This is a genomic window from Pandoraea sp. PE-S2R-1 (assembly GCF_002179865.1).
GTDB lineage: Bacteria > Pseudomonadota > Gammaproteobacteria > Burkholderiales > Burkholderiaceae > Pandoraea.
The window spans coordinates 402,350-517,396 of sequence record NZ_NGUR01000015.1; the positions used below are offsets into that span (position 1 = coordinate 402,350).

The 115,047-nt window shown below is 63.2% G+C and carries 103 protein-coding genes and 1 pseudogene (1 of these 104 running past the window's edge); 60 read left to right on the top strand and 44 right to left on the bottom strand.

The features are described 5' to 3' along the window. Positions 1-720, top strand: partial view of a GntR family transcriptional regulator gene (locus tag CDV44_RS19205; protein WP_170936041.1) — the 3' portion only. The gene continues 27 nt to the left of window position 1, outside the view; the window shows 720 of its 747 coding nt (coding positions 28-747); the start codon falls outside the window, past its left edge; its stop codon occupies positions 718-720. 8 nt (positions 721-728) lie between these two features. Here the strand turns inward: CDV44_RS19205 and CDV44_RS19210 are convergent, their stop codons facing one another. Next, a complete protein-coding gene (locus CDV44_RS19210; RefSeq protein ID WP_058377237.1) occupies positions 729-1,682 on the bottom strand; it encodes a LysR family transcriptional regulator in 954 nt (317 codons plus the stop codon). Positions 1,683-1,875: 193 nt separating this feature from the next. On the opposite strand from CDV44_RS19210, the gene gtdA reads away from it, so the two are divergent. From gtdA to CDV44_RS19240, 6 genes are all read left to right on the top strand, one after another. Continuing rightward, positions 1,876-2,913, top strand: coding sequence for a gentisate 1,2-dioxygenase (gtdA, locus tag CDV44_RS19215; protein ID WP_087689713.1), 1,038 nt, complete (start codon positions 1,876-1,878; stop codon positions 2,911-2,913). 50 nt (positions 2,914-2,963) lie between these two features. Further along, positions 2,964-3,662 (top strand): fumarylacetoacetate hydrolase family protein, encoded by a 699-nt coding sequence (locus CDV44_RS19220; protein WP_087689714.1) that lies wholly within the window; start codon positions 2,964-2,966, stop codon positions 3,660-3,662. Between the two features lie 13 nt (positions 3,663-3,675). Next, the gene (gene maiA, locus CDV44_RS19225; protein WP_087689716.1) at positions 3,676-4,317 is read left to right on the top strand and encodes a maleylacetoacetate isomerase; all 642 of its coding nucleotides are present in this window, start codon (positions 3,676-3,678) and stop codon (positions 4,315-4,317) included. Positions 4,318-4,372: 55 nt separating this feature from the next. Beyond that, the gene (locus CDV44_RS19230) at positions 4,373-5,590 is read left to right on the top strand and encodes a 3-hydroxybenzoate 6-monooxygenase (protein ID WP_087689719.1); all 1,218 of its coding nucleotides are present in this window, start codon (positions 4,373-4,375) and stop codon (positions 5,588-5,590) included. 100 nt (positions 5,591-5,690) lie between these two features. Beyond that, a complete protein-coding gene (locus CDV44_RS19235) occupies positions 5,691-7,034 on the top strand; it encodes an MFS transporter (RefSeq protein ID WP_087689721.1) in 1,344 nt (447 codons plus the stop codon). Between the two features lie 268 nt (positions 7,035-7,302). Continuing rightward, complete coding sequence (locus CDV44_RS19240; RefSeq protein ID WP_087690741.1) at positions 7,303-8,211, top strand: 2-hydroxyacid dehydrogenase; 909 nt, start codon at positions 7,303-7,305, stop codon at positions 8,209-8,211. Between the two features lie 38 nt (positions 8,212-8,249). On the opposite strand, the gene CDV44_RS19245 is transcribed toward CDV44_RS19240, so the two are convergent. Next, complete coding sequence (locus CDV44_RS19245) at positions 8,250-8,978, bottom strand: PAS domain-containing protein (RefSeq protein WP_087689723.1); 729 nt, start codon at positions 8,976-8,978, stop codon at positions 8,250-8,252. A gap of 339 nt (positions 8,979-9,317) precedes the next feature. Here CDV44_RS19245 and CDV44_RS19250 point away from each other — a divergent pair, with 339 nt between their 5' ends. The 3 genes from CDV44_RS19250 to CDV44_RS19260 all read left to right on the top strand — a co-directional run bounded on the left by CDV44_RS19250 (position 9,318) and on the right by CDV44_RS19260 (position 12,143). Then, the gene (locus CDV44_RS19250; RefSeq protein WP_170936042.1) at positions 9,318-10,457 is read left to right on the top strand and encodes an HEXXH motif-containing putative peptide modification protein; all 1,140 of its coding nucleotides are present in this window, start codon (positions 9,318-9,320) and stop codon (positions 10,455-10,457) included. Positions 10,458-10,576: 119 nt separating this feature from the next. Beyond that, positions 10,577-10,852: a carboxymuconolactone decarboxylase family protein gene (locus CDV44_RS28285; RefSeq protein ID WP_212677133.1), complete on the top strand. Its 276-nt coding sequence runs from the start codon at positions 10,577-10,579 to the stop codon at positions 10,850-10,852. Continuing rightward, a complete protein-coding gene (locus CDV44_RS19260; protein ID WP_141118769.1) occupies positions 10,845-12,143 on the top strand; it encodes an MFS transporter in 1,299 nt (432 codons plus the stop codon). The genes CDV44_RS28285 and CDV44_RS19260 overlap by 8 nt, the downstream gene beginning before the upstream one ends. Here the strand turns inward: CDV44_RS19260 and CDV44_RS19265 are convergent. Together CDV44_RS19265 and CDV44_RS19270 are read right to left on the bottom strand one after the other, a co-directional pair. After that, a complete protein-coding gene (locus CDV44_RS19265; RefSeq protein ID WP_087689731.1) occupies positions 12,137-12,388 on the bottom strand; it encodes a hypothetical protein in 252 nt (83 codons plus the stop codon). The genes CDV44_RS19260 and CDV44_RS19265 overlap by 7 nt on opposite strands. A gap of 71 nt (positions 12,389-12,459) precedes the next feature. Further along, positions 12,460-13,113 carry a hypothetical protein gene (locus CDV44_RS19270; protein WP_249277625.1) on the bottom strand — a complete coding sequence of 218 codons (654 nt, stop codon included), beginning with the start codon at positions 13,111-13,113 and terminating at the stop codon, positions 12,460-12,462. Between the two features lie 276 nt (positions 13,114-13,389). Between CDV44_RS19270 and CDV44_RS19275 the strand changes: the two genes are divergently transcribed. Both CDV44_RS19275 and CDV44_RS28755 read left to right on the top strand, forming a co-directional pair. Further along, positions 13,390-13,695 carry a type II toxin-antitoxin system RelB/DinJ family antitoxin gene (locus CDV44_RS19275; protein WP_087689732.1) on the top strand — a complete coding sequence of 102 codons (306 nt, stop codon included), beginning with the start codon at positions 13,390-13,392 and terminating at the stop codon, positions 13,693-13,695. A gap of 3 nt (positions 13,696-13,698) precedes the next feature. Further along, positions 13,699-13,887, top strand: a pseudogene (locus tag CDV44_RS28755) (type II toxin-antitoxin system RelE/ParE family toxin); the annotation flags it as partial. An 18-nt stretch (positions 13,888-13,905) separates the two neighbouring features. On the opposite strand, the gene CDV44_RS19285 reads toward CDV44_RS28755, so the two are convergent. Continuing rightward, a complete protein-coding gene (locus CDV44_RS19285; protein WP_249277626.1) occupies positions 13,906-14,877 on the bottom strand; it encodes an AraC family transcriptional regulator in 972 nt (323 codons plus the stop codon). A gap of 343 nt (positions 14,878-15,220) precedes the next feature. Here CDV44_RS19285 and CDV44_RS19290 point away from each other — a divergent pair, with 343 nt between their 5' ends. After that, the gene (locus tag CDV44_RS19290; RefSeq protein ID WP_087689734.1) at positions 15,221-16,270 is read left to right on the top strand and encodes an aldo/keto reductase; all 1,050 of its coding nucleotides are present in this window, start codon (positions 15,221-15,223) and stop codon (positions 16,268-16,270) included. A 27-nt stretch (positions 16,271-16,297) separates the two neighbouring features. On the opposite strand, the gene CDV44_RS19295 is transcribed toward CDV44_RS19290, so the two are convergent. The 6 genes from CDV44_RS19295 to CDV44_RS19320 form a co-directional block, all read right to left on the bottom strand. Then, positions 16,298-17,440: a porin gene (locus CDV44_RS19295; RefSeq protein WP_371328786.1), complete on the bottom strand. Its 1,143-nt coding sequence runs from the start codon at positions 17,438-17,440 to the stop codon at positions 16,298-16,300. A gap of 164 nt (positions 17,441-17,604) precedes the next feature. Then, entirely contained in the window at positions 17,605-18,945 is a 1,341-nt protein-coding gene (locus CDV44_RS19300; protein ID WP_087689736.1) for an aromatic acid/H+ symport family MFS transporter, read from the bottom strand. 138 nt (positions 18,946-19,083) lie between these two features. Further along, positions 19,084-19,848, bottom strand: coding sequence for a class II aldolase/adducin family protein (locus tag CDV44_RS19305; RefSeq protein WP_087689738.1), 765 nt, complete (start codon positions 19,846-19,848; stop codon positions 19,084-19,086). A 76-nt stretch (positions 19,849-19,924) separates the two neighbouring features. Continuing rightward, the gene (locus tag CDV44_RS19310) at positions 19,925-20,788 is read right to left on the bottom strand and encodes a VOC family protein (protein WP_087689740.1); all 864 of its coding nucleotides are present in this window, start codon (positions 20,786-20,788) and stop codon (positions 19,925-19,927) included. Positions 20,789-20,963: 175 nt separating this feature from the next. After that, complete coding sequence (locus CDV44_RS19315; RefSeq protein ID WP_058380070.1) at positions 20,964-21,884, bottom strand: LysR family transcriptional regulator; 921 nt, start codon at positions 21,882-21,884, stop codon at positions 20,964-20,966. Positions 21,885-22,022: 138 nt separating this feature from the next. Then, positions 22,023-22,919, bottom strand: a complete 897-nt coding sequence (locus CDV44_RS19320; protein WP_087689742.1) for a LysR substrate-binding domain-containing protein — start codon at positions 22,917-22,919, stop codon at positions 22,023-22,025. A 179-nt stretch (positions 22,920-23,098) separates the two neighbouring features. On the opposite strand from CDV44_RS19320, the gene yfcF reads away from it, so the two are divergent. Continuing rightward, positions 23,099-23,776, top strand: coding sequence for a glutathione transferase (gene yfcF / locus CDV44_RS19325; protein ID WP_249277627.1), 678 nt, complete (start codon positions 23,099-23,101; stop codon positions 23,774-23,776). A 27-nt stretch (positions 23,777-23,803) separates the two neighbouring features. On the opposite strand, the gene CDV44_RS19330 is transcribed toward yfcF, so the two are convergent. Further along, positions 23,804-24,157 carry a hypothetical protein gene (locus CDV44_RS19330; RefSeq protein ID WP_087689744.1) on the bottom strand — a complete coding sequence of 118 codons (354 nt, stop codon included), beginning with the start codon at positions 24,155-24,157 and terminating at the stop codon, positions 23,804-23,806. 442 nt (positions 24,158-24,599) lie between these two features. Between CDV44_RS19330 and CDV44_RS19335 the strand changes: the two genes are divergently transcribed. Together CDV44_RS19335 and CDV44_RS19340 are read left to right on the top strand one after the other, a co-directional pair. Then, the gene (locus CDV44_RS19335) at positions 24,600-25,697 is read left to right on the top strand and encodes a branched-chain amino acid aminotransferase (protein WP_058377224.1); all 1,098 of its coding nucleotides are present in this window, start codon (positions 24,600-24,602) and stop codon (positions 25,695-25,697) included. A 173-nt stretch (positions 25,698-25,870) separates the two neighbouring features. Beyond that, positions 25,871-26,518 (top strand): YitT family protein, encoded by a 648-nt coding sequence (locus tag CDV44_RS19340; RefSeq protein WP_087689746.1) that lies wholly within the window; start codon positions 25,871-25,873, stop codon positions 26,516-26,518. Here CDV44_RS19340 and CDV44_RS19345 read toward each other — a convergent pair. Continuing rightward, positions 26,503-27,402: a LysR substrate-binding domain-containing protein gene (locus CDV44_RS19345; protein ID WP_087689748.1), complete on the bottom strand. Its 900-nt coding sequence runs from the start codon at positions 27,400-27,402 to the stop codon at positions 26,503-26,505. The two genes, CDV44_RS19340 and CDV44_RS19345, sit on opposite strands and share 16 nt — an antisense overlap. A gap of 181 nt (positions 27,403-27,583) precedes the next feature. Here CDV44_RS19345 and CDV44_RS19350 point away from each other — a divergent pair, with 181 nt between their 5' ends. From CDV44_RS19350 to CDV44_RS19360, 3 genes are all read left to right on the top strand, one after another. Further along, positions 27,584-28,609, top strand: a complete 1,026-nt coding sequence (locus CDV44_RS19350) for a DUF1338 domain-containing protein (protein ID WP_087689750.1) — start codon at positions 27,584-27,586, stop codon at positions 28,607-28,609. A gap of 102 nt (positions 28,610-28,711) precedes the next feature. Next, positions 28,712-30,211 (top strand): aldehyde dehydrogenase family protein, encoded by a 1,500-nt coding sequence (locus CDV44_RS19355; RefSeq protein WP_087689752.1) that lies wholly within the window; start codon positions 28,712-28,714, stop codon positions 30,209-30,211. A 191-nt stretch (positions 30,212-30,402) separates the two neighbouring features. Further along, a complete protein-coding gene (locus CDV44_RS19360; RefSeq protein WP_087689754.1) occupies positions 30,403-31,608 on the top strand; it encodes a PLP-dependent aminotransferase family protein in 1,206 nt (401 codons plus the stop codon). 345 nt (positions 31,609-31,953) lie between these two features. Here CDV44_RS19360 and CDV44_RS19365 read toward each other — a convergent pair whose 3' ends face one another. Further along, entirely contained in the window at positions 31,954-33,408 is a 1,455-nt protein-coding gene (locus CDV44_RS19365; protein WP_087689756.1) for a 2-hydroxymuconic semialdehyde dehydrogenase, read from the bottom strand. 204 nt (positions 33,409-33,612) lie between these two features. On the opposite strand from CDV44_RS19365, the gene CDV44_RS19370 reads away from it, so the two are divergent. Then, the gene (locus CDV44_RS19370; RefSeq protein ID WP_087689757.1) at positions 33,613-34,392 is read left to right on the top strand and encodes a GntR family transcriptional regulator; all 780 of its coding nucleotides are present in this window, start codon (positions 33,613-33,615) and stop codon (positions 34,390-34,392) included. Here the strand turns inward: CDV44_RS19370 and CDV44_RS19375 are convergent. From CDV44_RS19375 to CDV44_RS19385, 3 genes are all read right to left on the bottom strand, one after another. Further along, the gene (locus tag CDV44_RS19375) at positions 34,322-35,488 is read right to left on the bottom strand and encodes a M20 aminoacylase family protein (protein WP_087689759.1); all 1,167 of its coding nucleotides are present in this window, start codon (positions 35,486-35,488) and stop codon (positions 34,322-34,324) included. The genes CDV44_RS19370 and CDV44_RS19375 overlap by 71 nt on opposite strands. 70 nt (positions 35,489-35,558) lie before the next feature. Continuing rightward, entirely contained in the window at positions 35,559-36,794 is a 1,236-nt protein-coding gene (locus CDV44_RS19380) for a diaminopropionate ammonia-lyase (RefSeq protein ID WP_087689761.1), read from the bottom strand. Positions 36,795-36,855: 61 nt separating this feature from the next. Continuing rightward, positions 36,856-38,163: a Zn-dependent hydrolase gene (locus tag CDV44_RS19385; protein WP_170936043.1), complete on the bottom strand. Its 1,308-nt coding sequence runs from the start codon at positions 38,161-38,163 to the stop codon at positions 36,856-36,858. Between the two features lie 171 nt (positions 38,164-38,334). Here CDV44_RS19385 and CDV44_RS19390 point away from each other — a divergent pair, with 171 nt between their 5' ends. Beyond that, positions 38,335-38,808, top strand: coding sequence for an Lrp/AsnC family transcriptional regulator (locus CDV44_RS19390; protein ID WP_087690749.1), 474 nt, complete (start codon positions 38,335-38,337; stop codon positions 38,806-38,808). A gap of 21 nt (positions 38,809-38,829) precedes the next feature. Here CDV44_RS19390 and CDV44_RS19395 read toward each other — a convergent pair whose 3' ends face one another. Then, positions 38,830-39,795 carry a GlxA family transcriptional regulator gene (locus CDV44_RS19395; protein ID WP_087689763.1) on the bottom strand — a complete coding sequence of 322 codons (966 nt, stop codon included), beginning with the start codon at positions 39,793-39,795 and terminating at the stop codon, positions 38,830-38,832. Positions 39,796-39,919: 124 nt separating this feature from the next. Here CDV44_RS19395 and CDV44_RS19400 point away from each other — a divergent pair, with 124 nt between their 5' ends. Then, positions 39,920-40,861, top strand: coding sequence for a PLP-dependent cysteine synthase family protein (locus CDV44_RS19400; protein ID WP_087689765.1), 942 nt, complete (start codon positions 39,920-39,922; stop codon positions 40,859-40,861). A gap of 21 nt (positions 40,862-40,882) precedes the next feature. Here CDV44_RS19400 and CDV44_RS19405 read toward each other — a convergent pair whose 3' ends face one another. After that, positions 40,883-41,854, bottom strand: coding sequence for a helix-turn-helix domain-containing GNAT family N-acetyltransferase (locus CDV44_RS19405; protein ID WP_087689767.1), 972 nt, complete (start codon positions 41,852-41,854; stop codon positions 40,883-40,885). A 230-nt stretch (positions 41,855-42,084) separates the two neighbouring features. Here CDV44_RS19405 and CDV44_RS19410 point away from each other — a divergent pair, with 230 nt between their 5' ends. Together CDV44_RS19410 and CDV44_RS19415 are read left to right on the top strand one after the other, a co-directional pair. Continuing rightward, positions 42,085-42,789: a response regulator transcription factor gene (locus CDV44_RS19410; RefSeq protein ID WP_087689769.1), complete on the top strand. Its 705-nt coding sequence runs from the start codon at positions 42,085-42,087 to the stop codon at positions 42,787-42,789. A gap of 138 nt (positions 42,790-42,927) precedes the next feature. Then, positions 42,928-44,043 carry an ATP-binding protein gene (locus tag CDV44_RS19415; RefSeq protein ID WP_087689771.1) on the top strand — a complete coding sequence of 372 codons (1,116 nt, stop codon included), beginning with the start codon at positions 42,928-42,930 and terminating at the stop codon, positions 44,041-44,043. Positions 44,044-44,070: 27 nt separating this feature from the next. Here the strand turns inward: CDV44_RS19415 and CDV44_RS19420 are convergent, their stop codons facing one another. Then, positions 44,071-44,865 (bottom strand): SDR family NAD(P)-dependent oxidoreductase, encoded by a 795-nt coding sequence (locus CDV44_RS19420; protein WP_249277628.1) that lies wholly within the window; start codon positions 44,863-44,865, stop codon positions 44,071-44,073. 126 nt (positions 44,866-44,991) lie between these two features. Here CDV44_RS19420 and CDV44_RS19425 point away from each other — a divergent pair, with 126 nt between their 5' ends. The 5 genes from CDV44_RS19425 (at position 44,992) to CDV44_RS19445 (ending at position 49,381) form a co-directional block, all read left to right on the top strand. Next, on the top strand, positions 44,992-45,453 hold the full coding sequence (locus tag CDV44_RS19425; protein ID WP_087689775.1) for a MarR family winged helix-turn-helix transcriptional regulator: 462 nt from the start codon (positions 44,992-44,994) through the stop codon (positions 45,451-45,453). Positions 45,454-45,602: 149 nt separating this feature from the next. Next, a complete protein-coding gene (locus tag CDV44_RS19430; protein WP_087689777.1) occupies positions 45,603-46,889 on the top strand; it encodes a serine hydrolase in 1,287 nt (428 codons plus the stop codon). Between the two features lie 12 nt (positions 46,890-46,901). Continuing rightward, positions 46,902-47,534 carry a bifunctional 2-polyprenyl-6-hydroxyphenol methylase/3-demethylubiquinol 3-O-methyltransferase UbiG gene (locus tag CDV44_RS19435; protein WP_087689778.1) on the top strand — a complete coding sequence of 211 codons (633 nt, stop codon included), beginning with the start codon at positions 46,902-46,904 and terminating at the stop codon, positions 47,532-47,534. A 57-nt stretch (positions 47,535-47,591) separates the two neighbouring features. Continuing rightward, on the top strand, positions 47,592-48,371 hold the full coding sequence (locus CDV44_RS19440) for a hypothetical protein (RefSeq protein ID WP_087689780.1): 780 nt from the start codon (positions 47,592-47,594) through the stop codon (positions 48,369-48,371). Next, positions 48,368-49,381, top strand: coding sequence for a dienelactone hydrolase family protein (locus CDV44_RS19445; RefSeq protein ID WP_087689782.1), 1,014 nt, complete (start codon positions 48,368-48,370; stop codon positions 49,379-49,381). Before CDV44_RS19440 ends, CDV44_RS19445 begins: the two co-directional genes overlap by 4 nt. A 34-nt stretch (positions 49,382-49,415) precedes the next feature. Here CDV44_RS19445 and CDV44_RS19450 read toward each other — a convergent pair whose 3' ends face one another. Then, on the bottom strand, positions 49,416-50,246 hold the full coding sequence (locus CDV44_RS19450) for an oxidoreductase (RefSeq protein WP_087689784.1): 831 nt from the start codon (positions 50,244-50,246) through the stop codon (positions 49,416-49,418). A gap of 94 nt (positions 50,247-50,340) precedes the next feature. On the opposite strand from CDV44_RS19450, the gene CDV44_RS19455 reads away from it, so the two are divergent. The 4 genes from CDV44_RS19455 to CDV44_RS19470 all read left to right on the top strand — a co-directional run bounded on the left by CDV44_RS19455 (position 50,341) and on the right by CDV44_RS19470 (position 52,991). Continuing rightward, on the top strand, positions 50,341-51,312 hold the full coding sequence (locus CDV44_RS19455) for an AraC family transcriptional regulator (protein WP_087689785.1): 972 nt from the start codon (positions 50,341-50,343) through the stop codon (positions 51,310-51,312). 95 nt (positions 51,313-51,407) lie between these two features. Continuing rightward, complete coding sequence (locus CDV44_RS19460) at positions 51,408-51,968, top strand: helix-turn-helix domain-containing protein (RefSeq protein ID WP_087689787.1); 561 nt, start codon at positions 51,408-51,410, stop codon at positions 51,966-51,968. Further along, a complete protein-coding gene (locus tag CDV44_RS19465) occupies positions 51,965-52,387 on the top strand; it encodes a VOC family protein (RefSeq protein ID WP_087689789.1) in 423 nt (140 codons plus the stop codon). Before CDV44_RS19460 ends, CDV44_RS19465 begins: the two co-directional genes overlap by 4 nt. Positions 52,388-52,430: 43 nt before the next feature. After that, positions 52,431-52,991 (top strand): sugar O-acetyltransferase, encoded by a 561-nt coding sequence (locus CDV44_RS19470; protein WP_087689791.1) that lies wholly within the window; start codon positions 52,431-52,433, stop codon positions 52,989-52,991. Between the two features lie 14 nt (positions 52,992-53,005). On the opposite strand, the gene chrA is transcribed toward CDV44_RS19470, so the two are convergent. The 5 genes from chrA to CDV44_RS19495 form a co-directional block, all read right to left on the bottom strand. Continuing rightward, a complete protein-coding gene (gene chrA, locus CDV44_RS19475) occupies positions 53,006-54,241 on the bottom strand; it encodes a chromate efflux transporter (protein WP_087689793.1) in 1,236 nt (411 codons plus the stop codon). Positions 54,242-54,384: 143 nt separating this feature from the next. Beyond that, positions 54,385-56,697: a patatin-like phospholipase family protein gene (locus CDV44_RS19480; protein ID WP_087689795.1), complete on the bottom strand. Its 2,313-nt coding sequence runs from the start codon at positions 56,695-56,697 to the stop codon at positions 54,385-54,387. A 117-nt stretch (positions 56,698-56,814) separates the two neighbouring features. Beyond that, complete coding sequence (locus CDV44_RS19485) at positions 56,815-57,516, bottom strand: polysaccharide deacetylase family protein (RefSeq protein ID WP_087689797.1); 702 nt, start codon at positions 57,514-57,516, stop codon at positions 56,815-56,817. Positions 57,517-57,543: 27 nt separating this feature from the next. Further along, on the bottom strand, positions 57,544-58,680 hold the full coding sequence (locus CDV44_RS19490) for a glycosyltransferase (RefSeq protein WP_087689799.1): 1,137 nt from the start codon (positions 58,678-58,680) through the stop codon (positions 57,544-57,546). Positions 58,681-58,835: 155 nt separating this feature from the next. Beyond that, complete coding sequence (locus CDV44_RS19495; RefSeq protein WP_087689801.1) at positions 58,836-59,714, bottom strand: endo alpha-1,4 polygalactosaminidase; 879 nt, start codon at positions 59,712-59,714, stop codon at positions 58,836-58,838. Between the two features lie 285 nt (positions 59,715-59,999). Here CDV44_RS19495 and CDV44_RS19500 point away from each other — a divergent pair, with 285 nt between their 5' ends. The 4 genes from CDV44_RS19500 to CDV44_RS19515 all read left to right on the top strand — a co-directional run bounded on the left by CDV44_RS19500 (position 60,000) and on the right by CDV44_RS19515 (position 63,119). After that, positions 60,000-60,569, top strand: coding sequence for a TetR/AcrR family transcriptional regulator (locus CDV44_RS19500; protein ID WP_087689803.1), 570 nt, complete (start codon positions 60,000-60,002; stop codon positions 60,567-60,569). 141 nt (positions 60,570-60,710) lie between these two features. After that, positions 60,711-61,556 carry an SDR family NAD(P)-dependent oxidoreductase gene (locus CDV44_RS19505; protein ID WP_087689805.1) on the top strand — a complete coding sequence of 282 codons (846 nt, stop codon included), beginning with the start codon at positions 60,711-60,713 and terminating at the stop codon, positions 61,554-61,556. Between the two features lie 20 nt (positions 61,557-61,576). Then, positions 61,577-62,443, top strand: a complete 867-nt coding sequence (locus CDV44_RS19510) for an SDR family NAD(P)-dependent oxidoreductase (protein ID WP_087689807.1) — start codon at positions 61,577-61,579, stop codon at positions 62,441-62,443. 4 nt (positions 62,444-62,447) lie between these two features. Further along, a complete protein-coding gene (locus CDV44_RS19515) occupies positions 62,448-63,119 on the top strand; it encodes a semialdehyde dehydrogenase (protein WP_087689809.1) in 672 nt (223 codons plus the stop codon). A 122-nt stretch (positions 63,120-63,241) separates the two neighbouring features. On the opposite strand, the gene CDV44_RS19520 is transcribed toward CDV44_RS19515, so the two are convergent. Together CDV44_RS19520 and CDV44_RS19525 are read right to left on the bottom strand one after the other, a co-directional pair. Continuing rightward, positions 63,242-63,763 carry a single-stranded DNA-binding protein gene (locus tag CDV44_RS19520; protein ID WP_087689810.1) on the bottom strand — a complete coding sequence of 174 codons (522 nt, stop codon included), beginning with the start codon at positions 63,761-63,763 and terminating at the stop codon, positions 63,242-63,244. Positions 63,764-63,793: 30 nt separating this feature from the next. Further along, complete coding sequence (locus CDV44_RS19525) at positions 63,794-64,957, bottom strand: MFS transporter (protein ID WP_058377185.1); 1,164 nt, start codon at positions 64,955-64,957, stop codon at positions 63,794-63,796. Positions 64,958-65,482: 525 nt separating this feature from the next. On the opposite strand from CDV44_RS19525, the gene uvrA reads away from it, so the two are divergent. The 7 genes from uvrA to CDV44_RS19560 all read left to right on the top strand — a co-directional run bounded on the left by uvrA (position 65,483) and on the right by CDV44_RS19560 (position 75,090). Beyond that, entirely contained in the window at positions 65,483-68,347 is a 2,865-nt protein-coding gene (uvrA, locus tag CDV44_RS19530) for an excinuclease ABC subunit UvrA (protein WP_058377184.1), read from the top strand. Positions 68,348-68,388: 41 nt separating this feature from the next. Continuing rightward, entirely contained in the window at positions 68,389-69,417 is a 1,029-nt protein-coding gene (locus CDV44_RS19535; RefSeq protein ID WP_087689812.1) for an AI-2E family transporter, read from the top strand. A gap of 325 nt (positions 69,418-69,742) precedes the next feature. Continuing rightward, positions 69,743-71,749, top strand: coding sequence for an ATP-binding protein (locus CDV44_RS19540; protein ID WP_087689814.1), 2,007 nt, complete (start codon positions 69,743-69,745; stop codon positions 71,747-71,749). A 72-nt stretch (positions 71,750-71,821) separates the two neighbouring features. Then, entirely contained in the window at positions 71,822-72,496 is a 675-nt protein-coding gene (locus tag CDV44_RS19545; RefSeq protein ID WP_087689815.1) for a transcriptional regulator, read from the top strand. Beyond that, a complete protein-coding gene (locus CDV44_RS19550; RefSeq protein WP_087689817.1) occupies positions 72,493-73,473 on the top strand; it encodes a threo-3-hydroxy-L-aspartate ammonia-lyase in 981 nt (326 codons plus the stop codon). Before CDV44_RS19545 ends, CDV44_RS19550 begins: the two co-directional genes overlap by 4 nt. Further along, positions 73,470-73,868, top strand: coding sequence for a RidA family protein (locus CDV44_RS19555; protein WP_087689819.1), 399 nt, complete (start codon positions 73,470-73,472; stop codon positions 73,866-73,868). The genes CDV44_RS19550 and CDV44_RS19555 overlap by 4 nt, the downstream gene beginning before the upstream one ends. A 226-nt stretch (positions 73,869-74,094) precedes the next feature. Continuing rightward, complete coding sequence (locus CDV44_RS19560) at positions 74,095-75,090, top strand: hypothetical protein (RefSeq protein WP_140413409.1); 996 nt, start codon at positions 74,095-74,097, stop codon at positions 75,088-75,090. 81 nt (positions 75,091-75,171) lie between these two features. Here CDV44_RS19560 and CDV44_RS19565 read toward each other — a convergent pair whose 3' ends face one another. The 5 genes from CDV44_RS19565 to CDV44_RS19585 all read right to left on the bottom strand — a co-directional run bounded on the left by CDV44_RS19565 (position 75,172) and on the right by CDV44_RS19585 (position 81,351). After that, complete coding sequence (locus CDV44_RS19565; RefSeq protein ID WP_087689823.1) at positions 75,172-75,720, bottom strand: phosphonate degradation HD-domain oxygenase; 549 nt, start codon at positions 75,718-75,720, stop codon at positions 75,172-75,174. Beyond that, a complete protein-coding gene (locus tag CDV44_RS19570) occupies positions 75,680-77,482 on the bottom strand; it encodes a Na/Pi cotransporter family protein (protein WP_084656001.1) in 1,803 nt (600 codons plus the stop codon). The genes CDV44_RS19565 and CDV44_RS19570 overlap by 41 nt, the downstream gene beginning before the upstream one ends. A gap of 326 nt (positions 77,483-77,808) precedes the next feature. Then, complete coding sequence (gene phnY / locus CDV44_RS19575; protein WP_087689825.1) at positions 77,809-79,263, bottom strand: phosphonoacetaldehyde dehydrogenase; 1,455 nt, start codon at positions 79,261-79,263, stop codon at positions 77,809-77,811. A gap of 69 nt (positions 79,264-79,332) precedes the next feature. After that, the gene (phnA, locus tag CDV44_RS19580) at positions 79,333-80,586 is read right to left on the bottom strand and encodes a phosphonoacetate hydrolase (RefSeq protein ID WP_087689827.1); all 1,254 of its coding nucleotides are present in this window, start codon (positions 80,584-80,586) and stop codon (positions 79,333-79,335) included. A 45-nt stretch (positions 80,587-80,631) separates the two neighbouring features. Then, positions 80,632-81,351 (bottom strand): phosphonate utilization associated transcriptional regulator, encoded by a 720-nt coding sequence (locus CDV44_RS19585; RefSeq protein WP_087689829.1) that lies wholly within the window; start codon positions 81,349-81,351, stop codon positions 80,632-80,634. A 344-nt stretch (positions 81,352-81,695) separates the two neighbouring features. Between CDV44_RS19585 and CDV44_RS19590 the strand changes: the two genes are divergently transcribed. From CDV44_RS19590 to CDV44_RS19630, 9 genes are all read left to right on the top strand, one after another. Next, entirely contained in the window at positions 81,696-82,736 is a 1,041-nt protein-coding gene (locus CDV44_RS19590; protein WP_087689831.1) for a putative 2-aminoethylphosphonate ABC transporter substrate-binding protein, read from the top strand. A gap of 168 nt (positions 82,737-82,904) precedes the next feature. Beyond that, a complete protein-coding gene (locus CDV44_RS19595; RefSeq protein WP_087689832.1) occupies positions 82,905-83,987 on the top strand; it encodes a putative 2-aminoethylphosphonate ABC transporter ATP-binding protein in 1,083 nt (360 codons plus the stop codon). Positions 83,988-83,994: 7 nt separating this feature from the next. Then, positions 83,995-85,824, top strand: a complete 1,830-nt coding sequence (locus CDV44_RS19600) for a putative 2-aminoethylphosphonate ABC transporter permease subunit (protein ID WP_087689834.1) — start codon at positions 83,995-83,997, stop codon at positions 85,822-85,824. Between the two features lie 123 nt (positions 85,825-85,947). Further along, positions 85,948-87,081 carry a 2-aminoethylphosphonate--pyruvate transaminase gene (locus tag CDV44_RS19605; protein WP_087689836.1) on the top strand — a complete coding sequence of 378 codons (1,134 nt, stop codon included), beginning with the start codon at positions 85,948-85,950 and terminating at the stop codon, positions 87,079-87,081. A gap of 454 nt (positions 87,082-87,535) precedes the next feature. Continuing rightward, positions 87,536-93,358 carry an autotransporter-associated beta strand repeat-containing protein gene (locus tag CDV44_RS19610; RefSeq protein WP_087689838.1) on the top strand — a complete coding sequence of 1,941 codons (5,823 nt, stop codon included), beginning with the start codon at positions 87,536-87,538 and terminating at the stop codon, positions 93,356-93,358. Further along, on the top strand, positions 93,267-93,845 hold the full coding sequence (locus tag CDV44_RS19615) for an autotransporter outer membrane beta-barrel domain-containing protein (protein WP_170936031.1): 579 nt from the start codon (positions 93,267-93,269) through the stop codon (positions 93,843-93,845). The genes CDV44_RS19610 and CDV44_RS19615 overlap by 92 nt, the downstream gene beginning before the upstream one ends. Positions 93,846-94,003: 158 nt before the next feature. Continuing rightward, the gene (locus CDV44_RS19620) at positions 94,004-94,441 is read left to right on the top strand and encodes a DUF488 domain-containing protein (RefSeq protein WP_087689842.1); all 438 of its coding nucleotides are present in this window, start codon (positions 94,004-94,006) and stop codon (positions 94,439-94,441) included. A gap of 231 nt (positions 94,442-94,672) precedes the next feature. Next, on the top strand, positions 94,673-96,043 hold the full coding sequence (locus CDV44_RS19625; protein ID WP_087689844.1) for an MFS transporter: 1,371 nt from the start codon (positions 94,673-94,675) through the stop codon (positions 96,041-96,043). Positions 96,044-96,334: 291 nt separating this feature from the next. Beyond that, positions 96,335-96,982: a hypothetical protein gene (locus CDV44_RS19630; protein WP_087689846.1), complete on the top strand. Its 648-nt coding sequence runs from the start codon at positions 96,335-96,337 to the stop codon at positions 96,980-96,982. Here CDV44_RS19630 and purU read toward each other — a convergent pair. The 6 genes from purU to phnF all read right to left on the bottom strand — a co-directional run bounded on the left by purU (position 96,979) and on the right by phnF (position 103,816). Next, positions 96,979-97,851 carry a formyltetrahydrofolate deformylase gene (gene purU, locus CDV44_RS19635; protein WP_087689848.1) on the bottom strand — a complete coding sequence of 291 codons (873 nt, stop codon included), beginning with the start codon at positions 97,849-97,851 and terminating at the stop codon, positions 96,979-96,981. The genes CDV44_RS19630 and purU overlap by 4 nt on opposite strands. Before the next feature lie 71 nt (positions 97,852-97,922). Then, positions 97,923-98,774, bottom strand: coding sequence for an NUDIX hydrolase family protein (locus CDV44_RS19640; protein ID WP_087689850.1), 852 nt, complete (start codon positions 98,772-98,774; stop codon positions 97,923-97,925). A gap of 156 nt (positions 98,775-98,930) precedes the next feature. Next, positions 98,931-101,411 carry an FAD-dependent oxidoreductase gene (locus CDV44_RS19645; RefSeq protein ID WP_087689852.1) on the bottom strand — a complete coding sequence of 827 codons (2,481 nt, stop codon included), beginning with the start codon at positions 101,409-101,411 and terminating at the stop codon, positions 98,931-98,933. A 184-nt stretch (positions 101,412-101,595) separates the two neighbouring features. Further along, complete coding sequence (phnN, locus tag CDV44_RS19650; protein WP_087689854.1) at positions 101,596-102,183, bottom strand: phosphonate metabolism protein/1,5-bisphosphokinase (PRPP-forming) PhnN; 588 nt, start codon at positions 102,181-102,183, stop codon at positions 101,596-101,598. Next, positions 102,180-103,058 carry a DUF1045 domain-containing protein gene (locus CDV44_RS19655; protein WP_087689856.1) on the bottom strand — a complete coding sequence of 293 codons (879 nt, stop codon included), beginning with the start codon at positions 103,056-103,058 and terminating at the stop codon, positions 102,180-102,182. Before CDV44_RS19655 ends, phnN begins: the two co-directional genes overlap by 4 nt. After that, entirely contained in the window at positions 103,055-103,816 is a 762-nt protein-coding gene (phnF, locus tag CDV44_RS19660) for a phosphonate metabolism transcriptional regulator PhnF (RefSeq protein WP_087689858.1), read from the bottom strand. The genes CDV44_RS19655 and phnF overlap by 4 nt, the downstream gene beginning before the upstream one ends. Before the next feature lie 94 nt (positions 103,817-103,910). On the opposite strand from phnF, the gene phnG reads away from it, so the two are divergent. From phnG to CDV44_RS19695, 7 genes are all read left to right on the top strand, one after another. Then, complete coding sequence (gene phnG, locus CDV44_RS19665; protein ID WP_087689860.1) at positions 103,911-104,393, top strand: phosphonate C-P lyase system protein PhnG; 483 nt, start codon at positions 103,911-103,913, stop codon at positions 104,391-104,393. Then, positions 104,394-105,029 carry a phosphonate C-P lyase system protein PhnH gene (phnH, locus tag CDV44_RS19670; protein WP_249277629.1) on the top strand — a complete coding sequence of 212 codons (636 nt, stop codon included), beginning with the start codon at positions 104,394-104,396 and terminating at the stop codon, positions 105,027-105,029. Then, the gene (locus CDV44_RS19675) at positions 105,029-106,258 is read left to right on the top strand and encodes a carbon-phosphorus lyase complex subunit PhnI (protein WP_087689862.1); all 1,230 of its coding nucleotides are present in this window, start codon (positions 105,029-105,031) and stop codon (positions 106,256-106,258) included. The genes phnH and CDV44_RS19675 overlap by 1 nt, the downstream gene beginning before the upstream one ends. Then, entirely contained in the window at positions 106,255-107,202 is a 948-nt protein-coding gene (locus CDV44_RS19680) for an alpha-D-ribose 1-methylphosphonate 5-phosphate C-P-lyase PhnJ (RefSeq protein ID WP_087689864.1), read from the top strand. The genes CDV44_RS19675 and CDV44_RS19680 overlap by 4 nt, the downstream gene beginning before the upstream one ends. A gap of 26 nt (positions 107,203-107,228) precedes the next feature. Further along, positions 107,229-108,014: a phosphonate C-P lyase system protein PhnK gene (gene phnK / locus CDV44_RS19685; protein WP_087690753.1), complete on the top strand. Its 786-nt coding sequence runs from the start codon at positions 107,229-107,231 to the stop codon at positions 108,012-108,014. A gap of 95 nt (positions 108,015-108,109) precedes the next feature. Then, the gene (gene phnL, locus CDV44_RS19690; protein WP_087690755.1) at positions 108,110-108,823 is read left to right on the top strand and encodes a phosphonate C-P lyase system protein PhnL; all 714 of its coding nucleotides are present in this window, start codon (positions 108,110-108,112) and stop codon (positions 108,821-108,823) included. 17 nt (positions 108,824-108,840) lie between these two features. Further along, positions 108,841-109,977 carry an alpha-D-ribose 1-methylphosphonate 5-triphosphate diphosphatase gene (locus CDV44_RS19695; protein ID WP_087689865.1) on the top strand — a complete coding sequence of 379 codons (1,137 nt, stop codon included), beginning with the start codon at positions 108,841-108,843 and terminating at the stop codon, positions 109,975-109,977. Positions 109,978-110,108: 131 nt separating this feature from the next. Here the strand turns inward: CDV44_RS19695 and phnE are convergent, their stop codons facing one another. The 5 genes from phnE to CDV44_RS19720 all read right to left on the bottom strand — a co-directional run bounded on the left by phnE (position 110,109) and on the right by CDV44_RS19720 (position 114,995). Further along, positions 110,109-110,933, bottom strand: a complete 825-nt coding sequence (gene phnE, locus CDV44_RS19700; protein ID WP_084655996.1) for a phosphonate ABC transporter, permease protein PhnE — start codon at positions 110,931-110,933, stop codon at positions 110,109-110,111. A gap of 137 nt (positions 110,934-111,070) precedes the next feature. Then, positions 111,071-112,039: a phosphonate ABC transporter substrate-binding protein gene (phnD, locus tag CDV44_RS19705; protein ID WP_087689867.1), complete on the bottom strand. Its 969-nt coding sequence runs from the start codon at positions 112,037-112,039 to the stop codon at positions 111,071-111,073. A 16-nt stretch (positions 112,040-112,055) separates the two neighbouring features. Then, positions 112,056-112,928 (bottom strand): phosphonate ABC transporter ATP-binding protein, encoded by an 873-nt coding sequence (gene phnC / locus CDV44_RS19710; protein ID WP_087689869.1) that lies wholly within the window; start codon positions 112,926-112,928, stop codon positions 112,056-112,058. A 544-nt stretch (positions 112,929-113,472) separates the two neighbouring features. Beyond that, the gene (locus tag CDV44_RS19715; RefSeq protein ID WP_058377155.1) at positions 113,473-114,228 is read right to left on the bottom strand and encodes a DeoR/GlpR family DNA-binding transcription regulator; all 756 of its coding nucleotides are present in this window, start codon (positions 114,226-114,228) and stop codon (positions 113,473-113,475) included. A 152-nt stretch (positions 114,229-114,380) separates the two neighbouring features. Continuing rightward, entirely contained in the window at positions 114,381-114,995 is a 615-nt protein-coding gene (locus tag CDV44_RS19720; RefSeq protein WP_087689871.1) for a LysE family translocator, read from the bottom strand. Between the last annotated feature and the right edge of the window lie 52 nt (positions 114,996-115,047).

Here is a 115,047-nt window from a genome sequence, read left to right on the forward strand (position 1 = left end):
ACGGCCAGCGCCGCACAACCGATCCGCACGTCACACGCCGCGCCCTCACGCGACGCCAACGGCAACACGTCGACACGCATCCGCAAGGGGCCGTCGCTTGCCGAACAGGCTTACGACGAGATCAAGCGCCGCATTCTGTCGCTCGAATTCGGTCCCGGTCAGTTGTTCAACGAGTTGATGATTTGTGAGCTCATCGGCTTCAGCCGCTCACCGGTGCATCACGCGATTCAACGTCTCAAGCTCGAAGGCCTGATCGACATCATTCCGCGTAAGGGTTTGCAGATTCGCCGCGAGTCGATGGACGAGATTCTCGATCTGCTCGAAGCGCGATGGGCCGTGGAAGCCAACGTGGCAGCACTGGCTGCACAACGTCGCACTGACGAGCAACTGGTTCGCATGCGCGCGCTGCTGGCGGCGTCGAGCGAATTGAATCGCGACGACGATCGCGACCGCTTCATGCAGATCGATCACGACTTTCATGCCGTGATTGCCGAGGCGGCAGGCAACAGCGCACTGACCGACATCATGCGCTCGCTGCACGAGCGCTCCGCGCGACTCTGGAAGCTGCGAGTGTTGGCGCCCGGCGATCTTCCCCACACGCAGGACGAGCACCACGCCGTGCTCGACGCGATTGAAGCGCGCGATAGTGTGGCGGCGTCCAATGCGATGGCCGCGCATCTTGCGTCGCTGCGACGCCGGCGTGTCGCGCCCGCAGGCTGATTACCCAGTTACTGCCCGTCGCTTTCGATGCCCGCAACGGCATCGCCTAACGAGCGATTCGCCGCACTGCGCAAGCAATCGAGCGCGGCCACCACGGCCGCGCGGTTTGCGCCGTCGTCCCGCCAGTACATCGAAATGGCGCCGAAGCCTGCGAGTCGCAGCGGCACGATGCGCAATGCACCCAGTGCCTGCAAGCGGCTCGCCGTGCGATGCGACGCCAGCCCGATCATGTCGCTGTTGTTGAGCAGCGTGAGGTTGAGGATGGTGGAATTCGATTCGACCGTATCGCTCGGCAACGGGTAGCCCGCTTCAGCCAGCGCCGCCTCCAGTGCGTTGCGAATCGGCGTGCCGCGCGGCCAGACTACCCAGCGATAGCGCTGCATGTCGGGCCAATCCACCTGATCGAGCGAAAACACCGGATGCCGGGCACGCGCGACAAAGTGCAGCGGCTCAAGATAGAGCGCTTCCGCGCGCACGCTGCGATCCTGCAATTCCGGCGCTGAGCGCCCCACCACGATGTCGATCTCGCTGTGCGCGAGCTGGTTCATCAACCGGTCCATCGTGTTTTCAATCACGCGCGCCTGCACGCGCGGCATGCGCTGCAACAGCAGTAGCACTGCCAGCGGCACCGTATCCGCCGACGATGCGCCCGACGTCCCGATCGCCACCAGCCCGCTGCCGCCCTCGCGCATCGCGTCGAGATCGTCGCGTGCGGTGTCGAGCTGTGCCTCGATGCGGCGCGCGTGTTCGATCAGGGCTTCCCCGTAGGCCGTCGGCCGCAAGCCGCGCGCCTGACGCTCGAACAACGGCAGGCCGATATCGTCTTCCAGATCTTTCAGCCACTTCGACAGACCGGGCTGCGTGGTGTTGAGCAACGCCGCCGACTGGCTCATGTTGCCGGTCTCCGCGAGGGTCAGCAGCATCTGCAAGTTGCGCAGACGCAAGCGATGGGTCCAATCCATGCGCAGTCTCCGGGCACACGTCGGTGCCTTCAATTCGATTCAAAAACCGTCCGAGCCATACGATTTTTCGTATGGATCCGATGATTTTTTCATTTCAGAAGTTATGTCTGGCCGAGTATAACGCTATCCATAGACCGACCGGGCCCCCATCCAGCGGGGCCGCCGGGCCAAAAACACCGATATGGAGACACGCATGTCCGAACGCGCCCCCAGCGCCGAGCGCGCTGCCTATTACGAGCACATTGGCCGCAACCACATGGCCCCGCTGTGGGAATCGCTGCACAGTCTCGTGCCGCCCCAGCCGCGCCCGCGTGTAGTGCCCGCCATCTGGAAATACAACGAAGTGCGCCCGCTGGTGATGGAAGCCGGCCGCATGATCAGCGCCGAGGAAGCCGTGCGCCGTGTGCTAATTCTGCAAAATCCGGGCACGCCGGGCTCATCAAGCATTACCGGCTCGCTGTACGCCGGGTTGCAGTTGATTCTGCCGGGCGAGATCGCCCCGAGCCACCGTCACACGCAATCGGCGCTGCGCTTCATCGTGGAAGGCCGTGGCGCGTGGACCGCCGTGAATGGCGAGCGCACCACCATGCATCCGGGCGATTTCATCATCACGCCCTCGTGGACGTGGCACGACCACGGCAATCCAGTCGACGGCGAGCCGGTGGTCTGGCTCGACGGGCTCGATATTCCGCTGGTGCAGTACTTCGACGCCGGCTTTGCAGAGAACTACCCCGAGTCGCAGCAACCGGTGCAACGCCCCGAGGGCGACAGCTTCGCGCGCTACGGCTTCAACATGCTGCCCGTGCGCCACAAGGTGAGCGACCCGACGTCGCCGATTTTCAGCTATACGTACGCCCGCTCGCGCGAAGCGCTGGACACGCTGTATCGCAATGGCGAACTCGATCCGTGGGACGGCATCAAGCTGCGCTACGTCAATCCGGCCACAGGTGGCTGGCCGATGCCGACCATGGCGACGTTCATGCAATACCTGCCGGCCGGCTTCCAAGGCAAGACCTACCGCAGCACCGACGCCACCGTGTTCTCGGTGGTCGAAGGGCGCGGCACGGTGCGCATTGGCGACGAGCAGTTCCAGTTCGAACCGCGCGACCACTTTGTCGTGCCGTCGTGGGCGCCGGTGCAGCTCGCCGCGCTGGAAGACGCCGTGCTGTTCAGCTACTCGGACCGCCCGGTGCTCACCGCGCTGAACCTGCTGCGCGAATCACGCACCTGATCACCGCACACGACCCCACAATTTTTCATTTCTTCGTCGAGTCAAACACTATGTCTTTCGTCTTCGCTCCGCCTGCCACTGTCGCCGTCCCCGTTGCCGGCAGCAACGATCAATTTGCCGTACGCCGCGTGTATTGCGTGGGCCGCAACTACGCCGCCCATGCGCGTGAAATGGGCTTCGATCCGGACCGCGAACCGCCGTTCTTCTTCTGCAAGCCGGCCGACGCCGTACTGCCGGTCGCCTACGGTGAAACGTTGGAAGTGAAGTACCCGGCGCAGACGAGCAACTATCACTACGAAGCCGAACTCGTTGCGGTCATCGGCAAGGCGGGTTCCGACATTCCGCTCGAACAAGCGCTGGAACACGTATGGGGCTACGCCGTCGGTTTGGACATGACGCGCCGCGATCTGCAAATGAAAATGCGCGAGATGGGCCGTCCGTGGGAAATCGGCAAGGCGTTCGACGCGTCGGCACCGATCGGCCCGATTCATCCGGTGTCGAGCGTGGGTCACATCGCGAAGGCCGCGATTTCGTTGACCGTCGACGGCGTGCAAAAGCAAAAGAGCGACATCACCCACCTGATCTGGTCGGTGGCGGAAACCGTGTCGTATCTGTCGCAGTTCTTCCGCCTCGAACCGGGCGACCTGATCTACACCGGCACGCCCGAAGGCGTGGGTCCGGTCAAGGCAGGCGAGACGATGGTCACGGCCGTCGAAGGTCTGGGCGAGATCACCGTGCGCGTGGTCTGAGGCAATTACGGTCATGCAGCTCTACAGCTTCTTCAATAGCTCGACGTCCTATCGCGTGCGCATTGCGCTGGCGCTCAAGGGTCTCGCGTTCGACACCATCGGCGTAAACATTCGCGTCGGCGAGCATCGCGCTGAGGCCTATGTCGACGAGGTCAATCCGTCGGCCGTGGTACCCGCGATTGTCGACGGCGACTTCTCGCTCGGCCAGTCGCTCGCGATTCTCGATTACCTCGACGCGAAGTACCCCACGCCGCGCCTGTTGCCGCAAGACATGGAAGCGCGTGCCCGGGTGCTGGAACTGGCCGCGCTGATCAGTTGCGACATTCACCCGGTCAACAACCTGCGGATTCTGAAGTATCTGCAAGGCACGCTCGGCCTGACCGCTGCGCAAAAGGACGCGTGGTATCAGCACTGGATCGCCGAAGGCATGGCCGGCGTGGAGCGTCTGCTGATGAAGCACGGCCACGGCCCGTGGTGTTTCGGTGAAGCACCGACGCTGGCCGATGTGTGCCTGATCCCGCAGATCGCGAATGCCCGGCGCATGGGGTGCGATTTGTCGGCGTATCCGCGCGCGTTGGCCGTGTTCGAGCACGCCGCAGCCCACCCCGCCTTCGTGGCGGCAGCGCCGGACAAGCAGCCAGATTTCACGGCGTGAGATCGACGGCCGGGAAAGACAGCAGCAGCGCCAGAAGAGGCAGCAGGAGACAACCATGACACAACCCCATCAACCGAAAGCGCTCGTCGTCGGCGGCGGCATCGGCGGTCTGGCCGCCGCGCTCGCCCTCGCGAATCAGGGCGTACGCATTGAACTGCTTGAGCAGGCCGAGACCATCGGCGAGATTGGCGCAGGCATTCAGCTTGCGGCCAACGCCTTCGCCGCGCTCGACGCGCTGGGTGTCGGCGAGGCCGCACGCGACCGGTCGGTCTTCACCGATCACATCACGTTGCGCGACGCCATCGACCGCAGCGTGATTGCCGAAGTCGACGTGGGCGCACCGTATCGCGAGCGCTTCGGCAACCCGTATGCGGTGATTCACCGCGCCGACATCCATCTGTCGATTCTGGAAGCCGTGCAACGCAATCCGCTGATTCAGTTCAAGACGGCCACCCGCGTCGTCTCGCTGGAGCAGGACGACAGCGGCGTCACCGTGATCGATCAGCATGGCGAGCGGCACACGGCCGATGCCGTGATTGGTTGCGACGGCGTGAAGTCTGCCGTGCGCGATGCGCTCATCGGTGACGAGCCGCGTGTGACCGGGCACGTGGTGTATCGCGCCGTAGTCGACGTCGAGAACATGCCGAAGGATTTGCAGGTCAACGCGCCGGTGGTGTGGGCAGGCCCGCATTGCCATCTGGTGCATTACCCGTTGCGCGGCGGCAAGCAATACAACCTCGTGGTGACGTTTCACAGCCGCGAGCAGGAAGTTTGGGGCGTGCGCGACGGCAGCAAGGAAGAAGTGCTGTCGTACTTCGAGGGCATCGACCCGCTGCCGCACCAGATGCTCGATCGCCCGACCTCGTGGCGCCGTTGGGCGACAGCCGATCGCGACCCGGTGGAGCAATGGAGCTTTGCCCGCGCCACCATTCTCGGTGATGCCGCGCATCCGATGACGCAGTACATCGCGCAGGGCGCCTGTCAGGCACTGGAAGACGCGGTCACGCTGGGCGCCGCATACGTCGCGGCCAAGGGCGACTTCGTCGACGCCTTCCGCCGCTATGAATACGCGCGCATTCCGCGCACGGCGCGCGTGCTGTACGGCGCGCGCGACATGGGACGCGTGTATCACGCCAAGGGTGTGGATCGCTGGGTGCGCAATTCGCTCTGGCAGGGTCGCACACAGCCGCAGTTCTACGACGCGCTGCAATGGCTGCACGGCTGGCGCGCGGAAAACTGCCTGTCGCAAACCCCGTGGTTGCGCAACGCATAACAGCAGTGGCATTGCCGTTCAGATAACAAAAACAACGCAATGCATTCGCGTACGCGGCAGTCATGCCGCGACGCTTCTGGCACCTTCGAGGAGACAACCCATGCCAGTGAGTCCCATCAACGTTACGGCGTTCATCGACCGGCATCGTATTTCGCCGTTTCAGGTGATGATCGTCGTGCTGTGTTTTCTGATCGTCGCCATCGACGGTTTCGACACGGCCGCCATCGGCTTTATCGCTCCAGCCATTCGTGCCGAGTGGTCGCTCACGCCCGCGCATCTCGCACCGCTCTTCGGTGCGGGTCTGGCCGGCCTGATGGCCGGTGCGTTCCTGTTCGGACCGCTTGCCGACAAGTTCGGCCGCAAGTCGATCCTCATTTTCTCGGTCGTGTTTTTCGGACTGGCGAGTCTGGCCTCGGCATGGTCGATGGAATTGTGGCAACTGATTGCGCTGCGTTTTCTGACCGGGCTCGGCTTGGGCGGTGCAATGCCCAATGCGATCACGCTGACCTCGGAGTACTGCCCGGAGTCGCGCCGGTCGTTTCTCGTGACCACGATGTTCTGCGGCTTCACGCTGGGCTCGGCGTTCGGTGGACTGGCATCGGCCGGGCTCATCGAGGTGTTCGGCTGGCGCTCGGTGCTGATTGTCGGCGGTGTGATGCCGCTCGTGCTCGGTGCCGTTCTGGTGCGGGCGTTGCCTGAGTCGGTGCGATACCTGGTGATGGCCGGCAAGGCACCGGAACGTATTGCGGCGTCGCTGCAACGGATTGCGCCGAATGAAGACCTTCGCGGCGCAACGTTCAACATCGCGACCAAGCCGTCGACCACGTCGCCCGTGAGGCATCTGTTTAAACCGGCGCTGCTGCGCGGCACGCTGCTGTTCTGGCTCACTTTCTTCATGAGCCTGCTGGTGATTTATCTGCTCTCAAGCTGGCTGCCCACGTTGCTGCGCACTAACGGCCTGACGCTGCGCAATGCCGCAATCGTCACCGCCATGTTTCAGGTCGGCGGCACGCTCGGGGCGATTGTGCTCGGCTGGCTGATGGACCGTTTCAATCCGCACTACGTGCTCGCGGCCGCTTATGCGCTGGCCGGTGTCTGTGTCGCTGCCGTCGGCCCGCTCGCCAGTTCGCCGGTGCTCGCGTCGGTGGCCGTGTTTTGGGCAGGGTTCTGCGTGTCGGGCGGGCAAGTCGGTGCCAATGCGCTGTCGGCCGAGTTCTATCCGACCGACTGCCGTGCGACCGGGGTGAGCTGGGCCAACGGCGTGGGCCGTCTCGGGTCGGTGGTCGGGTCGGTCGGCGGTGCGTCGATGCTTGCCATGGGCTGGTCGATGCCGGCACTGTTCGCCGCTATCGGTGTGCCGGCCGTGCTGGCCGGTGCGACCATGCTGACGCTGGGACGTTTGCGTCATCGCGAAGCGACGATGGCGTTGGAGGCGACGGCCTGAGGGACTCGGTACATTCAAGCGATTTTTGCTTGTCGTTTCGTCAGACGTAACGCCGTTGATGATGTGACGTGATGCCATGCGATGCGGGCGCCTTTCGCTTCATGCGAAGGCGCCCGCAGGCATTTGGGGCCTGCCTTTCGTCGACGGGAAGAAATTGCGATGCTGCATTGCGCAAGACATCGCAGATAGGAATACAGTATCGGCTGTCATTCCACCCTGTCGCCGGAGATTGAAGGTGTCGCTGCCCCCACTGCTGGTCATTATCCCGATGCATCCCGAGCAGTTGTCCGAACTGCAAACCCATTTCGATGTGATCTATCGCCCGAGCCATCACACCACGCCGGAAGGCTGGGGTGACGAAGGCGCGCGCGCACGCTTCGTGCTGACCAATGGCTCACGCGGCATAAGCGCCGCCGAGCTGACGCATTTGCCGAAGGTCGAGTTGGTCAGTGCGTTGGGCGCTGGCTACGAAAACCTCGATCTCGACGCGTTGCATGCGCGCAAGATCGTTGCCGTGAACGGTGCCGGGGCCAATGCGCCGACCGTGGCCGATCAGGGATTTGCGCTGCTGCTGGCCGCCGTGCGCCGCATTCCCGAATACGACGCCGCATGCCGTAAGGGCGTGTGGCGCGACGCGTTGCCGATGCAACCGGGCGTGTCGGGCAAGAAGTTGGGGATCGTGGGGCTGGGTGCGGTGGGCAAGCAGTTTGCCAAACGCGGCGAAGGCTTCGACATGCAGATCGGCTATCGCAATCGCAAACAGCGCGACGACGTGCCTGCGCACTATCAATATTTCGATAGCGTAGTCGCGCTGGCCGAGTGGGCCGACTATCTGGTCGTGACGGCACCGGGCGGCGCGGAAACGCTGCACATGGTGAATGCCGAGGTGTTGCGCGCGCTGGGCGAGCACGGCTTTCTCGTCAATCTCGGTAGAGGCAGCGCAGTAGATACGGCCGCACTCGCCGATGCCCTGCGCAACGGCACGATTGCCGGTGCCGGGCTGGATGTGTACGAGGGCGAACCGTCGCCGCCGAAGGCACTCATCGACTTGCAGAACATCGTGCTGAGCCCGCACGTCGCCGGCCGGTCGCCGGAAGCCGAAGCCGCCACGATCGCCATGTTCATCGAGAACACGCGTCGCTATCAGGCGGGCGAAGCGGTGTTGACGCCGCTGTAAATTGGGTGAGTCGCCTCGGATCTCATCTTTCGTCAATCTCACTGGCGTGGCGTCAACACCACCGACAACTGACGGTTGAACAAAGAGGCGGGAATCCGGGTCAGGTAGCCGAGCGCGATGGCCGCATCCATCAGCTCGGCTCGTGTACTCGCGCGAAACTTATCCTTCAAAACCTCCAGGTGCATCTCGACCGTGCGTGGCGACACGCCCAAAACTTTCCCTATCATCTTGGCTGACCAGCCGCGCACATAGAAGAAAATGACCTCGCAAGCACGTGACGACAGCGCGATATCGACATGCCGATCGATCGCAAGACTGGTCTGTCCTTCGCGCATCGTTACCCTGTCGCCGCACCACATCTGATTCAGCAAAGGCCCGAGCGCGACATACGCCGGCACGCTGGACAAATTCGCGCCGTGAAAGATCGTGCCGACGACTTGACCGGCATCGTCCATCAACGGCGTCTTCGTGACGACGTGTGCCTGCCACGCGTCACCGGCGTACGGATGCCAGTCGAACACCTCCAATGTCCGCCGGGTACGCATGACTTCAGCGTCTTGCGCACGAAACTCGCTCGCGCACTCGACGGTCCGGCAGGGCAGCTCAAAGTCTGTTCGTCCCGGAAGATCCCGTGGATGGGCAATACCCATTAGCCGTGCGTAGCTCTCGTTGACATAGAGAAATGCGGAGTCCGCGTCCTTGCATCCCCAGCACCCGGGCATGGCGTCGAAAAAACTCCTGAGTCGCTGTCCGATATCGACGGTCATTCGTGTGTCCCCTCGTCTTGACGATGACCCACATCATGCCGCGTTGCACGTCACCCATCAGTCATTGGGGATCCAGCAATAGCCTCATCGGAAAAATCCCAAGCACCCGTCCCTGGGCGCCCCAATGTGCTCGATGGGTTACCGCTTCTGCACGATTCGCGTCCCTCGTAATCGATACGATTCCATCGGCATGCCGGCCATCCTAGGATGGGGTCGTGCGTTACCGAACATTCGACCGGCGATGCCTGTGGCGCACATTCCGTTCACTCATTCAGGAGCTTTCACCATGATCAAGAACATCGACGCCCGTCGCATCGTTCATCTCAAGAATCAGTCCTCGTGCGCCATTATCGTGACCGTTGGCGAAGGCTGATCCGCCATCGTCGCGAATCGCGCATAGCGGGTGTCCGGGTGGGTCTTCACCGCTCGGACATCGTTCGGACAGGTTGCCTGCGAATGAGGATGAGGAGCGATTTGATGGATATCTTTGACCCGCGCCCGAGTACGGAACGCGCTGCCTGGTTGGCGCGAGAGAACCTGCTGCACAGTCAAAAATCGTTGGACTACCTGCTCGATGCCTGTGAAGGCTGCCTTCCCGACGCATTGCACGCGGCGAGTCACGATTTCCTTCGTTCGCTATCTGACGACGCAACGACACGGGCAAGCGGATTGGTTTTCACGGCCATCTGGCGTCTGGCGAATGCGATACGGCGCAAGGATGAATCCGAGATTCACGTGGTGCTCACCAATCTGGTGATGAGCTCAGCGTTGAGTGCCCGATCGTGTCGATTCCTCGTGGGAGGCACGGCAGGGGCGTGCGACGCCGATCGCAACTTCCTTCACGGCCTGGGAGACGACACCTACAAGACCGTCTTTCACGATGCCTCCCCGAACGCAGCACTCGCGCGAATGCATACACTCGACGACTGCTTTCGACGACTCCGCGACATCGACCCGGTTCTGCACGGTGAAGTCGCCGAGATCGTCAACGAGATATATCTGTTCGAGGCGACCACATGCCACTCGCGCGACACGCTGTATGCCGGCAGCGACTTTCACCGGCTCGGATGCCTCTACGTCAATGTCATCGCTACTTCAAAACCCGCCTGGTTCTGGCTCGACAAGCTGGTGCACGAGTCCGCACATCAGGTGATGTTGTCGTTGATGATTCACGACGAGTTCGTATTGAACGACGACAGCGAGCGCTATACCTCGCCTTTGCGCAAAGAGCCTCGCACGGTGACCGGTATTTATCACGCGATGTTCGTCGTCTACCGCATCGTGCATTGCTTTCGGCGCACGCTCGCCACGCAACGCTTGACGGACGCGGAACGTGGTTATATCGCGGACGCCATCACGCAATACCAAAGAAAATTTGTCGACGCCCATCACGTGTTGATCGAGCACGGCAAGTTGACGGCAGGCGCAAAGCACATGCTCGAACAATGCCGTCATCTTATGCAGGAGGTACACGCGTGAGTTTTACCGAGAGTCTGAGCCCGCGCGCTCGCGAACTGATCGACGCGTTCGATCCGCGGGCACTGACGCGTATTGACGAGACCTTGCACCCGATTGCCCCGCACCTCGTCGAACGGCTTGTGAAATCGATCTATGAAGATGCCTATCAACGTGACGGACTGTCGTTTCGCGAGCGCCATATCGCAACCTTGTCAGCGCTGGTGGCTTTCGGTGACACGGAGCGGCAACTTCGATTCCAGGGCCATGCAGCGTTCCGTCATGGATTCACGTGGCGCGACATCGAGGAAATTTTGATTCAGAACGCCGCCTTTTGCGGCTTTTCGCGAGCCATCAATGCAGCGCTGGTGCTAAACGAGGCGTACCACGCCTTTGAAGCGGAGGGTGAAGGTGTCTGACGCACGCAGCAGCATCCCCCCGGATCGGGACGCATGGACGGCCTTTGTCTTTTATCAGTTTTCCGATCTGTGCTTTTCCGCATCTATCAGGATTTGCGCGATGAGCTTTGCGTGGATCATGATCGAGCGGTATCACGACGACAACTTTCTCGGTAATGCGCTTACGCTGGCGTGGTCGCTGCAACTAGTGGGAATGTATGTCGCTGGCAAGCTCGGTGACTGCTTTCCGAAACAGCGCATTGCGATGACCGCGGTGATGACGGGATGTGTCGCAACGCTGGTATTCGCGCTGATGGGTGCATCGGGCTCGCCTTATTGGCTCGCCGGCATGTTCTGCCTCATTTCTGCGGCGGGCGGCGTCTGTCAGCCGATACATGTCAGCATTACCCCGGAACTCTGTCCGACAGGAAAGACCGCTGAAGCCTTCGCGCATCGTGGCAAGGTCAGCTCAGCGAACCTGATTCTGGGACCTGCATTGTCCGGCGGGTTGATCTCACTGGCGGGTATCGCAGCGACGACGGTTTTTTCGTTCTCTGCCGCGCTCATGGCGTGCTTTTTTCTGGGTGGTACGCAGCGGTGTTCGCGATACCCTTCCCCCGCCGTCAGACGTAGCGGGGGGACGCCGTCGGGCACCGCATTACTGCTACGTCTGCCGACTGAGCGAGCACTGGCGTTGCTGTCGGCAGCGTTCAACTTTGTCATTGTCCCGTGGCTGACGCTTCTGCTGCCCGTGTTGATCCTTCAACGGCTGTCGCTAGGCGCGCTCGCACTCGGCTGTGCAGAAGGCGCCTTCGGCGTTGGCATGATGCTTGCCAGCGGCAGGGTTCTATCCACCGCCAATTACCGCTTCGGCCGTGCCATGACAACCGTCATCGGCGGTGTCGCGATGGCCACGATGCTGATCTGGGCGTCTTGCACCCAATCGCTCTTATGGATCTGCGTCGGCGCACTGTTGGGAGGCGCGGGTTTGATTCTCTTCAATGTGAACACGATGACCGTACGCTGCATGGCCACACCGCCCGAATACCGGAGCCGCCTTGAGGCCTGCTTCTTGATGGTTTGCGCCGCCTCCATCCCATTTGGCACCGCATGTTTTACCCGCGCGATGGTGAGCGCAGAGGTCTCCGACATCATCGGCTACGCTGGCTTCGGGCTACTGGCCTGCTCGATTGCGCTGATGCTTGTGCCGAACTTCCGGTATCTGATGGCGCTGGACGACAATTCTCTTGAGGGCGCCTACCTTCGGCGCTACCCCGAAGCCTTCAGAGCACGCGAACAGCGCGGTCAGTGATTATCGAGCCCGTCGACGCTCCGCTCGGGAGAGGGTGAGAGTGTCACGCCGTCGTTGACGGGTTCGAATTCAATGCTGCTCTTTGCACTCCCCGTCGCGAAGACGGTGTCGCACGTGGGGCATTTCACCTGCGCATCGGAGTGGAGATAGTCGTGGAGGGCCTGCACGGTCGGCTCGCTCGCGACGACGGCAAAGCGGGACTTGCAGGTCGGACAAACAACGAACCCGGTGTGAATCGACAGCATGGCAAGCCTCCTGCGAGGTAGGTCGCTAAAGAATACATGGGCCCGATCAGGATTGCTCGTCGCGGTATGGCTCACAGCCAATCGGTGCGACGAGGTTTTCGCCTCGTAGACGCGTCCGACGCCGGATGATCGTTTGCCGCGACGCCCACGGTCGGCTCACCGGGACCGTCGGTCGCACCTGCATTGCGGCCCCGCTGGCGCGGATCGAAATCGCGCCACTCGCCATCCTCCCAGACACCGTTGGCCTGCTCGATCGACGCAGCACCGGCGTCGCGCAATACTGCGATGGCCGTATCGGCATTGGATTCGCTCACGTGCGTTGCGAGCATCACGCCCGCGTCACGCATGCCTGCCTGCGCTGCTGTCACGGCTTCGCGCCCACGCAAGCGGCGCAGTGCGCCGAGAAACGCGCCCAGATAGGCTCCGGCCATCATGCCGACGACTGGTACGAGCCAGAACCGCCACGCGACGACGAACAACAACGCGCCGACGGCCAACCCGAAGGCACCACCCGCAATGACCCCCTGCGCCGCGCCCTTACCTGCCGGTCGTGCGGCTGCATCGGCGTCTACGTCGCCCCCCGTCGGAAACTTCGCATGCTGTCCGGTCGGGTTCAGAAAGAAAACCGACACGTCAGTCGGTGGAAACGCCCGGTCATACAACCGGCGCGCCACCAGATTCGCCTGATCGAACGTCGTGAATCGGCCTGCCACGATCATCGCCATCGAAAACCTCCCTTCAGTCTGGTGCTGACTTACGGCACCCATTACTGTGGGATGGAAGGTTTTCCACTTTGTTTCATTGATGAATTCTTGGATGCGGCGCGTACGCATTGAGAAAATCAATACGCGAACACCCCGCCGTGACGGCATCGAATAAACCTTCAATCACAAGGCGCTCATCCCTCAACGAGGGTCTCGACGTCATCAACGTAGGAAAATCTTTTGTCATTCAATTGAATTACAATTCATGCCAATCAACTTTGCCAAGGAGCCCCCACCATGGTAGCTAGCGCATTGGTGCAAGCACGCATCGATCCCGCGCTCAAGGAGCGCGCCACTGCCGTATTAGAGAACATGGGCCTGACCGTTTCGGACGTCGTTCGCATACTTCTCACGCGTATCGCCAACGAGGGAACGTTGCCGTTCGCGTTCGCAGTGGACCCAGAGGCTCACGACGCCTGGTTTCGCCGCAAAGTGCACGAAGCGCTCGAAGATACCGGTCCCGCCATCCCCGACGACGAGGTCGAGGCCCATTTCGCAGCACGCCGGGCAACCGCCCGCAAACGCACTTCGAGCAAAAGGTAATCCGTGAGATTAGAGTGGTCGCAACACGCAGTTCAGGATCGAAACGATATTTTCGATTTCATCGAGCAACACAGCCCGGGTGCCGCCGTCTGGATCGACTCACGGATCCATCAGCAGCTTCGTGCCTTGCTTCGGCATCCCGCCTCCGGAAGACTGGGCCGAGTTCGCGGCACACGCGAACTGGTCATCACACGCCCGCCTTTCGAGGCACTAACGTGCCCCCACACCCGCATCGCCCTCTTGCAGCCATCGACGCTTGTCACGCAGCGGCGCTTCACCAAATACGCGCGCATATTCACGGCTGAATTGCGACGCGCTTTCGTACCCAACCGCCTGCGCAGCGGCGGCCACGGCAATGTCTGCCGCGAAGATCAGCCGGCGTGCTTCCTGCAATCGCAACTGCTTCTGATACTGCAACGGGCTCATCGCCGTCACCAACTTGAAGTGGTGATGCAGTGACGACACGCTCATGTGCACCTCCTGCGCCAGCGTCTCCACCCGCAGCGGCTGCGTGTAATGCTCGCGCAACCAGCGCACCGCATGCGCGACGCGGTTCATCTGGCTATCCTGCAACGCCATTTGCCGCAGCAGCACGCCCTGCCCGTTCATCAGCAGACGATAGACAATCTCGCGCTTGATCATCGGCGCAAGAATCGGAATATCCCGCGGTGTCTCCAGCAAACGCAACAGACGCAACACGGCATCGAGCAATAACGCATCAAGACGATTCACATACATGCCACGGCCGCTCTCCGCAGGCGCGGGCGGCGGCAAGTGTTCATCGCCAATCAACGCCGTCACGTCGTCGACCGCGAGATCGAGCCGCAGACCAAGATACGGTGCGTGCTCGCTTGCCCCGCTGACTTGTGCCACCACCGGCAAGTGCACCGACGAGACCATGTAGTGCATCGGGTCGTAGGCATAACTCTCGTCGCCGATCCGCACGCGCTTCGCGCCCTGTGCGATCACCGCAAACGCAGGCAATTGCAACGCCGGTTTCGGCCCGCCCGGATGCAGAATACGGTGGACAAAAAGGCCCTCGACCGCCGTGGGCGTCGTCCCTTCCAGCCCGTGCGTCGCGCGCTCCAGCAATCTCACCAGTTCACTTCGCGCCGAGTGCGACGGATCGTCGGCAAACGCGCTCGCGGGCGTCACCGGCGGTTGTGTTTTGATCAGATGCATTTGAAAGGCTCCACAAGCCAAGCCGTGCAAGACAGCAATGTTGCACAGCATACGCCCGCCGAAGGAATTTGCCTGATCCTCCAACAACAGATCGATACGATCAAGCACGAAACTCGGAGAATCCGGCAATTTCCATGCTCTCTCGCCACCCCGCCTGTCATCTCACAGCCATATTTCGCGTCATTTCCGGGCATACGGATCGTCATTGCAGAATCAGGCAGGAAATATGTAGAAACAGGTACTGCTTGCCTGATGCACCGCGACGCATAATGCATCCCATCCCGTGCCTGCCATCTCCCCCGATGGCACCCGCAGCGGGTGGCGACTTCAACGGAGCAATGCAATGCGACAAAGAAAACTCGGCAACACCGGCCTTTTCGTCTCGGAACTGTGCCTCGGCACGATGACCTTCGGCGGTCAGGGCGAGCTGTGGAGCAAGATCGGACACTTGCAGCAGAACGACGTCGACACCCTCGTGGGCCGCGCACTCGACGCCGGTATCAACTTCATCGACACGGCCGATGTCTACTCGGAAGGTCAGTCGGAAATTCTCACCGGGCAGGCACTGCGCAACCTCAAGGTGCCGCGCGACAGCGTCGTGGTCGCCACCAAGGTTTTCGGTGCGACCGGTGCCCAAGGCACCAACTCGCGCGGGCTGTCGCGCTATCACATCATGGACGGCGTCAAGGCCAGCCTGAAGCGCACCGGCCTCGAGCACATCGATCTGTATCAGGTGCACGGCTTCGACCCGGCCACGCCCATCGAAGAAACGCTCTCGGCGCTCGACACCCTCGTGCGTCAGGGCGACGTGCGCTACATCGGTGTATCGAACTGGGCCGCCTGGCAAATCACCAAGGCGCTCGGCATCTCGGCCCGGCTCAACCTCGCGAGCTTTGCGTCGCTACAGGCTTACTACACCGTCGCCGGGCGGGATCTGGAACGCGAAATCGTTCCGATGCTGCGCAGCGAAAATGTCGGCCTCATGGTGTGGAGCCCGCTCGCCGGTGGTCTGCTCTCGGGCAAGTACACCCGCGACGGTCAGTCGGAAGCGGGTAGCCGCCGTCAAAGCTTCGACTTCCCGCCCGTGGACGTGGAGCGCGCCTACGACGTCATCGACGTGATGCGTGGCATCGCTACGGAAAAGGGCGTGTCGGTCGCGCAGATCGCCCTCGCGTGGCTGCTGCACCAGCCGGTCGTCTCGACGGTCATCATCGGCGCCAAGCGTACCGATCAGCTCGATGACAACATCGCTGCCACCGGCGTCAAGCTCGAAGCCCGTGAGCTGGCCGCGATCGACGCCGCGAGCGCCCTGCCCGCCGAGTATCCGGGCTGGATGCTCTCGCGTCAGGGCGACCCGCGCCGTGCGCAACTGGCCGAAGCCGGTCTGCTGTAAGCACCGCAGGGCATGCGGTGCACGTCATCAGAACGTGTGCCGCATGCCCACGTTCACGCCGAGCTGATTCGTGCCCGGCGTGGGCGAACCGCCCGCACCGCCCGAACTCACGGAATACGCCGCATGCTCGCTGTTGGCGAGATAGCCCACTTGGGTATAGACGGCCGTGCGCTTCGAGAAGAAGTACGTGCCGCGCAGTGTCGCCATCGTCGCCCGCGTGTTCTGCCGCGCGTTAAGCATGCGGAACACCTCGCCATCCACCGCGAATGTCGGCGTGAACTGGTACAGCGCACCCACGTAGAACATATCGGAATTGACGTCGGCCACCGCCGCCGACGCGGTCTGCACACGTCGGCCCAGCCAACCCGCGCCGACTTTCCAGTTTCCTCCCTTCACATACCCGTTCAACTGCCAACGCGTGTCCTTGTCGGCAGAACTCGTGAGCGGCACCGCCGCCGCACCGTTGAAGAAGCTCGCGGCCGCGCCAGTGCCGCCGCGCTGCTCGTCCCATGCGCCCGCCACACCGAACCACGGCGTGTCGTATTTGAGCATCGTCGACACCTGCCGGCAGCTTGTCATCTGCCCCGGCACCTGTCCTGCGCATGTGCCCTGCCCCGGTGAATTGCCCGTGCCGCCGCTGTCGCGTCCGAACGAGTAGGTCGCACCCACCGTCAGCCCCTGAAACACGCCCTTGTAGGCCACAGTGTTGTCGCTGCGTGCATTCGGAATGTAGCTGTCGAGCGAGCCGCTGCCGTACAAGTCCGGGCCGAGAATGTCGGCGTCGGCCATGACCCAGAACGTCATCGAATACTGACGACCGATCGACAGCGTGCCGTATTGATTCGACAAGCCGACCCACGCCTGACGGCCGAACAATCGCCCGCCCTGATTCAGATCGCCCCCGCGCACGTTGAAGCCGTTCTCCAGCATGAACAAGGCGTGCAAACCGCCGCCGAGGTCCTCGTCACCCCGCATGCCCCAGCGCGACGGCAGCGAGCCTGTATTGGCGGGCATGCGCACGAGTGAGCTGTTGTTGGTGCCTGCGTGAGAAATGTATTCGACGCCGGTATCGAGAATGCCGAAGAGCGTGACGCTCTGCGCCATCGCCGGGGTTTGCGCCAACGCGATGCCGGCGGCCAGCGCAAGCGCGGGCAGTACCTTGTGGGTCACGGTGTTGTCTCCTGTGAAGCGTTGTGGTGGTCCGGCCTGTGTCGGCCGGTAACATGCGAACCGCCACGCACGCGTCGGGGGGGACGCTCGCGTGGCGGGTACAGCAATCAACGGGGGGGGAAGGACGTCGCCGACGCAGTGCTGACGGCAACGCCAGCGACGGATCAGACGGCGCGTGCTGCGGGCTTCGCGGTATGGGTGCTCACCGCACCGTCACGGCCGACACGTCGACGCATCACGAGCATGAGCGCCGCCGCGATAAAGGCCGGAATGGCGACGATCTGGAACGCCTGCGCCGTGCTCGATGCCGTCGCGATCAGCACTCCGCCGAGGCTGGAACCGAGAATCGAGCCCAGACGGCCCACGCCCAGCGCCCATGCCACGCCGGTGGCCCGCGAGGCCGTCGGGTAGTAAGCCGCGGTAAGTGCGTTAGCGCCCGTCTGCGACCCGGCAATGCCGAAGCCCGCAAGGAAGACCACGGCCATCAGCCAGCCGGATTGATGGGTCACCGTGCCGAGAATGCACAGGGCAATGCCAGCCATCACATACGACGCTGCGAGGACGCGGTAAGGGCTCGTGCGGTCCATCGCGAAGCCGATCATCACGGCGCCCACCGTGCCGCCGAGGGGCAGCATGGCGCCGATGCGTGCCGCTTCTGCCAGCGTGTAACCCGAGTCCTTGACCACCAGCGGCAGCCAACTGGTGAGCAGATAAAACGCGCACAGCGTGCAGAAATACGTGGCCCACAACAGCAGTGTGCCGATCACATATCGACGTGTGAAAAGCCCGCCCACCGCCGACGTGGCTGCGCCCGCCGGCGCCGCTTCGGGATCGATGCGCGTGACCAGCGGATCGATCTGCTTCGCAATCGCCAACAACTGCTCGCCACGATCCCCACGGGCCGCGAGGTAGCGCATCGATTCGGGCAACCAGCGCATGAGCACTGGCACGACGGCCAACGGCACCACACCGCCTGCAATCAACACACCGCGCCAACCGATGTGCGGCAACGTCTGTGCAACGATTTCGCCACCGATGGCGAAGCCCAGCGTAAAGCCGCAGAACGTGGCCGTGACCAGCAGCGAACGAATGCGCTCGGCGCAGTACTCGGAGCTGAGCGTGATCGCATTGGGCATGGCGCCACCAAGGCCGATGCCGGTGATGAAACGCATGATCGCGAGTTCGGTCGGGCTATGGACAAACGCCGACGCAATGCTGCCCAGCGAGAACATCACCACCGACACGATCAATACGCGCTTGCGGCCGATGCGATCGGCCAACGGGCCGAAGATGAAGCAGCCGAGCATCAGGCCGCCAAGCCCCGCACCGAAGACCGTGCCGAGGCTGGTCGTCGCCATCGTCCATTCGCTGCGGATGGCCGGCGCGAGATAGCCGATGGCGGCGGTGTCGAAGCCGTCGAGCGTCACGATCAGAAAGCACAGGGCAATCACGCGCCATTGAAATGGCGTGATGCCCCGTCGATTCATCAAAGCGGTTATTTCCATGTCTGTCTCCTGTACGGCAGTTGCCGTGGGCTAACGTCAGCGGCCGTGGCGTCTGTTGAAACGCTCTTGGAAGGCCGGTGCCGGTGGGGGGGCGATTCAGGTAATTCGGGGTGTTCCGGTTGTGCTCGGGTGCATGACTTATCGGATGGATGCCGTCGTGTTGTCGGAGGTGAGGTCGCGAAGCTCGGGATCGCCCGCCGACAGGTATTCCCACATACGCTCGATGATTCGGCCCGAGCGGGTGGCGCGCGCTTCGCATTGCGCAGCGTCGAGCACGGCGGCGGGCAAAGTGGCTTCGAGCGCGAGCACGTCGAGATCGACGCGCGCGGCGTCTTCGAGATACCACGTGAGGGCCACCATCGCTTCGAGCGTGTCGGCAGCTACCACCGCCCCATTGCCACGCATCACCACGGCCGCGTTCCCGCCCATCGTGTCGATGACGGCCTGTGCCTGCGCATCTGAGCGAATCAGTTGCGGGTCATCCCACAGCGGCACGCCCGGGGCGAAGTAAGTCCCCGGACCATGCAGCGCGCGCGGGGTGCGACGCAGCGTCGAGAGCGACATCGTCTTCGGCGGCATCGTGCGCGCCACGGCACCGATGCCGGGGCGGCGGCGATAGATCTGCTGGTGCAATCGCACTTCGCCAAGGACACAGTCAGGCAGCGGGCCGTTGATAGGCACGACGGTGCCCGCTTCGCCCACACAGATGAGTCCCATCGGGCGGGCGGCGCACACGAGAAAGTGCTCGTCGTCCAGACGCACACTGCAATGCCCGTAGGCGTGTGCCAGTCCTGCGCGCGCCAACGTGCGGGCGGCCACGCGCACGGCGCGGTCGGCTTCGGAGACGTCTGCGCGCGTCGCGGAGGGCGCAAGCGAGGGCGCAGCGTGTGTGTTCTGTGTCATGGGGAAACCGGGCGTCGCCGCCACGGGTAGGTAAGCAGCGGCCCCGGGCGATACCGGGGCGCGCCGCCTACTGCAATCAGGCCGAAAACTCGGGAATCTCGGGCTTCGCGCCCCACATGCAGAACCCGGTCGGATCGAACGGGAACTGGCGGGGCACGTACGTGGCTTCGTCTTCGGGGGCGATCTTGCGCACGCCCGTCGAGTATTCGTAGACCATGCCGTCCGGCCCTGCGAAGTACAGGAACATGGCGTGCGATGTCGGGTGACGCCCCGGGCCGAAGCGAATCGGCACGCCCTGCTCGCGCAGGAAGTACCACGAGCGCATCAGGTCGTCGATGCCGTTCACCTGAAAATTCACGTGCTGAATGCCCGCACGTTTGGCCGGGAACAGCGCAATTTTGTGATGCACGTCGTCGATGCGCAGCAACGGCGCGTCGCCAATGCGATCGGACACCCGCGCATTGCATACGCTCGTCCAGAACGCTTCGTCGCGGCGCGCGTCGGTGGTGCAGAGCCCCACGTGGCTGAACGAGTCGATACCGGCGTCGCGCTCGCCGTGATAGCCGCGACCGGTTTGCGCTGCGCGCAGCACCAGTTCGATCTGGTTGCCCGTCGGGTCGCGAAACGTGAGGAAGTCGGCCACGCGGCGCATGTCGGCTTCATCGCGGGTGCCACGGCGAAAGTCGATGTGCATCGCTTCGAGCTGAGCGGCAGCGGCGTCGAAGTGCGCGTCGCTCGCGATGTCGAACGCCACGGTGTGGTCGGCGGGGTCGCCTTCGAAATAGCAAACGGAATGGTCGCGGCTGTCGCTGCGAAGGTACACGTAGCCGGCCTCGCGGCGCACTTCCTGCAACCCGAGAATGGTGCGTGCATAGCGCGTGGCACCTTCGAGGTCGCGTGTGCCCAGCCGCACGTAACGAATGTCGTGCAGATTGATCACCGCCTGTCTCCTGCGGATATTGTTCGTGTTGTTCGTATTGCGGGCGAGTGCCCGGTTGGTGATGAACACGATAAGGAGCGCCGCCGCATGACGCCAACGAATTGCGTAAATGCGGGGTATTTACGGTGTGAATCAGGGGGGCAGCATTGCGCGAAAGTGCCGGACCGGGTGGTGGTCAGTCTTCGCCGTGAAAGAGGCGGAACATCGTGCTGCGCAGCCAGCGATGGCCGGCATCGGTGTGAAAGCGTTCGTGCCAGAGTTGCGAGATGTCGAACACCGGGCTCTCGAACGGCAACGCACACGTGCGCAGTTCGGCGGCCGCTTTGAGGGCGCGGCCGAGCCGGGTCGGCACGCACACCACGAGATCGCTCGCCGCGATCAGCGCCGAGAGTCCCATCGAGTGCGCCATGCGAAGGGCCACGTGACGCTGTCTGCCTGCCTGCGCAAACCACTGCTCGACGGCGGTCTCGAACACGTCGTGATTGCCCGCCGTCGGCCGATAGACGGCATGCGCGGCGCTGAAAAACGCTTCGGCACTGAGGCTTTCCTGCACGGCCGGATGCCCGTCACGCACGAGGGCGACGTAGTGTTCGCGAAAAAGACGCTGCTGGTGAAAGCCCGACGAGAAGCGCGTGAACAGGCCGAGCGCGAGATCGATATCGCCCATCGCCATCGCGTTTTGCGCTTCACGCGGTGTGGTGTCGACGGTAACGATGCGTACGCCCGGCGCCTCTTTGGCCAGCGTGGCCATCAACTTCGGAATGAAGATCAGTTGGCCGATGTCGCTCAGGTAAAGACGGAACGTGCGCTGCGCATTGGCGGGCACGAAGTCTTGCGGCGCTTCGACGGCGCCGCGAATCAGACTCAGGCCGTCGGTCACCGGCTGGGCGAGTTGTCGCGCGAGATCGGTGGGCAGCATGCCCTGCGGTGTTTTCACGAACAGCGGATCGCCGAACGCCAGCCGCAGGCGTTTGAGCGCATTGCTCACGGCCGATTGCGTGAGGTTGAGCTCCTCGGCCGCCACGGTGGTGCTGCGCGTGCGGAGCAGCGACTCGAAGACGAGCAGCAGATTCAGATCGAGCGAGCGTAGGTTCATCCCCTGCCGTGCATCCATGCCAGAACGGTGACGCGACGCATTGTAGGCAACCTGACGCGTTGTGCGCATTGCGGGAAACCCCCGCCAGCGTCGCAGCGCGTTCGTGGTATTTGCGTGCGCGTTGCCTGTATTTCTGTCTCAGTACCCGCTCGCGGTGACAGCGGCGCGCAGGCGCGCGATCACTTCGAGCACTTCGGGGCGTTTCTCTCGTTTGGACGTCACGATGTTGTAGCGCAGCGGACACTCGACTTCCACGTCCGACACCCGTACAAGCCGGCTTCGCGTGAGCCACGCGTCGGCGAGCGGCGTGCGTGCCAAGGCGATCCCCAGTCCGGCCTCGGCCGCAGCGAGCACTACTGTGTAATCTTCGAAGCGACGGTCGCGCGCACGCGGGCGCAGTGTGACGCCCTGTGCCGCACACCACGCACGCCACCCGGTGAGGTCGGAGTCATGCAGTAACGGGAATGCCAGCAGGTCAGCCGCACTTGTGCCCTTGAGGCGCGCGGCAATCTCGGGCGATGCCAACGGGTAGAGCGTCTCGGGCAGCAACGGCTCCCAATCGACGTTGGCCCATGCGCCGCGCCCGTAGCGAATCGCGACGTCCACTTCGCCCGCCCCCACATCAGCGTTGCGATGCTCGGTGGTCACCTGAATATCGATGAACGGTTTACCCTTTTCGAGCGAGCCCAGACGGTCGAGCAACCACAGCTTGGCGAACGACGGCACGACGCTCAACCGCACCGCCGGGGCCTTGCGCGACTGATGCCATTGATCGGCCGCGGCATCGATCACGTCGAACGCATGTTCGACGCGGCCAAGAAATCGCTGGCCGTCGCATGTCAGGCTCACCCCGCGCGCGTGCCGCTCGAAAAGCATGCAACCGAGCCAGTTTTCAACGGCGCTCACTCGCCGGCTGATCGCGCCGTGCGTGAGACCGCTCGCGTCGGCGGCTACGCTGAACGAACCGTGCCGCGCAACGAGGCAGACGGTTTCGAGATTGGCCAACGGTGGACGGGCGCGCGGCGTTACGTTCATGGGGGACGTTCTTAGATGTGAATCTGGCTCACAGCTTGCTATCGAATAGTGCAGTAGCTTATCACCCTGCCGGTACGGCAACATAGACGCTTGCAGGGAATGTTTGCCCTGCGAATTTCGCCGTCGCGCCCGATTGCAAGCGGTTGCGCGGCGGCCATCTTTTCCGTCAGGAGTCCATCGTGTCAGCCGCCCCGATCACCCCCTTCATCCTTTACGCAGACGCACAGTTCGCCAGCCCCTACGCGTTGTCGGTCTTCGTCACATTGCGCGAAAAGGGTCTGCCGTTTGAGCTGCGCACCGTCGATCTCGCGCTCGGGGCCAATCACGAAAGCGGGTTTGCCGGCCTGTCGATCACGCGTCGCGTGCCCACGCTGGTCCACGGCGACTTCACGTTGTCGGAATCGTCGGCCATCACCGAGTATCTGGAAACGATCTCGCCCGCCGTTCCCGTGTATCCGGCGGACGTGCGCGAACTCGCCCGCGCCCGTCAGGTGCAGGCGTGGTTGCGCAGCGATCTGGCGGTGTTGCGTCAGGAGCGCTCGACAGAGGTCATTTATTACGGCCCGACGGATCAGCCGCTCTCAGACGCCGGCTATGCCGCCGCGAGCAAGCTCATCGCCATTGCGCAGAGCCTGCTGCCCGACGGCCGGATGTCGCTGTTTGACAAGTGGTGTATTGCCGATGTGGATCTCGCGTTGATGCTCAACCGGCTGATCTACAACGACGATGTGGTGCCGAGCGAGTTGGCCGAGTACGCCCGCCTTCAGTTCACCCGGCCGGCTGTGCAGGAATGGATTGCCATGGCGCGTCCGCCGCGTCCGGGCGATGAGGGGTATGTGGCCGACAAGGCGGCCTGATTCAGGCCATCGGTCCGTGGCCGGCGCTCAGGCCGCGTCCATCGACAGGCGCTGCCCGTGGATGTTGATGTGGAACAGCACGAGCAGGCGGTGCGGGCAGTCGTCGCGAACGGCGACGCTGGCGCCGCCTTGCTCGATGTCCTGCCTGGCGTGATGACTGTTAAGCGCCGCTTGAAATGCCACACCAGCGAGCGAGCGGGCCGCGAAAATCAGCAGCACGAGCGAGCCGGCCATCGACAGGCGGAAGTCAGTGGTACCAAAGATGCTTTGCGGCACGTCGAACACCAGCATGGCGATCACTACGCAGGCGTCGATGCAGGTGGCTCCCAGCGAAGCCACGAGCAGATAGGCGCGCAACATCCGAATCGTTGACGATTGCATGTGTCTCCTCTCCCATTGCTCACATCAGACAGCAGCACTGGATGGTGCTCGCTGCCCGGAAGTGCCTGAAAGTGCTCGCCAGCGCGCGCAGATGACGTGCGCAACTTGTGGCACTTCAAGCATGATCCGCTCCTGATGTTAAATGTCGAGCGTCGTCCGGCTCATGACCGAAACGTTTTTTTACACACTGTTACCGTACGTCGTTACCGTCTCATGTTAGACGGCCCTTCGGCAACGATCCGCTAAATTTCGCGATTTTCTTGCGAATAACCACCAAATTGCGACAGTTTCCAGCGTCTGACTGGCGAGAAGCCCGCCGAGACGCGCCGGACGGTGAATTCAGTCGACAGGCAGGCCCCGAAAGGGGGAAAATATCGCCACCTTGCCGTTAACGTTAACGGCATAGACGCCCAAGCCAACTCTGCCGAGACACTGAAGAAACATGAGCGCTGACAACCAACTGCGTTTTGTCGTGGAGCCGCACGCCAACCCCACCCCCGCCGACCAGATCGCCGCCAAGCTGGCCAACCCGGTGTTCGGCCGTGTATTTACCGATCACATGGTCACGATCCGCTGGACCGAAGGCACGGGCTGGCATGACGCCAAGGTCGAAGCGCGCCGTCCGTTCGAGATCGATCCGGCTTGCGCCGTGCTGCACTACGCGCAGGAAATCTTCGAAGGCATGAAGGCCTACCGTGGCGAAGACGGCAAGATTTCGTTGTTCCGCCCGCAGGCAAACGCCAAGCGTTTCCGCGATTCGGCCCAGCGCATGTCGATGGCCGAACTGCCCGAAGCCGTGTTTCTGGAAGCCGTGGAAAAGCTGGTCGACATCGACCGCGCATGGATCCCGGGCACCGAAGGCAGCAGCCTGTATATCCGCCCGTTCATGTTTGCCTCGGAAAGCTTCCTTGGCGTGCGCGCATCGCATGAGTACATCTTCTGCGTGATCGCGTGCCCGGTCGGCCCGTACTTCAAGCCCGGCAAGTCGGCCGTGACCGTGTGGGTGTCGGACCAGTACACGCGTGCGGCCCCCGGCGGCACCGGTGCGGCCAAGTGCGGTGGCAACTACGCCGCCAGCCTGATCGCCCAGACCGAAGCCAGCGGCAAGGGTTGCGATCAGGTCGTCTTCCTCGACGCTGCCGAGCATCGCTGGATCGAAGAGTTGGGCGGCATGAACGTGTTCTTCGTGATGGACGACGGATCGCTGCAAACGCCGCCGCTCTCCGGCACGATTCTGCCGGGCATTACGCGCGCCTCGATCATCGAACTGGCTCGCCGCAATGGCATGACCGTCAACGAAGCGCCGTACGAATTCGCGCAATGGCAGGCTGACGCCGCCAGCGGCCGTGTGAAGGAAACCTTTGCGTGCGGTACGGCAGCGGTGGTGACGGCCATTGGCCAGATCAAGCATGCCAAGGGCGAGTTCAACATCGGTGACGGTGGCGAAGGCCCGGTGACCAAGCGCATTCGTGACGAACTCACGGGCATTCAGCGTGGCAAAGTGGCCGATCCGTTGGGCTGGGTCCACCACGTTGCCTGATCACGCGTTATAGGGTTATGGCGTTATTGGCGTGATAGATTCAACTGACGTTCAAACATAACAGGCAGTCAAGCTGCGCGTCGCCAGAGACAGCGACGCGGGAAAGTACCGGCGGCGCGTTACGACACCAGGAGAGTCGGACGCGCCGTCTTGTTGTTCCTGACTTTAAGATCATGAAACACGAATCGGGCGCCGTATCTGGCGTCATGGCGGCCACCGACACAATCGGCGTGCCGCACTCCGTGCTTGAAGACATCTACGCGATGATCATCGGCATGGCATTTGTGGTGGTCGGTCTGGTGCTGCTCAAGGCTGCCGGGTTGGTCACCGGCGGCGTGGCAGGCATCGCGCTGCTCGCCTCTTATATCTTTCCGCTACCGGTGGGCACCATCTTTACGCTGGTGAACATTCCGTTCTTCCTGTTCGCGTACTTCACGATGGGGCCCGGCTTCGCGCTCAAGTCGACGATCGCGAGCTTCGGCATCACCTTCGCCCTCGCGGCCATGCCGCAGACCCTGCACGTCGCGTTCGTCAATCCGCTGTTTGCCGCGTTTGTCGGCGGCACGCTGTGCGGCATGGGCATCCTCGCGCTGGCACGTCATGGCGCAGGTGTGGGCGGTACCGGCATCGTCACGCTCTGGCTGCAACGCCGTCGTGGCATCAACGCCGGCATCTCGCAGGTGTGCATCGATGCGACCATCCTGCTGGTATCCACCGCCACGATTCCGCTCGGACGCGTGGGCTGGTCGGCCCTGTCAGCCGTTGCCATGAGCGCCATGGTCGTGGCGTGGCATCGCCCGGGTCGCTACACCGGACGGTAAGCGCTCGCTTGGGTCAGCAGCCATTGGCGGAACACCGTCAGTGGCTGACCATGCGTGAGTTCCGTCGGATAGACGAGGTAGTAGGCCGATTCGGCCACGCTTTTCACCTCGAACGGAATCGTGAGGTCCAGCGCCCCTAGCTGGGCTTCGACGAAAAACTTCGGCACCAGCGCGATCCCCAATCCGGCCGCAGCACCTGCGATCAGCATCGTATGCAGTTCGTAGCGCAGCCCTTGCACCGTGCGGTTGTCTTCAATGTGTTGCTCGGCAAACCAGCGTGTCCACGCCGAGGGACGCGTGGTCGAGTGCAGCAGCGGGTATTGCATCAGATCGGCTGCCGTATGCACCGGCCCCCGCAGCAATGACGGGCGGCACACCGGCACCACCTCTTCCCCGAACAGATAATCCGACGACGTGCCCGGCCACGTTGGCTGGCCAAAGTGAATGGCCGCCTCGAAGTGCGTCTCGTCAAACGTGAACAGGTCCGTGTGCACGCCCATGTTCACGCGCACGTCCGGATGGCGCTCGTTGAAGTCCTTCATGCGCGGAATCAACCACTCCGAGGCGAACGTCGGCAGCACCGCCAGCTCCAGATAGCCCCCGCCACTGCCGTGCGCCATGATCGACAACGTGTCTCGATCCAACTGCTCCAATGTGCGGCGCACCTGCGTGCTGTACAGACGCCCGGCGCGCGTGAGCACCACGCGTTGCTTCGCCCGGACGAACAGACGCACCCCGAGTTGAGTCTCCAGCGTGGCGATCTGCCGGGACACCGCACTTTCCGTCAGAAACAGCTCGCGGGCCGCGTGGGTAAAGCTTTCGTGGCGCGCGGCGGCCTCGAAAGCCAGCAGCGCGCCCGTGCTCGGGGTTCTGAACTTGCGCATGTTGATTCCAAAAACGCATCAAGTGGCAATTTTATCTCGCTTTACGCGCGTGTCATCCCTTTCAATAATGCTGTCACTGCAAGAAGGCGCGAGGTGACACGCTCCGCGCGCCTGCCCCGACACCCTGCGGCGCTGCCTGACATCAAAAAAGCGACAGCGCCCTACCCTGCGAGACATTCCGATGCGCAATGCCAATGTGCAGTCGTTACTGGTTTCCCTGCTGGGAGAAGCGCGTACCGACGCGCTTTTTGCCACGCTCAACTCGCCGTCGATTCTGGCGGTGTACGAGCCGGGTCAGGTCACCCGTGCCGAACTGGCACAGGCCATGAACATGGCCTTGTTCGAAGGCTTGCTGGCGCGCTCCCAGAACGGCCGCACTTACACCGAAGAAGCCATCGGCAATGGCGGCAGCGTCTATCTCGACCATGGCGCGTTGCGTACCGTGCGTTGGGCCAGCAATGGCGCGTTGCCGCCGGGCGAAGCTGCGTTCACGCGGATTCTGCGCCCGCTCGGCTTCCGCCCGAACGGCCGTTATCCGCTGGACCGGCTCGGCATGACCGGCCGCGCCTACGCCCACGAAGATGCACCCGAAGAGATTTCGCAGTTCTTCGTAAGCGAGCTGCACCCCGAGCGCTTCTCCGAGGGGTTCCAGCAAGCCGTCTCGAACGTCGTGGGCACATCGAAAGATCCGCTTACGCCGGCCGCCGTCGGCCAACTGTGGGAACTGGAACGCGACGGCACGCTGCCGCTCGAAACGGCGCAGGCATTGCTGCCCGTCATCGTGGGCGCGTTTGCCCGTCAGCATGACGTGCCGAGCGAGGCCGACTACGATGCGTTGCTGGCCGAGTCGGCCGAGATGGCGTGGATTGCCACCGAGGGCAACGCCTTCAACCATGCGACCGACCGTGTCGACGACGTCTTCGCGCTGTCCGACGCCGAGAAAGCGAAGGGCCGTCCGATGAAGCCGGAAGTCGAGCGTTCGCGTTCGGGCCGTGTGTTCCAGACGGCGTATCGTGCCGACGTGGTGCGCCGCGAATTCCGCGCGGCCAACGGCGAGATCGTCACGCGCGACGTGCCGGGCTCGTTCTACGAATTCATTACCCGTCGTCGCGAGTACGACAACACCAAGCACTGCTGGAAGATCGACCTGCGTTTTGACGCGGGGAATGCGCAGGGCATCTTCAAGATGACCGCCAACGCCAAATGACCGTGCGGCGCGGCATATGCGTCGCGACGGGCGCACAATAAGCCCGTCTGACGCCCGCCGCGTCCATTGCCTGCTACCACCGGATTACATAGGGATCTCAACGTGAACGCCACCTCCATCCTCAACGAACTGGGTATTGCCAAGCTGGCCGAGACCGGCGACATCGCCGTGCATTCGCCGATCGACGGCGCCCTCATCGGTCGCGTGGCCAGCGCCAGCGTGAGCGACGCGCAAGCCGCACTTGCCCGCGCCCATACCGCATTTACCGCCTGGCGCAACGTGCCGGCCCCGCGCCGCGGCGAGCTGGTTCGTCTGCTCGGCGAAAAGCTGCGCGAACGCAAGCAGGCGCTTGGCGCACTGGTCACGCTCGAAGCCGGCAAGATCCTGCAAGAGGGTCTGGGCGAAGTGCAGGAAATGATCGACATCTGCGACTTCGCCGTCGGCCTGTCGCGTCAGTTGTACGGCCTGACCATCGCCTCGGAGCGTCCGGGCCACCGCATGGCTGAAACGTGGCATCCGCTGGGTGTTTGCACCGTAATTTCCGCATTCAACTTCCCTGTGGCCGTGTGGTCGTGGAATGCTGCGCTGGCCCTCGTGTGCGGCAATGCCGTCGTGTGGAAGCCGTCGGAAAAGACCCCGCTGACCGCGCTGGCCGTCAACAAGTTGATGGAAGAAGTCATTGCCGAGTTCGGCGACGCCCCGGAAGGCTTGACCGCACTGATCATCGGCGGTCGCGACGTGGGTGAAGCACTCGTGGCCGATCCGCGATCCGCCATCGTGAGCGCGACCGGCAGCACCGAGATGGGCCGCAAGGTTGGCGTAGAAGTCGCGCGCCGCTTCGGCCGTTCGATTCTTGAACTGGGCGGCAACAACGCCGGCATCGTGACCGGCAGCGCCGACATGGAACTGGCCTTGCGCGGCATCGTCTTCTCCGCCGTCGGTACGGCAGGTCAGCGTTGCACCACGCTGCGCCGCCTGTTCGTGCATGAGAGCGTGTACGACAAGACCGTCGATCGCCTGAAGAGCCTGTACAGCAAAGTATCGATCGGCAACCCGCTCGAGCGTGGCACGCTGATGGGCCCGCTGATCGACGAGGGTGCCTTCCAGCGCATGCAGGGCGCGCTCGACATGGCACGTGCGCAGGGTGGCAAGGTGACCGGCGGCGAGCGTCATGCCGTGGCGGGTGCCGAGAAGGGCTTCTACGTGAAGCCGGCCATCGTCGAGATGTCGTCGCAGACCGACGTCGTGTTGACCGAAACCTTCGCGCCGATTCTGTACGTGCTCAAGTACAGCGATTTCAACCAAGCCATCGATGGCAACAATGCGTCGTCGCATGGTTTGTCGTCGTGCGTGTTCACCACCGACCTGCGCGAGGCTGAGCGTTTCACGTCGTCGGCGGGTAGCGATTGCGGCATTGCCAACGTCAACATTGGCCCGAGCGGCGCAGAAATTGGCGGCGCGTTCGGTGGCGAGAAAGAAACCGGCGGCGGTCGCGAGTCGGGTTCCGATGCATGGAAGGGTTACATGCGCCGTGCCACCAACACCGTCAACTACTCTTCCGCCCTGCCGCTCGCGCAAGGCATCGACTTCTCGATCGAGTGATATCGCCTTAAGGCGTGCCCGGCATCATGGTCTCCCACGAGCCATCTGCCGGGTGCGCCGCGAATCTTGCAAGCGTCTGCCCGCCGCTGTCGGCGGGTAGCGTTTGCCACCTCCCGAATCGCATTCTCGCGTCACACGTTCTGCACGCTGCACGCGCTCCACGCTCCCACGCTTTCGATAGCGAGGCCCACATGTACGCCTTCACTTCTCCGTTTGCCAACCCGGCCGGCTCGCCTATTCGCGAGTTGTTCAAGTACTTGTCCGAGCCGGGCATGATTTCCTTCGCGGGCGGCTATCCGGCCAGCGACCTGTTCGACGTCGAAGGGTTGGCGGCAGCGCAGGCGCGCGCCTTCGCGCAGCCGACGCGTTGCCTGCAATATGGGCCGACCGACGGCTTGGCCGAACTCAAGACCCAGATCATCGCGTTGATGGCGACGCGTGGTGCGCGTTGCGCGAGCGACGAGTTGTTGGTCACAACCGGTTCGCAGCAAGGGCTGGATTTACTGCTGCGCGTACTGGTAGCGCCGGGCGACGTGGTGGTGACCGAGCAACCGGCGTATCCGGCGACATTGCAGGCGTTGCGACTTCAGCAGGCGCAGGTCGTCACCGTGCCGGTCGATGCAAGCGGTCTGGACGTCGGCTATCTCGAAGCGCTTTTGCGTGACGGAAAGATTGCCACGCCCAAACTGCTGTACACCGTGCCCACGTTTGCCAACCCTACGGGCGCGACGCTTTCGCGCGAACGGCGTGTGGGGTTGTTGAAGCTGGCGGCGGAATATCACTTCATCGTGGTCGAGGACGATCCGTACGGCGATTTGCGGTTTGCGGGCGAGGCACTGCCCACGTTACTGGAGTTGACGGATGAGGTGCCGGGTTCACGCGAATGGCTGGTGCACTTTTCGAGCTTGTCGAAAATCGTGGCACCGGGGTTGCGGGTGGGTTGGACGATAGCGCCGCCGGAGATTGCGCGGCGATGTGTAGTGGCAAAGCAGACGGTGGATTTGTGCAGCGTGCCGTGGACGCAAGCGGTGGCGGCCGAGTATTTGGCCGACGGTGCACTGGAGCGGCATTTGCCGAGCATCAAGTTGGCGTACAAGCGCAAGTGCGATGCGATGTGCGAGGCGCTGGGGACGTTGTTGGGTGACGAGATCCAGTTCCATGCACCGGAGGGCGGGATGTTCGTTTGGGCGCGACTGGCGGCGGTCAAGACGAGCGAGTTGTTGCCGCATGCGATCGCAGAGAAGGTGTTGTTCGTCCCGGGCACTGCGTTCTACGCAGAAGATGCCGATGCGGCGTCGTTGCGCTTGTCGTTCGCGGCACCCGGCGTCGATGCGATCGAAGAGGGAGTGAAGCGATTGCAGCGCGCGATGCAAGCCGTGGGGAAGAGGCAGGAATAAGGCACGTGCACCAAGGGTTGCAACGAATCGTGGGAGTGGAAACGAGTCGGCGGCGCATCCGAGCATTTGCTGATGCGAAGTGACGCAAATGGTCGGATGTGGCGACGACCGACCGGGAGCGCGAGCCTGCGGGGCGGGAGGCGTTGCCTGGGTGGCGAGACGTAGGGATGGGTTGCGACGAAAAGGTGGGGGATGACGAGCCGTCGGTGCGCTACCCGTTTTCCAAAGCGAATTACGTGGAGCGACGAAAACGGGTAGCGCACCGACGGCCGACCACAGGAGTGGAAAGCAGGTCCGCGCCGGAGCAGACCGACGCGGTGTGAGCCATTCACAAACTACGGTAAATCAAAGCTTCACACAGACATTCCGAAGCTCGGTGTAGAACTCAAGCGAGTGCACGCCGCCTTCGCGTCCGATGCCGGATTGTTTAGCGCCCCCGAAGGCGGTGCGGAGGTCACGCAGGAACCATGCATTGATCCAGCACACGCCCACTTCCAGCGCAGCGCCCATGCGGTGCGCCCGGCTGACATCCGTCGTCCAGACCGTGGCAGCAAGGCCGTACGGCGTAGCGTTTGCCATCGCGATGACTTCGTCTTCCGTATCGAACGGAGCGATATGGCAGCACGGGCCGAAGATTTCTTCGCGGATCACTGAGGCGGTTTCGGGCAGTCCAGTCCAAATCGTCGGCTGCACCCAAGCCCCGTCTTTCATCGCAGCGGGCATATCGGGCACGCCGCCGCCGGTCACCACCGTCGCGCCTTCCTCGCGGGCTTTCGCGTAGTAGGACAACACCTTCTCGCGATGCACCTGCGAGACGAGCGGGCCGAAATTAGTCCCTTCCGCGTACGGATCACCGATCTTCAGCGATTCCGCACGTTCCTTCAGCGCGGCGACGAAGCGATCGAAAATCGGCCGCTGCACGTAGACGCGTTCCGTTCCCAGACAGACCTGTCCGCTGTTGTCGAAGCTCGAGCGCGTGATACCCGCCACCGCCTTATCGAAGTCCGCATCGGCAAACACGATGCCCGGATTCTTGCCGCCCAGTTCGAACGACACCGGACGCACGCCATTCGCGGCGGCCTTCATGATCGCTTCGCCCGTACGGGTTTCGCCCGTGAAGGTGATGCCATTCACCCCCGGATGCTCCGTCAGGAATGCCCCTGCCGACTCGGGACCAAAGCCGTGCACCACGTTGTAGACCCCCGCCGGCACTCCGACTTCGTTCATCACTTCGCCCAGCAGCGTGGCCGTCGCGGGCGTTTCCTCCGATGGCTTCACCACTACCGTGTTGCCGAAGGCCAGCGCCGGGCCGACCTTCCACGTCATCAACAGCAGCGGCAGATTCCACGGACACACCACCGCGATCACCCCGCGCGGCGTGCGCACGCCGTAGTTCAGCGCGTTGCCGCCATCCGGCGTCACCATCGCGAACGACTCCGTCGGCACGTTCTTGATCATGTCCGCGAACACCTTGAAGTTCGCGGCACCGCGCGGAATGTCCAGATGGCTCGCCAGACCGTGCGGCTTGCCCGTATCCGCAATTTCAGCGGCCAGAAAGTCGTCGAAACGGCGGTTGATTCCGTCCGCCACGGCATGCAGCAGTTCAACCCGTTGGGCCACCGTCATCTTTCCCCAAGGGCCTTGCAGCGCGGCGTGAGCGGCACGCACGGCGGCGTCCACCTCCGTGCGGCCGGCCTCATGCACCCGGCCGATCAGGCTGTTGTCCACCGGGTTGCGGCTCTCGAACGTGCGGGCGCTCGACACCCACTCGCCGTTGATGAAGTTCTGGAAGTCTTTCATGTCTCGCTCTCGATTTATCTGGGAATGACGGCCATCGGGCATGCCGATGCGACATGGCCACACGATAAATCGCGCCCCGAACCCTCGTCAATATTTTCTCGAGAATTTTTATTTATCTCGATTATTTTGTCGTTTTGCGACAATTTTCATCAAACTGCCTATAATCGCGAAACTCGATCAAACCCACGATCACCGAAAGCCCCCATGCTCAGTAACGCCAGCTCGCCCACCCAGACCGCCGACGCCACGCTCGCGCAAAGCGCTTACCTGCGACTGCGCAGCGACATCGTCGACGGCGTGCTGATGCCGGGCGAAAAGCTGCGGGTCGAGCATCTGAAGGATCGGTATGCGGTGGGGGCCGGCACCCTGCGCGAAGCACTGGCGTTGCTGGTCGCCGATGCGCTCGTGGTGCAGCAGGGACATCGGGGGTTTCGGGTAACGCCGATCTCGCTGGCCGATTTCATCGACATCACCGAGACACGGGTGCAGTTGGAGACGGAGGCGTTGCGCCAGTCCATCACACTCGGCGACGACACGTGGGAAGCGAATCTGACGAGCGCGTTTCACCTGCTCACGCTGGCAGAAGAACGTTTGGCCAGTGGTGCAGTGGGCGGAAGTGCTGGTGCGGAAGCCTTCGCGCAGTGGGAAGAACGCAATCGCGCGTTCCATGAAGTGCTGATCGCCGCGTGTCCGTCACGCTGGCTGCATCACTTTCTCGCAATTCTGTACCGGCAGTCAGAGCGCTACCGCCGTCTGTCCATCACGCACCAGCCGGTGCCCCGCGATGTGCATGAGGAACATCAGGCCATCTTCGATGCGTGCCTCGCGCGCGATGCGGTCAAGGCGTCCGCGTATCTCGCCGCTCACATCCGCAAGACGCTCGAAGCCGTGCGAGAACTGCCCGACGCCGTCATCAACGCGGCAAACTCTCCCGCACAATCTGCGCGAAATACTTCGCCCCTAGCGGCAGAATCGCGTCGTTGAAGTCGTAGCAGGCGTTGTGCAGCGGAATCGCGCCGGGTTCATCGCGCGTGCCGTTGCCGATAAACGCGAAGTTGCCCGGCAGATGTTGCAAGAACACCCCGAAGTCTTCCGACGCCATCACGGGCGCGATGTTCGCCTCGACCATCGCGTCGCCCGCCACCGCCCGCGCGGCGCGCACCGCAACGTCAGTGTTCGCCTGCCAGTTCATCGTCGGCGCAAACTCGTGCGTGTACTCGAACTCGCACTGCGCACCGTGCATCGCACAGATCCCCATGCATATGTCACGCATGCGAGTCTCCAACAAGCGCTGCACGTCGGGCGTGTAGCTGCGTGTGTCACCCTTGATCACGACGTTCGTCGGAATCGCGTTGCGAATACCGTCGGTGATGAATTCCGTACACGACACCACCGCCGACTCGCCCGGGTCCACGCTACGCGACACCACCGTTTGCAGCGCCACCACGATTTCGGCACCGATCACCAGCGGATCGATCCCCATGTGCGGCCGCGCCGCGTGGGTGCCCTTGCCGCGAATCCGAATCACGAAGTTGTCTTCGCTCGCCATGATGCCGCCCACGCGCGTGGCAATCTGCCCCGCCGGGATGCCCGGCATGTTGTGCACCCCGTAAATCGCATCGATGGGAAAGCGCGTCAGCAGCCCGTCGGCAATCATGGCCTTCGCGCCACGGCCATGCTCCTCCGCCGGCTGAAAAATAAAGCGCACCGTGCCGTTGAAGTCGCGTGACTCACATAACAACTTCGCGGCACCCAGCACCATCGACATATGGCCGTCGTGTCCGCAAGCGTGCATCTTGCCCGCCACCTGCGACGCGTGACCGCGCCCGGGCGCCTGCTCATTGATGAGCAACGCGTCCATGTCCGCGCGAATGCCGATCGCCCCCGGTCCGTCGCCGACGTTGAGACTCGCCACGACACCCGTGCCGCCGACGCCGCGATGCACGTCCAGCCCGAAGCTTTCCAGAATCGTGGCCACTGTCTGCGACGTTCTGAGTTCTTCGAAACCCGTCTCCGGGAGACGATGGAACGCATGCCGCCAGTCGGTCAGTGCCTTCGCGAAATAGGTGTCCTGCGTCATCTTCGGTCTCTCACAATGTCAATGTGCCGGTGCGGCCGCGGTTAGCGGTGATAGCGGTGATAGCGGCGATTCAGCGCGACACCCACGCGCGTTGACGCGACAACACCTCGTCCGCCGTCTCGCCCACGAGTTCAGCGTAGACCGACGGTGCCGTAGCGCCCTCGGTGTTGATCAGCAACACTCGCGAAGCACCGTTCAACCCGATCGCCGACGCCCACGCCGGTGATGCTGCTGCCGCCATCAACCCGGCAAGACCCGCCACGCCCGACTCACCGGCAACAAACGGCACATCGTTCGCGCTACCCTGCGCAAGACGCCGCATCGCATCCACGGCCTGCGCATCGGTCACCGTCATGAATGCATCGACCGAAGATTGCAGAAAGCGCCACGCCAGCGGCGACGTCTCACCACAGGCTAACCCCGCCATCACCGAATCGACGGTGCCGGTCGCCTGCGCCGCTCGCCCGGCCATCGCGCTCTGATACAAACAATCGGCTTGCTCCGGCTCAACCACAACGAACGTCGGACGGTTTGCGCCCCACTGCTCCCACAAGTAGCTCGCAACCCCTGCGGCCAGCCCACCCACGCCGCCTTGAAGAAACACGTGAGTGATAGACGAAGCGTGATCCTCGCGCTGCGAATGTTCGCGCGCCAGCGTCTCGACAACCTCAGCAGCGATGGTGCCATAGCCTTGCATCACATCACGTGGGATCTCTTCGTAGCCGTCGTAAGACGTGTCCGAAACCACGTGCCAGCCATTGCGCTGTGCGAGCGCCGCCGCCTCGGTCACCGACGCGTCGTAGTTGCCAGCGATGCGCACGATCTGCGCGCCATACGCGGCAATCGCTTGCTCGCGCTCTTCGCTCACGTGCGCATGCAGCACGATCACGCAACGGCAGCCAACACGCTTGGCCGCAGCGGCCAGCGCGCGGCCGTGATTCCCATCGGTCGCGCTGATCGCCGTGAAGCCCGCGAGCGCCTCGCGATGCTCACCGGCAAACAAGGCCGGTGCCGTGAAGCCCTTGCCCTCGAAGGTCCGCAGAATCAATCGCACGAGGGCAATTGGCGCACCCAGCGCTTTAAAGCTCCCAAGCGCCGAGCGCAACGCTTCATCCTTCACCAGCACGCTCTGCACGCCCAACGACGCCGCCAGGTCAGGCAATTCGCGCAACGGCGTGCTGCCCGCGTGCAGACCGTCCCATTGCATGAGCCATTCGCGGCTTTGGCCCGCACGGGCGATGCTCATGATGTTCTGAAGTTCGGCAGGATACGACGAGCGCGACGCCCGGGGATTCACGTAAAGCATGGGGGGACTCCGGTATTTCAATAGTGGGGGCAGCGATGCAAAGCCCTGACGCGACGCTCGCTCAACCGAGCGACAAGACACCCAGCCGTTGCGCGACCACGTCGAGCAGCACTTCGGCCCCGCTGACCAGTTGTGCGTCGTCGGTATGCTCGCGCGGGTTGTGGCTGATGCCGCCGCGGCTCGGCACGAAGATCATCGCGGCGGGGGCAATACGCGAAATCATCTGCGCATCGTGCCCCGCGCCCGAGGTCATCCGCTTGTACGACAGGCCCCGCTTCTCGGTGCAGGCGGCGATGACATCCGCCAGTGCTGCGTCGAACACGACAGGCGAGAAGCGTGCGAAACGCTCCGTCGTGACACGCACGCCTTCTTCCTGCGCGATTTGCGTCAGGAACTCGGCTAGTCGCGCCTCGCCAGCGGCCAGACGCTGCTCGTCCGGGTCTCGCATATCGACCGTGAACACGGCCTTGCGCGGGATCACGTTGATCACGCCCGGCGACAGTTGCAACGTGCCGACCGTGGCGAGCGTCGTGCCCGAGTCGCGTGCGATGCGGCGCAATTCTGTCACCACGGCCGCAGCCACATAACCCGCATCGTGTCGCAGATGCGTGGGCGTCGTGCCTGCGTGATTGGCGTTGCCGTCAATGGTGATCTGCTGCCACGAAATGCCTTGCAGGTTTTCCACCACGCCGATGGCCAGACCCTCCGCTTCCAGAATCGGCCCCTGCTCGATGTGAAGTTCGAGATATTCATGCGGCACCAGCGTTCCCGGTGCCATGTCACCTGCGTAGCCTATGCGCGCCAACTCGTCGCCGAGCCGTGCACCATCAGTGCCGATCGCGTCCAACGCTTCGTCGAGCGAGAACCCGCCCGCATGGACCAGCGAGCCCATCATGTCGGGGTGGAAGCGCGCGCCTTCCTCATTGGTGAACGCCACCACCGTGATCGGGCGCGACGGCACCATGCCCGCCTCGCGGAACGCCCGCGCAACGGCCAGTCCGCCGAGCACACCGTAGCAACCGTCGAGGGCACCGGCATTGACGACGGTGTCGATATGCGAGCCCATCATGAGCGGGCGCAGCGCCTTGCCCTCGGCATCCGTCGCGTCGGACGGCAGCGTGCCGAAGATGTTGCCGATGCGGTCGACCTGAATGTCGAGATCGAGCTCGCGCATCCACGCGACGACCTGATCGCGGCCCGCCTTCTCGGCGTCGGTGAGGGCCACACGGGTGCGGCCGCCGTTGACCGGGTCCGCACCGATCTCGCCCAGTGCGCGCAGTTGTTGCAGCAACAGGGGCCCGTTAAGACGGAGCGGGGAAATCAGGGAGGTCGCGGAACCGGCGGAGGAAGTGTGTTCGTTGTCGGACATGAGACGGTGGAGTTGTGGTCCTGCGTGTGACGTGAGCGCCGTGATAACGCGCCCCTGTGCAAGTGGCGAGTTACCGCTGGCGGAGTATCATCGGATGCCCTGAATAATATTCCGGACTACGCGTACGATTCGCGCGTTTTTGCGTATCCAATCGAATTTTTATTGCGCACCATGCCCCTCGACAGCTACGACATCGCCCTGCTCGCCGCGATTCAGCAAGACTCGACGACACCGCAGCATGCCCTCGGCGCACAAGTGAACCTGTCGTCCGCCGCCGTCAACCGCCGATTGAAGAAGCTCGCCGACGAGGGCGTGACGCGCAAGACCGTGTCGCTGATCGACCCGGCGCGCGTGGGATATCCGCTCACGATCATCACCGAGATCGAAGTCGAGAACGAACGGCTCGACCTGCTCGATGCCATGCGGCGCAGCTTTCTCGCGTGCCCGCAGGTGCAGCAGTGCTACTACGTCGCTGGCGAGTGCGACTTCGTGGTGATCATGGTCGTGCGGGACATGGCGCAGTACACCGAACTCACGCGTGCGCTCTTCTTCGAGACCAACAACGTGAAACGCTTCAAGACGCTCGTGTCCATGAGCAACGTGAAGGTCGGTCTGGAAGTGCCGATGGACGGACTGAGCGGCTGAGCTCACTTCAAGTCGACCGCATCACCGCATTTCCGCGCGAAGCTCGCGCACGCCACGTCCCAGCTTGCGACGCAGCAGCGTGCGCAACGTCGCCGAATCGGCGTAGCCCACTTCGGTCGCAATCGTCTCGAGATCGCAGCCGGTAGAGACGAGATGCTGCGCGCGTTCGATACGCAAGTCCTGAAAAAACGCCAGCGGCGATTTGCCGAGCACCGCCTCGGTACGGCGCTGCAACGTACGCGGTCCGACGGCCAGCGCACGGGCCGCGTCCTGAAGCGAAAAACCCGCTGAGAGATGCTCGCGCGCCCAGCGCTCGAACTTCGCAATCAACGGGTCGGCATTGGCCAGAAAGTCGGGAATCACATATCTGGCCTGCGACGAGCGCGTGTCGATCAGCATCAGACGCGCGACCAGCGCGGCCAACTCGGGGCTCGCCTGCCGCACCAGCCAGAGCGCCAGATCGAGGTGCCCCATCATCGCGCCGGCCGTCACGATCCGGTCGGATGCCACCAGCATTTTCGAATCGTCGAGATCGACCGCCGGGTATCGCTGCCGGAAGAACGGCGCCAACGACCACGTTGTCGTCGCCGTGCGCTGATTCAGCAAGCCGGTTTCCGCGAGCAGGAACGTGCCGATACACGCGGCGGCGATGCCGCTATTCCCCACGTCGTGCCAGCGCCGGATATGTCCGACAGCATCCCGCACGTCGGCGCGCGCCAACGCTTCGGCCAGCGGGTCGGGTTGCTTGGTGTTGAGCGCCGGCACGACGACCCAGTCCGCCTGATGCAGGGCGTTCGCCGACGCCACCGGCAGCGAGAACCCCAATGCCGTGCGAATGTTTCTGCGCACGCCCACGACGTGGACGTCGAACGGCGGCGTCGGAAAACCCTGCATGGCCGCGAGTTCGTTGGCGGTGGAGAACGTATCCATCAACACCGTCAGCCCCGTGTCGAATACGCCGTCGAGCGCAAGAATGGCAAGTTTCATGTCGCAAATGACTCGAATAATGTCATTCCCGACTATAGTTTGCGTCGCCATCCGGGTCTAGACTTTGTTGTGACGCGGCCCTGACGGCCGCCCCTGAAAGACACGAGACCCGCGAGCGCCCCCCATGAATGCTTCCCCGACGTCCATCCTCGACACCATCGGCAACACCCCGCTATTGCCGCTTCGGCATGTCTTGGCCGCCAACGGCGCACGAATCCTGCTGAAACTCGAAACGCAGAACCCGACCGGCAGCATGAAAGACCGTATGGCGCTGGCGATGATCGAAGCCCCCGAGTCTGACGGACGCCTGCCGCCCGGCGGTGCCGTCGTGGAATACACCGGTGGCAGCACGGGCGTCTCGCTGGCGCTCATCTGTGCGGTGAAGAAGCACCCGCTGCATATCGTGACGTCCGACGCGTTTTCGAAGGAAAAGCTCGACCACATGCGGTTGCTCGGCGCCAGGCTCACGCTGATTCCGAGTGACAACGGCAAGCAGACGGCACGGCTGACGAAGGACATGATTCGTGAAGCCCATCGCATCGCCGACGAGACGGGCGCGTATCTCACGGCGCAGATGGAAAACACCGATCAGTTGCACGCGTACACGTTGATGGCCGACGAAATCTGGACGCAGACCGGTGGCCGTATCGATGGCTTCGTGCAGAGTGTGGGCACCGCCGCGTCGTTGCGCGGTATCGCCGAAACGCTGCGTCAGCGCGATGCGAACATTCGGATGGTGGCCGTGGAGCCAGCCGAGTCGGCGGTGTTGTCGGGCGGCCCGTCCGGTGCGCACAAGATCGACGGTATCGGTGCGGGCTATGTGGTGCCGCTCTGGCGCGACGATATTGCGAACGGCATCGAGCGCGTCACGACCGACGAGGCCAAAGCCATGGCGTTTCGACTGGCCGCCGAGGAAGGGCTGTTCTGTGGCACGTCCACGGGTGCGAATGTGACGGCAGCGCTACGCCTTGCCGAGCGGCTCGGCCCCGATGCGACCGTCGTCACCATCATGTGCGATACAGGCATGAAGTATCTGAAGACGTTTGCCGAACATCTGACGCCATAAACACTTGGGGCGCGGCGACTCTTACTTGCTGCGCATGCGCGTGAACCGCTGCTCGGTAACCTCGGTTCCCCACTGCGCGCCCGTCGACTCGGCGGCCAGTTCAAAGCCGAACGAATCGTAGAGATGGCGCGCAGCGTCGAGCCCCTTGAACGTCCACAGATAAGTCTCGCGAAAGCGCTCGTCGACGAACTGCATGGCGTGCGACATCAACTGCCGTCCGATACCTGTCCCACGCAAAGAATCGTCCACGATGAACCAACGCAAATGCGCCACGCCGGTAGCGAAATCGCCGTCGATGGCGAGCGATGCCAGCGTGCGGCCCTGCTCGACGCAAAGCCAAATTGCCTTGCCCTCGGCAGGCAACGACCCGGCAAATTCCGCCAGTTCCGTGGCGACCTTCTTCTCGAAGAACACGCCGAAGCCCCAGTGCTCCGCGTAAAACCGAGCGTGCAGACTCGCGATATCGCCAATGCAGCCGGGCACGTAGCCTTGCTGTACTGACGGCCCCTCGGCGCTCATGCCGGTCGACTTCGCCACGTTGTCGAGCGCCAGTGCGTCGGCATACAGCGCCAGCGAGCGAATCAACGCCTGCTGATCGGCCGGCACCAGACGCCGCAGCGCGTTGGAGACCTGATCGGTCGCAAACCGGTCGATCCGCTTGCGCAGCGCCTGCCCGGCCGGGGTCAGTTGCAGCGCGTACGTCCGGGCGTCGTCCTTCGACGCCACACGGGTGACGAGCCCGCAAGCTTCCAACTTGGCGAGTTGCCGGCTGGTGTTCGACTTGTCGAGCCGCAGCAGACCGCCCAGATCCTTCGCGCTGACGCCCGGGTTTGCGCCAATCTCGATGACCGCATGGACGGCCGACGGCGCCAGATCGCTGTCGGCCAGCGTCGTGCGCATGAAGCCAAGCTCGCGCACCAGCTTGCGCGAAAACTCCCGCAGTTCGAGAATCGTGGCGTCTCGCGAGCCAGCGTTCAGGTCGGTGATATCCATGGCACGGGGCAGATTGGCTGCATTAGTTGCGCTTCGCAACAATATAGTTGCATAGTGCAACTTATGCAAGGCGGAAATTTACCGGATCGCTAGCGCGATGCGCTCATTTGCGCCGTCGCGTTTGATGGAGAATTGTCGCGTTTTGTCGACACGCCGTCGCAACGCGCGAGAAGCCACTAAACTGCTGGCCGAAGCTGCCTTCTCTCCCCCCGTTCGTTGCCATCTCGAAAATGCCCACCAGGATCCTTCTCGTCGAAGACGACGCGCGCCTTTCAGCCCTGGTCGCCGGCTATCTGCAAAAGCATGGCTATCAGGTCGATACCGTGCTCGACGGGGCCCGCGCGGTGCAGGCGATCATCAAACGCCGTCCCGATCTGGTCATCCTCGACGTGAACCTGCCCGGCAAAGACGGGTTTCAGGTGTGCCGAGAAGCGCGCGAGCATTACGACGGTATCGTCATCATGGTGACCGCGCGCGACGAGGAGTTCGACGAAGTACTCGGACTGGAACTGGGTGCCGACGATTACGTGCACAAGCCGGTGCAGCCCCGCGTGCTGCTCGCACGGATCAAGGCGCAACTGCGCCGCAACGTGCAGCGGCCCTCATCGGCGGCGCAGCCGGAATCGATCACCTTCGGCAAGTTCAGGATCGACCGTGGCAACCGCACGGTGACGCTGCCCGATGGCACCACCCCGGATCTGACCTCGGCGGAGTTCGACCTGCTGTGGGCGTTGGCGCGCTCTGCCGGGCAGGTGGTCACGCGAGACGATCTGGTGCGGCAACTGCGCGGCGTCGAATTCGACGGGGTTGACCGCTCGGTCGACGGTGGCATTTACAAGCTGCGCCGCAAGCTGGGCGACGACACCACGCCGCCCCAGCGCATTCTGACCGTGCGCGGCAAAGGCTATCAGCTCAACAAATCGGATTGGGACTGAGTCGCGCGGCACGTATGAAAGCGCGCTGGCGTCGAGTTGTCCGACACGACACGGCAACGCACTCGATGACGCTAAACGACCCTCGAAGATCCTCGAAGACCCTCGAAGACATAACGCAACACCTCGCCGGGACAAACCATGCGTGGCCATCACTTCCAGCCTTACCGCTACTGCCGGCTCCGTTGGCAGCGCTTCCGGCGCTCATGGACCGACACCCGGGCCGACCGGCGCCCCAGTTGGTCGCGTCTCTACGTGCGCACCTACACTCGCCTGCTGTGGTTATGCCTGCTTGTGCTCGCCGTGCCAGCGGCGCTTCTGCTGATCAATTTGCCCGCTGAGTGGCTTCATGAGCACTTGCTGAGGGCGCGGTTCCTGCTGCCATTCGCCGTCTCCACGCTGGCGTTGCCCGCCATCGTCGCGTATCGCTGGATGCGCCCCGTCTGGGTCGATCTGGTGATGGTGCGCGAACGTGCCATCGACTTCAGCGGCGGACGGTTTCACACCCGGGCGCGCGAATCCTATAGCGTCATCATCGGGCCGCTCGCGCGAACGTTGAACGCGCTTGCCGAGCGCATGGAGAAGTTGATCGCCACGCAACGCGACCTGACCAACGGCATTTCTCACGAACTGCGCACACCATTGGCCCGGCTGCGCTTCGCACTGGAAATCTTGCGTGATCCATCGTCCCCCACGGATGCGTGTCAACAAGCGCTGGAGAGCATCGATCAGGATGTGACTGAACTCGACGAACTGATCGACATGAGCCTGACGTTCGCGCGTCTCGAATACAGCTCGCTTCAATCACACGTCGAAGCCACCTCGGTATCGAACTGGTTCACGGCGCAGGTACGCGACGCCACCTTGCTCTACGCCGATCGCGAGATCACGCTCGACACCGATTGGGACACCTCGCAGTTGGTGGTGATGGACAAGCGCCTGATGTCTTACGCGATGCGCAATCTGCTGCGCAATGCCAGCCGTTACACCACCTCGCGGATTGTCGTGGGGCTGCACTTGCGCCACGGCAATGTGGAAATCTATGTAGAAGACGACGGCCCCGGCATTCCGGAGAGCGAGCGCAAGCGAATCTTCGATGCCTTTGTTCGTCTGGATCGCAGAACGGGCGGCTATGGTCTTGGCCTCGCCATCACCGAACAAGTCTTGCGTGCTCACCACGGACGCGTTGTCGCGACCGATCCGGTCACGCTGGGCGGTGCCCGCTTCGAGATGAGTTGGCCGGCAGTGACGCGATAGCGCCGAAGCGCTTGAGACACAAACCTCTCACGACGCGCTAAATCCGCCGTCGGCCGCCAAGACGTGTCCGACGACAAACGAGGCCTCGTCCGACGCCAGCCACACGACCGCCTCGGCGACTTCCTCGGGCTGGCCCATCCGTCGCAGCGGCAGACCAGCGGCAACGGCCGACATATCGGCGATGCCGGACGCCAGCATCATGTCGGTCACGACACGTCCCGGCGCGACGGCGTTGATTCGAATGCCGCGAGGGGCGCATTCCATCGCGGCCGATCGCATCAATGAAATCACTGCCGCCTTGGACGCCGAGTAAAGCGCCAGCCCCGGATTGGGATTGCGCATGCCGCTGACCGAAGCGTTGATGACGATGCGACCGCCGCCCTGTTCTGCCATGACAGGCACTTGGTGCTTCAAGCACAAGAAAACCGAACGAACATTGGCATCGAACGCGCGCTCGTAGACTGCCGTGTCCTGCGCTTCGACCGGCGCACGGCGCTCCTGAAAACCCGCATTGTTGAACGCGACATCGAGACGGCCGAACTGGGCAAGCGTGGTCTGGACCAGATTCGCCACGTCCTCCTCGCGCGTCACGTCGGTTGGCACGTACAAGCCTTGCGCGCCCGCCGCACGGCATTCGGCAGCCACGGCTTCACCTTCGTGCGTACGACGCCCCGCAATCACCACAGCCTCCGCACCTTCACGCGCCATCAGGAGTGCCGTCGCGCGACCGATACCGCTGCCGCCTCCGGTTACCAGCCCCACGCGACCCGCCATACGGCCGCGGCGCGGCGTTGAATCTCCGGCTTGCGACGATGTTTCCATGGTGCCCCCTGAATGTTGCAACTTCTCACGCGAACCTTGTGGTGCCCATGGCGGAAATCGATGGCCGAAGACACAGATTAGTTGTATCGTACAACATTGTTTTCATAAATCAATCGAGAATCAAAAATGCCCGATGTCGACACCTCGCTGATCGATGCCATTCGAGCGGCATCACGAAAGATGGTGCGTGAGTTGGGATTCATGCGCACGACATTGGCCGGCACGGACTATTCACCGTCGGCCGTGCACGCAATTATGGAAATCGGCGCTCGTCAGTCGATGACCGCGGCGGAACTCGCGGAATTCCTCAATCTCGAAAAATCCAGCATCAGCCGGATGGTTCGCAAATTGATCGAAGCCGGGGAATTGAAGGAAGCCGTCAGTCGTGGCGATGCGCGTGCCAAGTTGCTGACATTGACGCCGCGTGGCAAGCGGACATTGGTGTCGATCAACGACTATGGCCGGCAGCAAGTCACCAGCGCGTTGACACAATTGACCGACGACCAGCAACAAGCCGTGGCTGCGGGATTGACCGCGTATGCCCGCGCGCTGGAGACGCATCGGGTTGGCGCGCCGGATAACGCGTGACGGCATTTCCCCGGAGCAAGGGCTCGAAGGCTTCGGTGGCATACTGACGGACAGATTCGGTGTCCGCTCACTCCTTGCCAAAGCTCAACTTGCCGATCAGAACAGCAACGCCATCCCGTCGTTCCATTACGGCCGTTATCGGCGCGTCGATGCTTTGCGCCGCGTTCGCGGTGCCGCTCGCACTGGCCAAGACCGACGCCCCCATGACCGCTGCCCAGTCCGACCCACGCACGCTCGGCTGGATGACCGGGTCGCCGCCGCCTGACGACAAGGCCATTCGTTTTACCGATGGCGATTACTTCACCTTTCCCAAGTCGCGCTGGACGGTCTGCCACTTCCGTGAACTCATGCCGACCGTCGGCGTGTCGCGCGGCCCCGGCGGCGCAGTGCCATTGGCTCGTAAAATCGACGCAGGCATCGATGCCGTCACTTTCACACCGATTGGCAGCGACGTGAAGATGAGCTGGCGGCAGGCGTTCGATGCCAACTACACGGATGGCGTCATCGTGCTGCACAAGGGCCGCGTGGTGTATGAGCGCTACGCCGGCTGCCTCGATGCCAACGGACAACACGGCGCGATGTCGGTAACGAAGTCGCTGACCGGATTGCTCGGCGAAATGCTCGTCGCTGAAGGCGTGATCGACGAGAACGCGCGCGTCGACACCATCGTCCCCGAACTGCGGCAAAGCGCCTTTGGCGACGCCACCGTTCGACAGGTCATGGACATGACGACCGGACTGCAATTCAGCGAGGACTATAGCGATCCCAATGCGGAAGTCTGGCGTCATGCCGATGCGGGAAGCCCGCTACCCAAACCGCGCGGTTACACCGGGCCGAGAACCTATTGGGAATACCTGCAAACCGTGCGCAAACAGGGCGAGCACGGCTCGGCCTTCGCTTACAAGACGGTCAACACCGACGCGCTGGGATGGATCATCGCCCGCAAGACCGGCAAGCCGGTTGCGCAGTTGTTATCCGAACGCATCTGGCAGCACATGGGTGCGGAACAAGACGCTTATTACACCGTCGACTCGCTCGGCACGCCCTTCGCGGGCGGTGGCTTCAACGCAGGGTTACGTGACATGGCGCGCATCGGTGAACTGATGCTGGAAGGCGGCACGATCAATGGCAAGCGGCTGGTGCCGAAGCAGGCCATCGATCACATTCGTGCCGGCGGCGACAAGGCCAAATTTGCGAAGGCCGGTTATGACCTGCTCAAAGGCTGGAGCTACAGCGGCATGTGGTGGGTATCGCACAACGCCCACGGCGCGTTCATGGCGCGCGGCGTCCACGGTCAGGCGATCTATGTCGATCCTGCCGCGCAGATGGTGATCGCACGCTTCAGCTCCCATCCGAGCGCCAGCAATTCAGCGAACGATCCCACGTCACTGCCCGCTTATCAGGCGGTGGCGGACTACTTGATGACTCACCCGTAACACGCTCACCCCATGACACCCACGCCCCCCAAACTCGACACCGTCAGTGCCGGTACGTTGCAGCACTACAACGCCAACGCGGAAGACTTCCGTGAAGGCACGCGCGACCACGACGTCTCGCAAAACATGTCGGCGTTGTTGCGTCATATCAATGGCACGCCGCCCTTCACGATTCTCGATTTCGGTTGCGGCCCCGGGCGCGATCTCAAGACCTTCACCGCAATGGGTCATCGTGCGATCGGGCTCGAAGGTGCCGAGCGCTTTGTGGCAATGGCGCGGGAGGACTCGGGCTGCGAAGTCTGGCAGCAGGATTTTCTCCAACTGGATTTGCCCGCGTCGCACTTTGACGGCATCTTCGCGAATGCGGTGCTGTTCCACGTCCCGAGTCAGGAATTGCCGCGCGTACTGCGAGAGTTGTACGCGACGCTGAAACCCGGTGGCGTGCTGTTCAGTTCCAATCCGCGAGGGACCAATCAGGAAGGCTGGCACCACGGGCGTTACGGCGCATTCCACGATCTGGAGACGTGGCGCCAGTATGTCGAGAGCGCCGGCTTTATCGAACTCGAACACTATTACCGCCCCACGGGTCTGCCGCGCGAGCAGCAGCCGTGGCTGGCCAGCGTGTGGCGCAAGCCGGTTGAGTGATGCACTCGGCTGCCCCTTCGTCGGGCTGACCCTATACTGGGGCACTTGGAGAATTCAATGGCTGATCACGACAAGCTGCATCCGTTACGTCCCTTCCTGAAGAACTGGGTTTGGGAGCATGGTCGAATCGGCACCCGCTATCTCGATTGCACCGACGGCGAAGTCAAGTTCGACGAGGGCAAGAAGTCGCACTTCGCATCCGAGGCCTACATCTACGTGCCGCTCGACAAGACGGTTGCCGACGATGCCACCGTCGAAGGGCCGCCGATTCAGGAAGCGGGACTCGCGCGGTTTCTGAAGGCGGCGCAGTTGGGGAAGCCGGAAGAGGCAGGCTCTGCGGCGGAAGTGCAGCGCGCCGTGGCGGATTGCCTCTCGCTCGGACTGTTCAGCGCCTATCAGAAGACCGCGCGCGAAGCCTTCATGCGGTATTCGGAAGAGGCGATGTTCGACGATGAAATCCGTGCGGCCATCGTCGAGGATATTCGCCGTGGCTACTCGGGCATGCGCGAGCAACTGGCGTTATACGACTTCACCGTGCTTTACGGCTTGCCCGCTTCCTTGCTCATCGGCGACGCACCGTTCATCGACTGGCGTCTCGCTATCAGCCCGGGCCTTCCGTTCGTGTCGCTGCCGCTCGGACCGCACTGCCTGCTCGTGGGCGCAGCATCGGGACGCAAGAGCAAGACAGCCCCCGTGGTCTGGAAAGCGGCGGCCGCGATGGGGCCGTTGAAAGACCACAATCGGCTCATCGTGGAGCAGGCCAGCTTGTGGCTGGTCGCGACGACGGACGACCCGCTCGTCGCCGCGCAGAGTCGCTTTGCGAAGGCAGAGGGATGATTCGTTTCGCCGCCGGGCGCCTTCTCTCGGGGCTCGCCGCCAGTGCGTTGGTGGCGTGCGCATCGACGGGTACCGGCGGCTCGGCCGTCACGACGTCGCTGGCTGACGGCCGCAACGGTGTCATCACCTTCGCGTCAGTGACGCCCCGCAGTACCGGTGATTTTCTCGCGAACTACACCGGCAACAGCAAAGCCATCATTGAAGGCACGCTGACGCTGCCGGAGAACGCACCGCCGGTCGTTCCCGCAGTGATCATCCTGCATGGCAGCAGCGGCGTGAATCCCGGGGAGCGCGTGTGGGCCGCACGAATGAATGCGTTGGGGTATGCCAGCTTCATCGTGGACAGCTTCACTGGACGCGGCATCCGAAACACCGAGAAGGATCAGACGCAGCTTTCGATGGCGGCCGATATTGCCGATGCTTATGCAGCCCTGCGCTTGCTGGCCACCGACCCGCGCATTGATAAGCATCGAATCGCCGTAATGGGATTTTCGCGGGGCGGGTTCGCATCGCTCTATTCCGCGCTCGCGCCGTTTCAACAGATTGCGGCGGATAACGATTTGCGTTTTGCCGCCCATGTGGCGTTCTATCCTTCCTGCGGTATTTCTTACGCATCGGCGCGGCTCGATGGCGCCCCTGTCATGATGCTGGTCGGCGGCAAGGACAATTACACGCCAGCCGCCCCCTGCGTGGCTTACGCAGACACGCTGCGCGCAAAGGGCGCGCAGGTGGTCGTTAAAGAATATCCGAACGCCTATCACGCGTTCGACCGGCCGACATCGATTCGCTCGGTACCGCTGGCGACAAGCGGGCGAGAATGCCGCGGTGTTTATGATCTCGACCGTCGCGCGCTCACGATGACTCGCGACGGCCAGTCCCTGACGGGCGCTGCCGCCACAGCGGAGTCGAAACGCTGTCTGACGCGCGGCGTCACAATGGGCGGCGATCCCCAAGGACAGGCAGAGTCGCCGGCTGACGTGGCGGCATTCCTGAAGACGGCGTTCCGCTGATCTGACCCGCAGCTCAAACGCAGCGGCGTCGCCATCAACCGTCCGTCGACACCGTCAGTGACTCCCACGCTTCGAGTTCTGCTCCCATGGCGGACAATTTGTCGCGCACGAGTTTGAGGGCATCGCTGCCGAGCAGCAGATGCGCAGGAGGATGTTCTGCTGCGATCGCAGCCAGCATCGCGCGCGCCGCTTTCGCGGGATCGCCGAGTTGTTTGCCGTTCTTCTCTTCGCGCGCCGCGCGCACCGGATTGAACACTCCGTCGTAGTCGGCAATCGAACGCGGCGTGCGCGTCATCGAGCGCCCTGCCCAATCGGTCCGGAACGAGCCGGGGGCCACCGCCGTTACCGCGATGCCGAAAGGTTTGACCTCTTTGCCGAGGCTTTCCGAAATCCCCTCCAGCGCAAATTTGCTGCCGCAGTAATACGCGATGCCCGGCATCGTGATGTAGCCGCCCATCGACGTGATGTTCAGAATATGACCCCGTCGGCGCGCACGCATGAATGGCAGCACCGCTTTCATCATGGCCACCGCGCCGAAAACATTCACATCGAATTGGCGACGCATTTCGGACAACGGCGACTCTTCCAGAATGCCTTCGTGGCCATAGCCCGCGTTGTTCACCAGCACGTCGATCGGCCCCACGCTCGCCTCGATCTCCGACACGACATCGTCGATGGAATCGAAATCGGTGACGTCCAGCACACGCCCGACGGCCGCCGCCGAGAGCGATTCGAAATCACGCTTTGCCTCCGCACTCCTCACCGTCCCCACTACCTTGTGCCCCACCGACAGTGCCTCTTGTGCGAGCGCGCGGCCGAAGCCGCTGCTGACGCCGGTGACGAGCAGAATCTTGTTCGATGCCATGGTTGCCTCTCTCAAACGTTGCATGGAGAATGCATACTAATCTCGGCGAACGATGTGATTAAGCTAGATTTCGCTAATATTCTTGCCTAAAACTATGAGCAAAAGCATTGCCGCCCGACGGCCTCCGGAAACGGCGTCGTCCACGCGAGCCCGCACGGTTGCCTTGCTGCGCACGTTGGCCCCCTCAGAGGGCTACAACCTGACGGCCTTGCCAAGCGTTCGCATCCTGCGCTCGGATCAGGCGCTGGCGCGCACGCCGGTGCTGTACGACCCCGGCATCGTGATCGTGTGTCAGGGGCGCAAGCGCGGGTATTTCGGCGATCAGTTGTACGTGTACGACGAGCACCACTATCTCGCCGTCTCGGTGCCCGTGCCTTTCACTATGGAAACCGACGCAACGCCCGAGCGGCCGCTGCTCGCGCTGTATCTGCATCTCGATTTTGCGTTGGCGGCCGAGTTGATGGCGCAGATTGAACGTGAGGGCATGACGGATCATGTCGATGCGCCGCAAAGCATGATGTCCACGCCGATGGACGACACCATGCAGGCGTCTGTGCTGCGCTTTCTCGAAGCCATGTCGCGACCGCTTGACGCCGCGATACTGGGCCCGGGGCTGCTGCGTGAAATCTACTTCCGGGTGCTGACCGGTGCGCAAGGCGGTGCGATGCGAGAGGCGTTGGCGATGCGTGGACAGTTCGGCAAGATCGGGCGATCGCTACGACTGATTCACGCTGGCTATGCCCAGCCGCTCGATGTGACACAACTGGCCGACGCTGCGGGTATGAGCGTGCCGAGCTTTCATAGCCATTTCAAGGCGATTACGCAGGTATCGCCCATGCAGTATGTGAAGTCGACACGCCTGCATCAGGCGAGATTGCTGATGGTGCGTCAGGGCATGAGCGCGGAGGTGGCGAGCCATGCCGTGGGCTACACCAGCGCCTCGCAATTCAGCCGCGAGTTCAAGCGGCTATTCGGTCTGACACCGGCGGCCGAGACGCGGCGGATGCGTGAAAGCTTCGCCATCCCGGCCGCCTTCGCCGGTGCGGCTTATGTGTCGTCGCACTGATGCTGCGAAGCAAAACGCGTCGAACGACTGACGGCGTTCACAGGCGCTCGCCTTGCGCCTAAACTACGCCAACGCTCTCTGCGCTCGTGGATCTCATGACCTCTCGAAAAAGCCACCGCCCCGGCTCGACTGACGCATCCGCCACGCCGGTAGAGGGTGCTTCGTCGCCGGTGCCGCAAGGCCTGCAAGATCCCGCGCTGCTGCGCCGCCTGCTGCGGGCCAAAGACCGCATGGATTCCGCGTCGCACGAAGCATGGCCGATCGAACGATTGGCGGCGGTCAGTGGGGCGTCTAAAGCCCATTTCGCCCGCGCCTTCAAACTTGCCTTCGGCCTTCCGCCGCATCGCTATCTGCTGACGCGGCGCATCGAGCAAGCCAATACCCTGCTACGCGACACCGAACTCAGCATCACCGACATCGCCTATGCAACGGGCTGGGAAAGCCTCGGCACGTTTGGCCGAATCTTTCGCGACATCACCGGCATGAGCCCGGGCGCCATGCGCAAGCAGGCACAGGCCAACACGCAGCCGCTGGAGCGTGTCCCCGCTTGCGTCCTGAAAGCCGCTCAGCGTCCCGATCTCAACATCGCAGTTTTGGAGAAGCGCCGCCAAACTGCCGACGGTAAAGTCGGCCCATCAACCAAGGAGGTCTCATGAACCAAGGCATCAGTGTGGTGGGCTTGTACGTCGACGATCAGGAGGAAGCGTTGGCGTTCTATGTCGGGAAACTCGGTTTTCGCGTGCACACGGACGTGCGCAATGGCGCTTACCGCTGGCTCACCGTCCAGCATCCGGAGCAGCCCTCGTTTCAGCTCGGCTTGTTCACGCCCGGCCCGCCCATCCATGACGAAGCGACCGCCCAAACGCTGCGGGCAATGGTCGCCAAGGGCGCCATGCCGCCGCTCGTCCTGCATGTGTCAGACTGCCGCGAGAGCTACACCCGGCTCAAGGCCAGTGGCGTCGAGTTCACGCAGGAGCCGGTCGAACGCTATGGCAGCGTCGATGCAGGGTTTCGTGACCCGGCGGGCAATGGCTGGAAGATGATTCAGGCGCCGCAAGGGCAACGCCAAGGCTAAAGCCAAGACGCGTCGCAAGCGGTTTCCCCAAGGAATTTGACGAATGCCCATCGACGACCGCACCAGAATTATCCGCGCCAAGACGGCGGAGTCCGCTGCCATGGTGGCGAACGTCAGGCGCGCCATGGCGATCACCGCCAAGCTCAACCGCCTGACGTTCGACGACGCGGATCAGGTGCGCGCGTTGTTCAGCGAACTCATCGGCAGGGAGATCGACGACAGCTTTCTGTTGATCCCCCCGTTCTACACGGCGGGGGGCAACGAAACCCGCGTCGGGCGCAATGTCTTCGTCAATCAAAACTGCACGTTCCACGATCTCGGTGGCCTCGACATCGGCGACGACGTCATGATCGGCCCGAACGTGAGCCTCATCACGACGAGCCATCCGCTCGATCCTGCGCAGCGCCGCTCGACCACCATCGGCAAGCCTATCGTGATCGGCAAGGGGGTATGGATTGCGACCGGCGCCATCGTCGTCGGCGGCGTGACTATCGGCGAAAACGCCGTGGTGGCGGCTGGCTCGGTGGTCACCAAGGATGTTCCCGCGAACTCGCTCGTCGGCGGCAATCCGGCGCGGGTGATCCGGTCGATTCACGACGATTAAATCCTTCGCCCGCGTCAGTGCAACGTCGCTTGGGCGATACCGGCGAGCGCACAAAACACAACCACAACCAGTGGTGGAAACTTCCAGCGCGCAAGCAGGAAAAAGCCGATGACAGCGACCGCAAAGTCTAGTGTGGAATGCACCGCACTTGTCCAGACCGGGGAATACAACGCGCTCGCCAGTAGCCCGACGACCGCCGCATTCACGCCGGCAAGAAGCGCCGTCGTCGATGAGCGGCCTCGCAGCACTTGCCAGTAGGGAAGCGCTGCGAGAACCAGCAGCACGCCGGGCAGGAAAATACCTACGGTGGCCAGCAATGCACCGGCCCAGTAATTCGGCGTTCCCGCCAACATCCACCCAAGAAACGCCGCGAACGAGAACAGCGGGCCGGGAACGGCCTGAGCGGCACCATAGCCGGCCAGAAAATCGTTGGACGAGATCCAGCCCGTCGCGACGGTTTGTTGTTGCAACAGAGGCAGCACCACGTGACCGCCGCCAAACACTAACGCCCCTGATCGATAGAAGGCGTCGAATACCTTGAGTGACTGCCCGGCATAGGACCCCGCTAACGCCGGGAGCCCGAACAACAGGGCAAAGAAGCAGATCAATGCCACGACGCCTGCCGCGCGTGAAACACCAAACACGTGGGGCCGCACCGATGGTCCATGCAAATCTGAAGATGACGCCGTCTTGCAGAACACGAGTCCCAGCACTGCACCCAGTGCGATAACGATGAGTTGCGCGTAAACGGTCGTCAGCACGCTGAGCGCTGCCACGGTGACGAGTGCGATGGCGGCACGGCGATGATCCGGGCATAGCCGCCTCGCCATATCCCAAACGGCTTGCGCGACGACAGCGACGGCAACGAGCTTCAACCCATGAATCAACCCGCTGCCGGCCGGGCCGCCAAGGTCGGGGGCAACGGCAGCAAAGGCGAGCAGCAGCAGAACGGACGGCAACGTGAAGCCAAGCCACGCCGCGAGCCCGCCAAGCCAACCTGCGCGCAGCAAGCCAATAGAAAAGCCGAGTTGACTGCTCGCCGGCCCCGGCAGGAACTGACACAGCCCCAGCAGGTCGGTAAAAGTCCCGTCGTCGAGCCAGCGCCTGCGCTCGACAAACTCCCGGCGGAAATACCCCAGATGCGCGATGGGGCCGCCGAAAGACGTCAGCCCCAGCTTGAGAAACACCCCAAGAACCTCGAACGCTGACCCCACCCGATTCGAATGCGTCGATGAAGTACCCGTTTCCATGAACTGTCGATTTCCCGATATCGGCCGCGCATTCCACCCGCGCGAATAACCTGCCAAGCTGTGACGCCACGAACGCTGACGTCATGAACGCTCAATGATGACGCGAGTTTGCAACAGCGCCGTGTCCATCGCACCGGACTCGCTCAATACGTCCGTCCCAATTGGAAGTAGAAGTTGTTGCGTCCGCCCGGCGCGAACGCGACACCAAGGTAGATCGGGCCGAATGACGTCGTCAGCGCCGTGAATGCCGTAATGCTCCTGCGTAGCGTACCGCTGCCGAAACTGGCGTCGCCACCCCACACATTGCCCGCTTCCAGACTCAGCCCCACGAACAGCCGCCGGATCGGCGACGCCGAGAATGTCGCGAGCTGGTTCATGTACGTCACCTGACTGTAGAACATCGAATTCCCTGCCAACTGGTCGGCCGCATAAGCCGACAGATGCTGGAAGCCGCCCAACGTGAAGCCGAACGGATTGGTCGGGTTCACGCCGCCGAAGTTATTGCCCGCCTCCACGCTGGCGTTGACGCTGTGCCGCCCATAACTCGCCGCCACCAGCGTCTTCCCGTACACCTCGGTGTAGCTGTCGTCGCCAGCGAACAACGAGCGCTCGGCACGCAATTCCACGAAGTAGCCCTTACGGACAAATTGCGGATCGTCCAACTGATCGATCACCAGCCGCGCACGCGCGCTCAACTGCCGGCCGTAGATATCCGGGAACAGCAGTTGACGCGGTGCCCCGTCGTCCTCGATGGGCAGGTTGTACTGGGGTGAGGCACTGCCATGGGCATAGGCAATACCAAGGCGGAAGTCGCCAAAATGCGACAACGGGAAACCGAAATCGACGCCGGCGCGCTCGGTGGTCAGACGGTATCGCGTGAGCTTGATATCGCCCGATTCGTCGTAGACGTTCGCGTGCCGTCGTTGCAGATCGACATAGGGTGCGATGTACGGTCCCCACGCATTGGCGAGCGGCTGGCGAAGCTCCATGTGCAGATCGGCCTGATCGCTGCCGAGCGTTGCGTCCACGCGTGCTTCAAGGCCACTGTCGGTCAGCCACGGACGACGATAGCCGACGTGCATCCGGAAGTTGCCCTCTTCCTTGGTCGTCGCCGAGAGCCCGAGTCCGAACAGCAGGAAGTTCGGCCCCCAGCGCTTCTCCTGCGCGGTGATGACCAGCTTGTGCTCGCCGTTGTCGTCGACGATCTGCTGCGTCACCGTTTCGAAGTCGTCCTCATTGGTCAGTGCTTGCAGATCCTTGTTGATGCGCGCCGGGTCGTAGATATCCCCCTCTTTGACATGAATCGCCGCCCGAATCTTCGACGGCGGCACGACCCCGCGCGACTGGATTTCGATCTTTGCAATGCGCACGGTCTGCGGGGCGGGCGTTTCATGGCGCCCCCGCCACGCGGCATAGTCAGCGGGTGACAACGCGAGCTGCTTCAATTGCGGAAGCGCGGCACGCGTGGCGGCTTCGCCCGCGTCGATGGCGCGGGCGGCATCCTGAAAATCGGTGAAGGTGAGCCGGCCCAGATCCGGTTGAATCAGCACGTCGCCCTTGTGCAACTGGTCGCGCTGCCGGGCCACGTTCTGGCGAATCAGAATGCCGATCATCTGCTGCATCACATCGGCCGGTGACGACAGCGCGTCGAGCGGGCGCAGCGGCGAACCGATATCGACGGCGATCACGATATCCGCGCCCATCTCCCGCACGGTCTCGATCGGCAGATTGCTGGTAATGCCCCCGTCGATCAGCGTCCGGCCATCGACATCGGTCGGCGAAAACAGCCCCGGCAACGCCATGCTGGCGCGAATGGCCTGCGGCAGCGACCCGTGATCGAGTACCACCATCTGCCCGGTGCGCAGGTCGGTGGCAATCGCGCGAAACGGAATGGGCAGGCTGTCGAACGTGACCTTGCCCGTGATGGTCGGCGTCCATTCCTGTAACAAGGCTTGCAGGCGATTGCCATGCACCAGCCCCGCTGGCAACTGAAAACCATTGCTGCCGTAGCCCAGCGAGAAGCTGTCGACGTAATAGCGCTCGTCTTCGCGCAAGGACTGCGGCAGATCGCTGCGGTCGACGACGTCGAACGCCACATCGGCCAGATTCACGTTCTCGAGCCGGTGACGCATGTCCTTCGTGTCCAGCCCGCTCGCGTACAGGCCGCCCACGACCGCCCCCATGCTGGCCGCCGCGATGCAGTCGACCGGGATGTGGTTCTGTTCAAGCACCTCCAGCACGCCGAGATGGGCATAGCCTCTGGCGCCGCCACCCGACAGGACCAGCCCGATGGATGGGCGGCTGGTGTCGCCACCTTCGGCGCGGCAGGCTTTGGCCTCGGCCGTCCGGGGCAACACGAGCGAGACGGAGGCAATTGCGATGGCGGCCAGCAAACCGGCGCCGATACGACCGATCCTGCCGCTATCGTGTCGGGAAGGTGTGCTGTGACGGCTCATCGATGACAAGGTTTCCTGAAAACCGCAAGGTTACCCTGTTCCCCTTCCACCGAAGGGTCGATGAAACGTCAGATATCCTGTGAATTCCCTTCCGCTGCTCGCGGGGCTGCTGGAGTGTTAGCTGGTCAGGCACTTGTAGAGCAGCCGGTACGGCCCCACGCCGCCAGCCACGCCAATGCGGGCAAGCATGAACGGATCGTCGTCCGGTGCCGCCCGCCCTCGCCGCGTGGTGGTGGCGTTGCCGTAACCCGCCCGTTCCACCAGATCGCGCACCTGACGATTCACATTACCGTAGGGGTAGCAGAACGACTCCACGCGCGCGTTGCAGATGTCTTCCAACTGGCGCTTGGCCGTGACGATCTGCTGCGTGGCCTCCTGCACGGAGACATCCGGCAGCGAGACGTGATCCACCGTGTGCGAACCCACTTCGTGACCGTGCCGCATCCACGTGAGCAATTCTTTCCGGTACATCAGCCGCGTGCGCTCGGTCGCGAGGTGAGCGTCCCAATCGTTCTCACCGCCCAGACGGCCGGCGACGAAGTAGCACGTTGCCGTGAAGCCGAGTTCGTTCAGCACCGGCATGGCGTTGGTCAACACATTGCTGAATCCGTCGTCGAACGTGATGCCGAATACACGGCGCCGGGGCTCACCTCGCGCATCCCACACGCCGCTCATGTGTTGCTGCAACTCGCGCATGCTCAGCCCTTGATAGCCGAGTCGCTTGAGCAACGTCATCTGACGGCGGAACATGCCCGGGTCGACGCTGAGACCCCGCAACGGGTCCGTCGGTGCCGGCAAAGGCCGGATCTGGTGGTACATCAGGATCGGAACTGACACGCCGCGCCCTCAGGCCAGTTGCTTCGACGCAATGAGCTGGACGGACATCGCATCCATGTACACGCCTTGCGTGGCCGCGACAAAGCTCTCGAAGCAGAACTCCGAGCGTGCCTTCATGGCCGCCATGTGCCCCATCAACCGCACGCGCCCCGGGTCGGCCACGATGTCTCGAAGCACCTGTGCGATGGCGCTGGCATTGCGCGGCGGGACGATCCAGCCATCGACGCCGTTCGAGACGTTCTCAGGCAAGCCGCCCACGTTCGACACGAGCATCGGGCAGCCCATCGCCATGGCCTCGCGGCAGGCGTACGACAGGCTCTCGTAGTACGACAGGACGAACGACACATCGGTCACGGCCAACAGGTCCTGCACGCTATCGAGCGAGCCGGTAAATACGATCTGCTGGTCCAGTCCGCAACGCGCCACCATGGCGCGCTGCGCCGCACTCGGATCGGTACCCGCCAGCCAGATGCGAAAGCGGCTGCGCAGATCGACCGGCAGCAGCATGAGCGCCGCCACCAGATCGGCCCATCCCTTCGATTCGCCAGTACCGGCCGCACTGCCGAGGATGATGGCGTCGGATGAATCCACCCCGAGCAATGCGGATCGGCGCGTACGAATCTCGTCCCAGTTCAGGGCTTCATGACCGATGGCACGCACGCCGTGCTTGATGACGACGACGTTCTTGTAGGGCGATTTACGCGCCAGCATCTCGCTCACGTGGTCGCTGACGGCAATCGTGAGACGAGTGGCAAACTTCGCGCGAAACCAGTTGCCCAGCGAGGTCGCGGCGTAGGTGTTGTGTTTCGTGAAGACGACTTCCGGCCGGTTGCGCATGCCGACGAGCGCCAGCATGACTTGCCGGTGATCGGCCGATCCGTTCACATGGATGATGTCGAATCGCCGGGTTTCGATCAGTTTTCGCAGCTTCAGGGTTTCGCGCAGCATCATGTGCCAGCGCAGCTTGAAGTGAATTTCGACCGTCTCGACACCGGGGGTGTCCTTGAATTTTGTCGCCAGATGGCTGCCGGGCGGCGACGCGACCGTCACCTGATGGGTCCGGCTCATCGCAACGGCGAGGTCGCGAATGTAGGTATCCTGGCCGCCGCCGCTGCCGACGTGGAAGTTGGTGTAGAGAATCTTCATCGGGTTTGGCGCTGACGCGACTGCGAGGTAATGTCATCGCAAATGTTACGTAGCCCGATGTCGGGATAGTGTGGAGTCCTGATGAGAATTATTTTTGTTTGTCGACGCGGCGACATGACTTAACTTTCGGCGCATTTCAGCGCCGTATGCTCCCGTCAATCGCAACTGAATCTGAAGCTGTCGTCCAGCTCGCGCGGCAGCACCAGTGTGCGCAGATTCGCCGCCAGGGCCGCAGCACACAACTCACGACGGCCCGCCTCGGTGCGATAGCTCGCGCGATACTCCGCATTCAGGACCGGCTTGTTCTTTGACGTGAAGGCGCGATAGCCACGGCATTCGTTCTGTTCGTGACACTCCTCGTTCACCGCGAAGTCGAACAGCGGTTCGAGCGCCGCCAACTGATTGACGTCGTTCTTCAAGCCGATGGCCAGATTGCGTGCGTGCGCTTCGCGGGCGAGAAAGCCGTTGAAGGCGAGCTGATCCTGCGCGGAGAGCGGAAAACCCGTGTCGTTGGCGTAACCGTCAACGTTATCGGGCTCTACGCCATCGCAACCTTTTGCCACGGCGCGGTCGAGGCGTTGCTTCATGATCGACCGGACGTTGTCGGATCTCACATCGAGCCAATTTTCTCCCTCCCAGCCGCGCATCGCCCGGCCCTTCTCCCACGCTTTGAACTGACTGAAATCGGTGCGCCAGTTTTCAGAACTACCCGCCGAGAAGTAACAAACGACCTTGCGGCCGTCGCGCTTGAGTTGGGCGATGACGCCCGGGTCGGTATCGAACAGGTCGATGTCGTAGACATCCACGTTGTAGGTCGTGTTGACCTTCCCCCGGAGTTGCCACTGCCACGTGTCGGTCACTGACGGCTGCCATCGCGCCGCAGGCGTGCCGCCCGCCCGGATGGCGGCTTCGTTCGACGCGAGAATCTGCCCGCCGCGTGCGGCGGACAGCTCCAGTGCGCTTGCCTGCAACGAGATCGCCGCAACGATCGCGGCAAGAAGACCGAACCCCACACGTGCGCCAATCGTCGCCATCGTTACTCCACCAGATATCCAAAGCCTGACTTGTTGGCGCGCTTCGCCATGGAATGATCACCCGCGCCCGTGCCTTCCTTCATCGACGCCGAGAGGTTATGCCCACACCTCGGGCAAGACAATTGACGCGCCGTCGGCTTTTGTCGCGTTTTGTCGCGGAGGCTCGCGTTTCATCGCTTCCACGGCGTGCAGCGGGTGGTTTGGCCAGTGATGAGCCGGTGATTTGCATTTCACCGCAAGTTACGTATAATTGAGCGCGCACTCACTCTATTTAATGCAATCACCATGGCTCGCCCGTTAAGCCCCGAGAAACGTAACGCCCTGCTTCATTCGGCAACGCTCGCCGTTGCCGAACACGGCGTTATGGCGACTACGTCGGCGATTGCGAAGGGTGCGGGTGTCGCCGAAGGCACGTTGTTCACCTATTTCGAGAGCAAGGAAGTCCTGTTCCGGGAGCTGTATCTGCAACTCAAGCAGGATCTCGCGCGGGCTTTGATGCCGGATTACCCCCATGCGGCGGCCTACCAGCAGCGCATGGCGCATGTTTTCGATCGCTATGTCAGTTGGGGGCTTGCCAATCCGGCCGGGCGGTACGCCGTCGCACGTCTGTCGGCATCGGGCGTCATCCCGCAAGCGACCCGGCTTCAGGGCATGGAGCCGTTTCTTGCCGTCGCGCAAATGATGGAAGACGGCGTACGGGAAGGCCTTCTGGTCGATGCGCCGATTTCGTTTCTCTCGTCGGTGATCGAGCACATTGCCGATACCACCATCGAGCACGTGAATCAGCAGCCAGAGGCTGGCGCGCAGTACCGGCAGTTGGGATTGCGCATGTTGTGGCGTGCCATCACGTTGTAAGCCGTAAGTTTTAGCCGTTAGATTCAGCCGTTCGTCCACGTCGTTTCAGTGAAGTCAGTTCGTTTCAGGCAGTTGTGCTTTCACAGTTTTGTCATTTAATTGAGTGCGTACGCACGCATTTATATCAAGGAGTCTTACGCCATGTCTCAACAACAATGGTTCATCACCGGTGCCTCGGGTGGCTTGGGTCTCGCCCTCACGGAAGCCGTGCTCGCGAAAGGCCACCGTGTCGTGGCCGCCGTGCGGCGCCCCGACGCCATGCAGTCGCTGGCCGCAAAGTATCCCGGTCTGCTGAGCGTCGAAGCGCTCGACGTCACCGACGTTGCGCAAGTGAAGGCCGTCGCCGCGCGTCACACCGACATCGATGTGCTGGTGAACAACGCGGGCGGCGCCGTCATCGGTGCAATGGAAGAGATGAGTCAGTCGGATATCGACCATCAGCTCACGTTGAATCTGATCGCGCCAATTCACGTGACCCGCGCTTTCCTTCCCGCGTTGCGCGCCAAGCAGCGCGGTACGCTGATCTACGTCACCAGTGTCGGCGGCCGCGCCTCGTTCCCGAGCGGCTCGATGTATCACGCCGCGAAATTCGGCCTCGAAGGCTTCGCCGAATCCGTGAGTCAGGAAGTCGCCGAGTTCGGCATCAAGACGGTCTTGATCGAACCCGGCTCGATCAAGACCGATTTCGTCGCGAACATTCGCTGGACGGACGCCCTGCCCGATTATCAGAACAGCGTCGTCGGCAAGCTGCGCCAGCAAATCAAGGAAGTCGGCGACGAGCAGGCGTCGGGCGATCCGGCAAAGATGGCAGCAGCGATTTACGACGTCAGCCAGATGGCAACGCCGCCGTTGCGTACTGTGCTGGGTGGCGACGCCTATGCCGTGCTTGAAGCGAGCTACACGCGCAGTCTTGCGGCGCTGCAAGCCCAGAAGGCACTCGCTGAATCCGTCATGTTCGCCGGCAAAACCGGTTTCAATCCGCAGTAAATCTGGAAGGGGTCACTATCATGTCCAAGGTCTGGTTGATTACCGGCGCAGCGCGCGGGTTAGGTCGTTCGATTCTCGAAGCGGCACTCGAAGCTGGCAGCAAGGTGTTGGCGACGGCACGCAATCCGGCGCAGCTTGCCGAGTTGAAGACGCAGTACAGCGCGTACGGCGACAAGCTCGCGACGTTTTCACTCGACGTGACGAATGGCGCACAGGCGAGCGACGCTGTGGCGGAAGCCGTACGCCGTTTCGGTCGGCTCGACGTACTCGTCAACAATGCGGGTTACGGTCATATCGAGCCGTTCGAGTACACGGCAGATGACGACTTTCGTGCGCAGATCGAGACCAATTTCTTTGGTGTCGTAAATCTCACGCGCGCGGCGATTCCCGTCATGCGAAGCCAGGGCGGTGGTTACATTTTTCAAGTATCGTCGGTGGGTGGTCGTATTAGCACGCCGGGGCTTGCAGCCTATCAGGCCGCCAAATGGGCCGTCGGTGGATTCAGCGATGTCGTGGGCAAAGAAGTCGCCCCGTTCGGCATTCAGCTCTGCACGTTGGAACCCGGTGGGATGCGCACCGGCTGGGGCCACGAGGCGCGCGAAACGTTGCACGATCTGCCTGCGGATTACCAAGCGTCGATGGGTGAGTTCAAGGCGTTGATCGATGCTTATGTCGGGCACGAAGTCGGTGACCCGCAGCGCATTGCGAAACTGATTGCGCAACTCGCCACGCGCGCGAGCCTGCCGGCGCGTCTGGTATTGGGTTCAGATGCCTGGCAAGTGCTTGAAGCCGAGGAGCAGGCGCGTCACGCGTCGATGCAAATCTGGAAACCCGTCACGCTGGCCGCCGATTTCGATTCGGCTGCCCCGGTGTGGCCTACGGAGTAACGTCATGCGAATTGTCCTGTTCGGCGCGAGTGGCATGGTCGGCCAAGGCGCATTGCTCGCCTGCCTGAAGGCCTCGGATGTCACCGAGATCATCGTCGTCGGCAGGCAGGCGCTGCGGGGCCACGACGATCCGCGCATCAAGGTCGTCGTGGTGCCCGATCTGAAGACCTTCGACGCGAGCGATGCCGTATTTGCGAACGTGGATGCGTGCTTCTTCTGCATCGGCGTCACGTCGTTTCGGATGGCAGAAGCGGACTATCGCGTCGTGACGTACGACCTGACGCTGCACATCGCTCAGCAATTGGTCGCCCGCAGCCCGGGCATGGCGATGGTGTATGTGTCCGGCGCGGGGGCCGACAGCAGCGAGCGCGGCAAGACGATGTGGGCACGTGTGCGAGGGCAAACGGAAAACGCGTTGCCGCGTCTGCCCTTCGGCCGGGTGGCGATATTCCGCCCGGCGGCCATCGTCCCCGAAGATGGCATCCAGTCGCGCACCACCAGCTATCGATGGCTGTATCTCGTGCTCAAACCGGTGCTGGCGCTGGTGCGCAGCGTCTCGCCGTCGAGTGTATTGACCACCCGCGTGATGGGCGACGCCATGCTGAACGTCGTTCGGCGCGGCGCCCCGGCAGCCATTCTTGCGCCGGTGGATATCTATCGGTTGTCCATCGCATGACGTTGCGCCGCTCACTCATCTGTCAGGGCGACTGAAAAACAAAAACCCCGAGAGCGTAAAGCCTTCGGGGTTTTGTTCAAGCGTACTACGTGGGTAAGCTTTAGGTCAGCTTCAGGTTAGCTTCAGAACGGGATATCGTCGTCCATGTCGTCGAAGCCGCCCGACTGCTTGGCCGGGGCTTGTTGGCGAGCACCGCCGCCGCCACCGCCTGCACCGCCGCCGCGCGAATAACCACCGCCACCGCCGCCGCCTTCGTCGCCACCGCCACGCGAATAGCCACCGCCACCGCCGCCACCACCGCCCTCACCACCGCGGCCACCCAGCATTTGCATCTGGTCAGCCACGATATCCGTGCTGTAACGGTCAGTGCCGTCCTGCGCTTGGTACTTGCGCGTGCGGATCTTGCCCTCGATGTACACCGACGAGCCCTTCTTCAGGTACTCATTGACGATTTCCGCCAGACGGCCGAAGAACGACACGCGATGCCATTCGGTCATCTCCTTGAATTCGCCAGACTGCTTGTCCTTATAGCGGTCGGTCGTCGCAAGACGAATGTTCGCTACAGCATCGCCGCTAGGCAGGTAGCGGACTTCGGGATCGGCGCCCAGATTGCCGACCAGGATGACTTTGTTGACTGATGCCATGAAACTTTCTCCGGAATTGCTGAAATCCGCTCAGGATTGACGAGGCGCAGGAGGCCTCATCGGTGCGGCGATTATAAGCCACACGAAAGCGCCCGCTGCACAAGTCAGGAATATTGCGTTCTGACCGTAGTGGGTCATAAGAAAACCCCCTAGTGCGCCGCCACAGAACAGACCCAGCGCCTGCGTCGTATTGTAGACGCCCACCGCCGCGCCCTTGCGCTGCCCCGGCGCAAGCTTCGACACCAGCGACGGCTGCGAGGCTTCCAGCACATTGAATCCAAGGAAATAAACGAACAGCACGACCGCTATCACGGCCACCGTCGGCGGCAATCCGCCCAGCGCCAATTGCGCAATCGCGACCAGCGCAATCGCGGAGAGCAGCACCATCTTCATCTTGCCGCGCTTTTCCGCCGCAATGATCGCCGGCACCATCGCCACGAACGACAGCCCCATCACCGGCAGATAAATCTCCCAATGCTGCGCGACCGGCAGGCCTGCCGCCACCAGCATGCGCGGCATCGCCACGAACAGCGCCGTCTGCGTCGCGTGCAACACGAAAACGCCGAAGTTCAGGCGCAGCAGTTCAGGGTTGTGCAGTACTTCGGAAAACGGCGCAGGGCCGGCCTTGGCGTGCACCGGCGGCGTGGGCACCACCCACAGCACGACGAAGATCGCGACCACCGCCAGAATGCCGATGGCGGAGAACAAGCCGCTCATGCCCAGCCAGTGATACAGGAACGGAGCGCACACGATGGCCACGGCGAACGACACGCCGATGCTGCCGCCGATCATCGCCATCGCCTTGGTCCGGTTGGCGTCGCTCGTCAGGTCGGCCACGCAGGCCATCACGGCTGACGAAATCGCCCCGGCCCCCTGAATGGCCCGTCCGACGATGATCCACGTCAGGTCGTGCGCCATGGCGGCAATCAGCGAGCCAATCGCAAACACGATCAGGCCGAAAATGATGACCGGCTTGCGCCCGATCCGGTCAGACGCCCAGCCGTAAGGGATGTACAGCAGCGACTGCGTCAGGCCGTAGATGCCGATGGCCAGCCCGACGAGAAAGGTGTTGTTGCCGCCGGGAATCGTCTGCGCAAAGACAGAGAACACCGGCATGATCAGGAACAGGCCAAGCATGCGCAGCGCGAAAATGCTCGCCAGCGAGGCACTCGCGCGCACTTCTAGCGGAGTCATGCGGCCACCACGGCCGCTCGTCGTGGCAGGGGATGCGGAAGTCACGGAATCGGTAGACATTACGTCCTGAGAGATGAAAAAGCTCGTCCAGCCTCGGGTTGATCTGATGGATTGCCTGCTCGACTGCTCGATCACGGCGCCGCGAAACCACCCGTGCAAGGCCCTCTCGGGGGCCATCTGCCCGATGTCGGGCGGTATGTCGCACGGTATGTCGCGCTGCTGCGGGGCGTGCCTCTGGTAATCGGGCCGTTCGTCCCCATCTGTCCCCACGTTGGCAACCCGCCCGCACTGTGCGATCAGCAGGTTCTGCCCCAGAAATCAAACTTAGGTATATTAGCAGGTTTAGCCGCCCGGATTTCCCCCCTGCGGTCCGCCCGACCGCTCCCGCCGCCTGTTGTGCCGATGCCCGGCTTCGCCGTGCCGGCGTGGCCTGACGACCCGGGAAACCAGGGCTCTTGGGGGCCGGAACCCGCTCCCGCGACAATTCGCCGCGCGGGTTCATCGGCGACGACTCCGGAACCGTCAATGGAAACCATTCGTATTCGTGGGGCTCGTACCCACAACCTCAAGAACGTCAATCTCGACCTGCCCCGTCATCAGCTTGTGGTGATCACCGGCCTGTCCGGTTCGGGCAAGTCGTCGCTCGCTTTCGACACGCTTTATGCCGAAGGTCAGCGCCGCTACGTCGAGAGCCTGTCGGCTTACGCCAGGCAGTTCCTGCAATTGATGGAAAAACCGGACGTCGATCTGATCGAAGGCCTCTCGCCCGCGATTTCCATCGAACAGAAGGCCACCTCGCACAACCCGCGCTCGACCGTCGGCACGGTCACGGAAATTCACGACTACCTGCGCCTGCTCTACGCCCGCGTAGGCACCCCGCACTGCCCCGATCACGGCCTGCCGCTCCAGTCGCAGAATGTCGCGCAGATGGTCGATGCCGTGCTCGCCCTGCCCGAAGACACCAAGCTGATGATCCTCGCGCCGATCGTCGTCGATCGCAAAGGCGAACACGCCGATCTGTTCGAGTCGATGCAGGCACAGGGTTTCGTGCGCTTTCGCATCCGCTCGGGCGGCGGCGCGGCAAACGAAGGCACCGCCCGCGTCTATGACATCGAGGCGCTGCCCAAGCTCAAGAAGACGGAGAAGCACTCGGTCGACGTGGTCATCGATCGCGTGAAGGTGCGCCCGGACCTCAAGCAACGCCTTGCCGAATCGTTCGAGACAGCATTGCGTCTGGCCGATGGCCGCGCTATTGCGCTCGAAATGGACACCGGCAAGGAGCACGTTTTCAGTTCGAAGTTTGCGTGCCCGGTGTGCTCGTATTCGTTGCAGGAACTCGAACCGCGCCTGTTCTCGTTCAACAACCCGATGGGCGCCTGCCCGACCTGCGACGGGCTGGGACAGATGACGTTCTTCGATCCGAAGCGCGTCGTCGGCTTCCCCGCCCTGTCGCTCGCCTCGGGAGCGATCAAGGGCTGGGATCGCCGCAACCAGTTTTACTTCCAGATGCTGCAAAGCCTCGCCGCGTTCTACGATTTCGACGTGGATACGCCGTTCGAGGAATTGCCGGAAGACACGCAGAAGATCGTGCTGTACGGCTCGGGCGAGCAGACCATTCCGTTCACCTACGTCAACGAGAAGGGCCGCACGTCGGTGCGCGAGCATGAGTTCGAGGGCATCATCCCGAACCTCGAGCGCCGCTATCGCGAGACCGACTCGGTCGCCGTGCGCGAAGAACTCGCCAAGTACCAGAACAACCGCGCCTGCCCCGATTGCGAAGGCAGCCGGCTGCGCCGCGAGGCACGTTTCGTCAAAGTGGGCGAAGGCCCGCAGGCGCGCGCAATCTATGAGATCGGCAACCTGCCGCTGCGCGAAACACTCGGTTATTTCCACGAACTCGTGCTGCATGGTTCGAAGCGCGAGATCGCCGACAAGATCGTAAAGGAAATCGTCGCGCGGCTGTCGTTCCTGAATAACGTCGGTCTCGACTATCTCTCTCTGGAACGCAGCGCAGACACGCTCTCGGGCGGCGAAGCGCAGCGCATCCGGCTGGCATCGCAGATCGGCTCGGGCCTCACGGGCGTGATGTATGTGCTAGACGAGCCGTCGATCGGCTTGCATCAGCGCGACAACGATCGCCTGATCGGCACGCTCAAGCATCTGCGCGACCTCGGCAACTCGGTGATCGTAGTGGAACACGACGAGGACATGATTCTCGCGAGCGACTACGTCGTCGACATGGGGCTGGGTGCCGGTGTGCACGGCGGCACGGTGATTGCGCAAGGCAGCCCGCAGCAGATCGAAAACTCGCCGGAATCGCTCACCGGGCAATATCTGTCGGGCGCACGCCGCATCGAAGTACCTCAGGAGCGGCGCGCACCGGGCGAAGACCGTCTGCGCATCATCGACGCCACCGGCAACAACCTGAAGCATGTGAGTCTCGATCTGCCGGTCGGTTTGCTGACCTGCGTGACGGGGGTGTCCGGCTCGGGCAAGTCGACACTGATCAACGACACGCTCTACCACGCCGTCGCGCGGCATCTCTACGGCTCGCAGGCCGAACCTGCGCCGTATGAGCAGATCGAGGGGCTGGAACACTTCGACAAGGTCATCAACGTCGATCAGTCGCCCATCGGCCGCACGCCGCGCTCGAACCCGGCGACGTACACGGGCCTGTTCACGCCGATTCGCGAACTCTTCGCCGGTGTGCCGGCGGCCAAGGAACGCGGCTACGACCCGGGGCGCTTCTCGTTCAATGTGAAGGGCGGACGTTGCGAAGCCTGTCAGGGCGACGGCGTCATCAAAGTCGAAATGCACTTCCTGCCCGATGTGTACGTGCCGTGCGACGTCTGCCACGGCAAGCGCTACAACCGCGAAACGCTCGAAGTGCAATACAAGGGGCGCAATATCTCGGAAGTGCTCGACATGACGGTCGAGCAGGCGCACGAGTTCTTCAAGCCCGTGCCGGTCGTGGCGCGCAAGCTCAAGACGTTGCTGGACGTGGGCCTCGGCTACATTCGCCTCGGCCAGTCGGCCACCACGCTTTCGGGCGGGGAAGCGCAGCGTGTGAAGCTGTCGCTGGAACTCTCCAAGCGCGATACGGGCCGAACGTTGTATATCCTTGATGAACCGACGACGGGTCTGCACTTCCACGATATCGAGCTGTTGCTCACCGTCATCCACCGGCTGCGCGATCAGGGCAACACCGTGGTCATCATCGAGCACAATCTCGACGTGATCAAAACGGCTGACTGGGTAATCGATCTCGGACCGGAAGGCGGCGCGGGCGGCGGGCAGATCATCGCGCAGGGCACGCCCGAGGACGTGGCGGCCAGCAAGGCGAGCTTCACCGGCAAGTATCTCGCGCCGCTGCTCAAACGCAGCGCGTGAGCGCAAGTTCAGCGATAGGTTTTTGACAAGGACGTCAACGCATGGAACCGCGTTCTGGCTGGAAAACGGATCGAGCCTTCTGGGTCGAACTGACAAGCTACATTTTCGCCGCTGCGGCGCTGTGGATGATTCTGAGCATTCACCTGCTCTCGGCCGTGCTTGCGGGCATGATCGTCTTCCAACTTGTGCACGTACTCGGGCCTCGCCTGCAACTGCGTATTTCGAGCGAACGCGCACGGCTGGTCGCCGTCGCGCTGCTCTCGGCGATCATCGTGGCGCTGATGACGGCGCTGATCTTCGGTGTCGTGACGTTCTTTCGCAGTGACGCCGGGCATCTGCAACACATCAACGGCCGCATGATGGAGGCGGTGGAGCAGGCGCGCACGCAGTTGCCGTCGTGGATTACCGACCGGCTGCCCGCCGATAGCGACGACATTCATCAGGCTGTGACGGGCTTTCTGAAAGATCACACGCAGGAGATGTCGCTGGTCGGCAAGGAAGCGCTCAACGCGATGGTGCACATCATCGTAGGGCTGGTGCTGGGCGCGCTGGTGGCGCTCTCGTCGATTCAACCGGTGCAGCACATGCAACCGCTCGCGGCCGCGCTCTCACGACGTGTCACGCGCTTCGGCGATGCGTTCCGGCGCATCGTTTTTGCGCAGTTGAAAATCTCGGCGATCAACACGGTCTTCACGGCGATCTTCTTGCTCGGCGTGCTGCCGCTGTTCGACATTCACGTGCCGCTGCGCAAGTCGATGATCGTGGTGACGTTCGTCGTGGGCCTGCTGCCGGTGGTGGGCAACCTGATCTCGAACACGTTCATTGTGGTGCTCAGCCTGTCGGTGTCGCTGTACGTGGCCATCGCGTCGCTGGTGTTCCTGATCGTGATTCACAAGCTCGAATACTTCCTCAACGCGCGCATCGTCGGCACGCAGATTCAATCGCGCGCATGGGAGCTGCTGCTCGCCATGATCGTGATGGAAGCCGCCTTCGGCCTGCCCGGACTCGTCGCCGCGCCGATCTACTACGGCTACCTCAAGAGCGAGTTGGCGGAGAAGCAGTTGGTCTGACACCGGCGTCCGAATACTTTCCCCATCCGCGGCGCTTTCGATCGACACGGATGGGCGTGTTTGGCGGTCATGCGGTCATGTAGTCATGTTCTGAAAACGTCCGGCACTCCAGCCGCACTTTCAAGCACCTCGCGAGACAGGGCAATTTGCCGAAACCGCCCCGAAAATAGGGCTTTTACCCGTGCTTTCGCTCTGCAATTCCGCACGTCGTCCACGAGCCCGCCGCCGGCCGTCGATGACGATCGCCACCGCACCCGCCATAGAATCCCCCCCGAAGCCATTGGTGAAATGATCGCAGGTCGATCACTACGAAGGGGGCACGCGCATGGCAGATCAGTACCCGGTCGAGGTGCAACCGGATTTTCTAGAGAAGATCGCTCGGGCAAGGCCTATTCAGGCACTCTCCGAACTCCTGTGGAATGCCTTCGACGCGGATGCGTCGCGGGTGGACATCACATTCGAGTACAACGATCTCGAAACACTGCGCGCCATCGTCGTCTCGGATGATGGCTACGGCATTCCTCATGCAGAGGCACCGACTTATTTCCGACGCCTCGGCGGCTCATGGAAGAAACCCGGCGCGCAGACGGCTTCGGGACGCTTTCTGCATGGTCAGGAGGGTCGTGGCCGGTTCAAGGCATTTGCCGTCGGCGCATCTGCGGAATGGGCCGTCGTCTACGAGCGCGATGGCAGGTTGTGGTCGTACCGCATCCGGATGACGTCGCACGACATTCGTCATGTGAACATCAGCGACGAAGTGGATGTCACCGGCAAGGCAAAGCCCGGCGTCACACTCACCATCGGTGAGCCGCTCAAGGATTACCGCACGTTCACCTCCGAGGCAGGCCGGCAGGAATTGACGGAGATCTTCGCGCTATTCCTTGCAGACTACGAGGGCAGAGCGGCCATTATTCTCGATGGAAAATCCATCGACGCCGGTACGGCAATCGCCAGCCGCAAGACATTCACTCTCGCAGACATCCGCATCGGTGGCCTTGAACACTGGGTTCGTTTGCATGTCGTCGAATGGAAGAGCGCGGCCAACAGGGCGCTCTATCTCTGTAACGACCAACGCTTTCCCTTGGTTCAGGTCGACCGGCGATTCCACATCGGCCCATTTCAGTTCTCCGCCTACCTGTGCTCCCCTTTTCTTGGCATGGCGCAGACGGACGGCACCATTGAACTGGCGGAAATGCAACCACCGATCGTTGCCGCAATCGACGAAGCGCAGCAGCTCATCAAGGATTATTTCCGCACGCGCGCGGCAGAAGAAGCCCGAACTGTGGTCGAAGCATGGAAGGATGAGCAGGTCTATCCGTTTGCAGGCGACGCCATTACGCCGGTCGAGCGCGTCGAACGGCAGGTCTTCGACATCGTCGCCGTCAACGTCGCCCGGCACCTGCCCGACTTCGACATAACCCAAATCAAAAACAAGGCGTTCCAACTTCGCATGCTCCGGCAAGCGATAGAGAAAAGCCCCGAGGAACTACAAGTCATCCTCGACGAGGTGCTGAAACTGCCCAAGCGTCAACGCGACGAGTTGGCCCGTCTACTGCGGGACACGTCGCTGTCATCGATCATCGGCGCCGCCCGGACCGTGTCTGATCGGCTGAAATTCCTGACAGGGCTCGAAGCCGTATTGTTCGACGCGGCACCGAAAAAGCGTTTGAAGGAGCGGTCACAACTGCACCGGATCATCGCGCAAAATTGCTGGCTGTTCGGCGAAGAATTCGGCCTTGCCGTGGACGACGAATCGCTCACCCAAGTGTTGGTCGCACACCGGAAGATGCTCGATCCCGATGTCGTCATCGATGCGCCGGTCAAGCACATCTCTCAAACCCGCGGCATCGTCGACCTGATGCTGTCGAAAGCGACAAAGCAACACCGCGTGAACCAACTGACGCATCTTGTCGTTGAATTAAAAGCGCCTAAAGTGGCCATCGCAGCAACCGAGGTCATGCAGATCGAGAGTTATGCCTTTTCGGTCATGAACGACCCTCGGTTCAAACAAGTCGGCACCACTTGGCTGTTCTGGATCATCAGTGACGAGTTGGCCGCCTACACTGAACATCGTGTGCAAGACGAAGCCGGACTGATTCATACGAAGGACAATCTGTCGATCTACGCCAAGACATGGGCGCAGGTGCTCGACGAGAATCGCGCCCGGCTGAAGTTCTTTCAGGACAAACTCGAAGTGCAAGTGGACAAAGCTTCGTCGCTCAAATATTTGCAGGAACGTTACGCCAGCTATCTTGACGGTGTCTTTGAGGAGACCATCGATGCCGAAAACGCGGAAAACGCCGCATCGGACACAGCGACAGCCTCGCCCTGAACGCCAACCACCAAGGCAGTCCTGTTTTTGCCGAATTTGACATTTCGTCACCGAGTGACATAATGTCAAATCATGAAATCCACCAAATCCCCCGGTACGGGCAAGCGCGACGAGAACGCACTGCTGTTGCGTGAAGGCCGCAAGATCGTCGAGGCGCTCGGCCAGACGTTCGCGCCGCTTGTCGAAGTGGTGCTGCACGACCTGACCGATCCCGATCACGCCATCGTGGCCATCGCCAACAATCTGTCAGGCCGCCAGCCCGGCGACGCCGTGACCGAGATGGGGCTCGCGCGCATTGCCGACCCCGCATTCCCCGAAGTCATCGCCAATTACGCGAACCGCTTCCCCGACGGGCGTCCGGCCAAAAGCACCTCCATCGGCTTGAAGAACAGCGGCGGCGAGTACGTAGCCGCCATCTGCCTGAACATGGATATCTCGATGCTCGCAGCCGCCGCCGCCAGCGTGCAGCAACTGGTGAACATCCAGACTGCGTCGCCGGCGCCCGTGCGCGAGACGCTCGCCACACGCCGGCTCGACGACATCGGCCCGCTCATCACCGACTTTGCCGCGCAGCGCAACACCACGCCGCAAGGACTCTCGCTGGCCCAGCGCCGCGACGCCATCCGCATGATCGAAGCGCGCGGGCTGCTCGACCTGCGTCATGCCCACGCGGAGATCGCGCGCGCATTGGGCGTGGCCCGCTCGACCGTCTACACCTACCTCTCCGACCCGAAAGGCACATCATGACTGCTCCCCAACTGGCGATCACGTACGGCGATGTCGCGGCCGCCCATGATCGGATTCGCGAAGCCGCACACCACACACCGGTACTCACCTCGCGCACGGCTGACGCCATGACCGGCGCGCAACTGTTCTTCAAGGCCGAGAACTTCCAGCGCATGGGCGCGTTCAAGTTCCGTGGTGCCTACAACGCCATCTCGCAGTTCACCGCCGAACAGAAACGCGGTGGCGTGCTGGCCTTCTCGTCGGGCAACCATGCGCAGGCGATTGCCCTCGCCGCGCGTGAATTGGGCGTGGCAGCGGTCATTCTGATGCCGCAAGACGCCCCGCAAATGAAGATCGACGCCACGCGCGGTTATGGCGCAGAAGTCGTGCTCTTCGACCGTTACAAGGAAGACCGCGAAGCGCTCGCCACGCGTCTGGCGACCGAGCGCGGCATGACCCTGATTCCGCCGTACGATCATCCGCACGTGATGGCCGGCCAAGGCACCGCCGCCAAGGAATTGATCGAAGACGTCGGCACGCTCGACATTCTTGTGGTGTGTCTGGGTGGTGGCGGCCTGCTGTCGGGTTGTGCCGTCGCGGCACGCGCGCTCAACCCGAACATTGCCATCTACGGCGTGGAGCCGGAGGCCGGCAACGACGGGCAGCAGAGCTTTCGCAGCGGCAAGATCGTGCACATCGACACGCCGCGCACGATTGCCGATGGCGCACAGACGCAGCATCTGGGGAACTACACGTTCCCGGTGATTCGTTCGCTGGTCGACGACATTCTGACCGTGACCGACGACGAACTCGTGCAGACGATGAAGTTCTTCGCGAGCCGCATGAAGATCGTGGTCGAGCCGACCGGCTGCCTCGCCGCCGCTGCTGTGCTGCAAGGCAAGCTGGATGTGAAGGGCAAGCGCGTCGGCATCATTCTGTCCGGCGGCAATGTCGATATGGCGCGGTTCGCCAAACTTACCCTCGGGGAGGCTGTATGAGTACGCTGGAACGCGGTATCGAAGAAGTGAATGTCCCCACGCTGCAACCGCCGCGTGGTCACTATTCACACGGCGTGTGCGCCAACGGCTTTGTGTTCGTCTCGGGGCAACTGCCGATCACGCCGGAAGGCGAGCGGCTCGTCGGTGCACCGTTTGCCGTGCAGGCGAAACAGGCACTCGATAACGTCGCCGCCATTCTCACCGCCTGCGGCACCCGTATCGAACGGCTGGTGCAAGTGCGCGTGTACATCACGAATGTCGACGACTGGGGACCGTTCAACGAGGTCTATACGGCCTGGGCCGGTGACGCGAAACCGGCACGCGCCGTCGTGCCTGTGCCGGCACTCAGTCACGGTGTGGCCGTCGAGATCGAAGCGACGGCACTGGCGGGCTAATCGTCGTGTGTCCGTGCGCGGCGAAGGTGTGAGCATCGCCGCGCCTGTATCGCCAATGTGCCTCGCCCCGGGCGGCACATTCGCGATAGGTCATTGCAATATGGCCGAGTGATCGCTAAATGATCGCTGAATGATGCTGTGTGAAGCCTGAGTGTTGCGTCTAATGTCGGTCAGTGAATGCGTAGCGCAGTTACACTGCTTGTCACTTTCACCGATCTGGCCGCACATGACGACCCCCGACCTTCCGCCGTCCTCCGCTTCATCCCCTTCCCCGTCAGCATCCGTGCCGCCCTCGCGCGACGCGATAGACCCGGCGCTGCCGCAGCAACGCGTCGACGACGAACCGTTGCGACTGGTCACAAGCTTCAACGATGTGTTCGTGGTGATCGCTGCGTGGCTGCTGTCGTTCGGCACCGGGTGGCTGACGATGTCGCTCCCGACGACGTTGCAGATGCTGATCTCCGCTGCCATCACGTGGGGCTTGTCCGAGATTTTCGTGCGACGCCGCCGCATGGCGCTGCCCGCACTGTGTTTCAGCTTCGGTTTCATCAGCGCAGTGGCATTGATCGGGTTCGGCAACGCGTCGCTCGTAACGCAGGATGTCAGCGGCGTGCGGCAATCGATGAGCTGGTTCACGCTCGGCGGCACGGCCATTTTCACCGCTGCCGGTGCCGCGCTCTACTGGTGGCGCTTTCGGGTGCCGGTCGCGATTGCGTTCGGTGTCGCTGGCGTCGTCATCACCGCGTGGTTCCACATCCTTGTGCTCCGGGAAAACTTCCTTGAGTGGATATTGGTGGCCAGCGTGCTCGTGGGGCTCGCGATTTTCGTGTGGGCGCTGCGCTGGGATGCACAAGACCCGCAACGCGTGACGATTCGCTCGGATGTCGCCTTCTGGCTGCATCTGGTCGCCGCGTGCATGGTCACGCACCCGATCTTCTGGACGCTGATGCCGGCGCATCCGTTCGCGGCGATTGCGGTGTTTCTGGTGCTGACGGTGGTGTCGCTTGTGATCGACCGGCGCGCGCTCATGCTCTCGTCGCTGCTGTACGTGATCAGCGCCATCATGAAGGTGCTGGTGACCTCATCTGATGCGAGTAGCTTGCCGGTGGTCGCCGTTGTGGTGGGTGCCGCGCTGTTGTTGCTGTCGGTGTTCTGGCAGCCGTCGCGTGCGTTGGCCTTGCGTTGCGTGCCTGCCGGCTGGCGGGCGAAATTGCCGCGCTGATCGCGACCGTCTTCACCCTCCACGCTTCACCCTATGCCGCGCCCGATCTTCTGGCGCGGCATCGTCTCTACCGCCCAAGCGTCACTGAATCGTGACGCGCTCCAGCACCTTCATGAAGTGATCGAGCGGCGGCGTCGCCATACCGGCGATTTTCGCGCGATCGTCCCAGCGGCGCAGTCGCATCGCGGCTTCCGCATGGTCACGTGCAAGAAACGTCTTGGCCTCGTCGTCATTGAACACGCCGCCCTGCAACGCAAGACTGCGCACGGAATCGACAGAGAGTTGGCTGAAGTACTCGGGATCGACGGCGCACAGGCAACGCTTGGCGTCGACGTGCAACCGGATCGGCTCGAGGACGGCATCGCTGAATAGCGGCCGCAGGAAAGGCAGGGCGTAGTACTGATGCAGGTCGTCGATGCCGCGCTCGGTGGGCGTCTCGCCCTGAAGATTGAGCAAATGGCCGAGATCGTGGAGAAAGCTGGCGGCGACGAGCGCCTCGTCGGCGCCCTCGCTCTGCGCTAACGCGCCGCTTTGCAGCGCGTGCTCCAACTGGGTGACAGGCTCGCCGCTGTAGGCCAGCGAGCCAAATTTATCGAACAGGGTGCGGATGTCCGGCAGGCTCAGGGCCATCGTGTGAACTCTCGTTGTCGTCGCGTGAATCCGATGGGGCGGCCGCCGTCGCGACATCGGCAAACGCCGCCAGCTTCGACACCTTCGTTTCCTTCGGCGTCTTGGTTTCTTTGATTTCCTTCGGCTTGTCGCGCATGCGGCTCTTGCGCAACGCACCGGCGTCATCCAGCACGGTGTACGCCGTCGAGCAGAACAGCGAATTCAACCGCTTCATGTCGCTGATGATGTCCAGATGCAGCGAACTCGTCTCGATGCTCTGCACCGACTGACCCGCCAGACGATTCAGGTGAGTGTACGAATACGCCCGCTCCAGATCGCGGAAACTTTCCTTCTCGGTCATCAGGCGCTGCGCGCTCTTGAGGTCGCCGTTCAGGAACACCGACAAGCCAAGTTGCAGGTTGGTCACGAGCCGCGCATGCATGTCGCAGATTTCCTGCAAGCCCGCCTCGGAGAACGACAGCTTGTGCGAAATCTTCTTCTCTTCGACCTCGGTCACCATGCGCTCGATGATGTCGCCCGCATGTTCCAGATTGATCGTGAGCGAAATGATGTCGGTCCAGCGACGGCTGTCCGGCTCGCTCAGGTTCTCGCGCGACACCCGCGTGAGATACATCTTCACCGCCGTATAAAGATGGTCGACATCGTCGTCCATCCGCCGCGTCTCGCGCGCCCGCACCACATCGTTGCTGCGAATGACTTCGAGCAGCCCGTTCAGCATCTGCTCGACGATATCGCCCATGCGCAATGTCTCGCGCGTGGCGTTGGCCAATGCCACCGACGGCATCGACAGCGCACTCTCATCCAGATGGCGGGGCCGCGCGCTGGTATCCGCTTCGGGCTTCTCGGCCAGCAGCCGCACGCAAAGGCGCGCCATCGGCTCGGTGAACGCGAGGAAGACCACGCAGCGGATCAGGTTGTAGATGACGTGGAAGTTCACAACTGCCTGCGCTGGCTGGTCCGACAACCAGCTCACCAGCAGCGGTGCGTAGTCGACGAACGGCAACACGATCAGGCAGCCGATCAGCTTGAAGATGAGGCTGCCGAACACCACGCGACGCCCGGCCGCGTTCTGGCCCGCCGAGGTCAGCATGGCCAGCATGCCGCTGCCCAGATTCGCACCGATCACGAGACACAGCGCGACCTTCAGCGAGATCACTCCCGACGAGGCCAGCGTAGCGGTCAGCAGCACGGCGGCCAGACTCGAATACGAGATCATCGCGAACAGCGCGCCGATCAGGGTGTCGAGCATCACGTCGCCGGTCAGCGAACCGAACAGCACCTTCACACCGGCGGCCTGCGTCATGGGCGTGGTCGCGCCGACGATCAGTTGCAACGCAAGAATGATCAGGCCAAGACCGATCGCCACACGGCCGAGTTGCCCGGCGCGCGTCTGTTTGCGTGAAAGGAAAAAGATGACGCCGAAGAAGATCAGCAGCGGCGAGAGCCAGTGCAGATCGAACGTCAGGATCCGCGCCATGATGGCCGTGCCAACGTCGGCCCCGAGCATGATCGAGAGCGCCGGTGCCAGTGCAATCAACCCCTGCGCACCGAAGGACGAGACGATGAGCGCGGTCGCGTTGCTGCTCTGCACCAGTCCGGTCACGAGCACGCCGGCCGCGAAAGCCAGAAAGCGGTTCGAAATGCTGTGGGACAGAATGCGCCGCAGATCGGCGCCGTAGACGCGCAGGACCCCGGTACGCACGATATGCGTACCCCAGATCAGCATCGCTACGCCGGAGAGAAGGTTGAGCAGTGTCAGCATGCCAGTGTTCCGTGATCTTGTTGTCGACGGGACGGGCAGCGCCCTGCGCCGCCGGCATGACGCGACCACTGGTTTGCCATACAGGCATCCCGCGTCAGATCAAAACTGGCGTCGGGATGCGTATGAAGTTCACGCGTCATGCGTATCCCCAATCGGTACACCGTACACCAAAATGACGGGCGCAACAATCGTGTCATGAATTTGTCACAATTTTTGCACCGACTCTGCTAAGCCTTGTTGCGTAAGGGTGACAGCGGGAACGTCACCGGCAGGATTGCCCCGCCGACGCGCCCCGCGACACCCCCGGACCTCACCTCACGCGACCTTCATGCCCCCCAAGGCAGCGTGAAGGTTTTGGTGTTGGTGAAGCTCTTCATCGCTTCCTGCACCCCTTCTTTATAGCCGAGGCCGGAATCCTTGATGCCGCCGAACGGCGTCAGCTCGATGCGATAGCCCGGCACTTCCCAGACGTTGACCGTACCGACCTGCAACTCGTCGGTGAAGCGCGTGACGTAGTCGAGGCGGTTGGTACAGACGCCCGACGACAGACCGAAGGCCGTGCCGTTGGAAATCGCAATCGCCTCGTCGATGCTGCCGAACGTAATGATGGGCGACACCGGCCCGAAGGTTTCTTCGCGCACCACCGTCATCTTCGGGTCGACGCGGTCGATCACCGTCGGCGAGTACAGCGCGCCCTCGCGCTTGTTGCCTACGAGCAACCGGGCACCCTGCGCCACCGCTTCGTTCACACGCGCTTCGAACAGGCGCGCGGCACCCTCGTCGATGACGGTACCCATGTCGTTATTGCCGTCGCTCGGGTCACCGTACTTCCATGCGCGCGTCTTCTCCACGACCATTTCGGTGAACTGCGCTGCGATGTCGCGATGCACGAGCATGCGTTTCACCGCCGTGCAGCGCTGGCCCGAATTCTTGTACGAGCCTTGCACAGCGAGATCGGACGCGCGATCGAGGTCGGCATCTTCCATCACGATCAACGGGTCGTTGCCGCCCAGCTCCAGCACGATGCGGCGATAACCGGCCTTCGAGGCAATGTACTTGCCGATCGACACACCACCGGTGAAGGTGATCATGTCGATGTTCTCGTTGGTCAGCATCTCGTCGGCAATCTCCATCGGATCGCCCGTGATCACTTGCAGCATTTCCGGCGGCAGGCCCGCTTCATACAGCGTATCGGCGAGGTAGAAGGCCGAGAGCGGCACCTTCTCCGACGGCTTGAGCACCATGCGGTTGTTGGTGGCCACCGACGGCGCGACCTTGTGCGCGACCTGATTCATCGGATGATTAAACGGCGTGATGGCCGAAATCGCCCCGAGCAACGGCTCGCGCTGCGTCACCACACGGCGCTTCTTGCCGTGCGGCGTGAGATCGCACGAGAAGGCCTGACCGTCGTCTTTCAGCGCTTCGCCCGCCGCAAAGCCTAGTACGTCGGCCACGCGGCCGATTTCATACACCGCGTCTTTCTTGCAGAGCCCCGACTCCATCGTGATGATGGCGGCGGCTTCGGCCGTGCGCTCGCGCAGCAGCGCGGCGGCCTTGTCGAGAATGTTGGCGCGCTCGAAGCGGGTGAGCTTCGAGCGGTATTGCTTGGCAATCGAGAACGCGCGGCGCACGTCGTCGAGCGATGCCTTGGGCACCGTGCCGACCAGATCGCCCGAGTACGGGTTAAAGACTTCGATGATCCGTTCACGGGTCACTTTCTCTCCGCCGATGCGCAGGGCTTCGGCGCGAAACTCGGGATGCAGCTTGTGCGGCGCGTTCATGGGGTTCTCCACAGCTTATTCAAACTGGTCGGGGTGCCGGCGTAGTTCAGCTTCGGGTCAGATGTGATTTCAGACGTGATTCAGCGCGACGTCGAGAATGTCGAAGTTGCGCAGTCGCGCCTTGCCCGGAATGCCTTCGGTCTTGCGATTGAAAAGCAGCGGCACGGTCTGTTCGGAGATACCGCCATGCGAGCGCAGCGGCACCGTCAGCCCGGTCAGATCGTGACGGCTGGCGCTCGTGCCGAGCACCACCGACTGATCGCTCACGACCACGAGATCGCCCACACGATCGGGCGGCAGTTCGAAGCGCGCACAGGCTTCGGCGTTGGTCAGTACCACTTCGAGACCCGGCAACGCAGCGATGCGCTTGCGCATGGCATCGCGGTCGATATCGCGCGGCAGGTAGATGGTGGCGAACGAACCGAGCGCGCCGTGGTGAACAACGTACGGATCGGTGATCGGCAGAATCACGCGTGCCCCGCCTTCGGCCACGCCCTTGCCGAGCCAGTCGTCGAGCAAGTCCTGCAAATAGATCACGTTGGGCTGGCCGGTCTTCGGATCGTGCTTGGCGTTCATGCCGTGATCGGCGGTCAGGCCGATGACCGCACCGAGTTCGTCCATGCGGCGCAGGTACTTGTCCATCATCGCGTAGAAGGCGTTGGCGCCTTCGGTGCCCGGGGCCCACTTGTGCTGCACGTAGTCGGTGGTCGACAGGTACATCAGGTCGACGTGGCGCGTTTCCAGCAAGCGCACACCGGCTGCGAACACAAACTCAGAGAGTTCTGCACTGTAGACGTCAGGCACCGGCATGCCGACGAGACCCAGCACGTCTTCGATGCCATTCTCGGCGAGCGTGACCTGATCGGCCTTCTCAGACGAGAAGCAGATGCCCGTCATGCGGTGGCCGAGCAGCTTGCGCAGCTTGTCTTTGGCGGTGACGACGGCCACCTTGGCACCGGCGTCCGCCGCAGCTGCCAGCACCGTCCCGGCGCGCAGGTAGGCGGGGTCGTTCATCATGACTTCGGCGCCCTTGCCACCGTCGGCGGCCGGGTCGTAGAAGTAGTTGCCGCAGATGCCATGCACGGCCGGGGGGGCGCCGGTCACGATGGACAGATTGTTCGGGTTGGTGAACGACGGCACCACGCAGTCGCCCTGAAACACCGCGCCATCGGCGAGCAGGTGTTTGAGGTACGGCGCGACGCCGGCGTTGGCGGCCGCTTCGAGATATTCGAACTGGCAACCGTCGACACACACGATGACGGTGGGCTGTTGCGGCAGCCGGTACTGGCGGCCATTCACTTGGATCTGCACGGGCTGGTTCACGTCGGTCTCCTCAAGGGCAATTCGTTCGATCACATCAATGTTTAATTAGCCGGCCTTCGCCTGCGCCGGCGCCGCGCCGGGCGCACGCGCCAGCGCTTCGCGAATGCGCGCCTGGCCGCGCGACAAGTGCTCGCGAATGACCTGAGCGGCGCGCGCCGGATCGCGCGAGGCGATAGCGCTCACGATGTCGCGGTGCTCACGTTCCGACTTCGGCGGTGCCGAGGTATCGGCCGTCAGCGCTTCATGGCGGAACAGACTCAATTCCTTCACCAGCCGGCGGTAGGTCTCAAGCAACTTGCGATTGCCGACCATCTCGACGAGCGTGTCGTGAAACGCGAGGTTCAACTGGTAGTACGCCTCGCTGTCCCCCGCTTCCACCGCCTGATGCATCGCTTCGACCGACTCGCGCAGACGCGTGAGCTGCTCCGACGTGATGACTTCGGCCAGCGTGCGGCCCACGTACTCGTCGAGCACGCCACGCAGGGTGTAGATCTCTTCGGCCTCTTCGAGCGAGATCACCCGCACGAACACGCCGCGATTCTTTTCGGTGCGCAGCAGACCCGCTTCTTCGAGCGCGCGAAACGCCTCGCGCACCGGGCCACGTGACACGCCAAGACGTCCCGCCACTTCAATCTCGTTGAGCTTGGTCCCGGGCGTGAGCGTGCCGGCCATGATCTGGCGCTCGATTTCGTGCTGCACGAGCGTGGTGAGCGACTGGCTTTGCAGCAGCTCGATGGCCGTGGCCGAAGTGGGCTTAGGGGTCATACCGTCTTCCTTATCTCTGAACTCTGATGCGAACATTCAGCAATCACGCGAGGCAATTTGTGGCATTGCGTGATTATTTTTGTTGCTTGACATTCAAGCACAGCACTTTGTAGATTGTCAACAAAACACATCCGACATCGCAGGCAAATTTGGCAACACGGTCGGGGTGAGTTGGTGAAGGCAGTGACAAAACTCTATCTGAATCAATGATTTCCATACTATTGGAGGTATTTGACGAGCAGATGACAAATGCAAAGAGTTTCAAGAAAAAGACATAATTTGCCAATAATATGCAACACATCGCCTCATAGAAGGCGCTTTTGCCCGACCCACAGGAGCCATTCATGAACCAACCGATGCGCCGCGCCCTGCGTGCTGCCGCCGCCTTAGCCACCGGCCTTGTCTGTGCCGCTCAGGCCGGCCACGCCCTCGCCAAGACCACGTTGACTGTCTACACAGCGTGGGAGGTCGAAGTCATGCGGCCGTACGCCGAGGCCTTCCAGAAAGCGAACCCCGATATCGACATCAAGTACGTGCGCGATTCCACCGGTGTGGTCACCGCCAAGGTGCTCGCCGAGAAAGCCAACCCGCAGGCGGACGTGATCGCGGGGCTCGCCGCATCGAGTCTGGAACTGATCAAGCAGGAAGGCCTGCTCACGCCGTATTCGCCCAAGGGTTTCGACCAGCTCACGCGGGCCTATAGCGACAAGGCCACGCCGCCGTCGTGGATCGGGCTCGACGTGTGGGGCGCGACGGTGTGCTTCAACACGGTGGAAGCGGCCAAGCGCAACCTGCCGAAGCCCACGTCGTGGGAAGACCTGGCCAAGCCCATCTACAAGGGCATGATCGTGATGCCGAACCCGGCCACCTCGGGCACCGGCTTTCTCGATGTGACGGCGTGGCTCCAGATGTTCGGCAAAGAGGGCGGCTGGAAGTACATGGACGCGCTCGACAAGAACATCGTCAAGTACACGCACTCGGGCTCGAAGCCCTGTCGCGACGCAGGCGCAGGCGAGTACCCGATCGGCATCTCGTTCGAATTCAACGCCCATCGCACCAAGGCCGCCGGCGCGCCGATCGATCTGGTGTTTCCGAAGGAAGGGCTGGGTTACGACATCGAAGCCGCGGGCATCGTGAAGACCACCAAGAAGATGGACGCTGCGAAGCGCTACATGGACTGGCTGGCCAGCAAGGAAGCCAACGAGATGTACGCGAAGGACTGGGCCATCGTGGCGTATCCGGGCGTGGCGAAGAAGTTCGACACGATTCCCGCCAACTACCCCGACATGCTCGTGAAGAACGATTTCACGGAAATTGCCAAGAGCCGCGAATCGGTACTCTCCGAGTGGCAGAAACGATACGGCGCGAAGTCGGAGAAGAAGTGACGAGCGCGGCATCGACCGCGCAGTGCTGAGGTAGCGCTGCGTTTGCGGCAGATGGCAAGTGCCGGGGGCAACGTGTTTCACCCGGCACTGCCACCGCCAAGCGCACCGCGCGCCGCCTCGCGACACAAGCAGCAATGGACGTAATGGACATCGCAGGAGGTCCCCCGAATGAGCGACGACACGTATCTGAGCCTCGCCGGCATCCACAAACGGTTCGACAACACCGTAGTGCTGGGTGACATCAATCTCACCGTGCGGCGCGGCGAGATGCTCTGTTTTCTCGGCCCGTCAGGCTGTGGCAAGACAACCTTGCTGCGCATCATCGCCGGGCTCGAAGCGCAAACCCATGGCAAGGTCTCGCAGAACGGCCGCGACATTTCCACCTTGCCGCCCATGCAGCGCGACTACGGCATCGTGTTCCAGTCGTACGCGCTGTTTCCGAATCTGAGCGTGGCGCAAAACGTCGCCTACGGCCTGACCAACCGCCGTGTGCCGCGCGCCGAGCGCGACCAGCGCGTCGCCGAGTTGCTCGAGATGGTCGGCTTGCCCGACGCGGGTAAAAAATTCCCCGGACAACTCTCCGGCGGGCAACAACAACGCATCGCCATCGCCCGTGCGTTGGCGACATCACCGGGCCTGTTGCTGCTGGACGAACCGCTCTCGGCACTCGACGCCCGTGTGCGGGTGCGCTTGCGCAGCGAGATACGCGCGTTGCAACAGCGGCTGGGCATCACGACGATTCTCGTTACGCACGATCAGGAAGAGGCCTTGTCGATGGCTGATCGCATCGTGGTGATGAACCACGGCGTGATCGAGCAGGTCGGCACGCCGGGCGATATCTATCAGCACCCCGCCACGCCGTTCGTCGCCGATTTCGTCGGTAAAACCAACATCCTGCCCGCCCGCCTCGGTGACGCCGGACGCGTGCAGGTCGGCCGTTACGAACTGACCTGTGGCACGCTCAACGGCTGCCGTACCGGTGAAGACATTCGCGTGTTCTTCCGCCCCGAAGACGTGCGGGTGCGCGATCTCGACGACCTCGACGACGAGGCGAACGTCTTCGACGGTGCCGTGGAGAAGATTGAGTTTCTCGGTGCCTTCTCGCGGGTGACCCTGCGCATGCAGGCATGCGAGCACGCGCTCTATGCCGACCTCTCGCCTGCCGACATGCAGGCCCTGCAACCGGCCGCCGGCAGCGCCCTGCGCTTTGCCGTGCCGCGCGCCGCCGTGCGCGTCTTCCGTCAGGGGTGATGCCACGATGAGCTCCTTACCGTCGACACTGACTGCGACTTCGCCGGGGCAAGCGGCCGCGCCGCTCTCCGCCCAGACTTCTCATGCGGCACCCGCCTCACATGCCGGACCGGCGGGCAGCGCGCCGCCCTCGACGTTGCGCCCCGCACGTCTCGCATCGCACTGGACGGACCGGCTCGCGCAGGCCCTGTTGCTGGTGGCCGCCGCCGCAGGCGTGCTCTTTCTGCTCGCGCCGATGGCCGCCATTCTCATCAAGAGCGTGCAGGACAACGACGGCCACTTCGTCGGCTTGCGGCACTTCCGCGAGTACTTCCACTCGCCCGCGCTGTTCGGATCGATCTGGAACAGCGTGTGGATTTCGATCGTGACCACCGGCATCACGGTGCCGCTGGCGTTCATCTTTGCCTACGCGCTCACGCGCAGTTGTATTCGCGGCAAGACGCTGCTGCGCAATATCGCACTCATCCCGATTCTCGGGCCTACGCTGCTGCCCGCCATTTCGTTCATCTTCTGGTTCGGTAATCAGGGCGTGTTGCGGCCCTTCATGGGAGACATCGATATCTACGGGCCGCTCGGCATCGTGATGTCGCTCGTGAACGCCACGTTCCCGCACGCGCTGATGATCATGATCACGGCGCTCTCGCTCACTGACGCGCGGCTCTACGAAGCGGCCGACGCGCTCGGCACGCCGGTGCTGCGACGGTTCTTCACGATCACGCTGCCCGGGGCGAAATACGGCGTGATCAGCGCCGCAATGATCGTCTTCACTTACGCGATTTCGGACTTCGGGATTCCCAAGGTGATCGGCGGCGACTTCAACGTGCTCGCCACCGATATCTACAAACTCGTGATCGGACAGCAGGACTTCTCGAAGGGTGCCGTCGTCGGGCTGGTGCTGCTCGTGCCCGTGGGCATCACCTATCTGGTCGACTCGGTCGTGCAGCGCAAGCAGCAGGCGCTGCTCTCGGCGCGTGCGGTGCCTTACGTGCCCAAGCCCTCACGCGGTTTCGACTGGACGATGGCGGTGCTTTGCTGGGGCATGGCGGCCATCATGCTCGCGATTCTCGGCATGGCGGTCTACGCCTCGTTCGTGAAATTCTGGCCGTACAACTTCAGCCTCTCGCTCGGCCACTATCGTTTCGGGCTGGTGGAAAGCGGCGCCGTCGATGCCTACATCAACAGCGTGCAGATGGCGTTCTGGTGCGCGATCTGGGGCACGGCGGTGATCTTCGTCATTGCCTATCTGCTGGAGAAGACCAAGGGCCTTACATGGGTGCGCGGTTTCATCCGCATGATGGCCGTGCTGCCGATGGGCGTGCCCGGTCTGGTGCTGGGTCTGGGCTACATCTTCTTCTTCGTGCCGGAAGGCAACCCGTTGCACGGCTTGTACGGTTCGCTGGCGATTCTCGTGATCGTCAACGTCGTGCACTACTACTCGTCGAGTCATCTCACGGCAGTGACGGCGCTCAAGCAGATCGATCCGGAATTCGAGTACGTGTCGGCCTCGTTGAAGGTGCCCTTCTATCGCACGTTCTGGCGCGTGTCGGCGCCGATCTGCCTGCCGTCGATCATCGACATCAGCCGCTATCTGTTCGTCAACGCGATGACCACCGTGTCTGCCGTGGTCTTCCTGTATTCGGCCGACACCTCGCTCGCGTCGGTCGCCATCGTCAACATGGACGAAACCGGCTCGATCGGGCCCGCCGCGGCCATGGCCACGCTGGTGGTGCTCACGTCGATGCTCGCGTGCCTGCTTTATCACGGCATTCAACTCGTGGTGGAGCGTTACACGCAGGCGTGGCGGCGTCCGACGGCGCTTTCTCGCAAAGGTCATTGAAAGGTGATTGAAAGGCGGCGCACCCATGTCCTGTGTCCGCAGGTTGGCGTGCGCCGGTGCTTCCCAAGTTGCTTCTCTCTTGTTTGATTCTCGTTTGATTCCCCCGCTCAATAGGAGGCGGTCATGATTCTCGGTCAGGAACCGATTCTGCTTACCCCCGGCCCGCTCACCACGTCGCCGGCGACCCGACAGGCCATGCTGCGCGACTGGGGCTCGTGGGACACCCAGTTCAACCAGATCACCGCTTCGCTGTGCCGCGATCTCGTCGATATCGTGCATGGCGGCAACGACTACGCGTGCGTGCCGCTGCAAGGCTCGGGCACGTTCTCGGTCGAAGCGGCCATCGGCACGCTCACGCCGCGCAATGCGCGGATTCTGGTGCCCGATAACGGTGCCTATTGCCAGCGCATTCTGAAGATCTGCCGCTATCTCGGCCGCGATGCCGTGGCGCTGCCCATTGCCGAAGATCAGGCCGCGAGCGCCGCTGCCATCGACGAAGCGCTCACGCGCGATCCGTCGATCACACACGTGGCGCAGGTGCATCTGGAGACCGGTGCCGGTGTGCTCAACCCGCTCGCCGATATCGCCCGCGTGTGCCAGAAGCACGGCAAGGGGCTCATCGTCGACGCGATGAGTTCGTTCGGCGCCGTGGAGATCGACGTACGCACGATGCCGTTCGACGCGCTGATCGCCGCCAGCGGCAAGTGCCTCGAAGGCGTGCCGGGCATGGGCTTCGTGATCGTGAAGAAGACCGTGCTGGAGGCGTCCGCAGGCAACAGTCACTCGCTGGCGATGGATCTGCACGACCAGTACGCGTACATGCAGAAAACCACGCAATGGCGCTTCACGCCGCCGACGCACGTTGTCGCGGCCTTGCGTGCCGCCGTCGATCAGTTTCTCGCGGAAGGCGGGCAGCCGGTGCGCGGCGAGCGGTATCGCCGCAACTGCCGCGCGCTCGTCGATGGCATGGCATCGCTCGGCTTCCGGCCGTTCCTGTCGGCGGACGTGCAGGCACCCGTGATCGTCACGTTCCACGCACCGACCGACAGCAAGTACGACTTCAAGGCGTTTTATGCAGCAGTGCGCGAGCGCGGTTACGTCCTGTATCCGGGCAAGCTCACCCAACTGGAGACGTTCCGTGTGGGCTGTATCGGCGCGATCGACGACAACGAGATGCGCAACGTCGTCACGGCGATTGCGCAAACGCTGACATCGCTCGATATCCGCCAAGTCGCACCGCTGACGAAGGCCGCGTAGTCGCGCCCCGGCTCACATCACCTACGCTTCACGCGTGACACTGACGAGCGCCGCCACACCCCGTGCGGCGTTCGTCAGTCCCATCTGCGGGCCTACGCATGTGCCTCGCACAGCGGGAATCCTCCGAATCTAGCCCCCGCTTCCGACGCCCGAACGGCGTCGTCTCCTTCGCCGCACCGTATTGATTCGTCAGCGTTTCCCGGCACCGCCGCGATGCCGTGCCGCGACTTGTCACGTCGGCACGGCCGCGCGCTATCCCCTGCCGCTTTCTAGAATGCCCCGCACACAAACCGCGCATTAGTGCTGCGTCCGGCTGGTGTTTGCGCCTTCTCTCAGGCGCGCATCGCCATCGCGGCTCCCCCCGAATGTCGCCTGCCATGGGTGTCGCGCTTTCCGGCTTTCCGCGCGCATACCGCCCGTCCCCACACCGCACGCCTTTTGGAATCGGAACGCGATGAACAAGCACCTCTATCGTTTGGTCTGGCGGCATTGCCGCGTCGATGTCGTCCCCGCACCGGAGACGGCCTGCCAACGCACCGGGGCGGCACCGGCATCGCGTGCCAGAGGGGGCGGACGACGTAGCGCGGCAGCAACCTCCGGCGCGCCAGCCTCTGCGCTCACCCGACTGTTTCTTGCCTGCGCGGCCTTACTGAGTGCGACCATCACCGCCCCCGCGTGGGCAACGTGCACGGTGTTCGGAGGCGTCGTCACATGCATCGGTGCCGCCAATCCGCTGGCACCGTCGTACACGAGTGGCGCCAACAATCTGCCAGTCAACGTGAACAGCGGGGCCGGTGTCGGCGTGCTGCTCGGCATCGGCGGCACGCCGATGACGCTCACGGGCAATAACGTCACGCTCGTCAACGGCGGCACGATCGACCCCTCGGTACTCGGCAGCCTCGGTCTGCTCGCCAGCGGGACGGTCATCGGCAACGGCAATGTCGGCGGCAGCACCCAGACCGTGACGAACAACGCGATCATGCGCGGCACCGTCGGCTTACTCGGGGTCAATCTGCCGGGACTGACCGGACTAGCGCTCGCGGTGCAGAACGCTGCCGGTGGCAACACGGTTATCAACAACAGCGGCACGCTCGGTGCGTCGCCCATTCTCGGCGTATCGCTCACGGGCACCGGCAGTGCACCGGTTGTTGCAGCGTATGGCGGTGGTGCCGTCAACTTCACCAACTCGGGGACGGTGCTCGGGCGCATCGCGTTTCAGGCCAACGGCACACCGGGCGCCGGCAATTCGTTCACGAACGACGGCACGATCAGCGGCAGCATCTCGCTCGGTGGCGGCAGTACGAATACGTTCACCGCCGTCACAGGATCGACGTTGAACGACGGGGGCAGCGCCGGTCTCGCGGCCCTCCCCGTGACCGGGTTCAATCTCGGATTTGCCGCCACCGGCACGGTCGACGGCGGTGCAGGCGGCAACAACGCGCTGGTACTGAGCAACTCGGCGAACAACAACACGGCCATCGGCACCGGCACGCTCAACGGCGCGAGTTACGTGAATTTCTCGCAGGCTACCGTCAACGGCGGTACGTGGACCCTGAACGGGCCGCTCGCCGTCACATCCACCACGCTTAACGGCGGTCTTGCCGTCTTCAATGACCCGGGCAGTTTCGGCACCGGCACGCTGGTCGTGAACGGCGGCGGCATGCAGGCGGCGAACGCGGGTCTCTCCCTGACGCTGCCCGTCACGCTCGGCGCGAACGGCCTCACTGTTTCCGGCAGCAACCCACTCGTTGTGAGCGGTGTTCTCAGTGGCGCTGGTGGCGTGTCGCTCACAGGGACCGACAGCCTCACGCTGTCGGGCGCGAACACGTACACCGGCGGCACATCGCTGAGCAGCGGCACGTTGATCGCGGGTAGCAGTGCCGCACTCGGCAGCGGGGTCGTGCATGCGTCGGGCTCGAGCGCGGTTCTCGACGCCAGTGCCCCGCTAACGCTGGCCAATCAGATTTCAGTCGGCGGTGGCAGCACACTGCTCACGTTTGGCGGCAGCGCACCGCTCACCCTCACCGGGCAAATCACGGGAAGTGGCAACGTCATCAAGCAAGGGCCACAGTCAGTCACGCTCACAGGGGTCAACACCTTCAGCGGATCCATGAGTATCCTCGCGGGCACGTTGACCTTGTCCGGCGCGGGCACACTTCAGGTGGCGGGAACGCCGCTCGCGCTCGCGGGGCCGGGCTCAACGTTCGACATCTCGAATGCCAACGGCGATCGCACAATCGCCGGTCTGTCCGGCGTGGCGAACACACGGATCCTGCTCGGGGCCAACAACCTCACGCTCGGCAACAGTTCCAGCGGCACCTTCGCCGGGGTGATCAGCGGCACGGGCGGCATCATCAAGGCTAACGGCGACACGCAAACGCTCACGGGCAGCAACACATACACCGGTGGCACCACGATCAACGCGGGAGGTATCGCGCTCGCGGCAGGAGGCTCGCTGGCCAGCACGGGCGCGGTGTCGCTGCTCGGCTCGGGGACGGCGTTCGATATCAGTCAATTAGGCGCGTCGACCATCGGTGCACTCTCCGGAGTGGCGGATTCCACCGTCTCGCTCGGGGAAGCCTGGTTGACGTTCGGCGATGGGAACAACGTAAGCTTCGACGGCAGCATCACCGGCAACGGTGGCATCGTCAAACAAGGCACGGGGACGCAGACGCTTGCCGGCCCGAATACGTTCGACGGCCCCATCAGCATCTATGCGGGCACGTTGTCCGTCGGCGGGACCGGCACGTTGTCTGGCAACTCGGTGAAAATTGCCGGTGGCGCCGCGTTCGATATCAGCCATGGTGAGAATCAGACCATCGGCGCGTTATTCGGGGCCACGGGCAGTGCCGTCAATCTTGGCGACAACACGTTGTCGTTTGGCGATGGCACGAATCGGATTTTCGATGGCACGATCAACGGTAACGGCGGCGGCATCGTCAAATTCGGCACCGGCACGCAAACGCTCACCGGACAGCAGACATTTACCGGCAGCGTCGTGGTCGGAGGCGGCGCGCTGATTGTTGCCGAGGGTGGCAGCCTGTCGTCGCAGAGTGCGGTCATTCTTGGCGACAAGACGACGTCGCTCGATATCAGTGGTGCCGGTGTGCAAACCATTGGGTCCCTTAGCGGGGGCGCCGCGCAGGTGCAACTCGGCGCGAACACGTTGACCTTCGGCGACAACACCGGGCAAACGTTCAACGGCAGCATTCACGGCGCGGGCGCGCTCATCAAGCAAGGCGCAGGCGTGCAGACGCTGACGGGGGCGAGTGACTTCGCCGGCGGCCTGACGGTGAACTCCGGTGGTCTGGCACTGGGCGATGCGGCTGCGCTCGGGAGCGGCACGTTGACGATGGCCGATCAGACGACGCTCGACACCACACAAGCGGCGACGATCGCGAACAACATCACACTGAATGGCACGTCGGCGGTTCTCGGCAGTCAGGATATGACGCTGACCGGTGACGTTTCAGGTGTCGGGGCGCTGCAAAAGACCGGCAGTGCGCAACTGGTCATTGACGGTGCGGGCACGTGGACAGGCGGGACGACCATCAACGACGGTACGCTGGCATTAGGGGCTGGCGGGTCGCTCGCGTCACAAGGGGACGTCGTGCTGGGCAGCAACACCGCCGTGTTCGACATCAGTGCGGCGGGCAATCGTACCGTTGGAGCGCTCTCCGGCAGTGGAGGGTCGATTGCGCTCGGTGCCAATACGCTGACGTTCGGCGATGCTACCGATCAGACGCTGGGCGCGGCGCTTACCGGTACCGGCGGCATCGTCAAGCAAGGCACGGGCACGCAAACCCTCACGGCATCGCAAACGTTTACCGGCGGCGTCGACATTGCCGGCGGCACGCTGGCGCTCGGCACAGGCGGCTCACTGCAAGCCGCGAACGCGCTATCGCTGCCGGGGGCGAATACCGTGTTCGATATCGGCGCGGCCGGGCCGACCACCGTGGGCGCGCTCACCGGCATTACGGGTAGCGCCATCGCATTGGGAACACAGACGCTCACGTTCGGCGATGCATTGGATGAGACGTTCAACGGTGTCTTTCACGGCACTGGTGCCGTTGTGAAAACCGGTTCAGGCGTGCAGACGCTGACCGGTGCGAGCGACTTCACCGGTGGCACGACGGTCAATGCGGGCGGGTTGATTGTCGGCAACAATCTCGCACTCGGCACGGGCGCGCTGAACATCGCCAACAATGCGACGCTCGACAGTACGCAAGCGGTGACGCTCGGCAACAACATCAATCTGACCGGCACGCTGACTGTCCTCGGGAACAACGACGTGACGCTGAACGGCGTGCTCGCCGGGCTCGGCGGACTCACCAAAGCGGGCAGCGCGACGCTCACACTAGGTGGTTCCAATACCTATACCGGCCCCACTACCATCAACGCCGGGACCCTCGCGCTGGGCGCAGGCGCCTCGTTGAATGCGGCAGGTGCGATCAACGTTGCGAGCGGCGCCACGCTCGATCTTTCCGCAGGCAACGGCACGCAAACGATCGGCGCCCTCGACGGGACGGGTACCGTCAATCTCGGCAGTGTCGTGACGACACTCGGCGATGCGGGAAGCGACACATTCAGCGGCAACATCGCGGGCACGGGATCGCTGGTCAAAGTCGGTATGGGCACACAAACGCTCACGGGTCAGAACACGTACACCGGCGGCACAACGGTACAAGCGGGGACGCTCGCGCTAAGCGGCGCAGGCGCGCTGGCGTCGAACGGCGCACTCACGCTGAGCGGTACCAACGCGACGTTCGATATTTCCAGTGCGAATGGACCGCGCACCATCGGCGCGCTTTCGGGCGTCGCCAACTCACAGATCGATCTGGGCGCGAATACGCTGACGTTCGGCGACGCCACCGGGCAGAACTTCGACGGCGTAATCTCAGGCGCGGGGGGCATCGTCAAACAAGGCGCTGGATCCGCAAGACTTGACGGCGTGCAGTTGTACGCCGGTACCACGACCGTTACCGATGGTGCGCTCTTCATCGGACGTACAGGGAGTCTTGCGGCAGGGGCACATGTCGTGGTCGATGGTGTGAACGCGTCGCTTGATCTGAGCGATGCGGGTGATCAAACCATTGGCAGCCTGTCCGGTACGAGCGGTGTCGTGGCACTCAGTCACAACACGTTGACGTTCGGTGATGCGAGCGACGAGACGCTGGCAGCCGCGATTCAGGGGTTCGGCAACGTCGTCAAACAAGGCGCGGGCACGCAAACGCTCACGGGTGAGAACCTGCTGGCCGGCATGCTCACGGTCGCCGACGGGGCGGTGGTGCTCGGCGCAGGCGGCTCGCTGCTGAACACGACCGATGTCACGCTCAATGCCGGCACATCGCTCGATGTGAGCGCCGCCACGGCGCCTACGATCGGTGCACTCAACGGGGTAGCGGGCAGCACGCTTCGCATCGGCAATCGGACAATCACGCTCGACAGCAGCAACAACGGCGATTTCGGCGGCGCGTTGAGCGGCGCAGGCGGCATCGTCAAACAAGGCAGCGGTACGCAAACGCTCTCGGGCGGTTTGGTGCTGCCAGGCACGGTGCAAATCAACGCGGGCAGGCTCGCGTTGCGCGGCGGAACGCAGCTCGATTCCGCCGCCGTCAGTCTCAACGGCTCGACAAGTGTTCTTGATGTTGTGGCCGGACCGACGCAGGTCGTCAGCACACTTACCGGTGTGGCCGGCAGTGTCATAGGGATTGACCACGCGACATTGAGTTTCGGCACTGCCGGTGACAACACACTCGCCTCGGACATCCACGGCGCTGGCGGACAGCTCGTCAAAGTCGGCAACGGCGTGCAAACGCTTTCCGGTAACAGCGACTTCGGTGGTGGCATGAACGTGCAGGCGGGCGGCATCCTCGTCGGCAGCAATACCGCGCTGGGCACCGGCACCGTCACCTTTGCCGATGCAACATCGCTCGATGCCACGCAAGCCACCGCGCTCGGCAACCGGATCATGCTCAACGGCAATCTCGACGTGCTCGGCACGCACGATCTCACGCTCAACGGCGCCGTCTTCGGTGGGGGCGGCATCACCAAAAATGGCAGCGCCACGCTTACGCTCAACGGGGAGAACACTTACATCGGCGCAACCAACGTCAGTGCAGGCACTCTCGCGTTGGGCGCTGGTGGGCGCGTATGTCAGCCGGCGCTTCGGGCACCTTGGCGCCATGCTCGGCGGCTCGTATGCGTTGCAGCAGATCAGTTCACGGCGTGCGGTCGCCATCGGCCCCATTGCACAGACCGCGCGTGCCAGCTATGACGCCGCGACGTGGCAGGTCTTCGGCGAAGCGGCATGGCGATTCGATTTGGGCCGCGTCGGCATCGAGCCCTTTGCGGCCATGGCGCATGCGTGGGTGCGTACCGATGCCTTCAACGAATCGGGCAGCGCCGCCGACCTTCATGCCGATGAACAGACACGTGGCATCACGTTCTCGACGTTGGGGGTACGGGGTGACTTGCCGTTCGGCACCGGCGCGGGCACCGCTGCACTGGGACGCTTACGGCTGTCGGCCGGATGGCGGCATGCGTTTGGCGCGGATACCCCGGACGCGCAACTCGCCTTCGTCGATAGCGCCGCCGGCTTCACGGTCGGTGGCGTGCCCATCGCCCGGGACGCGGCCATTGTCGAGGCCGGCATCGACGCCTTCGTCGGGCAAGCGGTCACGCTAGGTGTGAGCTACACCGGGCAGTTCGGCAGTCAGGTCACCGACAACGCCGTGTTCGGCAATCTCAACTGGCGCTTCTAAACGACAAGGTAGATGGGCGGACAGCCGAACGGAAGGGCGGCGCGATGCAGTACGGGCGCGCCGCTCGCCTCGTCCGGCATCCTCCGGTAAGCTGGCGGCTATTGCGCTCGTACGCGTGCCCCTCGCGGAGGCTGTCCCCCATGCCGTCACCGAAAGCTATGAAATCCGCTCCGAAGGCCGCTGCGGAACACGCACCCCATCGCGCCGCCAAGTCTGGCGATCAGCACACCGACCTCCATTTCAAACGTGTCTACGACGCGCCGTCGCCTGATGACGGGCAACGCGTGCTGGCCGATCGTCTGTGGCCGCGCGGGCTCTCCAAAGAGAAAGCCAAGATCGACTTCTGGGCCAAGGACGTCACACCGAGTACAGACCTGCGCAAGTGGTTTCACGAGCATCCCGAGGAGTTCAACGATTTCCGTACGCGTTTTCTAGAGGAGCTGAGCACGCTCGACGCCGATCACAACGCGATGCTTGCCGAACTGCGCACGCGGTTGCCCCAAGGCCGCGTGACGCTGCTCACGGCGGCGCACAAACTCGAAGACGGTGACGCCCAGACGCACCTTCACGTACTGCGCGATTTTCTCGCGTCGTGACCGCATGACCGCGTATCACGCCTCAAGACGGCATTCCGCCCTTCAAAACGGCCTCAATCGACCCGCGTCGCCTGAAAACCCGCATGCTTTCTGGCGTTCGGCGAAAGCGGCGCGGCGCCCGGCAAAGTTTGCTATAACGTTTGCCAGCGCTCTACGTCTGCCCCTCGCCACGCGCTCACCCGTCGCACCTCACACGCTTACCCGGTTGCCGCTTCGGCAGCCCGCTGCCTCATGCTAGTTCCACTGATTGTTGCCTGCGCGCTGTTCATGGAGAACATGGATTCGACCGTGTTGTCCACCTCGTTGCCGCTGATCGCCAAGGATCTCGGCGAGAGTCCGATCACGCTCAAGCTCGCGCTCACGACCTACCTCATCAGTCTCGCTGTCTTCATCCCGATCAGTGGCTGGATTGCCGACCGCTTCGGCACGCGCAACGTGTTTCGATTCGCCATCGGGGTGTTCGTATTCGGCTCGATCTGCTGCGGCATTTCGACCAATCTTCCGGAACTGGTGATTGCACGTTTCGTGCAAGGCATGGGCGGCGCCATGATGGTGCCGGTCGGCCGTCTCGCGTTGCTCAAATCCGTGGAAAAGCGCGACATGGTGCGCGCACTCAATTACCTGACGATTCCCGCGCTAGTCGGCCCGGTACTCGGCCCGCCGCTCGGGGGTTTCATCACCACGTACTGGCACTGGCGCTGGATCTTCTTCATCAACATTCCGATCGGCATTCTCGGCTTCGTGCTCGCGACGAAGTACATCCCCGATCTGTTCGAAGAGGACGTGCCGCCGCTCGATGTGAAGGGCTTCATCCTGTCGGGACTCGGACTGTCGATTCTGATGCTCGGCCTCTCGACCATTGGCCGTCATTTGATTCCGACGCCGCTCGCGCTCGGGCTCGTCGCCTTCGGCGGCATGCTGCTGTGGTCGTATCTACGCCACGCGCGTGGCCTCGAGCACCCGCTGCTGCGGCTCGATCTGTTCCGCATCCCGACGTTCCGCGCGGGTGTGGCAGGCGGCACGCTGTTCCGCATCGGCGTGGGCGCGACGCCGTTTCTGTTGCCGCTGATGCTGCAACTCGGCTTCGGCATGACGCCGATGGAGTCGGGGGCGCTCACGTTCATCTCGGCCGCGGGTGCGATGTTCATGAAAACGCTCTCGCTGCGCATTCTGCAACGCTGGGGCTTTCGCCGTGTGCTGATGACCAACGCAATCATCGCGTCGGCCACCATCGGCGGCTATGGGCTGTTCACCGATCAAACCGCGCATCTGGTCATTCTCTGCACGCTGCTGTTCGGCGGGTGCTTCCGCTCCCTGCAATTCACCAGCCTGAATGCGATCTCCTACGCCGACGTGCCCGCACACCGCATGAGTCAGGCGACGAGTCTGGCAAGCGTGGCGCAGCAGGTCTCGCTCACGCTCGGCATCACCATCGGGGCGGCCGTGCTGCAAACGTCGTCGTATCTGCATGGGCGCGATCACGTCGTCTCGGCCGACTTCCCGTGGGCATTCCTGACGGTGGGTCTGATTGCAGTGAGTTCGACGATCTCGATCGCCCGCCTCGCCCGCGACGCCGGCAGCGAATTGGCACAACGCAGTTGACGGACTGAAACTGATAGGCTGGGCACTTGTTCCAAAAGCACAGTGCCCGGCGTTTTCGCAGAATGGCGATTCTCCTTCTTGAGAATCGAGACGATGCGTATCCCTTCTCCCCCGCCGTCATCCGCTCCCAAAGCCGCCCCGTCGGGAGGTGGCGGCAAGGCGGCAGCGCCCGCCCCCGCCTCCGGAGGCGGAAAATCGCAAGCGTGCGACGCCATCCGGCAGTACGTATCGTCCGTCGCACCGGGTACGAATTGGGCCTTTAGCCCAGCCCCCGATCTCTCCGTCGACAAGTTGGGCAATTTCCTTCGAGGTACCGCGTCGTGGGATGCGCCCTTCGACCCGCTCGACACCCGCAGACTCGCATTCACGCTGGACGTCGGCGAGCGTATCGACGTCGACATGATGAAGATCGACGGTGAGCGGATGGAGGTCAGCGGCCTCTTGGCCGGCGACCCGCGTTTCGTCGTCAAACGATTGCATCCGCACAGCACGATTTCGGGGATGGGGATAGGGACGGGGATGGGGGCCGAATCGACCAGCGGTCTACGCGTGCTCTACGCGCAACGCGACCCCCATGCCTGCGAGGCACTGACGGATGCCGGCCTGCTGGACTGGCTGCTCGATGCGTTGGCCGCATCGGCACCGCTGGGTGAATTACTGGGCTTGCGCACCGCGACGGTCGACTTCTCTGTGCCGCGTTTTGCGCAGATTATTCAAACGGACCGACCGAGCCACGATTTTTTCCTCGTTCATAACGAAGAGGGCGTGCGCGCGGCCCTCGGCGAAGAAAATCTACCGGTCGCCGAATGGCACCCGCCCGACCATCGCGTCACGCTGGACACGCCGTTCTTTGTCGTCATGCTCACCGTCGATGACTATCCGCTTCTGGTCACCTATCAAGCACACCCAGTCGAGGATGTCATCACATCTTCCGATTAGCGGAAGATCACCGTCTTGTGCCCGTTGAGCAGAATGCGGTGTTCGGCGTGATAGCGCACGGCACGTGCCAGCGCCACGCACTCCACGTCGCGGCCGATGGCAGTGAGTTGCTCCGGGTCCATCGTGTGATCCACGCGCTCGACTTCCTGCTCGATGATCGGGCCTTCGTCGAGGTCGGACGTCACGTAATGTGCCGTCGCCCCGATCAGCTTCACGCCACGATCGAACGCCTGATAGTACGGCTTCGCGCCCTTGAAGCTCGGCAGGAACGAGTGGTGAATATTGATCGCGCGGCCCGCCAGCTGCTTGCACAGATTGGCGGAGAGCACCTGCATGTAACGCGCCAGCACCACCAGATCGATGTTGTTGTCGTTGACCAGTTCAAGCACCTTCGCTTCCTGCGCGGCCTTCGATTCCGGCGTGGAATTCATGAGCGGCAGGTGATGGAACGGAATGTTGTAGCTGGCGGCCAGTTGGTAGAAATCCTTGTGGTTCGAGACGATCACCGGGATTTCGATGTTGAGCTGACCGGTCTTGTAGCGGAACAGCAGATCGTTCAGGCAATGGCCGATCTTCGAGACCATGAGCATCACGCGCGGCTTGATCGCCGCGTCGACCAGTTCCCACTGCATTTCGTATTGCGTGGCGAGCGGTGCGAAGTCGCGTTGCAGCGCAGCCAGATCGGTTTCGCCCGGCAGTTGCTGGAAGTGCACGCGCATGAAAAAGCCGCCCGTGAAGCGATCGTTGAACTGCGCCGAGTCGAGAATGTTGCCGCCGCGCTCGACCAGGAAACCGGCCACCGCGTGGACGATGCCGGGACGGTCCGGGCAGGACAACTTCAGAATGTAGCTATTTTCGATCGGTGCCATGATTGCTCCTGGGCAAATGCTTGCAATGACGTTGCAGTGTTGAAATTCTGATTGGGCCAGCGGGCCGCGGATTATTCGTCGGCCGGTTTGAACAAGGCGTCGATACCGGCGCAGTCCTTCGCGCGCACCGCACCTTCACGCAGCAGAAAGTCGAGACTCGCAAGACTTGCGTCGACGGTCATCTTGCCGCGCGCAATCACGTCGCGCACCTGACCGGCAGAACACAGCCAATGCGCGCTCGCCTCGCCGTCCTGATTCTCCGGCACGAAGCCTCGTGGCAACGCAAGGTCGTAGACGAAAATCTGCTCCGACTGCACGCCCTCCGGAATCTCCGCGAGGATATGCAGCGTGCGGCCCGGCCGGGCTTCGTTCACCAGATACGCCGGAATGCCTGCTTCTTCCCAGCACTCTTTGACGAGCGTGTCACCCACGCCGATACCGTTGCCGATACCGCCCGCTGCCGCATTGTCCAGACAGCCGGGGTCGGTCGCCTTGAGCACGCTGCGACGGGCGATCCACATCTTCGGGGCTTCGCCCGCGAAGCGCGCGGGGACATACGCGTTCACGTGCACGGCAAACGTACGTGTACCGAAGAACCGCGACGCCGCACGCTCGATCCACGCGAGCGGCGCATCGTAGAGTCGCTGCCGGATGGCGTAGCGTTCGTTGCGCCAGCCGGTGATGATGCCCTCGGCCGCCAGCGTCTCGATCACCGGCGCAAGCGCCGCCGTGCGGGCTTCACACGTGTCGTGACGCGGATGGATGCGCACCGCGAGCGAGCTGATTTCAAAGACCTCGGGCCACCGGCACAGCGACTCGACGTCGCGACGACGAATCCAGCCGTAACGCTGCGAACCGATCACGAGCGGCAGGTGCGCCGCGTCGTCGAAGCGGCGCGCCGCTGCTATACATGCAAAAGACATACGGGAAGACCGGACGCACCCTCACCGGACAGGTGCGAAAACTAGGCAAAAGCGGCATTTTACAGAAGCGGCAGCGAGTCCGCCCGTGTCAGTCGAGATTCACGTCCGGTGCCGTGTGGGGATTCCGACTGACATCGGACCGGAATCAGGCCCGGGTCACGCTTTCACGCGCTCGCCCTTCGGGTCGTACAGGGCCCGCAGTTGCACTCGCGCGTCGAGCAACTCACCCGCCAGATCCACTTGATATCGCCCTGCCTCGACGAACGCGGCATCCACCGGACCGTCGGGGTTGATGAGGAACGCGAGCCCCACCGGCGCATCGATGGTATGCCCGTACGCCGCCGACGAAATGAAGCCCACAGGCTGGCCGTCACGCAAGACCGCCTCGCCACCCCACAGCATGCGATCGGTCGCCCCGTCGAGGGCCACGCTCACCAGCTTGCGGCGCACCCCTTGCGCACGGGCCTGTTCGACCGCCGTGCGCCCGGTGAACGCGATGTCGCCCGCCAGCTTGCAAGCGAACGTCAGACCGGCCTCGACCGGGTTGGTATCGGGCGTCAGTTCGCGGCCCCACGCCCGATAGCCCTTCTCGATGCGCAGCGAGTCGATGGCGTAATAGCCCGCGTCGCGCAACCCGAACGCCTTGCCCGCCGCGTGCAGCGCCTCGTAGACCCCCACGGCGAATTCGACCGGCACGTAAAGCTCCCAACCGAGTTCGCCGACGTAGGTCAGGCGCGTCGCACGCACGGTGGCATAGCCGAGATCGATCTCGCGGCTCGTGCCGAACGGAAATGCCTCATTGGAGAAATCGGCCTTGGACACTTGCTGGAGCAAGGCGCGCGAATTCGGCCCCATGACTGCCAGCACCGAATATTGTCCCGTCACGTCCACCACGGTGCAGTGCGCGTCGGCCGGAATGCGGCGCTCCACGTAATCCATGTCGCGGGTGGTCTGTGCCGAGCCGGTCACCATCAGGTACTGATCGGGCGCGAGACGCGTGAGCGTGAAGTCCGACTCGTAGCCGCCGCGCTCGTTGAGCATGCCCGTGTAGACCGTACGGCCCGGCCCCACCGACACGTCGTTGCTGCACAGCGATTGCAGCACGCGCTCGGCATCCCGCCCCTTGATAAGCAGCTTCGAGAACGAGCTCATGTCGAACAGCGCCACGGCCTCACGGCACGCACGATGCTCGGCCGCGCTCCACGCATGCCAGTTCTGCTGACCGAAGCTGTACTCGATGCGCGCTTCTTCGGGCGAAGGCGCGAAGAAGTTGGGCCGCTCCCAGCCCATCTTGCTGCCGAAGCACGCGCCCTTGGCGAGCAACGTGCCATACAGCGGCGAGCGGCGGAACGGGCGCGCCGTGTCGAGTTCGCGATTCGGCCACGGCATCGCGTAATGCAGGCCGAGCGTCTCTTTCACACGGTCGTGCAGCCACGTGTCGTTGCCGTTGAAACCGGCGAAGCGGCGGATATCCACCGGCCACAGATCCATCGTCGGCTCGCCCGCGACAATCCACTCGGCGAGGGCCATGCCCGCCCCGCCCGCCGACGCGATACCCATGGAGTTGAAGCCCGCGCCGACGTAGAAATTCCGCAACTCGGGGGCTTCGCCAAGTATGAAGTTGTTGTCCGGCGTGAACGACTCGGGGCCGTTGTAGAACTGGCGAATCTGCGCCGTCTCCAGCGCCGGCACGCGGATCAGTGCGTTCTCCATGAGGATCTCGAACTGGTCCCAGTCGTCGGGCAACAGTTGAAACTCGAAGTTCTCGGGAATGCCGTTCATGCCCCACGGCTTGGCATTCGGCTCGAAGCCGCCCATCACCAGCCCGCCGACTTCTTCCTTGAAGTAGATGTACCCGTCGGGGTCACGCATCACCGGCAGATCGGGATGCACGCCCGCGATGCGCTCGGTCACGATGTAGTAGTGCTCGGCCGAGTGCAACGGCACCGTGACGCCGCACATCCGGCCCACGGCCTTGGCCCATTGGCCCGCGCAGTTGACGACGATCTCGGCGTCGATGCGACCGCTCTCGCCGTCCTTGTTTTGCCACGACACGCCGGTGGCCGTGCGCACGCCATTGGGCGTCGCCGTGTGAATTTCGGTGATACGGGTGTTCTCGGCGATTCGCACGCCCCGGCTGCGCGCACCGCGTGCGAGGGCTTGCGTGAGATCGGTCGGATTCGCCTTGCCATCGCCCGGCAGCCATACGGCGCCCACGAGGTCATCGGTGCGCATGACCGGCCACAACTCACCGGCATCGCGCGGCGAGATCACGTCGCATTGCACGCCGTACGCCCGCGCCACGGCGGCCGTGCGCTTGAGTTGCGTCATGCGCTCGGGCGTGCGCGCCACCGACAACGACCCGCATTGCTTCCAGCCCGTGCCCAGCCCCGTCTCCGCTTCCAGCTCGCTGTACAGCTTGGTCGAATAGCGGATGAGCTTCGTCATGCTCTCCTGCGAGCGCAACTGCCCGACAAGCCCCGCAGCGTGCCAAGTCGTGCCGCACGACAACTGCCCCTGTTCGAGCAGCACGACGTCGGTCCAGCCGAGTTTCGCGAGGTGATAGGCGACGGAACATCCGACGATGCCGCCGCCGACGATGACGACGCGGGCATGAGTGGGCAAGACTGTGGCCATGAGGGGCTCCGGAAAGCGGCCCGCGCCTGCAACGGCACGGGCGGTGTCGTGGTGGATGTCGTGAGATTACGCAAAGCTCGCCCACTTTGCAATAATTTGCAAAATAACGACACACAACGCCACATCAACCCGGATTGTCAGCCTGACATCCGCCCGTCATCTCAATGGGTCACTGGGTCTTCCCTCAGCGCCGTCCCTCTGCACCGTCCCCCTGCGTCAGCACCGCGACCAGTGCGTCGCCCGCCTCCGCCAGCGTGCCATTGTTGGCGATGACGGCCAGTGGAATGCCGTCCGGCGGCGTCCACTGCACGCGGTGGGCAACGCGTTGATCGAGCGCCTCACCCGACTCCCGGCCGCGACTGGCGAGACGTTGCGCGCGCACCTGCGCGTCGACCTGAACTTCAACCAACGACAACCGCTCGCCATACCGTTGCACCGCGCGCTCGAGAAACGCGCGCGAGCCGTTCATCACCACGCTCGCACCGGCCGCCAGCCACGTGTCGATTTCCACGCCGATGCCGTAGCGGCAACCATGACTTTCCCAGTCGAGTGCGAAGCACCCCAATGCGTGCCGCTGGGTGAATTCAGCCGACGACAGCGCGACGTGGTTTTCACCATCGGCCGTCGGCGGCCGTGTGATGTAGCGATGGGCGAACATGACGGGCGCGGCTGCGGCGGGTTGCCCGCCAATACGCTCGCGCGCGTAGGCCAGCAAGGAGTCCTTGCCCGCGCCTGAGGCGCCCATCACATAGAACAACCGTGCGCGGTTCATTCGGCATCTCCGGCTTGATCAGCCGCATTGGCCGCATTGGCCGTTGGGTTCTGACCGAACGTGAAGCGCTCTGCGATCACGAACGGTGCCTTGGGTGTGGGCTGCACGAACAGCGCAAGACCGTCGACACGCATCGGTCCCAACGCCTGCACACGCGGGTGCCACCAGTCGGTCGTCGCCGTCGCGTCGGCAGCGCTGACACGATCCGTGAGCGTGACGTGAAAACGAAATTCATCGAACACGTACGGATAGCCCCAACGCGCGAGCAATTCGCGCTGACGCGTCGTCAGCGGCTGCGCCAGACGACGCGTCAGTTCGGCCTCGCTGGGCAGCGCGCGCAAGCCATCAAACGCTTCCACGCAGTCGAAAGCAAGCGCATCGATCTGCTTCGCAGCGGCCGCGCCTGCGGCACTGACGACACCGGGCACGCCCGCGACGTTCGTTTTCGGACGCAGCGCGACAAAACCGGGCCGCTTGCCGTTGTCGGTGTCCACCACGTCGATGGTCAGCGGCAGGTCGAATGGCGTATGTCTTGCTGCCACTTGTCGCGCGATGGTGTAAAGGTCGTCGGGCTTAACACCCGGGGCAAGACGCATCGGCGCTTTGAGGGTGCCGTGCAGTCCGTAGCGGCGTGCATCGACGGTGAGGTCTGCCAGCGCACGCGACAACCCCGGCACTTGGGGCGCATTGAGTTGCCGGCCCGTGATGGCGTCACGCCCCAGCCAACGGCTGCCCTCGTTCCACCAGCAAGCGCCCGCAGGCGGGACGTAGTACACGGCAAATCGAGCCACAGCCAAGTCGAGCGACGCCAGTGCTTCGCGACGTTGGGGCGCATCGGGTAACGGGTTGCCGACGGATGCGAAGACGTCGCTCATGCCGCATCTCCCTGCACCACAAGTTGCATACGGTCGGCGGGGAAATAGGCGATGCCGTATTTGATCGGCTTGCCCTTTTCATCCACGTCGGTGCTCTCGACGCTCAACACGGGTTGCTGCCGGTTGATGCCGAGATGCCGTGCGATTTCCGCGTCGGGCAGGCGCGCGCCGATGCGGCTTTCGCGCCGCGTGTAATCGGTCACACCGTAAGTGGCGAGCGTTGCGCTGATCGTCGTGGACTGTGCAAAGACGTCGGGAAAATCGGGGAAGCGTGCCGCCGGAAACCAGTTCTCGCTGTACGCGAGCGGCAACTCGATGCCCTGATCGTCAAGGCTGCGACGCGCCAGCTCCACGCGATACACCGACGTGCCCGCGCGCACTTCCAACGCTTGCGCCACGTTCGCTTCGGCGCTCACCTTGCGGGCCGACAGAATCTGCTGCGCGACCTTGAGGTTGTGCTGCGAAAGATTTTCGGAGAAGCGCGTGCGGCGGCCGATCACGTAGTCGATGGCACCGGCCTGCACGAAAGTGCCACGGCCATGTTCGACATTCACGAGCCCCTGCTCGGCCAGACCGAGAATGGCGCGCCGCACCGTATGGCGGTTCACGCCGAAACGGTGGGCCAGATCGGTTTCGCTCGGCAGACGGTCGTCAGGCAGCCCTTCGCCATAGCGACGCTGGCCGATTTCGGTGGCGAGAATCTGCGCAATCTGTCGCCAAACGGCGACGCCGCCACCGCGTTCGAGTTGTGCTGTCATGAAATTGACACCCGGCAAAGTTGTAATGAGTTCGCGAGACTTACCACCTTCAGTGCCAAAGCGATCATACACACGTCTATACGACTAGACAATCATGCCAAACACAACTTTCGATACCGCGCACGACGCGGGCTCCCCCGCCCCGCAGGCGCGGCAGCGCTGGCTGGCGTTGCTCGCCCGCGCCACGCGCGACGAGCTTGACGACGCGCTGGCGCGCTGCCCCGACGCGCCTGAATTCGTCTGGCTGCGCGCACCGCAGACCGGCCTGGTCCTCGTACAGGGCCGGGTCGGCGGCAGCGGCGATCGCTTCAACCTCGGCGAGACCACGCTCACGCGCTGCACGCTGCGTCAGCGCGACGGCGTGGTCGGCACCGGCTATGTGCTCGGCCGCGATGCCGAGCGCGCGGTGCGCGTCGCACGACTCGATGCGCTCATGCAGATGCCCCAACACCACGCCACGCTTGCTGCGGGACCGCTTGCGGCCATTGCACAACGCGTTGCCGACGCGGTGGAACAGGCCAAGACGGCCACGGCTGCCAGCCGTGTCGAATTCTTCACGATGGTTCGGGAGGCTTGAATGTTGATGGCATCGATGCCCGACTGGTCACAACTGCAACCCGGCTTCGCCGATCCGGTGCATGACGCGCAAGGCGTGTTTCGCGCGGTGCTCGACGCGTTGGCGCGCCCCGGCCAACTGCGCAGTGTCGGCAGCCGCCTCGCGCCCAGCGACGAGGCCAGTGTCGCCGCCCGAGCCACGTTGCTGGCGTTGGCCGACTCGACCACGCCCGTCTGGTTGCAAGCCGTGTTGCCGGAAGTGAGCAGCGCGCTGCGCTTTCATACCGGCGCGCCACTGCTCGGCGGTGACGCCGCGCTGGCGACGGCACAGTTCGCGCTGCTGACCGACCCCGCGCGCTGTCCGGCGCTGGATCACTTTGCGTTCGGCACGTCCGAATCGCCCGAACACTCGGCCACGCTGATCGTCGATGTGCCCACGCTGGCGGCCGGTCATGCGAATGACGGCGGGCTGCACCTGCGTTTGCGCGGGCCGGGCATCGCAACGCATACCGATGTGAGCGTCGGCGGTCTCGACACCGCTTTCTGGCAGGCGCGTGCGGCGCTGGCGCCACGTTTTCCTGCCGGGCTCGATCTGTTGATCGCGGCAGGCGATACGGTGCTCGGCCTGCCGCGCACCACGCATGTGGAGGTGTGCTGATGTACGTGGCCGTCAAAGGTGGCGAACGCGCCATCGAACAATCCTGGGACCTGCTCGCCAAAGCGCGGCGCGGCGATACGTCGATCCCCGCCCTCACCGTCACGCAGATTCGCGAGCAGATGCGTCTGGCCGTGGCGCGCGTGATGAGCGAAGGGGCGCTTTACGACGAGACGCTCGCGGCGCTCGCGATCAAACAGGCCGCGGGCGATCTGGTTGAAGCGATCTTCTTGCTGCGCGCCTATCGCACTACGCTGCCACGTCTGGGCACCACCACGCCGATCAATACCGCTGCGATGCGTCTGTCGCGCCGTATTTCTGCCACGTTCAAGGACGTGCCGGGCGGGCAGCTCCTCGGCGCGACCTACGACTACACCCAGCGTCTGCTCGACTTCGCGCTGCTCGCGGAAGGCGAAGCGGCGACGGCGCCGCTGGCGGGTGAAGTGCGTGAGCACAATGACGATGCCTCCGATGCGGGTGATGCCCCCGATGCCGGTGATGCTACGGGTATCCCGCCGCTGCCGCCCATCGACACGACCCCGCGTGTGACCGACATTCTCGGGCGCGACGGTCTGCTCGAATCGCTGCGCGCCAACGATCTCGATCCCGAGCCGCACGATCTGGTTCACACCCCGCTCTTCACGCCCGCGTCACGCACGGCGCGATTGCAAAACCTCGCACGTGGCGATGAAGGCTTTCTGCTCGCGCTCGGCTATTCGACGCAGCGCGGCTATGGCAACGATCACCCGTTTGCGGGCGAGATTCGCATCGGGCACGTCGCCATCGAGATCGAACCGGAAGAACTCGGTTTCCCGATCGACATCGGCGAAATTGCCGTGACCGAATGCCAGATGGTCACGCAGTTCGGTGGCAATCAGGACGTGCCGCCGCAGTTCACCCAAGGTTACGGACTCGCGTTCGGACACAACGAACGCAAGGCGCTGGCAATGTCGCTGGTCGACCGTGCACTGCGCACGCAGGAACTCGGCGACGCGATTACGTCGCCCGCGCAGCAACAGGAGTTCGTGCTCTATCACAGCGACAACGTCGAGGCCTCGGGCTTCGTGCAGCACCTGAAGCTGCCCCACTACGTCGACTTTCAAGCCGAGCTGGAACTCGTGCGCCGGTTGCGCGCCGAGCACGCTGCCAAATACGGCGCCCAGACGGCTGACGCTGACCGCGCCGGCGAGGATGCGTCCACGGCCACCCAAGACAAGCAGGAGGCCGCATGAGCGACGCCGCCACATTCGATTCGACAACGACCCCACACGCCACGCCTGCCACACCTGCCACGCCTGAACCCGCGCAACTCGCAGAAGGCTACAACTTCGCGTTTCTCGACGAGCAGACCAAGCGCATGATCCGCCGAAGCCTGCTCAAGGCTGTGGCCATTCCCGGCTATCAGGTGCCGTTCGGCAGCCGCGAGATGCCGTTGCCGTACGGCTGGGGCACGGGTGGCATTCAGGTCAGCGCCGCCGTGATCGGCGCGGACGACACGCTCAAGGTGATCGATCAGGGCGCGGACGATACGACCAACGCGGTCAACATCCGCCGGTTCTTCGCGCGCACGGCCGGTGTGGCCACCACGACGAAGACCGCCGACGCCACGGTCATCCAGACGCGTCACCGCATTCCCGAAACGCCGCTGCGCGAAGGCCAGATCATGGTCTATCAGGTGCCGATGCCCGAGCCGCTGTTCCGGCTGGAGCCGCGCATCGCCGAGTCGCGCAAGTTGCACGCGTTGGGCGAATACGGGCTCATGCGCGTGCGTCTCTATGAGGACATCGTGCGGCACGGCGCCATCGCCACGACGTACGACTACCCGGTGATCGTGGGCGGGCGCTATCTCTCGTCGCCGTCACCGATTCCGAAGTTCGATAACCCCAAGCTCCATATGAACCCGGCGCTGCAACTCTTCGGGGCGGGCCGCGAGCGGCGTCTCTATGCCATTCCGCCCTACACCCCGGTCGAAAGCCTCGACTTCGACGACCACCCGTTCGAGATTCAGAAGTGGGACGCGCATTGCGCACTGTGCGGGGCGACCGAGAGCTTCCTCGATGAAGTGATCACGGACGACGCGGGCACGCGCATGTATGTGTGCTCGGACAGCGATTACTGCGGCAGCCGCACGGCGCTCGCGTCGACGGCTGACGACACCGCGAAGGAGGTTGCATGAACGCCGTGACGAATGCGTCCGCCGGGATGCCGCCCGTCGCCGACCTGCCGCTGCTTCGCGTCGACGGTCTCGCCAAGCGCTATGGCGACCGGATCGGTTGCGAGGGCGTGAGTTTCGACCTGTGGCCCGGTGAAGTGATCTGCGTCGTCGGCGAATCGGGTTCGGGCAAGTCGACGTTGCTCAACGCGCTGGCCCTGCGTCACGAGATCGACGCCGGCACGTTGCACTATCGCGGCACCGACGGCGTGCTGCACGACTTGCGCGCCCTCGACGAGGCGCACAAGCGCCGCCTGCTGCGCACCGAATGGGGCTTCGTGGAACAGAACCCGCGCGACGGCCTGCGCATGAACGTCTCGGCCGGCGGCAACATCGGCGACCGGTTGATGGCCGTCGGTGCACGTCACTTCGGCGATATCCGCGGCAAGGCGCGTCACTGGATGGCGCAGGTCGAGCTCGATCCGCAGCGTGTCGACGAGATGCCCGGCGCGTTTTCCGGCGGGATGCAACAGCGTTTGCAGATCGCCCGCAATCTCGTCACCGAGCCGCGCCTCGTCTTCATGGACGAACCCACGGCAGGTCTCGACGTCTCGGTGCAGGCACGTCTGCTCGATCTGTTGCGCTCGCTCGTGGAGCGCCTTCATCTGGCGGCCATCATCGTCACGCACGATATCGGTGTCGCGCGGCTCATTGCTCACCGGTTGATCGTGATGCAAGGCGGGCGCGTCGTGGAAGCCGGGCTGACCGATCAGGTGCTCGACGATCCGCAACACCCCTACACGCAATTGCTCGTCTCTTCGGTGCTGCCCGTATGACTTCCGGAACGACACCTCACAACATGCTTCAGAACGCCGCCGCTGGTGCCCTTCGCCACGAATCGCTCACGCTCGCTACGCGCGAACACGATGTGATGCTGCGCGCGCAAGGGCTGCACAAGACCTTTCACCTGCATGCACATGCGGGGGCTGTCGACGCGCAGATTCCCGCGCTCGACAGCGTCGATCTGACCGTGCGACGCGGCGAGTGCGTGGCACTGGTCGGGCCGTCCGGCGCGGGCAAGAGCACGCTGCTGCGCTGCCTGTACGGCAACTATCTGGCGAACGCCGGGCGCATCGAGATTCGTCACGACGACGGCCATCGCGAACACTGGGTCGATCTCACGACCGCCACGGCCCGCGAAGTGCTCTCGGTACGCCGCACCACGCTCGGTTACGTCAGCCAGTTTCTGCGCGTGATTCCGCGCGTGAGCACGCTCGACATCGTGGCCGAGCCGCTGCGCCGTCTGGGGGTCGATGCGCAAGATGCTACTGAAAAGGCCCGTGCCTTGCTGGATCGTCTGAACATTCCCGAACGGCTGTGGACGCTGGCACCGGCCACGTTCTCCGGCGGCGAGCAGCAGCGCATCAACATCGCGCGCGGGCTGATCGCGGCGGCGCCCGTGTTGCTGCTCGACGAGCCCACGGCGTCGCTCGATGCCCAGAACCGTGCCGTGGTCGCGCAACTGATCGCCGAGGCACGTGCCGCCGGTAGCGCTATCGTCGGCATCTTTCACGACGAGGCGACTCGCGACGAGGTCGCCACGCGCACGCTCGCGATGCGCCCCGTCCTACGCCCCGCTCATTGATTTCGGAGTTTTCGTCCATGCTTATCAAGAACGCCCGCATCGTCACGCCCGAGACCACCTTTACCGGGGTGGTGGAAGTGCGCGAGGGCCGCATTCATTCTGTGGAAGAAGGCACCACGCAAGCCCCTGAGGCTATCGATTGGGAGGGCGATCATCTGCTGCCCGGTCTCGTCGAACTGCACACGGACAATTTGGAGAAACACCTCGCGCCGCGCCCCGGCGTGTTGTGGAATACGCAGGCTGCCTTCGTCATTCACGACGCACAGGTGGCGGCTGCCGGTATTACGACGGTGTTCGACGCGCTGGCCATCGGCGAGCGCGACTCGGTCGGACTGCGCAGCCGCAAGGTGCAAAGCGAGTGTGCGCAGACGTTGCTGGATACGGCCGCGTCCGGTTTGCTGCGCGCGGATCACTTTCTGCATTTGCGCTGCGAAGTCGCGACGCATGACGCGGTGGATGCCTTTGCGCAGATGAGCGACCACCCGTTGCTGCGGCTGGTGTCGGTGATGGATCACACGCCGGGGCAGCGCCAGTGGCACGACCCGGTGCAGTTCCGCCGCTATCACGAACGCAACGGCAAGCTGAGCGAAGACAAGTGGCTGGAGACGCTGGCCGAGATGAAGGCGCAACAGGACGCCTACGCGCACCCGCATCGCCGCGAAATTGTGGCGATGAGCCGTGCGCGCGGTCTGCCGCTCGCGAGCCACGACGATACGTCGCTGGATCACGTGGAAGAGGCAGTGCGCGATGGCGTCTCGCTCTCGGAGTTTCCGACGACGCTGGCCGCAGCACGTGCGGCGCGCGAGAAGTCGATCGCCGTGATCATGGGCGCGCCGAACATCGTGCGCGGCGGCTCGCATTCGGGCAACGTGGCGGCGGCTGATCTGGCGCGTGAAGACGCGCTGGACATTCTGTCGTCGGACTACGTGCCGTCGAGCCTGCTGCAAGCGGTGTTCCAGTTGCACAAGGAGATCGGCTGGCCGCTGTCGAGGGCGGTGAATACGGTGTCGTGGGCCCCGGCGCAATCGGTGGGCCTCACGGATCGCGGCGGCATTCGCCCGGGCCTGCGCGCAGATCTGGTGCGCGTGGCCGTACGCCCGGGCATGCCGCCGGTGCCGCGTGCGACGTATCTGGAAGGGCAGCGGATCGCCTGAGTGGGGTGAGGTTGGGCGACATCGTGTCGCCCTTCCCTCGCGATATCAAACGCCCGCACCGGGCTGGCGAGAATGAAAAAGGGCACCATCCGGTGCCCTTTTTGCTGCTGACGTCCTGTGGTGATGCGTGGTCAGATCACCATCTTGCGCACGCGTGCCGAGAACACGTCGATGCAGGTAACGACGACGATCATGATCAGCATCACGGCGCACGTTTGTGCGTACTGGAAGCTGCGAATCACTTCATACAGCACCACACCGATACCGCCAGCGCCGACCATCCCCACCACCGAAGCCGAGCGCACGTTCGACTCGAAGCGATACAGGGTGTAAGAGATCCACAGCGGCATCACTTGCGGCAGCACGCCGTACAGAATTTCGTCGATGGAACGCGCCCCCGTGGCACGCACGCCTTCGACCGGACGCGGGTCGATCGCTTCGACCGCTTCGGCGAACAGCTTCGAGAGCGTGCCCGTCGTGTGCACCCACAACGCCAGCACACCGGCGAACGGGCCCAGCCCCACGGCCACGATGAACAGCATCGCGAAAACCATTTCGTTGATCGCGCGGCAGGCGTCAAGCACGCGGCGCACCGGCTGATAAACCCACGCCGGCACCATGTTCGAGGCCGAGAGCAAGCCCATCGGGATCGAACACACCACCGCCAGCACCGTGCCCCACACGGCGATGTGAATGGTCACGAGCATCTCGTTCACATACACACGCCAGTCGTGAAAATCGGGCGGGAAGAAATCGTGCGCGAACTGGCTCATGTTGCCCGAGTCGCGAATCAGATCGAGCGGGCGCATGTCGGCACCGCCCCACGACCACACCAGGATCAGGAAGAACGCCCCCCAGCTGATCAAGGACAGCCACGAACGCTTGGGCGGCTCGCCAGGCAGGCGGCCCGTCGCGCCAACAGGGGCGCTTGCAGTGGAGGTTACGCTGGTGTTCATGTCGTGTACCACGTGAAATACCGGCAAGGCTCACCGGTGGATGAATCGGACTTCTGCGTCGCGGGACAGCACACAGGTGCCGTCCCGCAGACCACTTGCTACTGTTTGATACGACTTGCGACGGCGTTGATACCGCCTTACTTCGTCTTGCTCAGTTCCTGATCGAGCGCGGCCAGCTTGCTGTCGATGTCAGCCAGTTGCGACTGCTTCTTGGCAGCATCGATGTTCGCGTCGGCTTCGAGCTGTTGCTTCTGCTTGAACAGTTCGAGCTGACGGATCGGCAGCAGTTGGGCATTGCTCGAAGCGCGGAAGCCACCGTAGTTGTAGATGTTCTTCAGCACTTCCTTCTCGTGCGCATCCTTGCCGTAGGCCAGGAAGAAGTCGCGAATCTTCTTCTTGGTAGCGTCCGGCAAATCCTTGCGCCACAGCATCGGGTCCGACGGGATCAGCGGCGACTTCCAAAGCACCTGAACCTGCTTGGCCTTCTCCGGCTGCGTGGCTTCGAGCTTGTCGAGCTCTTCGGTGTTGTTGGTGGCGACGTCGATCTGGTTGTTCAGCACAGCCATCAGGTTCGCACCGTGGTTCGAGCTGCGAGCCGTCTTGAAGTACGTGCGCGGATCGATGTTGTTCTTCGCGAACACGTAGTAACCCGGCACCAGCGTGCCCGACGTCGAGGTCGGATCGCCCAGACCGAAGTTGATCTTCTTGCCGTTCTTGAGCACGTCGTCGAGCGTCTTGTACGGGCTCGACTTGTTGGCGATCAGCAGCGAGTAATAACCTTCCGAACCGTCGGCGTAGATGATCTTCGCGAAGATTTCGCCTTGCGAGCGATCCACGGCTTCCATCGCGCCCTTGTTACCCATCCACGCGAGCTGCACCTTGTTGAAGCGCATGCCTTCGATCACGCCGGCGTAGTCGGTGGCGAAGAACGGGGTCACCTTCAGGCCCGTTTGCTTCTCCATGTCGTCGATCAGCGGTTGCCAACGTTGGCGCAGCGCTGCGCTGGAGTCGGTCGAAATAATGCCGAAATTGATTTCCTGCGCGTGCGCAACCGCCACTGAGGCGATCATGGCCGCGCCGGCCAGCAGGGTTTTCCACAGTTTCATGAGAGCAAGCTCCTGGTCAGGTCAAGCTGAGGGACATCGAGGTAAGAAAAGGGGCTTCGGATTCGGCCGGCTTTTGCGCCGTGCCGTCTTCCGAAGCTTCGGAATCTTCAGTGCTTTCGTTCAGCAGTTCGCTGGCCTGCACGCCATACAAGCGGCGCAGCAGATCCGGCGTGAGCGCGGCCGACGGGCCGTCGTACACCACGCGGCCCTGATGCAGCGCCACGGTGCGCACGCAGTAACGCATGGCCACATCGACCTGGTGCAGCGAGACCACGACCGTGAGCTTGTGATCGCGGTTCATGCGCGCCAGCATGTCCATCACCTTTCGTGCGGACTCGGGGTCGAGCGAGGCAATCGGTTCGTCGGCCAAAATGATCTTCGCGCCCTGCACCAACGTGCGGGCCAGTGCGGCGCGCTGCTGCTGACCGCCCGAGAGCGTGCTTGCGCGCTGGAAGGCCAGATCGGCGATGCCGACTTCTGCCAGTGCTGCAATCGCCTCGCGGCGCTCGGCCGGCGTAAAGCGGAACATCAGGCTGCGCCACAGCGGCACTCGCGCCAGCAGCCCCGTGAGCACGTTGGTGATCACCGGCAGACGGCCCACCAGATTGAACTGCTGGAACACGAAGCCGATATCGCGGCGGATCTGACGCACTTCGCGCACGATGCGGCCGTCACGCTGGATCGGACGGCCCAGAATTTCGATGCTGCCCGGCTGGGCATCGGCAGGCACGAAGCCCGCGATGTGACGCATCAACGTCGACTTGCCGGAACCCGACGCACCGATAAGGGCCACCATCTCGCCCGGCATGATCTTGAGCGCCACTTCGTCGAGGGCGCGTCGGCTGCCAAAGGTCTTGGTCAGTCGCTCGATTCGAATCGCTTCGTCCACGGTTCACCTGTCAGTCGACGCCGGTCGGGACCGATGCCTGTTCGCGTTTCGTCACTCCCGGACGGGAGGCGGCGCCTGCATCTCTCGACTAGCTGTTTTGTGGCAATTTGTGCCAAAAGTGAACGCAGTCTAAAAAGCGCGGATGACAAGACAGTGACAATCGATCAGCTTTTTGGCCGGCGCTGAAAACCCTTATCGGCTCAACGGTTTGGAAGTGTTTCCGGTAACGAACCAGGGGCTGTCACATGGCCGACACGGTCACATCAGGCGAGACCGGGGAAAGACCGCGGCATGGCGCCGCGTCGATTTTGTCTACATCTTTTGGCACCGGCAGCGCGGGCGGAAATGCCCCGAAATGGCGCGTCAGGGCCGTGGTGCACGGGTCTTGGGTGGGGGGAAGATTGGAGGTGAGGCGTCGCCCGCGCCGTCGTTTGGCGACGTGTGGCGATTTGAGGGAATGTTGTGCCGTTGCCGGCTGCGGGCATCGCTTGGGCGACGCGCGCAGCCAGACACCGGTGAAGCTATGAGGCGATGAAGCCTTGGTTCAGGCGATCAGCAACTCAGGGCCACGTGCGCGCAGTTGCGCGAGCATCGATTTGTGCGGCGCAGCGTCGCTGATCAGATAGCGCGCTGCCTCGAAGTGGCGAATGCGCACCGGCGTCACGCGGCCGAACTTGGTGTGATCGGCCACGACCGCCGACACATTGGCGCACAGCAGCATGCGAGCGCGCAATTCCGCCGCCGCGCGGTTGAAGTCGGTGATGCCGCCGTCTTCCGTCACGCCACCCACGCCGATAAACGCGAAGTCGGCGTGATATTGCGAGATCTGGTTGATGGCGTCCCAGCCCTGCACGGCATCTTCGTTGTCCTGCAATTCGCCACCGAGCAGCGTGACGCGATTGTCGTGATGACGGCCCAGCAGGCGCGCAATCTGCCAATCGTTCGTGTAAATGCGCAGCCGATGCTTGGAGAGCAAGGCCTGCGCCACGGCGCGTGTGGTAGTGCCGTAGTCGATGATGACTGACGCGCCGTCGGGCACGAGTTCGGCAGCACGCACGCCGATGGCCCGCTTGCCGACCGCGTTGACGTTCTCACGCAGCGTCCAGTCAGGTTCGCTGCGATCGGCGGCGAGTGCACCGCCGTGTGTCATCAGCAGAAGTCCGCGCGCAGCGAGCGTGTTGAGATCGCGGCGCACGGTCTCGCGCGAGACCCCCAGCTCACGCACCAGATCACTGATGGCAAGCGCACCGGTCTTGGTGAGTTGTTCGAGCACGTACTGTTGGCGTTGTTCGGCGAGCATGATCGGACAATGACGGTTGGACTACGAAATCTTTGGCGAGCTTTGGCCCGCGTGGGCCATGGAACAGCTTGGGCGGCATCGCGCTGGTCCGCGATTGTCCCGCCCCACCTCGTCTTACTTCTTCTTGCTTCCTCTTACTTCGCCTTGCCCCTTCATCCCTGCAACGCGACGCGCACGCCCAGCCCGATGAAGATCATGCCGGCCACGCGATCGAGCCAGCGCCCCGCCCCCGGCCGGCGCTTGAGCCACGTGCCCAGCACGCCCGCAAACCAGCCGTAGACGCTGAACACGACGATGGTCTGCGCCATGAAGACCAGCCCCAGCAGGAACATCTGACCGCCCGGATGGACGGCGTCCGCTGTGGCGAACTGCGGCAAAAACACGAGGAAGAACAGCGTGACCTTCGGGTTCAGCATGTTGGCGAACACGCTCTGACGGAACACGGCCCACAAGGGCTGCGGCGCCGCGCTGCCCGCCATCGTCAGGCCGCCGCGTGCACGCAGCGCCTTGATGCCGATCCACACGAGATACGCCGCGCCCACCAGCTTGATCGCTTCGAAGGCAAACGGCGACGAGCGCAACACGGTCGCGAGACCGACGGCCGCAATCGTCGTGTGAAACAGACACCCGGACGTGAAGCCGGCCGCCGCCGCGAGCCCCGCGCGACGCCCCTGAGCAATGCCGCGCGCGATGACCTGCATGTTGTCAGGGCCCGGTGCGAGCGTAATCGCCACCGAGGTCAGCAAAAACAGCCAGAGGTTGGGCATCGCAGCGTCCGGTTCGGGTGGCGAATGGCGAGTAGGAGCGAAGGCGAGGTTG

Excerpts from the sequence above, each read along its gene's own strand:
- CDV44_RS19610 (WP_087689838.1), top strand. The coding sequence starts at position 87,536 with ATGAACAAGCACCTCTATCGTTTGGTCTGGCGGCATTGCCGCGTCGAT.
- phnG (WP_087689860.1), top strand. The coding sequence starts at position 103,911 with ATGCCAAACACAACTTTCGATACCGCGCACGACGCGGGCTCCCCCGCC.
- CDV44_RS19495 (WP_087689801.1), bottom strand. The coding sequence starts at position 59,714 with ATGGCGACGATTGGCGCACGTGTGGGGTTCGGTCTTCTTGCCGCGATC.
- CDV44_RS19565 (WP_087689823.1), bottom strand. The coding sequence starts at position 75,720 with ATGGCCCTGAGCCTGCCGGACATCCGCACCCTGTTCGATAAATTTGGC.
- purU (WP_087689848.1), bottom strand. The coding sequence starts at position 97,851 with ATGGCACCGATCGAAAATAGCTACATTCTGAAGTTGTCCTGCCCGGAC.
- CDV44_RS19480 (WP_087689795.1), bottom strand. The coding sequence starts at position 56,697 with ATGAGCCGTCACAGCACACCTTCCCGACACGATAGCGGCAGGATCGGT.
- CDV44_RS19590 (WP_087689831.1), top strand. The coding sequence starts at position 81,696 with ATGAACCAACCGATGCGCCGCGCCCTGCGTGCTGCCGCCGCCTTAGCC.
- phnK (WP_087690753.1), top strand. The coding sequence starts at position 107,229 with ATGCCGCCCGTCGCCGACCTGCCGCTGCTTCGCGTCGACGGTCTCGCC.
- phnF (WP_087689858.1), bottom strand. The coding sequence starts at position 103,816 with ATGACAGCACAACTCGAACGCGGTGGCGGCGTCGCCGTTTGGCGACAG.
- CDV44_RS19315 (WP_058380070.1), bottom strand. The coding sequence starts at position 21,884 with ATGAACCTACGCTCGCTCGATCTGAATCTGCTGCTCGTCTTCGAGTCG.
- CDV44_RS19550 (WP_087689817.1), top strand. The coding sequence starts at position 72,493 with ATGACTGCTCCCCAACTGGCGATCACGTACGGCGATGTCGCGGCCGCC.
- CDV44_RS19490 (WP_087689799.1), bottom strand. The coding sequence starts at position 58,680 with ATGAAGATTCTCTACACCAACTTCCACGTCGGCAGCGGCGGCGGCCAG.
- CDV44_RS19695 (WP_087689865.1), top strand. The coding sequence starts at position 108,841 with ATGCTTATCAAGAACGCCCGCATCGTCACGCCCGAGACCACCTTTACC.
- CDV44_RS19450 (WP_087689784.1), bottom strand. The coding sequence starts at position 50,246 with ATGGCATCGAACAAGATTCTGCTCGTCACCGGCGTCAGCAGCGGCTTC.
- CDV44_RS19360 (WP_087689754.1), top strand. The coding sequence starts at position 30,403 with ATGTACGCCTTCACTTCTCCGTTTGCCAACCCGGCCGGCTCGCCTATT.
- CDV44_RS19430 (WP_087689777.1), top strand. The coding sequence starts at position 45,603 with ATGCTTTGCGCCGCGTTCGCGGTGCCGCTCGCACTGGCCAAGACCGAC.
- CDV44_RS19535 (WP_087689812.1), top strand. The coding sequence starts at position 68,389 with ATGGAACCGCGTTCTGGCTGGAAAACGGATCGAGCCTTCTGGGTCGAA.
- CDV44_RS19335 (WP_058377224.1), top strand. The coding sequence starts at position 24,600 with ATGAGCGCTGACAACCAACTGCGTTTTGTCGTGGAGCCGCACGCCAAC.
- CDV44_RS19340 (WP_087689746.1), top strand. The coding sequence starts at position 25,871 with ATGAAACACGAATCGGGCGCCGTATCTGGCGTCATGGCGGCCACCGAC.
- CDV44_RS19330 (WP_087689744.1), bottom strand. The coding sequence starts at position 24,157 with ATGCAATCGTCAACGATTCGGATGTTGCGCGCCTATCTGCTCGTGGCT.
- gtdA (WP_087689713.1), top strand. The coding sequence starts at position 1,876 with ATGTCCGAACGCGCCCCCAGCGCCGAGCGCGCTGCCTATTACGAGCAC.
- phnL (WP_087690755.1), top strand. The coding sequence starts at position 108,110 with ATGCTGCGCGCGCAAGGGCTGCACAAGACCTTTCACCTGCATGCACAT.
- phnE (WP_084655996.1), bottom strand. The coding sequence starts at position 110,933 with ATGAACACCAGCGTAACCTCCACTGCAAGCGCCCCTGTTGGCGCGACG.
- CDV44_RS19300 (WP_087689736.1), bottom strand. The coding sequence starts at position 18,945 with ATGGAAATAACCGCTTTGATGAATCGACGGGGCATCACGCCATTTCAA.
- CDV44_RS19425 (WP_087689775.1), top strand. The coding sequence starts at position 44,992 with ATGCCCGATGTCGACACCTCGCTGATCGATGCCATTCGAGCGGCATCA.
- CDV44_RS19465 (WP_087689789.1), top strand. The coding sequence starts at position 51,965 with ATGAACCAAGGCATCAGTGTGGTGGGCTTGTACGTCGACGATCAGGAG.
- CDV44_RS19220 (WP_087689714.1), top strand. The coding sequence starts at position 2,964 with ATGTCTTTCGTCTTCGCTCCGCCTGCCACTGTCGCCGTCCCCGTTGCC.
- CDV44_RS19505 (WP_087689805.1), top strand. The coding sequence starts at position 60,711 with ATGTCTCAACAACAATGGTTCATCACCGGTGCCTCGGGTGGCTTGGGT.
- phnH (WP_249277629.1), top strand. The coding sequence starts at position 104,394 with ATGTTGATGGCATCGATGCCCGACTGGTCACAACTGCAACCCGGCTTC.
- CDV44_RS19395 (WP_087689763.1), bottom strand. The coding sequence starts at position 39,795 with ATGAAACTTGCCATTCTTGCGCTCGACGGCGTATTCGACACGGGGCTG.
- CDV44_RS19445 (WP_087689782.1), top strand. The coding sequence starts at position 48,368 with ATGATTCGTTTCGCCGCCGGGCGCCTTCTCTCGGGGCTCGCCGCCAGT.
- CDV44_RS19540 (WP_087689814.1), top strand. The coding sequence starts at position 69,743 with ATGGCAGATCAGTACCCGGTCGAGGTGCAACCGGATTTTCTAGAGAAG.
- CDV44_RS19265 (WP_087689731.1), bottom strand. The coding sequence starts at position 12,388 with ATGCTGTCGATTCACACCGGGTTCGTTGTTTGTCCGACCTGCAAGTCC.
- CDV44_RS19525 (WP_058377185.1), bottom strand. The coding sequence starts at position 64,957 with ATGACTCCGCTAGAAGTGCGCGCGAGTGCCTCGCTGGCGAGCATTTTC.
- CDV44_RS19520 (WP_087689810.1), bottom strand. The coding sequence starts at position 63,763 with ATGGCATCAGTCAACAAAGTCATCCTGGTCGGCAATCTGGGCGCCGAT.
- CDV44_RS19350 (WP_087689750.1), top strand. The coding sequence starts at position 27,584 with ATGCGCAATGCCAATGTGCAGTCGTTACTGGTTTCCCTGCTGGGAGAA.
- CDV44_RS19545 (WP_087689815.1), top strand. The coding sequence starts at position 71,822 with ATGAAATCCACCAAATCCCCCGGTACGGGCAAGCGCGACGAGAACGCA.
- CDV44_RS19560 (WP_140413409.1), top strand. The coding sequence starts at position 74,095 with ATGACGACCCCCGACCTTCCGCCGTCCTCCGCTTCATCCCCTTCCCCG.
- CDV44_RS19640 (WP_087689850.1), bottom strand. The coding sequence starts at position 98,774 with ATGTCTTTTGCATGTATAGCAGCGGCGCGCCGCTTCGACGACGCGGCG.
- CDV44_RS19270 (WP_249277625.1), bottom strand. The coding sequence starts at position 13,113 with ATGGCGATGATCGTGGCAGGCCGATTCACGACGTTCGATCAGGCGAAT.
- CDV44_RS19675 (WP_087689862.1), top strand. The coding sequence starts at position 105,029 with ATGTACGTGGCCGTCAAAGGTGGCGAACGCGCCATCGAACAATCCTGG.
- CDV44_RS19460 (WP_087689787.1), top strand. The coding sequence starts at position 51,408 with ATGACCTCTCGAAAAAGCCACCGCCCCGGCTCGACTGACGCATCCGCC.
- phnN (WP_087689854.1), bottom strand. The coding sequence starts at position 102,183 with ATGAACCGCGCACGGTTGTTCTATGTGATGGGCGCCTCAGGCGCGGGC.
- CDV44_RS19375 (WP_087689759.1), bottom strand. The coding sequence starts at position 35,488 with ATGACGCAGGACACCTATTTCGCGAAGGCACTGACCGACTGGCGGCAT.
- CDV44_RS19230 (WP_087689719.1), top strand. The coding sequence starts at position 4,373 with ATGACACAACCCCATCAACCGAAAGCGCTCGTCGTCGGCGGCGGCATC.
- CDV44_RS19585 (WP_087689829.1), bottom strand. The coding sequence starts at position 81,351 with ATGACCCCTAAGCCCACTTCGGCCACGGCCATCGAGCTGCTGCAAAGC.
- CDV44_RS19515 (WP_087689809.1), top strand. The coding sequence starts at position 62,448 with ATGCGAATTGTCCTGTTCGGCGCGAGTGGCATGGTCGGCCAAGGCGCA.
- CDV44_RS19240 (WP_087690741.1), top strand. The coding sequence starts at position 7,303 with ATGCATCCCGAGCAGTTGTCCGAACTGCAAACCCATTTCGATGTGATC.
- CDV44_RS19380 (WP_087689761.1), bottom strand. The coding sequence starts at position 36,794 with ATGCTTTACGTGAATCCCCGGGCGTCGCGCTCGTCGTATCCTGCCGAA.
- CDV44_RS19555 (WP_087689819.1), top strand. The coding sequence starts at position 73,470 with ATGAGTACGCTGGAACGCGGTATCGAAGAAGTGAATGTCCCCACGCTG.
- CDV44_RS19245 (WP_087689723.1), bottom strand. The coding sequence starts at position 8,978 with ATGACCGTCGATATCGGACAGCGACTCAGGAGTTTTTTCGACGCCATG.
- CDV44_RS19210 (WP_058377237.1), bottom strand. The coding sequence starts at position 1,682 with ATGGATTGGACCCATCGCTTGCGTCTGCGCAACTTGCAGATGCTGCTG.
- maiA (WP_087689716.1), top strand. The coding sequence starts at position 3,676 with ATGCAGCTCTACAGCTTCTTCAATAGCTCGACGTCCTATCGCGTGCGC.
- CDV44_RS19720 (WP_087689871.1), bottom strand. The coding sequence starts at position 114,995 with ATGCCCAACCTCTGGCTGTTTTTGCTGACCTCGGTGGCGATTACGCTC.
- CDV44_RS19275 (WP_087689732.1), top strand. The coding sequence starts at position 13,390 with ATGGTAGCTAGCGCATTGGTGCAAGCACGCATCGATCCCGCGCTCAAG.
- CDV44_RS19510 (WP_087689807.1), top strand. The coding sequence starts at position 61,577 with ATGTCCAAGGTCTGGTTGATTACCGGCGCAGCGCGCGGGTTAGGTCGT.
- CDV44_RS19470 (WP_087689791.1), top strand. The coding sequence starts at position 52,431 with ATGCCCATCGACGACCGCACCAGAATTATCCGCGCCAAGACGGCGGAG.
- CDV44_RS19345 (WP_087689748.1), bottom strand. The coding sequence starts at position 27,402 with ATGCGCAAGTTCAGAACCCCGAGCACGGGCGCGCTGCTGGCTTTCGAG.
- CDV44_RS19605 (WP_087689836.1), top strand. The coding sequence starts at position 85,948 with ATGATTCTCGGTCAGGAACCGATTCTGCTTACCCCCGGCCCGCTCACC.
- phnD (WP_087689867.1), bottom strand. The coding sequence starts at position 112,039 with ATGAAACTGTGGAAAACCCTGCTGGCCGGCGCGGCCATGATCGCCTCA.
- CDV44_RS19680 (WP_087689864.1), top strand. The coding sequence starts at position 106,255 with ATGAGCGACGCCGCCACATTCGATTCGACAACGACCCCACACGCCACG.
- CDV44_RS19390 (WP_087690749.1), top strand. The coding sequence starts at position 38,335 with ATGCCCCTCGACAGCTACGACATCGCCCTGCTCGCCGCGATTCAGCAA.
- CDV44_RS19420 (WP_249277628.1), bottom strand. The coding sequence starts at position 44,865 with ATGGAAACATCGTCGCAAGCCGGAGATTCAACGCCGCGCCGCGGCCGT.
- CDV44_RS19625 (WP_087689844.1), top strand. The coding sequence starts at position 94,673 with ATGCTAGTTCCACTGATTGTTGCCTGCGCGCTGTTCATGGAGAACATG.
- uvrA (WP_058377184.1), top strand. The coding sequence starts at position 65,483 with ATGGAAACCATTCGTATTCGTGGGGCTCGTACCCACAACCTCAAGAAC.
- chrA (WP_087689793.1), bottom strand. The coding sequence starts at position 54,241 with ATGGAAACGGGTACTTCATCGACGCATTCGAATCGGGTGGGGTCAGCG.
- CDV44_RS19415 (WP_087689771.1), top strand. The coding sequence starts at position 42,928 with ATGCGTGGCCATCACTTCCAGCCTTACCGCTACTGCCGGCTCCGTTGG.
- CDV44_RS19400 (WP_087689765.1), top strand. The coding sequence starts at position 39,920 with ATGAATGCTTCCCCGACGTCCATCCTCGACACCATCGGCAACACCCCG.
- CDV44_RS19485 (WP_087689797.1), bottom strand. The coding sequence starts at position 57,516 with ATGTACCACCAGATCCGGCCTTTGCCGGCACCGACGGACCCGTTGCGG.
- phnY (WP_087689825.1), bottom strand. The coding sequence starts at position 79,263 with ATGAACGCGCCGCACAAGCTGCATCCCGAGTTTCGCGCCGAAGCCCTG.
- CDV44_RS19620 (WP_087689842.1), top strand. The coding sequence starts at position 94,004 with ATGAAATCCGCTCCGAAGGCCGCTGCGGAACACGCACCCCATCGCGCC.
- CDV44_RS19500 (WP_087689803.1), top strand. The coding sequence starts at position 60,000 with ATGGCTCGCCCGTTAAGCCCCGAGAAACGTAACGCCCTGCTTCATTCG.
- CDV44_RS19440 (WP_087689780.1), top strand. The coding sequence starts at position 47,592 with ATGGCTGATCACGACAAGCTGCATCCGTTACGTCCCTTCCTGAAGAAC.
- CDV44_RS19455 (WP_087689785.1), top strand. The coding sequence starts at position 50,341 with ATGAGCAAAAGCATTGCCGCCCGACGGCCTCCGGAAACGGCGTCGTCC.
- CDV44_RS19235 (WP_087689721.1), top strand. The coding sequence starts at position 5,691 with ATGCCAGTGAGTCCCATCAACGTTACGGCGTTCATCGACCGGCATCGT.
- CDV44_RS19405 (WP_087689767.1), bottom strand. The coding sequence starts at position 41,854 with ATGGATATCACCGACCTGAACGCTGGCTCGCGAGACGCCACGATTCTC.
- CDV44_RS19290 (WP_087689734.1), top strand. The coding sequence starts at position 15,221 with ATGCGACAAAGAAAACTCGGCAACACCGGCCTTTTCGTCTCGGAACTG.
- CDV44_RS19655 (WP_087689856.1), bottom strand. The coding sequence starts at position 103,058 with ATGAGCGACGTCTTCGCATCCGTCGGCAACCCGTTACCCGATGCGCCC.
- CDV44_RS19435 (WP_087689778.1), top strand. The coding sequence starts at position 46,902 with ATGACACCCACGCCCCCCAAACTCGACACCGTCAGTGCCGGTACGTTG.
- CDV44_RS19595 (WP_087689832.1), top strand. The coding sequence starts at position 82,905 with ATGAGCGACGACACGTATCTGAGCCTCGCCGGCATCCACAAACGGTTC.
- CDV44_RS19570 (WP_084656001.1), bottom strand. The coding sequence starts at position 77,482 with ATGCTGACACTGCTCAACCTTCTCTCCGGCGTAGCGATGCTGATCTGG.
- CDV44_RS19615 (WP_170936031.1), top strand. The coding sequence starts at position 93,267 with ATGCTCGGCGGCTCGTATGCGTTGCAGCAGATCAGTTCACGGCGTGCG.
- CDV44_RS19370 (WP_087689757.1), top strand. The coding sequence starts at position 33,613 with ATGCTCAGTAACGCCAGCTCGCCCACCCAGACCGCCGACGCCACGCTC.
- CDV44_RS19320 (WP_087689742.1), bottom strand. The coding sequence starts at position 22,919 with ATGAACGTAACGCCGCGCGCCCGTCCACCGTTGGCCAATCTCGAAACC.
- CDV44_RS19645 (WP_087689852.1), bottom strand. The coding sequence starts at position 101,411 with ATGGCCACAGTCTTGCCCACTCATGCCCGCGTCGTCATCGTCGGCGGC.
- CDV44_RS19600 (WP_087689834.1), top strand. The coding sequence starts at position 83,995 with ATGAGCTCCTTACCGTCGACACTGACTGCGACTTCGCCGGGGCAAGCG.
- CDV44_RS19285 (WP_249277626.1), bottom strand. The coding sequence starts at position 14,877 with ATGCATCTGATCAAAACACAACCGCCGGTGACGCCCGCGAGCGCGTTT.
- CDV44_RS19305 (WP_087689738.1), bottom strand. The coding sequence starts at position 19,848 with ATGACACAGAACACACACGCTGCGCCCTCGCTTGCGCCCTCCGCGACG.
- CDV44_RS19715 (WP_058377155.1), bottom strand. The coding sequence starts at position 114,228 with ATGCTCGCCGAACAACGCCAACAGTACGTGCTCGAACAACTCACCAAG.
- CDV44_RS19365 (WP_087689756.1), bottom strand. The coding sequence starts at position 33,408 with ATGAAAGACTTCCAGAACTTCATCAACGGCGAGTGGGTGTCGAGCGCC.
- CDV44_RS19385 (WP_170936043.1), bottom strand. The coding sequence starts at position 38,163 with ATGTCCGACAACGAACACACTTCCTCCGCCGGTTCCGCGACCTCCCTG.
- CDV44_RS19410 (WP_087689769.1), top strand. The coding sequence starts at position 42,085 with ATGCCCACCAGGATCCTTCTCGTCGAAGACGACGCGCGCCTTTCAGCC.